This window comes from Lysobacter sp. KACC 24251 (genome assembly GCF_057747755.1).
The window spans coordinates 2148338-2262590 of record NZ_CM173222.1 but is presented as its reverse complement, the minus strand read 5'-3'; the positions used below and the strand labels follow the sequence as shown (position 1 = coordinate 2262590).

General features: G+C 67.7%; 94 protein-coding genes, 1 tRNA gene and 3 pseudogenes (1 of these 98 only partly in view). 37 read left to right on the top strand and 61 right to left on the bottom strand.

From position 1 onward, the window contains the following. Nucleotides 1-154: 154 nt before the first annotated feature. Both AC3ARF_RS10620 and AC3ARF_RS10615 read left to right on the top strand, forming a co-directional pair. Nucleotides 155-2938 (top strand): TonB-dependent receptor, encoded by a 2784-nt coding sequence (locus AC3ARF_RS10620; RefSeq protein WP_498927754.1) that lies wholly within the window; start codon nt 155-157, stop codon nt 2936-2938. Between the two features lie 181 nt (nt 2939-3119). After that, nucleotides 3120-5606 carry a glycoside hydrolase family 3 protein gene (locus tag AC3ARF_RS10615; RefSeq protein WP_498927752.1) on the top strand — a complete coding sequence of 829 codons (2487 nt, stop codon included), beginning with the start codon at nt 3120-3122 and terminating at the stop codon, nt 5604-5606. Nucleotides 5607-5728: 122 nt separating this feature from the next. On the opposite strand, the gene glk is transcribed toward AC3ARF_RS10615, so the two are convergent. The 7 genes from glk to trxA all read right to left on the bottom strand — a co-directional run bounded on the left by glk (nt 5729) and on the right by trxA (nt 13914). Then, nucleotides 5729-6724, bottom strand: a complete 996-nt coding sequence (glk, locus tag AC3ARF_RS10610) for a glucokinase (RefSeq protein WP_498927750.1) — start codon at nt 6722-6724, stop codon at nt 5729-5731. A 298-nt stretch (nt 6725-7022) separates the two neighbouring features. Further along, complete coding sequence (locus tag AC3ARF_RS10605) at nt 7023-8849, bottom strand: DUF885 domain-containing protein (protein ID WP_498927748.1); 1827 nt, start codon at nt 8847-8849, stop codon at nt 7023-7025. A gap of 84 nt (nt 8850-8933) precedes the next feature. Next, nucleotides 8934-9704, bottom strand: coding sequence for a queuosine precursor transporter (locus AC3ARF_RS10600; protein WP_498927747.1), 771 nt, complete (start codon nt 9702-9704; stop codon nt 8934-8936). Further along, nucleotides 9704-10369 carry a DUF502 domain-containing protein gene (locus tag AC3ARF_RS10595; RefSeq protein ID WP_498927745.1) on the bottom strand — a complete coding sequence of 222 codons (666 nt, stop codon included), beginning with the start codon at nt 10367-10369 and terminating at the stop codon, nt 9704-9706. Before AC3ARF_RS10595 ends, AC3ARF_RS10600 begins: the two co-directional genes overlap by 1 nt. A 29-nt stretch (nt 10370-10398) precedes the next feature. Continuing rightward, a complete protein-coding gene (locus AC3ARF_RS10590; protein ID WP_498927743.1) occupies nt 10399-12408 on the bottom strand; it encodes a bifunctional serine/threonine-protein kinase/formylglycine-generating enzyme family protein in 2010 nt (669 codons plus the stop codon). Between the two features lie 63 nt (nt 12409-12471). Further along, nucleotides 12472-12951 (bottom strand): DUF4442 domain-containing protein, encoded by a 480-nt coding sequence (locus AC3ARF_RS10585; RefSeq protein WP_498927741.1) that lies wholly within the window; start codon nt 12949-12951, stop codon nt 12472-12474. Nucleotides 12952-13041: 90 nt separating this feature from the next. Next, complete coding sequence (gene trxA / locus AC3ARF_RS10580) at nt 13042-13914, bottom strand: thioredoxin (protein WP_498927739.1); 873 nt, start codon at nt 13912-13914, stop codon at nt 13042-13044. A 100-nt stretch (nt 13915-14014) separates the two neighbouring features. Here trxA and AC3ARF_RS10575 point away from each other — a divergent pair, with 100 nt between their 5' ends. Continuing rightward, entirely contained in the window at nt 14015-14647 is a 633-nt protein-coding gene (locus AC3ARF_RS10575) for a DUF998 domain-containing protein (protein ID WP_498927737.1), read from the top strand. Between the two features lie 28 nt (nt 14648-14675). Here the strand turns inward: AC3ARF_RS10575 and AC3ARF_RS10570 are convergent, their stop codons facing one another. Next, on the bottom strand, nt 14676-15956 hold the full coding sequence (locus AC3ARF_RS10570) for a metal-dependent hydrolase family protein (protein WP_498927735.1): 1281 nt from the start codon (nt 15954-15956) through the stop codon (nt 14676-14678). 181 nt (nt 15957-16137) lie between these two features. Between AC3ARF_RS10570 and leuS the strand changes: the two are divergent. The 6 genes and pseudogenes from leuS to rsfS form a co-directional block, all read left to right on the top strand. After that, nucleotides 16138-18343 (top strand): annotated as a pseudogene (gene leuS / locus AC3ARF_RS10565) (leucine--tRNA ligase); the annotation flags it as partial. Between the two features lie 65 nt (nt 18344-18408). Continuing rightward, nucleotides 18409-18918: pseudogene (locus AC3ARF_RS10560) on the top strand (class I tRNA ligase family protein); the annotation flags it as partial. A gap of 65 nt (nt 18919-18983) precedes the next feature. Next, nucleotides 18984-19616 carry an LPS-assembly lipoprotein LptE gene (locus tag AC3ARF_RS10555; protein WP_498927733.1) on the top strand — a complete coding sequence of 211 codons (633 nt, stop codon included), beginning with the start codon at nt 18984-18986 and terminating at the stop codon, nt 19614-19616. Between the two features lies 1 nt (nt 19617). After that, nucleotides 19618-20658 (top strand): DNA polymerase III subunit delta, encoded by a 1041-nt coding sequence (holA, locus tag AC3ARF_RS10550; RefSeq protein WP_498927731.1) that lies wholly within the window; start codon nt 19618-19620, stop codon nt 20656-20658. Nucleotides 20659-20664: 6 nt separating this feature from the next. Next, nucleotides 20665-21312 carry a nicotinate-nucleotide adenylyltransferase gene (gene nadD / locus AC3ARF_RS10545; protein ID WP_498927729.1) on the top strand — a complete coding sequence of 216 codons (648 nt, stop codon included), beginning with the start codon at nt 20665-20667 and terminating at the stop codon, nt 21310-21312. Nucleotides 21313-21407: 95 nt separating this feature from the next. Further along, complete coding sequence (gene rsfS, locus AC3ARF_RS10540) at nt 21408-21836, top strand: ribosome silencing factor (RefSeq protein ID WP_498927727.1); 429 nt, start codon at nt 21408-21410, stop codon at nt 21834-21836. A gap of 135 nt (nt 21837-21971) precedes the next feature. Here rsfS and AC3ARF_RS10535 read toward each other — a convergent pair whose 3' ends face one another. Continuing rightward, nucleotides 21972-23513, bottom strand: coding sequence for an alkaline phosphatase PhoX (locus tag AC3ARF_RS10535; RefSeq protein WP_498927725.1), 1542 nt, complete (start codon nt 23511-23513; stop codon nt 21972-21974). Between the two features lie 114 nt (nt 23514-23627). On the opposite strand from AC3ARF_RS10535, the gene rlmH reads away from it, so the two are divergent. Continuing rightward, complete coding sequence (rlmH, locus tag AC3ARF_RS10530) at nt 23628-24098, top strand: 23S rRNA (pseudouridine(1915)-N(3))-methyltransferase RlmH (protein ID WP_498927723.1); 471 nt, start codon at nt 23628-23630, stop codon at nt 24096-24098. Nucleotides 24099-24200: 102 nt separating this feature from the next. Then, nucleotides 24201-26363: a TonB-dependent copper receptor gene (locus AC3ARF_RS10525; RefSeq protein ID WP_498927721.1), complete on the top strand. Its 2163-nt coding sequence runs from the start codon at nt 24201-24203 to the stop codon at nt 26361-26363. 15 nt (nt 26364-26378) lie between these two features. Here the strand turns inward: AC3ARF_RS10525 and AC3ARF_RS10520 are convergent, their stop codons facing one another. From AC3ARF_RS10520 to AC3ARF_RS10505, 4 genes are all read right to left on the bottom strand, one after another. Beyond that, nucleotides 26379-26930 (bottom strand): response regulator transcription factor, encoded by a 552-nt coding sequence (locus AC3ARF_RS10520; RefSeq protein ID WP_498927719.1) that lies wholly within the window; start codon nt 26928-26930, stop codon nt 26379-26381. Continuing rightward, nucleotides 26927-28159 (bottom strand): ATP-binding protein, encoded by a 1233-nt coding sequence (locus tag AC3ARF_RS10515; protein ID WP_498927716.1) that lies wholly within the window; start codon nt 28157-28159, stop codon nt 26927-26929. Before AC3ARF_RS10515 ends, AC3ARF_RS10520 begins: the two co-directional genes overlap by 4 nt. Nucleotides 28160-28286: 127 nt before the next feature. Continuing rightward, entirely contained in the window at nt 28287-28997 is a 711-nt protein-coding gene (locus AC3ARF_RS10510) for an energy transducer TonB (RefSeq protein WP_498927714.1), read from the bottom strand. A gap of 222 nt (nt 28998-29219) precedes the next feature. Beyond that, the gene (locus AC3ARF_RS10505) at nt 29220-29969 is read right to left on the bottom strand and encodes an SIMPL domain-containing protein (RefSeq protein ID WP_498927712.1); all 750 of its coding nucleotides are present in this window, start codon (nt 29967-29969) and stop codon (nt 29220-29222) included. A 204-nt stretch (nt 29970-30173) separates the two neighbouring features. Between AC3ARF_RS10505 and AC3ARF_RS10500 the strand changes: the two genes are divergently transcribed. From AC3ARF_RS10500 to tldD, 4 genes are all read left to right on the top strand, one after another. Next, nucleotides 30174-30782 (top strand): Maf family protein, encoded by a 609-nt coding sequence (locus tag AC3ARF_RS10500; protein WP_498927710.1) that lies wholly within the window; start codon nt 30174-30176, stop codon nt 30780-30782. A 9-nt stretch (nt 30783-30791) separates the two neighbouring features. After that, on the top strand, nt 30792-32279 hold the full coding sequence (gene rng, locus AC3ARF_RS10495; protein WP_498927708.1) for a ribonuclease G: 1488 nt from the start codon (nt 30792-30794) through the stop codon (nt 32277-32279). Between the two features lie 21 nt (nt 32280-32300). Further along, the gene (locus AC3ARF_RS10490; RefSeq protein WP_498927705.1) at nt 32301-36194 is read left to right on the top strand and encodes a YhdP family protein; all 3894 of its coding nucleotides are present in this window, start codon (nt 32301-32303) and stop codon (nt 36192-36194) included. Nucleotides 36195-36455: 261 nt separating this feature from the next. Further along, nucleotides 36456-37898: a metalloprotease TldD gene (gene tldD, locus AC3ARF_RS10485; protein ID WP_498927703.1), complete on the top strand. Its 1443-nt coding sequence runs from the start codon at nt 36456-36458 to the stop codon at nt 37896-37898. Between the two features lie 11 nt (nt 37899-37909). Here the strand turns inward: tldD and yjgA are convergent, their stop codons facing one another. Next, a complete protein-coding gene (gene yjgA / locus AC3ARF_RS10480) occupies nt 37910-38497 on the bottom strand; it encodes a ribosome biogenesis factor YjgA (RefSeq protein ID WP_498927701.1) in 588 nt (195 codons plus the stop codon). A gap of 107 nt (nt 38498-38604) precedes the next feature. On the opposite strand from yjgA, the gene pmbA reads away from it, so the two are divergent. Both pmbA and AC3ARF_RS10470 read left to right on the top strand, forming a co-directional pair. Then, nucleotides 38605-39969: a metalloprotease PmbA gene (gene pmbA, locus AC3ARF_RS10475; RefSeq protein ID WP_498927699.1), complete on the top strand. Its 1365-nt coding sequence runs from the start codon at nt 38605-38607 to the stop codon at nt 39967-39969. Between the two features lie 98 nt (nt 39970-40067). Then, entirely contained in the window at nt 40068-40517 is a 450-nt protein-coding gene (locus tag AC3ARF_RS10470) for a DUF4870 domain-containing protein (RefSeq protein ID WP_498927697.1), read from the top strand. A gap of 124 nt (nt 40518-40641) precedes the next feature. Here the strand turns inward: AC3ARF_RS10470 and AC3ARF_RS10465 are convergent, their stop codons facing one another. From AC3ARF_RS10465 to tilS, 3 genes are read right to left on the bottom strand one after another with little or no spacing between them, the layout of a single operon-like run. After that, nucleotides 40642-41523, bottom strand: a complete 882-nt coding sequence (locus tag AC3ARF_RS10465; RefSeq protein ID WP_498927695.1) for a farnesyl diphosphate synthase — start codon at nt 41521-41523, stop codon at nt 40642-40644. Further along, nucleotides 41516-41773 (bottom strand): exodeoxyribonuclease VII small subunit, encoded by a 258-nt coding sequence (locus tag AC3ARF_RS10460; protein ID WP_498927693.1) that lies wholly within the window; start codon nt 41771-41773, stop codon nt 41516-41518. The genes AC3ARF_RS10465 and AC3ARF_RS10460 overlap by 8 nt, the downstream gene beginning before the upstream one ends. Nucleotides 41774-41804: 31 nt before the next feature. Continuing rightward, on the bottom strand, nt 41805-43139 hold the full coding sequence (gene tilS, locus AC3ARF_RS10455; RefSeq protein ID WP_498927691.1) for a tRNA lysidine(34) synthetase TilS: 1335 nt from the start codon (nt 43137-43139) through the stop codon (nt 41805-41807). A 129-nt stretch (nt 43140-43268) separates the two neighbouring features. Between tilS and AC3ARF_RS10450 the strand changes: the two genes are divergently transcribed. After that, on the top strand, nt 43269-44330 hold the full coding sequence (locus AC3ARF_RS10450; protein ID WP_498927689.1) for an NADH:flavin oxidoreductase/NADH oxidase: 1062 nt from the start codon (nt 43269-43271) through the stop codon (nt 44328-44330). A 60-nt stretch (nt 44331-44390) separates the two neighbouring features. Here the strand turns inward: AC3ARF_RS10450 and AC3ARF_RS10445 are convergent, their stop codons facing one another. From AC3ARF_RS10445 to AC3ARF_RS10430, 4 genes are all read right to left on the bottom strand, one after another. Next, on the bottom strand, nt 44391-45353 hold the full coding sequence (locus tag AC3ARF_RS10445; RefSeq protein WP_498927687.1) for an acetyl-CoA carboxylase carboxyltransferase subunit alpha: 963 nt from the start codon (nt 45351-45353) through the stop codon (nt 44391-44393). 107 nt (nt 45354-45460) lie between these two features. Then, nucleotides 45461-48985 carry a DNA polymerase III subunit alpha gene (gene dnaE, locus AC3ARF_RS10440; protein ID WP_498927685.1) on the bottom strand — a complete coding sequence of 1175 codons (3525 nt, stop codon included), beginning with the start codon at nt 48983-48985 and terminating at the stop codon, nt 45461-45463. Nucleotides 48986-49147: 162 nt separating this feature from the next. Continuing rightward, the gene (locus AC3ARF_RS10435) at nt 49148-49774 is read right to left on the bottom strand and encodes a hypothetical protein (protein ID WP_498927683.1); all 627 of its coding nucleotides are present in this window, start codon (nt 49772-49774) and stop codon (nt 49148-49150) included. A 198-nt stretch (nt 49775-49972) separates the two neighbouring features. Then, nucleotides 49973-50170 carry a hypothetical protein gene (locus AC3ARF_RS10430; protein WP_498927681.1) on the bottom strand — a complete coding sequence of 66 codons (198 nt, stop codon included), beginning with the start codon at nt 50168-50170 and terminating at the stop codon, nt 49973-49975. 143 nt (nt 50171-50313) lie between these two features. Between AC3ARF_RS10430 and AC3ARF_RS10425 the strand changes: the two genes are divergently transcribed. Continuing rightward, a complete protein-coding gene (locus AC3ARF_RS10425; RefSeq protein WP_498927679.1) occupies nt 50314-52638 on the top strand; it encodes a winged helix-turn-helix domain-containing protein in 2325 nt (774 codons plus the stop codon). 16 nt (nt 52639-52654) lie between these two features. After that, the gene (locus AC3ARF_RS10420) at nt 52655-53023 is read left to right on the top strand and encodes a cupredoxin domain-containing protein (protein WP_498927677.1); all 369 of its coding nucleotides are present in this window, start codon (nt 52655-52657) and stop codon (nt 53021-53023) included. Here the strand turns inward: AC3ARF_RS10420 and rnhB are convergent. The 15 genes from rnhB to rpsB all read right to left on the bottom strand — a co-directional run bounded on the left by rnhB (nt 53010) and on the right by rpsB (nt 68432). Continuing rightward, nucleotides 53010-53636, bottom strand: a complete 627-nt coding sequence (gene rnhB / locus AC3ARF_RS10415) for a ribonuclease HII (RefSeq protein WP_498927675.1) — start codon at nt 53634-53636, stop codon at nt 53010-53012. The two genes, AC3ARF_RS10420 and rnhB, sit on opposite strands and share 14 nt — an antisense overlap. After that, nucleotides 53633-54847, bottom strand: coding sequence for a lipid-A-disaccharide synthase (lpxB, locus tag AC3ARF_RS10410; protein ID WP_498931837.1), 1215 nt, complete (start codon nt 54845-54847; stop codon nt 53633-53635). The genes rnhB and lpxB overlap by 4 nt, the downstream gene beginning before the upstream one ends. Beyond that, nucleotides 54844-55638, bottom strand: a complete 795-nt coding sequence (gene lpxA / locus AC3ARF_RS10405; RefSeq protein WP_498927673.1) for an acyl-ACP--UDP-N-acetylglucosamine O-acyltransferase — start codon at nt 55636-55638, stop codon at nt 54844-54846. The genes lpxB and lpxA overlap by 4 nt, the downstream gene beginning before the upstream one ends. A 2-nt stretch (nt 55639-55640) precedes the next feature. Next, nucleotides 55641-56120 carry a 3-hydroxyacyl-ACP dehydratase FabZ gene (fabZ, locus tag AC3ARF_RS10400; RefSeq protein WP_498927672.1) on the bottom strand — a complete coding sequence of 160 codons (480 nt, stop codon included), beginning with the start codon at nt 56118-56120 and terminating at the stop codon, nt 55641-55643. A 72-nt stretch (nt 56121-56192) separates the two neighbouring features. After that, nucleotides 56193-57203, bottom strand: a complete 1011-nt coding sequence (gene lpxD, locus AC3ARF_RS10395; protein WP_498927670.1) for a UDP-3-O-(3-hydroxymyristoyl)glucosamine N-acyltransferase — start codon at nt 57201-57203, stop codon at nt 56193-56195. 34 nt (nt 57204-57237) lie between these two features. Further along, entirely contained in the window at nt 57238-59757 is a 2520-nt protein-coding gene (gene bamA, locus AC3ARF_RS10390; protein ID WP_498927668.1) for an outer membrane protein assembly factor BamA, read from the bottom strand. A gap of 58 nt (nt 59758-59815) precedes the next feature. Continuing rightward, nucleotides 59816-61177 carry an RIP metalloprotease RseP gene (gene rseP / locus AC3ARF_RS10385; protein WP_498927666.1) on the bottom strand — a complete coding sequence of 454 codons (1362 nt, stop codon included), beginning with the start codon at nt 61175-61177 and terminating at the stop codon, nt 59816-59818. A 51-nt stretch (nt 61178-61228) separates the two neighbouring features. Beyond that, the gene (locus tag AC3ARF_RS10380) at nt 61229-62407 is read right to left on the bottom strand and encodes a 1-deoxy-D-xylulose-5-phosphate reductoisomerase (protein ID WP_498927664.1); all 1179 of its coding nucleotides are present in this window, start codon (nt 62405-62407) and stop codon (nt 61229-61231) included. Between the two features lie 2 nt (nt 62408-62409). Then, nucleotides 62410-63246, bottom strand: coding sequence for a phosphatidate cytidylyltransferase (locus tag AC3ARF_RS10375; protein WP_498927662.1), 837 nt, complete (start codon nt 63244-63246; stop codon nt 62410-62412). Beyond that, entirely contained in the window at nt 63246-64016 is a 771-nt protein-coding gene (uppS, locus tag AC3ARF_RS10370) for a polyprenyl diphosphate synthase (protein ID WP_498927660.1), read from the bottom strand. Before uppS ends, AC3ARF_RS10375 begins: the two co-directional genes overlap by 1 nt. Before the next feature lie 19 nt (nt 64017-64035). Then, entirely contained in the window at nt 64036-64593 is a 558-nt protein-coding gene (gene frr, locus AC3ARF_RS10365; protein ID WP_498927658.1) for a ribosome recycling factor, read from the bottom strand. Nucleotides 64594-64701: 108 nt separating this feature from the next. Beyond that, nucleotides 64702-65649: a cation diffusion facilitator family transporter gene (locus tag AC3ARF_RS10360; RefSeq protein ID WP_498927656.1), complete on the bottom strand. Its 948-nt coding sequence runs from the start codon at nt 65647-65649 to the stop codon at nt 64702-64704. Between the two features lie 24 nt (nt 65650-65673). Continuing rightward, nucleotides 65674-66408 (bottom strand): UMP kinase, encoded by a 735-nt coding sequence (gene pyrH, locus AC3ARF_RS10355; protein ID WP_498927654.1) that lies wholly within the window; start codon nt 66406-66408, stop codon nt 65674-65676. Between the two features lie 166 nt (nt 66409-66574). Then, nucleotides 66575-67453, bottom strand: a complete 879-nt coding sequence (gene tsf / locus AC3ARF_RS10350) for a translation elongation factor Ts (protein ID WP_498927652.1) — start codon at nt 67451-67453, stop codon at nt 66575-66577. Between the two features lie 175 nt (nt 67454-67628). Continuing rightward, nucleotides 67629-68432 (bottom strand): 30S ribosomal protein S2, encoded by an 804-nt coding sequence (gene rpsB / locus AC3ARF_RS10345; protein ID WP_498927650.1) that lies wholly within the window; start codon nt 68430-68432, stop codon nt 67629-67631. A gap of 399 nt (nt 68433-68831) precedes the next feature. Between rpsB and map the strand changes: the two genes are divergently transcribed. From map to dapE, 5 genes are read left to right on the top strand one after another with little or no spacing between them, the layout of a single operon-like run. After that, the gene (map, locus tag AC3ARF_RS10340) at nt 68832-69608 is read left to right on the top strand and encodes a type I methionyl aminopeptidase (RefSeq protein ID WP_498927648.1); all 777 of its coding nucleotides are present in this window, start codon (nt 68832-68834) and stop codon (nt 69606-69608) included. Continuing rightward, nucleotides 69605-72259, top strand: coding sequence for a [protein-PII] uridylyltransferase (gene glnD / locus AC3ARF_RS10335; RefSeq protein WP_498927646.1), 2655 nt, complete (start codon nt 69605-69607; stop codon nt 72257-72259). The genes map and glnD overlap by 4 nt, the downstream gene beginning before the upstream one ends. Then, entirely contained in the window at nt 72256-73152 is an 897-nt protein-coding gene (gene dapD / locus AC3ARF_RS10330) for a 2,3,4,5-tetrahydropyridine-2,6-dicarboxylate N-succinyltransferase (RefSeq protein ID WP_498927644.1), read from the top strand. The genes glnD and dapD overlap by 4 nt, the downstream gene beginning before the upstream one ends. A 5-nt stretch (nt 73153-73157) precedes the next feature. Then, nucleotides 73158-73517: a Spx/MgsR family RNA polymerase-binding regulatory protein gene (locus AC3ARF_RS10325; protein WP_498927642.1), complete on the top strand. Its 360-nt coding sequence runs from the start codon at nt 73158-73160 to the stop codon at nt 73515-73517. A gap of 53 nt (nt 73518-73570) precedes the next feature. Continuing rightward, entirely contained in the window at nt 73571-74704 is a 1134-nt protein-coding gene (dapE, locus tag AC3ARF_RS10320) for a succinyl-diaminopimelate desuccinylase (RefSeq protein ID WP_498931835.1), read from the top strand. A 2-nt stretch (nt 74705-74706) separates the two neighbouring features. Here dapE and AC3ARF_RS10315 read toward each other — a convergent pair whose 3' ends face one another. Beyond that, on the bottom strand, nt 74707-77079 hold the full coding sequence (locus AC3ARF_RS10315) for a penicillin acylase family protein (RefSeq protein ID WP_498927640.1): 2373 nt from the start codon (nt 77077-77079) through the stop codon (nt 74707-74709). Nucleotides 77080-77397: 318 nt separating this feature from the next. On the opposite strand from AC3ARF_RS10315, the gene asnB reads away from it, so the two are divergent. Together asnB and AC3ARF_RS10305 are read left to right on the top strand one after the other, a co-directional pair. Further along, nucleotides 77398-79101: an asparagine synthase B gene (asnB, locus tag AC3ARF_RS10310; protein ID WP_498927637.1), complete on the top strand. Its 1704-nt coding sequence runs from the start codon at nt 77398-77400 to the stop codon at nt 79099-79101. A gap of 104 nt (nt 79102-79205) precedes the next feature. Beyond that, nucleotides 79206-82190 (top strand): EAL domain-containing protein, encoded by a 2985-nt coding sequence (locus tag AC3ARF_RS10305; RefSeq protein WP_498927635.1) that lies wholly within the window; start codon nt 79206-79208, stop codon nt 82188-82190. Between the two features lie 10 nt (nt 82191-82200). Here AC3ARF_RS10305 and AC3ARF_RS10300 read toward each other — a convergent pair whose 3' ends face one another. The 3 genes from AC3ARF_RS10300 to rnk form a co-directional block, all read right to left on the bottom strand. Continuing rightward, complete coding sequence (locus tag AC3ARF_RS10300) at nt 82201-82860, bottom strand: thiopurine S-methyltransferase (protein WP_498927633.1); 660 nt, start codon at nt 82858-82860, stop codon at nt 82201-82203. Nucleotides 82861-83185: 325 nt separating this feature from the next. Beyond that, the gene (gene parC / locus AC3ARF_RS10295) at nt 83186-85429 is read right to left on the bottom strand and encodes a DNA topoisomerase IV subunit A (RefSeq protein WP_498927631.1); all 2244 of its coding nucleotides are present in this window, start codon (nt 85427-85429) and stop codon (nt 83186-83188) included. A 142-nt stretch (nt 85430-85571) separates the two neighbouring features. Beyond that, complete coding sequence (gene rnk, locus AC3ARF_RS10290; protein WP_498927629.1) at nt 85572-85988, bottom strand: nucleoside diphosphate kinase regulator; 417 nt, start codon at nt 85986-85988, stop codon at nt 85572-85574. Nucleotides 85989-86171: 183 nt separating this feature from the next. Here rnk and AC3ARF_RS10285 point away from each other — a divergent pair. Continuing rightward, nucleotides 86172-86256: transfer RNA gene (locus tag AC3ARF_RS10285), tRNA-Leu, on the top strand. Between the two features lie 105 nt (nt 86257-86361). Here the strand turns inward: AC3ARF_RS10285 and deoD are convergent. Continuing rightward, the gene (deoD, locus tag AC3ARF_RS10280) at nt 86362-87078 is read right to left on the bottom strand and encodes a purine-nucleoside phosphorylase (RefSeq protein ID WP_498927627.1); all 717 of its coding nucleotides are present in this window, start codon (nt 87076-87078) and stop codon (nt 86362-86364) included. Nucleotides 87079-87091: 13 nt separating this feature from the next. Continuing rightward, nucleotides 87092-87832 (bottom strand): deoxyribose-phosphate aldolase, encoded by a 741-nt coding sequence (gene deoC / locus AC3ARF_RS10275; protein ID WP_498927625.1) that lies wholly within the window; start codon nt 87830-87832, stop codon nt 87092-87094. Nucleotides 87833-87995: 163 nt separating this feature from the next. Between deoC and rnr the strand changes: the two genes are divergently transcribed. The 4 genes from rnr (at nt 87996) to AC3ARF_RS10255 (ending at nt 92468) form a co-directional block, all read left to right on the top strand. Next, the gene (gene rnr / locus AC3ARF_RS10270) at nt 87996-90479 is read left to right on the top strand and encodes a ribonuclease R (RefSeq protein ID WP_498927623.1); all 2484 of its coding nucleotides are present in this window, start codon (nt 87996-87998) and stop codon (nt 90477-90479) included. Nucleotides 90480-90605: 126 nt separating this feature from the next. Continuing rightward, entirely contained in the window at nt 90606-91358 is a 753-nt protein-coding gene (gene rlmB / locus AC3ARF_RS10265) for a 23S rRNA (guanosine(2251)-2'-O)-methyltransferase RlmB (RefSeq protein ID WP_498927621.1), read from the top strand. A 127-nt stretch (nt 91359-91485) separates the two neighbouring features. Further along, a complete protein-coding gene (gene sugE, locus AC3ARF_RS10260) occupies nt 91486-91800 on the top strand; it encodes a quaternary ammonium compound efflux SMR transporter SugE (RefSeq protein WP_498927619.1) in 315 nt (104 codons plus the stop codon). Next, complete coding sequence (locus tag AC3ARF_RS10255) at nt 91797-92468, top strand: TVP38/TMEM64 family protein (protein WP_498927617.1); 672 nt, start codon at nt 91797-91799, stop codon at nt 92466-92468. The genes sugE and AC3ARF_RS10255 overlap by 4 nt, the downstream gene beginning before the upstream one ends. On the opposite strand, the gene rnt is transcribed toward AC3ARF_RS10255, so the two are convergent. From rnt to AC3ARF_RS10185, 14 genes are all read right to left on the bottom strand, one after another. After that, nucleotides 92457-93104 (bottom strand): ribonuclease T, encoded by a 648-nt coding sequence (gene rnt / locus AC3ARF_RS10250; protein ID WP_498927615.1) that lies wholly within the window; start codon nt 93102-93104, stop codon nt 92457-92459. The two genes, AC3ARF_RS10255 and rnt, sit on opposite strands and share 12 nt — an antisense overlap. 50 nt (nt 93105-93154) lie before the next feature. Beyond that, nucleotides 93155-93925, bottom strand: coding sequence for an HvfC family RiPP maturation protein (locus tag AC3ARF_RS10245; RefSeq protein WP_498927613.1), 771 nt, complete (start codon nt 93923-93925; stop codon nt 93155-93157). Next, nucleotides 93915-94784 (bottom strand): HvfB family MNIO-type RiPP peptide maturase, encoded by an 870-nt coding sequence (locus AC3ARF_RS10240; protein ID WP_498927611.1) that lies wholly within the window; start codon nt 94782-94784, stop codon nt 93915-93917. Before AC3ARF_RS10240 ends, AC3ARF_RS10245 begins: the two co-directional genes overlap by 11 nt. Nucleotides 94785-94806: 22 nt before the next feature. Further along, nucleotides 94807-95298, bottom strand: coding sequence for an HvfA family oxazolone/thioamide-modified RiPP metallophore (locus tag AC3ARF_RS10235; protein ID WP_498927609.1), 492 nt, complete (start codon nt 95296-95298; stop codon nt 94807-94809). A gap of 138 nt (nt 95299-95436) precedes the next feature. After that, entirely contained in the window at nt 95437-96144 is a 708-nt protein-coding gene (gene phoU, locus AC3ARF_RS10230) for a phosphate signaling complex protein PhoU (RefSeq protein WP_498927607.1), read from the bottom strand. A gap of 13 nt (nt 96145-96157) precedes the next feature. Next, nucleotides 96158-96970, bottom strand: a complete 813-nt coding sequence (gene pstB, locus AC3ARF_RS10225; RefSeq protein ID WP_498927605.1) for a phosphate ABC transporter ATP-binding protein PstB — start codon at nt 96968-96970, stop codon at nt 96158-96160. Nucleotides 96971-97001: 31 nt separating this feature from the next. After that, entirely contained in the window at nt 97002-97868 is an 867-nt protein-coding gene (gene pstA, locus AC3ARF_RS10220; protein WP_498927603.1) for a phosphate ABC transporter permease PstA, read from the bottom strand. After that, on the bottom strand, nt 97868-98839 hold the full coding sequence (gene pstC / locus AC3ARF_RS10215) for a phosphate ABC transporter permease subunit PstC (RefSeq protein WP_498927601.1): 972 nt from the start codon (nt 98837-98839) through the stop codon (nt 97868-97870). The genes pstA and pstC overlap by 1 nt, the downstream gene beginning before the upstream one ends. 86 nt (nt 98840-98925) lie before the next feature. Continuing rightward, nucleotides 98926-100023 carry a phosphate ABC transporter substrate-binding protein PstS gene (gene pstS / locus AC3ARF_RS10210; RefSeq protein ID WP_498927599.1) on the bottom strand — a complete coding sequence of 366 codons (1098 nt, stop codon included), beginning with the start codon at nt 100021-100023 and terminating at the stop codon, nt 98926-98928. Between the two features lie 175 nt (nt 100024-100198). After that, complete coding sequence (gene pstS / locus AC3ARF_RS10205) at nt 100199-101218, bottom strand: phosphate ABC transporter substrate-binding protein PstS (protein ID WP_498927597.1); 1020 nt, start codon at nt 101216-101218, stop codon at nt 100199-100201. 247 nt (nt 101219-101465) lie between these two features. Next, the gene (locus AC3ARF_RS10200; protein ID WP_498927595.1) at nt 101466-102617 is read right to left on the bottom strand and encodes an OprO/OprP family phosphate-selective porin; all 1152 of its coding nucleotides are present in this window, start codon (nt 102615-102617) and stop codon (nt 101466-101468) included. A gap of 112 nt (nt 102618-102729) precedes the next feature. Further along, on the bottom strand, nt 102730-103386 hold the full coding sequence (nth, locus tag AC3ARF_RS10195) for an endonuclease III (protein WP_498931833.1): 657 nt from the start codon (nt 103384-103386) through the stop codon (nt 102730-102732). Between the two features lie 137 nt (nt 103387-103523). Then, nucleotides 103524-103886 (bottom strand): hypothetical protein, encoded by a 363-nt coding sequence (locus AC3ARF_RS10190; protein ID WP_498927593.1) that lies wholly within the window; start codon nt 103884-103886, stop codon nt 103524-103526. Nucleotides 103887-103954: 68 nt separating this feature from the next. Continuing rightward, a complete protein-coding gene (locus tag AC3ARF_RS10185) occupies nt 103955-104737 on the bottom strand; it encodes an enoyl-CoA hydratase/isomerase family protein (RefSeq protein WP_498927591.1) in 783 nt (260 codons plus the stop codon). Between the two features lie 205 nt (nt 104738-104942). On the opposite strand from AC3ARF_RS10185, the gene AC3ARF_RS10180 reads away from it, so the two are divergent. From AC3ARF_RS10180 to AC3ARF_RS10165, 4 genes and pseudogenes are all read left to right on the top strand, one after another. Then, entirely contained in the window at nt 104943-105629 is a 687-nt protein-coding gene (locus tag AC3ARF_RS10180) for an FKBP-type peptidyl-prolyl cis-trans isomerase (RefSeq protein WP_498927589.1), read from the top strand. A 109-nt stretch (nt 105630-105738) separates the two neighbouring features. Next, nucleotides 105739-106550, top strand: a pseudogene (locus AC3ARF_RS10175) (NUDIX hydrolase). Between the two features lie 43 nt (nt 106551-106593). After that, the gene (locus AC3ARF_RS10170) at nt 106594-107445 is read left to right on the top strand and encodes a sulfurtransferase (RefSeq protein ID WP_498927587.1); all 852 of its coding nucleotides are present in this window, start codon (nt 106594-106596) and stop codon (nt 107443-107445) included. Between the two features lie 70 nt (nt 107446-107515). Continuing rightward, nucleotides 107516-108844: a substrate-binding domain-containing protein gene (locus AC3ARF_RS10165; RefSeq protein WP_498927585.1), complete on the top strand. Its 1329-nt coding sequence runs from the start codon at nt 107516-107518 to the stop codon at nt 108842-108844. A 20-nt stretch (nt 108845-108864) separates the two neighbouring features. Here the strand turns inward: AC3ARF_RS10165 and AC3ARF_RS10160 are convergent, their stop codons facing one another. Beyond that, nucleotides 108865-109623, bottom strand: coding sequence for an enoyl-CoA hydratase/isomerase family protein (locus AC3ARF_RS10160; RefSeq protein WP_498927583.1), 759 nt, complete (start codon nt 109621-109623; stop codon nt 108865-108867). 55 nt (nt 109624-109678) lie between these two features. On the opposite strand from AC3ARF_RS10160, the gene AC3ARF_RS10155 reads away from it, so the two are divergent. After that, entirely contained in the window at nt 109679-110125 is a 447-nt protein-coding gene (locus AC3ARF_RS10155) for a copper chaperone PCu(A)C (protein ID WP_498927581.1), read from the top strand. Between the two features lie 3 nt (nt 110126-110128). Here AC3ARF_RS10155 and AC3ARF_RS10150 read toward each other — a convergent pair whose 3' ends face one another. From AC3ARF_RS10150 to AC3ARF_RS10135, 4 genes are all read right to left on the bottom strand, one after another. Next, the gene (locus tag AC3ARF_RS10150) at nt 110129-110515 is read right to left on the bottom strand and encodes an acyl-CoA thioesterase (protein WP_498931832.1); all 387 of its coding nucleotides are present in this window, start codon (nt 110513-110515) and stop codon (nt 110129-110131) included. A gap of 245 nt (nt 110516-110760) precedes the next feature. Beyond that, entirely contained in the window at nt 110761-113694 is a 2934-nt protein-coding gene (uvrA, locus tag AC3ARF_RS10145) for an excinuclease ABC subunit UvrA (RefSeq protein ID WP_498927579.1), read from the bottom strand. A 177-nt stretch (nt 113695-113871) separates the two neighbouring features. Continuing rightward, nucleotides 113872-114060, bottom strand: a complete 189-nt coding sequence (locus AC3ARF_RS10140) for a hypothetical protein (protein ID WP_498927577.1) — start codon at nt 114058-114060, stop codon at nt 113872-113874. Between the two features lie 108 nt (nt 114061-114168). Continuing rightward, on the bottom strand, nt 114169-114253 hold the 3' end of the coding sequence (locus AC3ARF_RS10135; RefSeq protein ID WP_498927575.1) for a YidB family protein. 359 nt of this gene lie beyond the right edge of the window; 85 of the gene's 444 nt are visible here — the last part of the coding sequence; the start codon falls outside the window, past its right edge — the gene reads right to left on this strand; its stop codon occupies nt 114169-114171.

The window sequence follows — 114253 nt, the reverse complement described above, 5'->3', positions numbered from 1 at the left end:
AACTTGATGTTGCACTGCCGCGAAATCCGGTGTCGGCGGTTGTTCGCCAGCCAGCGGAAGCCGAGTTGGCCGCGGGCACGACCAAAAGTTCATTGACAGCCCTATGAGAGCGCTGTATGACAGCGCTGTCAAATTTCCTTGGGAGGGGACCCCGATGACCCGCAAGACGACCTCGCGTGGCCCGTCCGCGCGCAACCAACGCCAAAGTCCGCAACGCCATGTGTTGGCAGCCGCCTGCTACCTGGCCCTGATCGCAACTGCGCAGGTGAATGCGCAGGAAGCCCAGGCGACCGACGAAACCGCTGCCCAGGCCACTCCGGCCGACGCGACCGTCGAGACCGTGAAGGTCACCGGCATCCGCTCCGCGATCATTTCGGCCGTCGAGACCAAGGCCGAGTCGACTTCGATCGTCGAGGCGATCTCCGCCGAGGATCTGGGCAAGCTTCCCGACATCAGCATCGCGGACTCGATCTCGCGCCTGCCCGGCCTGACCATGCAGCGCAAGGAAGGTCGGGGCGAGGTCATCCACATTCGTGGCATGTCCGAGCAGTTCGCGGGCACGCTGCTCAACGGCCGTGAGCAGGCCAGCACCGGCGACAGCCGCGGCGTCGAGTTCGACCAGTACCCCGCGGAGCTGATCAACGGCGTCACCGTCTACAAGACTCCGGATGCGTCGCTGGTCGGACAGGGTCTGTCCGGCACGGTGAACATGCAGACCGTCCGGCCGCTGGATTTTGGCGAGCAGCGCATCGTCATCGGTGGCCAGGGCGAGTACAACTCGCTCGGTGAGTTGACCGAGGGTGGAAACGACACGGGATATCGCGTTTCAGCCTCGTACGTGGACCAATTCGCCAACGACACGTTTGGCGTGGCGATTGGCGTCGCCCGCCTCAATTCACCGTTCCAGGAGAAGCATTACAAGTCGTGGTGGTGGGCCAATACCTCGCTGTGGGGAGCCCCGCAAGGTGCCAAGCCTGACGACGCCATTGCACTGCAGGGCACGGAGGGCTGGGTCAAGTCCCGCGATACCACGCGCGATGGCGTGATGGCCGTGCTGGAGTTCAAGCCCAACGACACCTGGCACAGCGTGCTTGACCTGTACCACTCGAAGTTCGACCAGGAAGAGTGGATGCGTGGCGCCATGTGGACCAACGACCCGTGGTGGAACGGCGGCCAGGTGACCTACACCCAGGCCAACACGACGCTGCACGGCGGCGTCCCGGTGGTCACCAGCGGCACCCTGAGCGGGATCGAGCCGGTCATCCGGAACGACAACAACCTGCGCGAGGACAAGCTCTCTGCATTCGGCTGGAACAACCAGTTCAAGTGGAATGTCTACACGTTGACCGCGGACGCAGCGTATTCCCGCGCCGAACGTGAACAGTCGACGCTGGAAACGTATGCGGGAATGCTGGGTGGCCTGGACGTCGACTTCACCGTTCCGCTCACTGCGGGCTACGCAAGCTACGGGCTTCCTGACCTGTCCGATCCCAATGTGGTCTACCTCCGTGACCCCCAGGGTTGGGGGCACGATGGCCGAATGGAGAATTCCCAGCAGAAGGACGTGCTCAAGTCGTTCCGGCTCGACCTGAATCGCGTGGTGGAGTCCTCGGATTTCCTGCGAAGCTACGACGTCGGCTTCAACTACACCAAGCGTACGAAGGACAAGAGCGCGCAGGTGTACTTTGCCGACCTGCCCGGTCGCATTCCCACGCTGGTTGATCCCTCCCTGCTGCAGGCGCCCACCAGCCTGGGATTCGCTGGCATGGGCGATGTGCTCACGTATGATCCCCGCGCGCTGCTGTCGCGCTATTACGACGTCTACCTGAGCGAGAGCAACGACGACCTGCAGAAGGACCAAGCCATTGAGGAGGAACTCCGCACCTTCTACGCCAAGGCCAACCTCGACATCGACGTGAGCGACAGCGTGCGGCTGCGCGGCAACGTCGGCGTTCAGTACATCCACACCGACCAGCGTGCGGATGGCGTCGCCATTACCGGGGCCGGTCCTGCTGCGGTCCGCGGGGTCGGCGCATCGTACGGCGATATCCTGCCCAGCTTGAACCTTGTCGCCGAATTTGGCGATGGTTGGAACGTCCGCTTCGGTGCCGCCAAGGAATTGATGCGGCCGCGCATCAACGAGATGGGCGCCTACGCGAGCGTCTGGGTGAACGTGGTGGACGGCTCCGGCGAGTGGGCAGGGTCGGGTGGCAATCCGAAGCTCGAACCGTTCCGCGCCAATGCGGTTGACCTGTCGGTCGAGAAGTACTTCGGTGAGGCCAGCTACGTTGCACTGGCAGCGTTCTACAAGGACCTGGAATCGTACGTCTACACCCAGAGCATTCCGTGGAACTTTGCCGGGTACGAGTTCGAAACGACCACGCCGCCGGCAACCGACTGGGGTACGTTCTCGGCGCCTGCCAACGGCAGCGGCGGTTATATGCGCGGTGTGGAGTTCAGCCTCGCGCTGGCAGGGAACCTGTTCCACGAGGCGCTCGACGGCTTCGGTACCCAGTTGAATGCTTCGTACACCGAGTCCTCCATCGACCCGGACGGCCCGGGCGGTTCCAGCACCGACACGTTCCCGGGGCTGTCGAAGATCGTGGCCAACGCAACCGTGTACTACGAGAAGAATGGATTCTCCGCGCGTCTCAGCCAGCGCTTCCGTGACCCGTACCGCGGCGAGTACAGCTACATCTTTGGCCAGCGCAGTTACCGCTATACGCTCAATGAGCGGACCATCGACCTGCAGCTGGGCTATGACTTCCCCGAAACCAGCAGCCTCTCGGGCCTGTCGGTGTTGTTCCAGGTGAACAACCTCAACAACGAGCCGTTCCGCACGGAGGTCAGCGATTCCAACGGCTTGGGACTGTTCTTCCCCGAGGAATACACCGAGTACGGTCGCCAATACATGCTGGGCTTCCGCTACAGCCTGTAATCCGCCGGCTTGGTCAGGCATAGCCGGGAAACGCGGAGGCCCACTTCGCGTTCCCCGGCGTTTACAGCACAGGCGACGGGCCCCGGGAGGGCGTCGTCGCGCAAATCTGGAGTTGCCGGTGAATCCGATACGAGTGTCGCTGTTGTGCGCAAGCTTGTTGGCATGTGTGTCCTGCGTATCCATGCAAGGGCAGGGAGCCCAGGCATCTTCCGCTCTAAACAGGAACACGGCGGAGCTGACCGATTGGCCCGCCCTGCGCAGCAGCATCGCCCGGGACCCCGTCATCGAAGCGCGCGTGGCGGAGATCCTGGCCAGCATGACGCTGGCGCAGAAGATCGGCCAGATGACCCAAGCGGAGATCAAGTCGATCACGCCCGAACAGGTGCGCGAGCACTACATCGGCTCGGTGCTCAATGGCGGCGGCTCCTGGCCTGGCAAGAACAAGCATGCCCCGGTGGCGGATTGGCTCGCGCTTTCGCAACGCTACCACGATGCCTCGATGGCTACCGACGCCCAGGTGCCGGTGCCGATCATCTGGGGCACCGATGCCGTGCACGGCCACAGCAACATCTACGGCGCGACCATGTTTCCGCACAACGTGGGCCTCGGTGCGGCGCATGACGTGGGCCTGATCGAGCAGATCGGTGCCGCCACTGCGCGATCCACGCGTGCCACCGGCATCCACTGGGTGTTCGCGCCGACGGTGGCCGTATCCCGGAACGCGCGCTGGGGCCGTGCTTACGAGAGTTTTTCCTCCGATGGCGCGCTGGTGCGTGATTATGGCGCCGCCTACGTGCGAGGCATGCAGGGTGCGTTCCGCGAGGACGGCAACGTGGTCGCCACGGCCAAGCATTTCATCGGCGATGGGGCCACCGAGAATGGCAAGGACCAGGGGTTGGCGCGGGTGAGCAAGGCCGAGATGGTCAACGTCCACGCCCAAGGTTATTACGGCGCCATCGAAGCCGGCGTGCAGACGGTCATGGCGTCCTACAACAGCTGGACCGACGCCGACACTGGCGAGGAGTACGGCAAGATGCACGGTGCCGGCGGCCTGCTGACCAGCGCGCTCAAGCAGAAGATGGGGTTCGACGGCTTCATCGTCTCTGACTGGAATGCCATCGGCCAGTTGCCAGGCTGCACCAATTCGAGTTGCCCGCAGGCGATCAACGCTGGCATCGACATGATCATGGTGCCGGATGACTGGAAGGCGTTCATCGCCAACACCATTGGCCAGGTGGAGTCGGGCGCGATTCCGTTGGCGCGGATCGATGATGCGGTTACCCGCATCCTGCGCGTGAAGTTGCGCGCCGGCCTGTTCGAAACCAGCCCGGCAGTCAATCGCCATGCGGGTGACCCGGATGCTCTGCAGCATCGCGACTTGGCGCGGCGCGCGGTGCGCGAATCGCTGGTGCTGCTCAAGAACGATGCGGGGGTGTTGCCGCTGCGTCGTGACCAGCGGGTGCTGGTGGTCGGCAAGGGCGCGGACAGCGTGCCGATGCAGGCCGGCGGCTGGTCGCTGACGTGGCAGGGCACCGATACCACCAATGCCGACTACCCAAACGCCGATACCATTCTCGCCGGCGTGCGCGAGGCGGTTGGCAAGGACAATGTCGTGTACGGCGCCGATGGCGCCGCAGCCGCCCACGCCGACTTCGATGTGGTGTTGGCCGTGGTCGGTGAGACGCCGTACGCGGAAACCAACGGTGACATCGTCCCGTCCGACACGGTTGCGCACAGTCGCCGCCATCCGGAAGACCTGGCGGTGCTGCAGCGCGTGGCAGCGGCGGGCAAGCCGGTCGTGACGGTGTTCCTGTCCGGTCGCCCGCTCTACACCAACGACCTGATGAACCTGTCACAGGCGTTCGTTGCGGCGTGGCTGCCGGGCACCGAAGGCAAGGGCGTCACCGACGTCCTGTTTGCCAAGCGCGGCGGTGATGTCGCGCATGAGTTCCGTGGCGCGCTGACCTTCCCCTGGCCGGCCGTGGCGTGTCCCGACGCGAAGAAGGCCCCGCTGTTCGCCACCGGCTACGGCCTGCGCCATGGCAGTCGCGATCTGGTCGGCACACTGCCGGTCGACCTGCCGCAGGCGTGCGCGGAGGCGAGCATGCTGGCCATCTTCAAGATGGCCGACATCGCCCCGTTCGCATTGCACCTCGCCGCGGGCGACGCCAGTCGCGCGGTGGGCGCGGACCTGAATCGCGTCATCGATTTCCCTGCAGGCAAACCGGCGTTGCGGGTGCAGACCGTGCAGGTGAACACCCAGCAGGATGCCAAGCAGGTGACCTGGCTGGCGCCAGCGCGCTTTTATGCGATCAACCCCTCGCGCAACAACCTGGCGGCGTTTGCCCGGGCCGATGGCGCGGTGCAGTTCGACGTGGTCGCCAACGCACGGCCCACGACTCCAGTGACGTTGTCGATGGCTTGCGGCACGGGTTGCGGTGCCAGCATCGATCTCACTACAACCCTGTCGGGCTACGCGCTTGGGAGCAAGCATACGGTGAAGGTCCCGCTGGCTTGCTTTGCCGAGCGCGGCCTCGACCTGGGCGGCGTGGAGGTGCCGTTCGCGGTGTCGGCGTCGGCGCCGTTCTCCGCGGCGTTCACTGACATCAAGGTGGTCGCGGGTGCGGCCAAGCACGCGGATGCGGTGGCCTGCCCGGCAAAGCCCTGAAAGGGCGCCGTCCGCGGCCCGCCCTTCGAGGTGGGTCGCGTGAAGGGCTGCAACGGGCGTTTCTCGCAAACAACGAAGGCCCCGCAATCGGGGCCTTTCCATTGGGAACGCCAAGAGGGCGATCAGCTCGGAATCATGGCTGAGTCGCGACGCGAGAAGGCGGCAGCGCCCAACAGCCCGGCCTGTGGGTGCAGAACGGCCACGGTCGGCACGCGCGACATCGCGGCCGAGAAGCGTCCCTTGTGCTCGAAGCGCTGGCGGAAGCCTGAGTGTTGCAGCGCCGGCAGTATGCGTGGCACCAGGCCACCGGTGAGGAACACGCCGTCCCATGCGCCCAGCGTCAGGACCAAGTCGCCCGCGATCGCGCCAAAGACCGCGCAATACACGTCCAGCGTGCGCATGCAGCGCGCATCGCCCTCGGCCGCGCGTCGGGTCACGTCGGCAGGGCTCATCGGCCCCGGGTCTTCGCCCGCGATCTCGCTCAGCGCGCGATGGATGTTGACCAGCCCCGGGCCGCAGATGAGCCGTTCATTGGAGACTCGGCCGAACTGTGCGGACAGGCGTTCCAGGATCAGGATCTCCTCTGGCGTGCCCGGCGGAAAGCTCGTGTGGCCGCCTTCCGATTCCAACGGATGGGGGCGCCCTTCACGAATCATCAGTCCGCCTGCGCCAAGTCCGGTGCCTGGGCCGATTACTGCGTAGGTGCGGTGGTCGGCACTGCGTTCCGGCGCCCAGGAGGCGCCGCCGATCATGGTGACGTCATCTGCATGGAGCAGTGTGATCGCCATCGCCTGGGCTGCGAAGTCGTTGATCAGCGCCAAAGAGTCGAACCCCAGCATGGCGGAGGTTCGCGTCCGCGAGATCACCCACGGATGGTTGGTGATGCGAGCCTCGTCGCCATCGACACGTCCGGCCACTGCGAACACGCCACGGTTGGCCTGGCGTTCGATCAGTTGCAGGTAATGGCGTGCGGCATCGGCGAGGGACGGGAAGTCGGCGACAGCGAACTCACGCACCGTGTCCAGCGCCAGGGGGGCGTCGTCGATACCGTCGCCGGCCATGGCGAAGCGCGCATTGGTGCCGCCGATATCGGCCAGCAGGACTCCCGTCCGGCTCATTGGCGCGCTCCGTGGACGGCTTTGGGCGCCGGTCGTCGCGAAGCGGTGTTGGTAATGAAGCTGAGCGCGTGCGGATCTGTGGCCATGGGCGTTCGCGGATGGCACGGGCGGTCGCCCGGCGCGGTGGACGTCAACAGAGTTTGCCCCGTTCCCAGTCAAAATGACAGCGCTGGACAATATGTCGCAGACCGCCCCCTCCGCGGCCCAGGTTGTCCCCGAACGGGAGGGGACGGAGGTCCTCAACGCAAGAGGGCCGGCATGGCCGGCCCTCCCTTCTTCAGTCCATCTGGCGTCAGCCTCAGCCGCGCTGCGACGCGATCCAGCGATCCACCTTCCGCTCCAGGATCGACAGCGGCACCGCGCCGTCCTTCAACACTTCGGCGTGGAACGCGCGAACGTCGAAACGCGGACCCAGCTCCCGTTCGGCCCGTGCGCGCAGTTCCTTGATCTTCAGCTCACCGATCTTGTATGCCAGTGCCTGGCCCGGGATGGCCATGTAGCGCTCGGCTTCCGCTGTGGCCTGCGTCTCGCTCTCCGCGGAATTGTCGAGCATGTACTTGATCACCTGCTCGCGGGTCCAGCCCTTGCTGTGGAGGCCGGTGTCCACCACGAGGCGGATCGCCCGCCAAAGCTCGTTCTGCTGGTAGCCGAAGTAATCGTACGGATCGGTGTAGACACCCAGATCCTTGCCTAGCGATTCGGCGTACAAGCCCCACCCTTCGGCAAAGGCGGTCTCGCCACCGAAGCGGCGGAACTTGGGCAGGTTGGTCAGCTCCTGCTGCAGCGCGATCTGGAAATGGTGTCCCGGGATCGCCTCGTGAAGGTACAGGTCCTCGGCGTCCCACGTCTTGCGGGTCGGCAGGTCGTAGGTATTGACGTAGAAGATGCCAGGACGCGTGCCGTCCTCGCTCGGGCTCATGTACGAGCCCCCCGCGGCGGACTGCGCGCGGAACGGCTCCACCGGGCGGATTTCGAACGGCGCCTTGGGCACCAGCGAGAACTGCTCGGGGATCTTCGCGTTGATCTTGGCTTCCAGGCCGCGGTAATGCGCCAGCAGCGCGTCCTCGCTCTTGAAGTTGAAGCGCTTGTCGGTCTGCATGAACTTGAAGAAGTCCTGCAGGCTGCCCTTGAAGCCCACCTCCGCCATTACCTTGCGCATCTCGCCGTGGATGCGAGCGACTTCGTTCAGGCCAATCTGGTGGATCTGGGCCGGCGTCAGGTCGGTCGTGGTGGAGCTGCGGGCGTTGAAGGCGTACCACGCCTCGCCGTCGGGCAGGGCGGCCATGCCCGCGCTGGTGCGCGTCTTGGGCATGTACTCATCCTTGATGAAGCTGCGCAGCCGCTTGTAGGCCGGCAACAGCTCGCCTTCGATCATCTGCCGGTACTCGGCGGTGATGCGTGCTTTGTCGGCTTCGGAGAAAGAAGCGGGCAGGTTCTTGATCGGCGCCCAGAACAGGGTGTCCTCGGCCTTCGTCTTGATCAGTGCGTCCAGCTGGGGCAACACCTTGACCATCAGCGCGCGGGGCTGCACCACACCCGACTGCATACCCACGCGGCTGTTGGCAATTGACTGGTCGAACAATTCGGGCATCCGCGCGCCGCGCTTGCGCCAGTTGTCGTAGTCCTGCACCGTCTTGAACGGCTGCGCGCCCGTGCCCGAGCCCAGTTGCACCGCCATCGCGGCGAAGTTGTAGAACTGGTTGATCGGCTGCTGCCAGCCGGGGAAACGCTCGCCCTCAAGCGACAACTTCGCGTCGCGCACGAAGATCTCGTAGCTCAGCAGATCCTGGCCATCGAGGCCTTCCGACCCCACGGACTCGATCGTCCGCAGCCAGCGCTCGGTGAACGCTCGGGCCTGGGCACGGTATTCGGCCGAGAAGAAATTGGGCAACTGGTCGTTGTAGCGCGGGTCACCCTGGAACGTGGCGGCCAGCGGATTGAGCTTGAGCTGCTCTTCCCAGTACTGCTCGTACAGCGCATTGAGACGCGCGGCCTTGTCCTGGGCCGGTGCGACTTGCGTGGTGGCTGCCGCCGAAGGGGAGGTCGGCGCGGTGGTGGCGCAGCCGGCCAACGTGGCGGCCAGCGCCACGGTCAGCAGCGAAAGGTGAGGCAGGCGGTGCAGCATGGAGTGGCTCCGGCTCGGGGTGAATACCCGGAGACTCGCCCGCCTTCGGCCCCACGGCATGGGCCAAAGGTCACCCACGCCCCGTCAGACCGCGGCGTCCGCGCGCAGCTGGTCGGCTCGGGCATGCCCCAGATACCGTACGATCGCGCCCCGCATCAGGTAGATCAGCGGGATCAGGGCGATGGCGGCAACCATCTTGTACAGGTAGTTGACCGTGCTCACCGCCATGAACAGCGACATCGACCACTTCTGCGGGCCCAACACAAACGCGATGTACAACACCACGAAGCTGTCGACGAGCTGCGACACCGCGGTCGATCCGGTTGCGCGCAGCCACACGTGGCGCTCGCCCGTGGTGCGCCGTATGCGATGGAACACGCTGACGTCGATCAACTGGCCAATGATGAAGGCCACCAACGAGCCGGCAATGGTCCACAACCCCTGGCCGAACACCGCGGCGAACGCCGCCTGGTAATCCGGCACGCCCTGTGCCTGTGCCGCTCCGACCCACCAGCCGGCGGGAGCCAGCCAGATCGCCGCAAACGCGAAGGCGAAGCCATAGACAATCAGCCCAGCGGCCAACCACGAGATCATGCGCACGCCGCGGCGACCGTAGAACTCGTTGACCACGTCCGTCATCAGGAACACCACGGGCCACAGCAGCGTACCGGCGGTGAAGCTCAATGAGCCGGTCTGTCCGAACAGGTTCCATTCAAACGGCGGGAGGCCCAGGGTGTCTTCCAGCGCGAAGATCTTGACCCCGATGAACTCGGCCAGCGCGGCGTTGACGCAGAAGAACGCCGCCAAGCCGACAAACAACCGGGTCGCACGGTCCCCCAACACGTGCGCGGACATCAGCTGGGGTCGACCGCGGCCTGCGGCACCGAGAACGGAATGGTCTCCGGCGACACCGCGCCACCGGAGATGATGAAGCTCATCGCCTGGTCAACGGTCCAGTCGGTGGGCGTGATCTTCTCCACCGGCACGATTTCCAGGTAGCCGGATGTGGGATTGGGCGTTGTGGGCACGTACACAGCCGCCAGTTCGCGCCCGGTGCCTTGCTCGCGCAGCACGCGGGTGACGAAGCCGATCGACTTCATCTCGGTGTGGGGGAAGTCGATCAGCACCACGCGCTGCGTACCGTCGGGCTTGGTCTGCAGGATGTCGAGCAACTGACGCGCGCTGCCATAGATGATGTTGGCGAAAGGCACGCGCTGGATCAGGGACTCGAACCATCGCAACAGGCGCTGGCCGAATACGCGGCGCGCCATCAACCCCGACAGCAGGATCACGGCGAGTGTCGCCAGCAATGCGATCCCGTACTGCACCCAAGGCTCCACCAGCCAACTCAATCCGATCGGCTGGCTGCGGGCCAGGTCCTCCAGCACAGGGGTGGTGAAGGGGTGGCTGATGTCGGACAGCAGTACGAATACGAACTTGACCACGACCCAGGTGAGCCAGATCGGAAGCAGGGTCAGGAGTCCGGTGATGAACAGACGTTGCAGGGTGGGTTTGCGCATGGACGCCATTGTATAGGCGCCCGGGAGCGCTACAGCTCGCGCAGCAGCCGGAATCCGATGTCGTCGTAGCCGCGGTCGGCAGGCAACACACGGCGACCCTGCCCGCTGCGCCATGAAGCGCCCAGCGCGGCACGGCGCGAGCAGCTCGGGCCGCAATCCCTGGACCACAACGACACCGGCCGGTCACCGGTGTCGGCGTCGAGCGCGAGCGCTTCGGCGGAGGTAGGCAGCCGATAGCGGTGGCCCGTCTGCTGGCTGCGCCAGCGGGCAAAGGCCTCGGCATCGGCCTGCGATATGCAGACCACCGGGTCGGTGTCGGATTGGCTGAAACCAGGTTCGCGCCAGGAGCGCGGCTTGATCACGCGCAGCACGGAGATCTTCTCGCGGCAGAGTGCGGCCGCGCGCCTGGTGGCACGCGCGAATTGCTCGTAATCACCCACGGTCACAGGGTGGCGGGCAAGGGCGATTCCGGTGCTGCCAACCACGCTGCCAGCAGGGTCGCCGGGTACCGGCTGCCCGGTTGCCGGCAGGGCGGCGGCGCGGGTCACCAGGCGGCTGATGGTGGTTGCCGGCAGCCCCACGTCGCGGGCGAGGTCCGCGGTGGCGCTTGCGCCCGCTCGGTCGAAGCGCGTTTCCTTGGCGCGCATGCGGGTGTCAATGGCCTTGGCGGCCTGCGCCATCACCTCGCGCTGGGCGTCCGACGTGGCGGTGCCGGTCTGCTCGCCGAGTTGCCTTGCGCCGGCCATGTATTCGCGCACCTTGGCGTCCTCGCCTCGCTGCACCGCCGTAGCGGCCGCATCACCCAATGCGGTGGTGACTGCATCCAGGACTTCGCGCACCTGCTGGCTGGACGGATCGACGCGCCAAGCGGCCAGGACACTGGCTCGGGCGTTGTCGCCTACCGGCTTGAGCAGCTTGCGTTCGGCCAGTTGCCGGCGCGCATCTTCGAGCGCGGTCTGCAGGGGCGCCTCGGGCAGTGGGCGCAACATGGGGGCCACGGCATCGGCCTGGGACGTCGTGTGGACTTCCTGCACCGTCCCCGCCGTGAGGAAGTCCGGTCGCCCGACATGCCCCCCCACGAGCGCGTACGCTGCGCCGATGACGGCCACGGTGGCCACCCCGGCCCACAGCCCGCGCCTTCCGCTCATAGAGCGGCCCAATCGAGTGGCGCGATCACCCAGTGAAATGAGCAGCGGCCAGCCTCGATGCCGCTCGATGCGGTCCAGGGCTTTGGACATTTCCGCTACGTTGGCGAAGCGGTCCGCCGGCAGCTTCGCCAGCGCGCGGTTCATGAAGCGCTGCCAGTGCCGTAGTGGCGTCGGCAGTTTCGGGATCGGATCCTGCGCATGCATCACCGCCATGGACAGGGCGTCGGCAGCGCGGTAGGGCAACAGGCCGGTGAGCATTTCCCAGATCAACACGCCCAGGCTGTAGAGATCGGCACGGCCGTCCACTTCCTCGCCGCGCGCCTGCTCGGGGGCCATGTACGCGGTGCTGCCAACGGCAAGACCCGCCGAGGTGACGCGCGCGCCAAAGCCGCGCCGCAGCGCGATGCCAAAGTCCGCGAGCAGCGGCCGGTCGGCCTCATCGAACAGCACGTTTTCCGCCTTGACGTCGCGATGCACCACACCGTGCGAGTGGGCGTAGTCCAACGCCGACAGCAGTATGCGCAGGATCGCGATCACCCGAGCCTCATCGCCCTTGAAGTTGCGGCGGCCCAAGTGGCCGCGCGCCAGATGCGGCATGGTGTAGTACGGCAGCCCGGTCGACGTGCGTCCGACGTCGTAGATGCGCACCACATGCGGATGCTCCAGCCGCGCGATCGTCCGCACTTCGTTTTCGAAGCGTCGCCGGCTGGTTTCATCGGCCAGTGCGTGCGGTGCCATCACCTTGATGGCCACTTCGCGGCCCAGCGCGATCTGTTCGCCCAGGTACACCGACGACATGCCGCCACGGTTGATCAGGCGGATCAGCTTGAAGCCGCGAATTTCCGGCAGCGGCGCTTGCGCGTCGTGAGTTTCAAGCGTTGTGGATGTCATCGCGGCCCCCTGTGGCCGCCCGAGCATACCGCAGACGTGCCAAGGCGTGCCTTGACGAGGGGGTCATGCGGCCGCGGGCGGCGATTCGTCGGGGCGATGTTCAGGTTTGCGGCGCACGTAGAGCTGCTTGCGGATCCGCGCCACCACTTCGCCCTGCGCGTCAAGCACGTCGGTGGAGAACCAGTGCAGGTACTTCTCACCATTGGCCGTGACCAGCCGGATATGATCCAGCACCGCAGGCGTCAGGTCGAAATCGGCACGTACCACTCCGCGACCGGGCTTGATGAATTCGATGGCGCCTTCCTTGTCCCATACGTAGTACTCGCTGCCCAGCGCATTGAGTGCGAGCAGCATCCAGAAGGGATCCGTCATCGCGAACAGGCTGCCACCGAAGTGGGAGCCGACGTAATTGCGGTTCCAGGGCCGCATGCGCAGTTCCACCCGTGCATGGCGGAAGTCCGCCGACAGCTCGGTGACGTGGATGCCGGCAAACAGGAAGGGCGGCCACCAGTTCAGGCCATGGCGGAGCAGTCGGGCGTTCATGTGCGGACAAGGTGGGGCAGGCGGGACAGCCTGCCATACGCATCCGTACAGTCAAGTCCGGGCGTGGTAGCGACCCGCCTCCGCCGACGTTCAGAACAGCAACGAGGCCATCTTGCGCCGATATCGGCTCACAAGTTCCTCATCCTCGACCACGCGGAACGCGTCGATGAGCGCCTTGCGCGGCAGGCCGTCCTCAAAGCTGCGGTCACGGCGCAGGAGCTCCAGGAAAGCCTCAAGGGCCTGCTCCGATTCCCCGGCCACCAGGTGCTGCGCGCCAAGCAGGTGCCACGCACGCAGGTCGTTGGGGTTGCTGGCCAACGCAGTACTCAGCACCGGGATCGGCGGGGCGTCCTTGAGCACGGCGGCGAAGCCGAGCCTTGCGCGGGCGCGTACCGCGCGGTCGTCGGTCGCGAGGTTGGCGGGCAACGCGTCCAGCAGTTGCTCCGCCTCGTGTGCAGCGCCGGTCTTGAGCAGGGCCAGCGCGAGGTCCAGCTTGAGCTCGTCGCGCTCAGGCGCTTCGGACAGCTCGTGGCGCAGGCGCACCACCTCGGCGTGCGGGTCCACCGGCGCGGGCGTCGGTTCCTCGGCGCTTTCGACGCTGGCCTCCGTCGGCTCGACGCCGTGGTGCTTGAGGAACTCACGCAGCTGGCCCTCCGGCAGTGCGCCGGGGAAACCGTCCACCACCTGCCCGTCCTTCACCAGGAACACGGTCGGGATGGAGCGGACCTGGAACGCGGCCGCCAGTTGCTGCTCCTTGTCCACGTCCACCTTGGCCAGCACGAAGGCGCCGTTGTAGTCGGCGGCGAGCTTCTCCAGGATCGGACCCAACTGCTTGCAGGGCCCGCACCATTCGGCCCAGAAATCGATCAGCACCGGCGTCTGCAGCGACTTCTGCAGGACCTCGGTCTCGAAGGTCTCGGCAGTGGCGTCGAACACGTGGGGGGCGGGGAGGTTGGCAGTCATTGCGTGGCTCTCGGCGGGTTCTGCGGCACAGATGGGGGCGGGAGGGGCGCCGCGCAACCGGCAGTCGGCTCCCGACAAGCCGGCACGCTAGCATGCGCGGATGAAACCATTGTTGTCCCATCACGTTGCCGCCCTGTGCGCGTTCGCAGCGGGCCTGCTCTGCCTGGCAAGCCTGGTGGCCTTTGCGCTGCCGTTGCCCGGCTATGTGCACGCCCTGATGCCGGTGGGGCTGCTGGGCGCCCATGGGGTGCCGCGCGCCCAGGCATTCAACCTGCTGGCGTTCATCGCGCCCGGCGCGCTGATGGCGTGGAGTGCGCTGGGGCTGCGCTCTGGGCTCGCGGGCGGCGTGGCCGGGAACGCTCAGGTGGGGCAGTCGCCAGCGGCAAGCTGGGCGGCGCGCATAGGCGCGAGTCTGTGGCTGATCTCGGCCCTCGCATTTGCGGGACAGGGCCTTTGGCCGCTGGATCCACTTGACCTTGATGGCGCCACCAGCCAACGTCACGCCAGCATGTGGACGCTCTGGTGGATCGCCTTTGTCCCTGGGGCGCTGCTTCTTGCCTCAGGCCTGTGGCGTCCGCGACGTGCCACGGCCGCCTTGGCGTTGGGCGGCGGAATGCTGCTGCTGTCCTTCGCGGCGCTGCCGCCGTGGTTGCTGGCGGGACCGATTGCGCAGCGTGTTGCCCTGTCCGCGTGGTTCCTCGCTTACGCGCTGGTGGCGCGGTCGCTGCGCTGAGCAGGCCGCGCCACAGGGATGGTCAACCTCAGGGTTGCCGGTAAACCTTGCCGTCCTTCATCACGAAGTCGACCTTGAGCACCGCGCCGATGTCCTGCAGCGGGTTGCCAGGCACGGCGACAATGTCGGCCCGCTTGCCTTCCTCGATCACCCCCTGGTCGTCCACGCCCAGCACTTCGGCTGCGCGGATGGTGGCCGCCTGCAGCGCCACGGCTGCGGGGATGCCCGCTTCGACCATGTAGAGGAATTCGCGGGCGTTGTCGCCGTGCGGACCCACGCCCATGTCGGTGCCAAAGGCGATTTTCACCCCCGACTTGTACGCCTTCCCGGCGGTCTGCTGGATCAGTGCGCCGATGCGGGCCGCCTTGGGTCGCACCACTTCGGGGAAGTAGCCGTCCATCTTGGCCTTTTCCGCCACGAATCGCCCGGCGTAGATGGTCGGGATGTACCACGTGCCCTTCTGCTTCATCAGCGACATGACCTCGTCGGTCATGTAGGTGCCGTGCTCGATGCTCGTCACCCCGCCGAGCACGGCGCGCTTCATCCCTTCGGTGCCGTGTGCATGCGCGGCCACGCGATAGCCATAATCCTTCGCCGTGTCGACGATGGCCTTCACTTCGTCCACGGTGAACTGCGGGGCATCGCCCGACTTGGCGTACGACAGCACGCCGCCCGTGGCCGTGATCTTGATGACGTCGCTGCCGTCCTTGTACCGCTGGCGCACGGCCTGACGCGCGTCGTCGTTGGAGTTGATGACGCCTTCGGTCGGGCCGGGCGGGCCAATCAGGTGTGCGAGCACGCTGTTGACGCCGTTGGTCGGGTCGGCATGGCCGCCGGTGGTGGCGATGGATTTGCCAGCCGCCCAGATGCGCGGGCCCTCGACCAGGCCCTGGTTGATGGCGTCGCGCAGGTGCGGCGTCACTTCGCCGCCCAGGTCGCGCACGCTGGTGAAGCCGGCCATCAGCGTCTTCTTCGCGTAGTCCACCGAGCGGAAGGCGAAGTCGACATCGTCCAGGCGGAAACCCTCCGAGTAGCTCTGCGGGCTGGACTGGCTGGCCATATGCACGTGCAGGTCGGTCCAACCGGGCGTGCAGGTGTGGCCGGTGAGGTTGATGGCCTGCGCATCCGGCACCGCGGTGCCGCCGGGCAACACCTCAGCCACCTTGCCGTCGCGCACGACGACGGTGCGTGCGCCCACCAGCTTGCCATTGCGCGCGTCGAACAGGTCGCCGCACTGAATGGCGGTGGTGGCGGCCGGGGCGGGCAGCGCGGTCATCATCAATACGAGAGCGGGCAGGCAGTAGCGCATGGCAAAGGTTCCCCCGGGAGTTATTCGCCGACTGTAGCCTGGGTCTGGCACCACGCCTCTAGGCCATTGGTTGGGGATGGCCGTGCCGCGATCCCGGCGGCCCCCATCCCGGCCGGCGCGATGGTCTCTCATGGTGCGCTGCGGTACCCTGTCCGGTCCCCATACCGTCCAGCACGCCGCCGTGTCCACCGAAGCCGCCCAGACCGATTCCACTGCCACCGACCCGCGGGCCTACGAGCCGCAGACCGTCGAGGGCGCCGCGCAGCGCTACTGGAACGGGGTGAAGGCCTTCGAGGTGGACGAGGCCTCGGACAAGCCCAAGTACTACTGCCTGTCGATGCTGCCGTACCCGTCGGGTGCGCTGCACATGGGCCACGTGCGCAACTACACCATCGGCGACGTCATCAGCCGCTACAAGCGCATGACCGGCCACAACGTGCTGCAGCCCATGGGCTGGGACGCATTCGGCCTGCCGGCGGAAAACGCCGCGATCAAGAACAACACGGCGCCGGCCAAATGGACCTACGCCAACATCGCGCACATGAAGGCGCAGCTGCAGCAGATGGGTTACGCCATCGACTGGTCGCGTGAGTTCGCGACCTGCATGCCCGACTACTACGTGCACGAACAGCGCATGTTCGTGCGCCTGATGAAGCAGGGCCTGGCCTACCGCAAGAACTCGGTGGTGAACTGGGACCCTGTGGACCAGACGGTGCTGGCCAACGAGCAGGTGATCGACGGCCGCGGCTGGCGCACCGGCGCGCTGGTCGAGAAGCGCGAGATTCCGCAGTGGTTCCTCAAGATCACGGATTACGCGCAGGAACTGCTCGACGGCCTGGACAACCTCCCGGGCTGGCCGGACGCGGTCAAGACCATGCAGCGCAACTGGATCGGGCGCAGCGAAGGGCTTGAGATCCGCTTCGACGTGGTCGACGGCGCCGGCAATGCGGTTGAGCCTCTCACCGTATTCACCACGCGCCCCGACACGCTGATGGGCGTGACCTTCGTCTCCATCGCCGCGGAGCACCCGCTGGCGTTGCACGCGGCGCAGACCGATGCCGATCTGGCCGCGTTCATCGCCGAGCTGCGCCAGGGCGGCGTGTCGGAGGCCGAGCTGGAAACCCAGGTCAAGCGTGGCCGCGACACCGGCCTGCGCGCCATCCACCCGATCACCGGCGAGCAGGTACCGGTGTTCGTCGCCAACTTCGTGCTGATGAACTACGGCACCGGCGCGGTCATGGCGGTGCCGGGCCATGACGAGCGCGACTGGGAGTTCGCCCAGGGCTACCACCTGCCGATCAGGATGGTGATCGTCTCCACCGCGGTGCGCGATGCGCTGGCCGAGCTTGGGCAGCATGCGGGACGCCACGTGGACGCGATGTCGAATGCGCTGGCCGGCGCATCCAGCGACGTGTACGACAACAATGCCGCCGTGCAGGTCATCGAGGAATTCCAGCGCGCCATCGCTGAGCAGGGGGCGTACACCGAACGCGGCTGGCTGGTGAACTCCGGCGAGCTGGACGGCATGGATTTCCAGCAGGCGCTGGATGCACTGGCCGCCCGTTTCGAGGCCGAAGGCCGCGGCCAGCGCCGCGTGAACTACCGCCTGCGTGACTGGGGCGTCAGCCGCCAGCGCTACTGGGGTTGCCCGATCCCGGTGATCCTGTGCCACACCTGCGGTGACGTGCCCGTGCCAGAAGACCAGCTGCCGGTGGTGCTGCCGGAAGACGTGGCCTTCAGCGGCGTCACCTCGCCGATCAAGGCCGACCCGGAATGGCGCAAGACCACCTGCCCGCAGTGCGGCGGCGCGGCCGAGCGCGAGACCGACACCTTCGACACGTTCATGGAGTCGAGCTGGTACTACGCCCGCTACACCTCGCCAGGCGCCGCGCAGCAGGTGGACGAGCGTGCCAAGTACTGGACCCCGGTGGACCAGTACATCGGCGGCATCGAGCACGCGATCCTGCACCTGCTGTACTTCCGCTTCTACCACAAGCTCATGCGCGACCAGGGCCTGGTCAGCAGTGACGAACCGGCGGTGAACCTGCTCACCCAGGGCATGGTGATTGCCGAGACGTTCTACCGCGAGCAGCCCAATGGTGCGAAGGACTGGTTCAACCCGGCCGACGTGGACGTGGTGCGTGACGAGCGCGGCCGCATCACCGGCGCCACGCTGCGCGCCGACGGCCAACCGGTGGTCATCGGTGGCACGGAGAAAATGTCGAAGTCGAAGAACAACGGCGTCGACCCGCAGCTGATGGTGGGCAAGTTTGGTGCCGACACAGTGCGCCTGTTCTCGATGTTCGCCGCGCCGCCGGAACAGTCGCTGGAGTGGAACGAGGCCGGCGTGGAAGGCATGGCGCGCTTCCTGCGCCGCTTCTGGCGCGAGGTGCTGACCCACGTATCCCAGCCTGACCATCCGGACGTGACCACGCTGGTGCAGGCAGGTGACGCGCTGACCCCGGCGCAGAAGACCCTGCGCCGCCAGCTGCACGAGACCATCCAGAAGGTGGGCGACGACTACGGCCGTCGCCACAGCTTCAATACGGCCATCGCCGCGCTGATGGAGCTCCTCAACCACGTCGGCAAGTTCGACGACATGAGCGACGCCGGTCGTGCCGTGCGCCACGAGGCGCTGGAGGCGATGGTGCTGCTCCTCAACCCGGTCACCCCACACGTGTGCCACGCACTGTGGCAGGCGCTGGGCCATCCCGAGACGGTGCTGGAAGATGTCCCGTTCCCGGCCGCCGACCCGGCGGCGATGGTGCGCGATGCGGTCACGCTGGCGGTGCAGGTCAATGGCAAGTTGCGGGGCACGATCGAGGTGCCCGTCAACGTGGACAAGGCCGAGGCCGAGCGCCTGGCGTTGGCCGAACCGAACGTGGCCCAATACCTCCATGGCCTGACCGTGCGCAAGGTGATCGTGGTGCCGGGCAAGATCGTCAACATCGTGGCCGGTTGAGCCCGGTTCAGCCGCGGGCGGTCGTCAGCCTTGATGCGAAGGGCCGCCTCGTCCAGACTTCCCCAATGATCCGACGCCCGTTGCGTGCACTCGCGCCCGTTGTCCTCGTGCTGGCCCTTTCGGCCTGCGGTTTCCAGTTGCGCAACGCCCTGACCCTGCCACCGGACCTCGGTCCGGTGAAGGTGGTGTCAGTGGACCGCTACAGCCCGCTGGCCGAATCGCTGGCCGCGTCGCTGACGCGCGCTGGGGCAGTGCCGGCGACCGACGAGGCCGCGCCCTCGGCGGTGCTCGACCTCCTGTCCGAGCGCTGGGGTGACCTGCCTATCGCGATCGATGCCTTCGGCCGCTCGCAGGAATACAGCCTGCGCTATGCAGTGATCTTCGAACTGCGTCGCGCCGACGGCACCGTGCTGGTGCCGCAACAGGTGATCGAGCTGTCGCGCGATTACATCTCCGCGCCGACCAACGCCATCGGCACCGAAGGCGAGCGTGAGGTGCTGGTGCGCGAGCTGCGTCGGGAGATGGCGGCGGCGGTGCTGCGCCGGATCGATGCGGTGGCGCGGCGTCAGGAGGGTGCGGACGCGGCCACCTCCACGCCGGTGGAATCCGAAGCCGCAAAGGCCGCGATGGACGCTGTCGGCGACGTGCCCCCGATCGAAGATCTCCCGCCGCCGGCCCCCGCGGAAGACAAGCCCTGAGATGGAGCTGAAGCCCGAGCAGCTGGCGTCCCAGCTCGAGTCCGGGCCGCTCAAACCTGCCTACCTGATCGCCGGTCCCGAAACGCTGCGCGTATTGGAGGCCGCCGATGCCGTGCGCGTGGCCGCTCGCGCCCAAGGCTTCACCGAACGCGAGGTCTTCGAGCAGGAAGGCAACCGCGAGCCCGACTGGGATGGCATGGCCTCGAGCTTCAATGCCCCCAGCCTGTTCGCCTCGCGCCGGTTGATCGAGCTGCGCCTGCCGACGACCAAGCCCGGCAAGGAAGGCGGCAAGCTGATCGAGGAATTCTGCGCTGCGCCTCCCCCGGACGTGACCTTGCTGGTTACTGGCGGCGAGTGGAGCAAGCAGCACGGCGGGAAGTGGAGCGAAGCGATCGGACGTATTGGCCAGATTGCCATCGCGTGGCAGGTGAAGCCGCATGAGTTGCCGGACTGGATCGAGCGCCGCCTGCGCGCCCGCGGGGTCCGTGCCGAGCGCGATGCCGTGCAGGCGCTGGTGGAGCGCATCGACGGCAACCTGCTCGCGGCCGCGCAAGAGGTCGACAAACTGGCGCTGCTTGCCGATGGCTCGCCCCTGGATGCCGCGCGGATGCAGGATCTGGTGGCGGACGCGGCGCGCTTCGACGTGTTCCGGGTGCTGGATGCGGCGCTCAACGGGCAGCCCGCGCAGGTTTCGCGCATGCTGGCGGGTCTGCGCGCCGAGGGCGAGGCCGTGCCCGCCGTGCTGGGCATGGTGGTCAGGGAATTGCAGATGCTGGCCAAGCTGGCTCGCGCGCAGTCGCGCGGCGGCAACGCCCTGATGGGTGAGTTCAAGGCATTGCGGGTCTGGGATTCCAAACAGCCGGTCTACAAACGCGCGTTGCAGCGGCATGCCGAAGGCCATTGGGATCGCTTCCTGGTGGCGGTGGGCCGTGTCGACCGCATGGCCAAGGGGCGCGAGGCTGGCGATGCGTGGGTGGCGCTGGAACGCGTGCTGCTGGCCGTGGCCGAACCGCGCGCGGCGCGCCTGCTGCTGGCCGGGTAACGGCCAATGGACGACCTGCTGGTCCTTTACGGCGGCACCTTCGACCCTATCCACAATGGCCACCTGGCGATCGCCAGACTCGTGCGCGATACCGTGCAGGCCGACGTGCACCTGATGCCATCTGCGGACCCGCCGCACCGCACGCGACCCGGGGCGACCGCGGCGCAGCGAGCGAGGATGCTGGAGCTTGCGGTCGCAGGAGAGCGCGGCCTGCACGTGGATCGCCGCGAACTGAGGCGCGACAGCCGTTCCTACACGTTTGAAACGCTGACAGCCCTGCGCGACGGTGAGGGAGTTCGCGGTCCAATCGCCCTGGTGATCGGCGCCGACAGTTTCCTCGGGCTGCCGACCTGGCATGAATGGCAGGCCCTGTTCAGCCTTTGCCACTTCATCGTCGCCGAACGTCCGGGGCACGATCTGGACCTGCCGTGGCCCGCGCCGCTGGTGCCCGTCGTCGCCGGCCGCCTGACCACCGACCCCCAGACGCTACGCCAAACGCCTGCTGGCGGGGTGCTGCGCCTGCGCCATCCGCTGCGGCCGGAGTCGGCCACCGCAATCCGCGAGGCCATCGCCCGCGGCGATGACACCTGGCAGGGCTGGGTGGTGCCGGCGGTGGCCAGCTACATCCGACGTCATGCCCTGTACCGGGGGTGACGACGGCGTGGACCGGGTTGGCGCCCCGGCTCCGTTATAATTTGTCAAACGCGGGCAACCGCGTGCCCCCTCCAAAAACCGAGAGTCCCCCGCCCTTGTCCAGCCAAGCCCAAGTCATCAAGACCCGCCTGCCGAGCCCGCCACCCGCCGTGGACGTCCTGCTCCAGACGGTTCGCGATGCCGTCGAGAACCTCAAAGCCAAGGACGTGGTCGAGATCGACGTGCGCGGCAAGAGCACCGTCACCGACCATCTGGTGATCGCCTCCGGCACCTCCACCCGCCACGTGAAGTCCATCGCCGACGAAGTAGTGAAGTTCGCCAAGAAGCTCGATGTCATGCCGCTCGGCGTTGAAGGCGAGCGCGAGGCCGAATGGGTGCTCGTGGATCTGGGCGACGTTGTCGTCCACGTGATGCTGCCGCGAGTTCGTGAGTTCTACGCCCTGGAACGGCTGTGGACGGTTGGCGACGAGCCGCCGGAGGCCGATGAGGCCACGGGCGATGCCGGCCCGGGCAATCGTCGCTGACGACCGGCCTCCTGCCACTGCTTGGGACCCGCATCGGCGGCGCCTTGGGCGCCGCCGATCGTCTTTTGGGGTAAGGGCGGCGGTCAGTCCAGCTTTCGCCGGGTTCGCGCTCACCATCGATGGGGCATTGGCGGCTTACAGCGGCCCGCGCAACCATGGGCCGGTGATCGCCACCGTGATCCCCGGGCTTTGCAGGTTCACGAACAGCGTGCGGCCATCCGGGGTCCAGCAGGCGCCGCAGAATTCGCTGTCGCGATAATCGCCTTCTCCCACCGACTTGCCCGCGTTGGCGATCTGGGTGGAGGTCAGCGCTACGTTGTTCTTGGCCAGGTAGAACGATGCGCCATCGCGGGTCAGGCCCAGCAAGCGCGCGCCAGGGCCGTAGCTGTCCGGGCTGTTGCCGCCGTCCTCGCACAGGACGATGCCACCGCGCGGACTCACGGTGATGTTGTCCGGGTTGTTGGCCGCCAGCTGATGGCCGCTGACGAACAAGGCCCGCAGGCGCTGGGTCGCCAGATCAAGCACCCACACCGCGCCTTCACCGCGACCCTTGCGGCCCCGGCTGTCCACGCCGGTCGCGGTGTCGACGATGAAAAGCTTGCCGTTGGCATGCCAGATGCCTTCGCCGCGCGCCATGCGCAGCGCGCCTTCGCTCCACGCCTGCGCAAAGGGGCCGCTGAGCGTTTCACCCGGGGAAACGTCGGGAAACCCGGCCGGCGCCACGATGCTGTCCAGATCGGGGTCGGGGATGTCCACCCATTGGAGTTCGTACTCGGCGCCGATGATCGCGGTGGTCAGGTCGGCATTCGGGCGTCCACGCACGCGGGCGGCCTGCAGGCGGCCACCGTTCTCCAGCGAACCGTTGCGGCCCGCGCGGTCGTGGGGGATGTAACGGTATAGCGCCGATTTGTTCCGATCGTCCTCGGTCAGGTAGACGACGCCAGTGCGCGGGTCGATGGCCACGGCTTCGTGGCTGAAGCGGCCCATGCCGATAAGGGGCCGGCCACTGGTGCGCTCGCCCACGGCGTCGACCTCGAACACGTAGCCGTGGCGGCGGCCGGTGCTGGACGTGGCGTTGGTCTTGATTTCCTCGCAGCTCAGCCAGGTGCCCCACGGGGTAGGCCCGCCTGCGCAGTTGACCAACGTGCCGCCAAGGCTGGCCTCCAGGCGCAGCCAGTCGCCATCGCGCCAGACCAGGTTGGTGGTGCCGCCGCCGGCGCGCTGCCCGTTGCCGATGTCCCCGGTGTCATACATGCCCGGCGCACGGATCGGCGTGCTGACACCGCCGCGTTCGTGGTTGCGCACCAGCACCAGTTCCGGCCCGCGGCCATTGCCGCGACCACGCCCCACGCCCAGGGCGAGGCCGGGGCCACGCATCACCGCCATGCCGTCGTGGCGGTCGGGGCAGCGCTCGCCGTCGTCCATCAGATCACCGCTCCAGCCAAACGAGCGGTAGCAGAAACCCGGCGGCAACTGCAGCAATTCCAAGCCGGTGCTGAGGTCGGCCACCGGGGCCAGCGCGCCGTAAGGCGATGCGACCGGCAGGTTGGACATCGGCGAAGTGGCCGCGAGCGCTTGGCGCGAGTACAGGCCGGACAGGCTGCCAATGGCACCCACCGCCATTGCGGCAGCGCTGCCCTTGAGAACCTGGCGGCGGGAAGGATTGATCGATTCCATGGACTGCTCCAGTGTCGGGGGACGTGGAGCCGACGCTAGGGCGCTCGGTTAACCGTTGTATGACCGTGGCGCGACACAGCGACGAACCGTGACCGCGATCGGTAACATTCACGCATGAAAGCGAAGCTGATCGCCGTGGGTGAACGCGCGCCGCGCTGGGTGGCCGAGGGCTTCGGCGAGTACCAGAAGCGCTTGTCCCACTGGTTGCCGCTGGAGCTGGTGGAAGTGGAGCCCGGCCTGCGCGGCAAGGGGCGCGATCCCGTGCGCGCGATGCAGGATGAAGGCACGCGTGTGGTCGCGGCGCTGCCCAAGGGCGCCTTCGTGGTCGCCTTGGATGGGCGCGGCCGCACGTGGTCGTCGGAGGATCTGGCGCAGCGGCTGGAATTCTGGCGCGCGCAGGGCCGTGACCTGGCCTTCCTGATCGGTGGGCCTGAAGGCCATGCGCCGGATGTGCTGGCCCGCGCCGATGAGAAGTGGTCGTTGGGGCCGTTGACCCTCCCGCACATGCTGGTGCGGCTGGTTGCCGCCGAGCAGCTGTACCGCGCCGCCGCACTGCTGGCCAACCATCCCTACCACCGCGCCTGACGCGTTTCCGGGGGCGGTCACTGCCGCCTGCGACACTGTGTCGCATCCCCATTCAGCAAGTGGCGTGATGAAGTTTGCCCAGGATTTCCAAGGGCAACCCGCATGCGCTTCCACCCCCTTTCCCTGGCCCTGGTTGGCCTGTTGTGCACTGGCCCCGCATGGGCCGAATCGACGCCTTGGGCGCAAGGCGCCACTGGCGACGAGGCCGAGCCCCCTCCGACGTCGCTCCCGCTGGCGGATGAGAACGAGGCTGGGTCAGTGGTTGCGCCCCAGAGCACCCCAGCAGCGCCGGTTGCCCCGGCCGCCGTAACCCTGCCCACCGTTGTCGTCACTTCGCTTGCCCCGACCTCGCCGCTGACCGTGGCCACCGACCCGCGCCTGCCGCGGCAGCCGGTGCCGGCGAGTGACGGTGCGGACTACCTGAAGACCATTCCGGGCTTCGCCTCGCTGCGCAACGGCGGCACCAACGGTGATCCGGTGCTGCGCGGCATGTTCGGCTCGCGCCTCAACCTGGTGGCCAACGAGGGCGCGATGCACGGCGCCTGTCCTTCGCGCATGGACAACCCGATGTCCTACGTTGCGCCGGAAACCTATGACCGGCTGACGGTGGTGAAGGGGCCGCAGACGGTGCTGTGGGGGCCGGGCGCCTCCGCGGGCACGGTGAGGTTCGAGCGCGATCCCGAATACTTCGAGGCCCCTGGCGTTCGCCTCCACGCCAGTGCTCTGGCGGGCAGCCACGCGCGCAACGACCAGGTGCTCGACGTTGCCGCCGGTACACCGATGGGCTACGGCCGGCTGTCTGCCAACCGCTCGGAATCGGGCGATTACGTCGATGGCGACGGCCGCCGCGTGCACTCCGGCTGGAACAAATGGAACGCCGACGCCGCCGTGGGCTGGACACCCGATGCGGATACCGCGCTGGAACTGAATGCCGGCATTGGTGATGGCGAAGCAGCCTATGCGGGGCGCAGCATGGACGGCAGCCGCTTCCGCCGCGACAGCTTCGGTCTGCGCTTCGTGCGAGCCGGCTTCGATGGAGCGCTGGAGCGCGTGCAGGCCAACGTCTACGACAACCGCGTGGACCACGTGATGGACAACTACACCCTGCGCGATCCCGATCCGATGGGATCGATGCCGATGCCCATGGCCTCCAACGTGGGGCGCGAGGCGCAGGGCGCGCGGGTTGCGCTGGCTTGGGCTTGGTCCAGCGTTGAGCTGGAGGCCGGCGTCGACCACCAGCGCAACCAGCATCGTCGTCGCAATGCGCCGGGCGTGGAGATGTACCTCACCCGCCCATGGCTGGAGGATACGCGCTTCCGGAGCACTGGCGTGTTCGCCGAGGCCACGGTGTCGTTGGATGACCGACGCAGCGTGGTGACCGGCGCGCGCATCGACCGCGCCGACGCGAAGGACCAGCGCCTCACCACCGGCGGCATGCGCCCGCAGCCCAATCCGAGCGCAGGCGTGACCCGCGAGGAGACCCTGCAGGCGGGTTTCGCCCGCTACGAGCACGAGTGGGAGCGGGTGCCGATGGCGTGGTACGTCGGCCTCGGCCGGACCGAGCGCATGCCCGACTACTGGGAGCTGTTCTCGCCGACGCAGGGTCCGCTGAGCACGCCGAACGCCTTCGCAGGCGTCGACGTGGAAACTACCACCCAGTTGGACCTGGGCCTGCACTACAAGCGCCAGCGCTTCGAGGCGTGGGCGTCGGCGTACGTGGGCCGCATCAACGATTACATCCTGTTCCGCTACGGCACCGGGACGATGGCGGGCATGAGCCGCGCGCTCAACGTGGATGCCGACATCCGCGGCGGCGAGGCCGGCATCGGTCTGCGGCCCGCCAAGGGCTGGAAGCTGGACGGTTCGTTGGCCTATGCCTGGGGCGAGCAGCGCGACAGCGGTCGTGCGTTGCCGCAGACGCCGCCGCTGGAGGCGCGCCTGTCGCTGGCCTACGAAGGCACCGCCTGGTCGGCAGGGGCCTTGCTGCGTGGTGTGACTGCGCAGACCCGCACCAGCCGGGGCGAGGGCAACGTGGTGGGCCGGGACCTTGGGGCCAGCAGTGGCTTCGGGGTGTTCTCGGTGAACGGTGCCTACCGAATCGGCCGCAACCTGCGCCTGGGTGCTGGCGTGGACAACCTGTTCGATCGTGCCTACGCCGAGCACCTCAACCTGGCCGGCAACAGCGCTTTCGGCTACCCGGCGGAGCCGATGCGGATCAGCGAGCCCGGGCGCACGGTGTGGATGAAGCTCAGCGTGGAGTACTGATGCGCGCGCGCACGCCTAGTCCTCGCGAGGCGTGCGCTCCGGACCGGGGCGCTTGGCCAGCTTGCGCTGCAGCGAACGACGGTGCATCCCGAGCAGGCGCGCGGTGGCCGACACGTTGCCGCCGGTGTCATTGAGCGCCTGCTGGATGTGCTCCCACTCAAGCCGGTGCAACGGGGTCATCGTTTCCGGCGTCGGATTGTCCTCGGATGGCGATTGCGCTGGCGCCAGCTCGAGCGCACGCAGGATCGACTCCAGCGTGGCGGGCTTGGGCAGGTAATCGTCGGCCCCTCGCTTGATGGCTTCCACGGCGGTGGCCACGCTGGCGTAGCCGGTCAAAAGCAGGATGCGCATGTCCGGGCGCAGCGCGCGCAAGGGCGCGATCAGGGTCATCCCGGATTCGTGTGCAAGTTTCAGGTCCAACACCGCGAAGTCTGGTGGGGTGGCGCGCGCCAGTGCGAGTGCCGACTCGGCGTCCAGCGCGGTATCCGCCTCGATCCCCCGGCGCGCGAGAGAGCGTTGCAGCGTGCGCAGGTAGAGCGCGTCGTCGTCGACCAGCAAGCCCTTCATGCAGCGCCTCCATTGTCGGCGTTAACCGGCACGCGGAAGCGCACGCAACTGCCCTGGGCGCCGGTGGATTCCACCCACAAATCACCGCCGAGCCGTTCGATGGTGGCATGCGACAAGGCCAGCCCCACCCCCATGCCGTGGGTCTTGCCGCTGCGGAACAACTCGGGCAGGAACGGGCGCGTGGGGTCGAAGCCCGCGCCATGGTCGCGGACGCTTCCCTGCACCTGGTCGCCTTCGACCCCTAGCGAGAGGTCGACGCGTGCGTTGCCCACGGCAAGGCCCGCATCGGCGGCATTGTTGAGCAGCGCCAGCAGCAAGTGCCCAACGCCCGGGTCGACGAGCAGCCCGACGGGCACGGCGTCAGCACGGTGCAGCGTGACCTCGGGACGCACCAGTTGCCAGCGGGCGATGGCCTGTTCCAGATCGAGGAGATCATCGTGCGCATGGTCGGCGGGACGGGCCAGCTCACGCACGCGCTCGCGGCAGACGTCCACCAGTTGGCGGATCGTGGCCACGTCCTCGCGGGTATCGGCGGGCAAGGGGCTGTCGAGCAGGTCGTCAGCGAGCAGCGTCAATGTGCCCAGCGGCGTGTTGAGCTCATGCGCCACCGACGCTGCATGCGTGGCCAGGGCGACGATGCCTTCATTGCGCACGAAGCGTTCGCGCAGGTCGGCGAGTTCGCGCTCGCGCTGGCGCAGCAGGCTTACCAGGCGCGTGGAGAAATACAGCACCACGCCGACCATCACCAGGAAGTTCACCGCCATGCCCCACAGGTGCAGGTTGAAGCCTGCGGTGGCGCCTCCGTGCATGTGCGGCAGGTCACGGCCGAACGTGGCGACCGCGGCGTAGGCCAGCACCCCTGCAAGCGCGGTGGCGACCACCCAGCGCCGGGACAGCGCGAGCGTCGACAATGCCAGCGGCAATACCAGCAGGGAGGCGAAGGGATTGGCCAAGCCGCCGCTCCACGCCACCAGCCATGCCAACGCTGCGATGTCGACGAGCAAGTGCGCGAACGCCTCCAGACTGGAGGCCGAACGGGCCTGGCGCGTGCGCAGGGTCGCGAGCAGGTTGAAACCGGCGAGGGCGGCAATGCCGCCGTACAGGGGCATGGTGGCCAGCGGCACCCCCAGCGGTCCGGTCACCGCGGCTACGGTGAGGGCCTGGCCAGCAACCGCGATCCATCGCAGCAGGCACAACGTGCGCAGGAAGGGCAGCGTGGATTCACTCATGGGCGCCATGCTACCGGTGCGTTGCCCGGGTCGGCATGCGTTGCGTCAATTGGTGGCGACGACACGCGGTGAGGTGGCGCGGAGCGCGGAACGCGGCGGGCGGCCGGAGCCGCCCGCCCAGCACGACTCAACGATCCAGTCGGAACTCCACCGGCACGCGGCCAATCGCCTGCACCGGCACTCCCGCCTGCACCGCGGGTTTGAACATCCAGCGGGCCAACACCTGCCGACGCGCCGCATGGTCCAGCACCCGATGGCCGCTGCTGCTCACCACCTCGGCCTGAAGCGGGCGGCCGTCCACGCCGACCAGCACTTCCAGCACCACGGTCCCGGTCAGGCCATCGCGCAGGGCTTCGCGTGGATAGCCCGGCGCGGGCGCATTGGCGTACTGCAGCACCGCGCCGGTCAGCACCTCGCCGTGGCCGACGTCTCCGGTGCCGTCGCCCTCACCGAGTGTGTTGGACGTGGCGTCCTCCACCGCGGGTGGGGCCTGGGTATCGCCTTCCAGGGGAGTGGCCTGAGCGGGGGGCGTAGCGACGGGATTTGGGCGCGCGGGGGTCGTGTCACGCACTGCGGCTTGCACCGGTCGGACCGGCAGGGTGACTGGCACAGGCGGAACCGGCTCCGGCTGCTCCCGGGGGACCCAAACGATGTCAGGCAACCGGATCATTTGCGGGCGCAGTTCGGGCATCGCCACGGGCGCAAGCATCAACAGCAGGATGACGGCATTGGCGGCAATCGCCCCGGCGCCGGCGGTGATGCGCGTGCCATCGAGCCGATGGTGCGGCGCCGCTGGGGCGTGGGCGGCAACAGCGTGGGAAGCATTCGCGTACACCATGGTCCACCTCCTGGTTGGTCTGCACAGAACACAACGCCTGGACGCCGCGGGCGGGGTTACGCCATGCAAGGCGCCCTGCAATCGACGCTGCTCGCGCAGACCTGAACGGGTCATGGCTGGCGGAAGAGCGGCAGCCCGGGGGTGACGGACGGCATTCGCGGGGCGCCAGAACGCAACAGGCCCGCACGAAGCGGGCCTGTCGTTGCGCGGGACGTGGTGAGCTCAGCGACCGAGTTCGAACACCACGTCCAGGTTGACCGAGAGGGTCGTCTCGCCCGGTTCGACCTGCGTGTCGGCTGCCTTCTCGGCGCGCGCCATTGCCATCATCGGGATCGGGCCAGGCCGGCCCATGCCGCCGCCCTCGCTTATGCTGACGATGCGGCGCACGCGCATCCCCAGCGTCTTGGCATACATCTCCGCGCGCTGCTGCGCCGTCTTGATCGCGTTGCGGCGCGCTTCGTCATAGGCCGACTCCTTGTCGTCCACGTCGAAGTTGGGGCCGTAGACCTGGTTGGCGCCGGTGGCGACCAGTGCATCCAGCAACTTGCCGAGCTTGCCGATGTCGCGGGCGGTGATGGTCACGGTGTTGGTGGCCTGGTAGCCGGTGATGACCGGCGGCTTGTCGGGCGCGTAGTGGTACTGCGGGCCGAGGTTGATGCCGCTGGTCTGGATGTCACGCTCGGCCACGCCGGCGGCCTTGATCGCGGCGATGACCTTGGCCATCTGCTCGGCGTTGGCGCGCATGGCGCTGTTGGCGTCGGCGGCCTGGGTCACCACGCCGGTCGACACCGTGGCGATGTCCGGCACGCGCTTGGCCTCGGCCTGCGCGGATACCGAGAGCAGGGTGCCGTCGGTGGTCATCATGGGCGGCGCGTTCTGCGCGGAGGCGGTCATGGTTGCGGTGGCTCCCAAGGCAAGGGCCGCGGCCAGCGCCAAGGGGCGCAGGGTCGACCGGAAGGGGGTTCGGATCATGTTCAACTCCATTTGTGGATGTGGGGAGGGTCTTGCGCAAGCGGTGAACGGCCCGTGAGCCGGTCCGGGGTTGTCGACCGGGAGTGACGTTAAGCCAAGGTTGCCATTGCAGAGTGCGACCCGGCACCGGTATTGGAACGCGCGTCGCCCATCGGTTCAGTTGGCGCAGGGCTGCGGATGCAGTCGGCAGGCTATCCTTGCGGCATGCTTTATCTTGCCTCCCAATCCCCCCGTCGCCGCGAATTGCTGGGCCGTCTCGGCCTGGACTTCGGCGTACTCGACCTGGACATCCCCGAGCATCGCCAGCCGGGCGAGCCGGCCGAAGACTACGTCCGCCGCGTGGCCCGCGAGAAAGCGGGGGCCGGCCTGCTCAAGGTCGTGGCCACCCCGGGCGCCGTCGTGCTGGGGGCCGACACCGAGGTCGTGCTGGATGACGAGGTCTTCGGCAAGCCGCGCGACGCGGACGATGCCGCGGCCATGCTGCGCCGCCTGTCCGGCCGCACCCACCAGGTCATCTCGGTGGTGTCACTCGTCAGCGCGGGGCGCGAGGCGCAGTCCGTGTCGGTGTCGGAGGTGACCTTCGCGCCCCTGACCGAGGCGCAGATCGCCGCCTATGTCGCCACTGGCGAGCCGTTCGGCAAAGCCGGCGCCTATGCCATCCAGGGCGGCGGCGAGGCCTTCATCAGCCATCTGTCCGGCAGCTATTCCGGGGTGATGGGGCTGCCCCTGCACGAGACCGCGCGGCTGTTGCGCGAATTTGGCATCGACTGCCCGCGGGTGCCGGTGGCACCCCCGGCCGTGGCCCTCGGCTGAGGCGCGGGCATGTCCGAAGAGATCCTGGTCAACGTCACCCCCCGCGAGACCCGCGTCGCCGTCGTCGAGAACGGCATGTTGCAGGAACTGCACATCGAGCGCGGCTGGTCCCGCGGAGTGGTGGGCAACATCTACAAGGGCAAGGTGCAGCGGGTGATGCCCGGCATGCAGGCCGCCTTCGTCGACATCGGGCTGGAGCGCGCCGCGTTCCTGCACGCGGGGGACATCGTCAAGCCGGCGCAGATTGCCGCCGAGACCGGCGATGAGGCCCCGCTGCCGCCCACCCCGAACCGCCCGATCACCGAGCTGCTGCGCGAAGGGCAGGAGATCGTGGTGCAGGTGGTCAAGGACCCCATCGGCACCAAGGGCGCGCGGCTGACCACCCAGCTCAGCATTCCCTCGCGCTACCTGGTGCTGCTGCCGCGCACGCGCGTGGTGGGCGTGTCCGCGCGCATCGAGGACGAGGCGGAGCGCATGCGGCTGAAGTCGCATGTCACCGCCATGGCGCCGGCGGATGCGATGCACGGTTACATCGTGCGCACCAATGCCGAAGGCCAGCCCGAGGAGGCCATCGCCGAGGACATCGCGTACCTCAATCGCGCGTGGGCGCTGATCGAAGAGAAGTCGACGTCATCGCGCGTGGGCGAGCGCGTGTACGAGGACCTCAGCCTGCCGCTGCGCGCAGTGCGCGACCTGATGCGCCGCGATGTCGAGAAGGTGAAGGTGGACTCGCGCGAGACCTGCGAGCGCCTGCGCAGCTTCGCCGCCGCGTACATGCCCGGGCTGGCGGAAAAGATCGAGCATTACACCGGCGAGCGGCCGATCTTCGACCTTTACGGCGTCGAGGACGAGATCCAGCGCGCGCTGGACAAGCAGGTTCCGCTCAAGTCCGGCGGTTACCTGGTGATCGACCAGACCGAGGCGATGACCACGGTGGACATCAACACCGGCTCGTTCCTCGGTCAGCGCAACCTCGAGGAGACGGTGTACCGCACCAACCTCGAGGCGGCGCAGTCGGTGGCGCGCCAGCTGCGACTGCGCAACCTCGGCGGCATCATCATCATCGACTTCATCGACATGACCGATGCCGAGCACAAGCGCCAGGTGCTGCGGCAACTGGAAAAGGCGCTGGCCCGCGACCACGCCAAGACCACGGTCTACGACTTCTCGCCGCTGGGGCTGGTGGAGATGACGCGCAAGCGCACCACCGAAAGCCTGGAGCGCCAGCTCAGCGAGCCGTGCCACGAGTGCGGCGGCCGCGGCACGCTGAAGACGCCGGAGACGGTGACTTACGAGATCTTCCGCGACATCGTGCGCCAGGTGCGGCAGTTCGATGCCCAGCGGTTGCTGGTCATTGCCTCGCCGAAGGTCGTGGCGCGCATCACCGACGAGGAATCGGCGGCGGTGGCCGAGCTGGAGGAGTTTCTCGGCAAGTCGATCCGCTTCCAGGCCGACGAGCAGTACGCGCAGGAGCAGTTCGATGTCGTGCTGCTCTGAAGCCTCGCGCAGGGCTGGCTGATGCCCACGCCGCTGCGCCGCCGCCTGCGTCTGGCCCGCCGGGGGCTTGGCTACACCGTCGCTATTGCGTTGGTGCTGGTGGCCTTGCTGTTGGCGGTGGTCAGCCAGGTGCTGCCGATGGCCGAGCGCAACCCCGACCGCGTGGCCGCGTGGCTGAGCGAGCGCGCGGGGCGGCCCATCCGCTTCGACCGGGTGGAGACGGAGTGGACGCGTCGTGGCCCGCTGCTCAAGCTCGACAACCTGCGGGTGGGCGAGGGCGCGCGATCCTTCGTGGTGGGCGATACCGAAATGCTGGTGTCGCTGTATGCCGGGATGCTGCCGGGGCGGGCGTTCTCCGAGTTGCGGCTGCGCGGGCTCGATCTCACCCTGGAGCGCTCCGCGGACGGTCGCTGGCAGGTGCGTGGCCTGCCGGGCCAGCAGCAGGCGGGTGGCGATCCATTCGCGGCGCTGGAAGGCCTGGGCGAGTTGCAGGTGATCGGCGGCAAGCTGGCCGTGATGGCGCCTGCCTATGGCATCGACGCGCACATCCCGCGAATCAACCTGCGCCTGCAGGTCAACGGCGATCGCGTCCGCGTGGGCGCGCGCATCTGGCCCCAGGCCGACGCCACGCCGCTCAACGGCATGCTGGATTTCAACCGGCGGAGCGGCAATGGCCGCGTGTACGCCGGTGCGCGTCAGGCCGACCTCGCGGCGTGGTCGTCGCTGCTGCGGCTGGCCGGCGTGATGGCCGAAGCGGGTACCGGCCGCGCCGAAGCGTGGGGTGAACTTCGCGGTAACCGCATCGTGCTGGTGACCGCCGATGCGCAACTGCAAGGCGTGCGCCTGCGCGGCGCGGAGCTGGTGGCGCCGGACGGGACGCGGTCCACGCCACGTGTTGCCTTCGATTCGATGGAGGCCAACGCGCGCTGGCGCGTGGTCCGTGGCGGCTGGCGGGTGGATGCGCCCACGTTGCGGATTGGATCGGGCGAATCGCGGCAGACCCTGGACGGGCTGCTGGTCGCGGGAGGGCAACAGTTCGCCGTCGTTGCCGATCGTCTGGACGGGGCGCCCCTGCTGCAGGTGCTGGCCCTGAGCGAGCGCGTGGCCCCGGGACTGAGACGCTGGCTGCTGGACGCCAAGCCGCGCGCCGCGTTGCAGCGCATCGAGATCGCCGGTCGCCGCGGCGGCCGCGTGCATGCGCGCGCGCGCATCGAGTCGGTGGGTTTCGATCCAGTCGGGAACGCGCCGGGACTGGAGGGGCTCGCGGGCGCCTTCAACGGCGACGCGGATGGCTTCGACGTGCAACTGGACCCGGGCGCCGCGCTGCGCTTCGATTGGCCCAGTGGTTTTGGCGTGGTCCACGCGATCAAGCTCGATGGCCGCATCGGCGGTTGGCGCGAGGGCAAGGGCTGGCGCATCGCCACGCCCGCGTTGCGCGTGGATGGCAACGGCTACGCCGCCACCGCGCGCGGCGGCTTGTGGTGGCAGGGCGACGGCACGCGCCCGTGGATCGACATAGCCGCCAACATCGAGGAGGCCACGCTGCCGGCGGCCAAGGGCTTCTGGGTGCATTACCTGATGCCCAAGCCGGTGGTGGAGTGGCTGGACATGGCGCTGGTCTCGGGCCAGCTGAGCAACGGCCGTGCCGTCGTCTCCGGCGACCTGGACGAGTGGCCGTTCGATCGCCAGAACGGCCGCTTCGAGGCCAGTGCCCACATCACCGACGGCGTGCTCAAGTTCCAGCCTGATTGGCCCGCGGCTGAAGGGGTGGAAGCGGATGCGCGCTTCATCGGCAACGGCTTTACCGTTGACGGCACCGGTCGCGTGGGCGACGTGGCCATCCAGCGCCTGCATGCGGGCATCGACAGCTACCGCGATGGCCAGTTGGAAGTGCGTGCCAATGGCGCTGGCGATGCGGGGCGGATGCTGGAGGTGCTGCGCCAGAGCCCGCTGCAGAAACTGGACCCCGACACGTTTGCCAAGATCTCCGCCAGCGGTCCGGCCGAAGTGGACTTCAACCTGGTGATGCCGCTCGGCCACGCGCGCGAGACGCGGCTGGAGGGCGCGGTCCGGCTTCAGGGCGCGCGGCTGGCCGATTCCCGCTGGAAACTGGCATTCGACCAGGTCAGCGGGCTGGCCACGTATTCGCTCAAGGGTTTCGGGGCCGAGCGCCTGGCCGTGCGCCACGAAGGGCTGCCGGGGCATCTGTCGCTGCGCGTGGGCGAAGGCTACGTGCGCGACCGTGACAACGTGTTCGAAGCCGCACTGGACGCGACGCTGGCCGCCAGTGCGCTGCTGGACCAGGCGCCCGACCTGGGCTGGCTGAAGCCGTACATGCACGGGCGGTCGCCATGGACCATTGGTGTGGGCGTGCAGCCTGCACGAAACGGCCGGCCTGCGACCACGCGCCTGCAACTGGCGTCGAACCTGCAGGGCACGGCCATCACCTTGCCCGAGCCGCTGCGCAAACCCGCCGGCGAGGCGTTGGCCACCACGATCGATACCCCGCTGCCGATGGGCTCGGGGGAAGTGCGGGTGGTGCTGGGAACCCAGGCGGCGTTGCGCGCCCGTGCGCAAAACGGCCACACCGGTGTGCGCGTGCAACTGGGCGGCGGGTTGCCCGACGCACCGCCGCCGGCCAATGGACTGGTCGTGGGCGGCCGGACCGATCGCCTCGACGCCATCGACTGGGTGGCCATCGCGCGCGGCGGTACCGGCAGCGGGGGCGGCTTCCCGCTGCAGCGAATCGACGTGACCGCGCGACGCCTGCAATTGCTGGGCGGTGTCTTTCCCGATACGCACGTGGTGGTGGCCCCTGCCGCGGAAGGAGCGATCGCGGTTCGCGCCGAGGGCCGGGCCCTGCGGGGCGCCCTGCTGGTGCCGGCAAGCAGCAGCGCGCCGATTGCCGGGGCGTTCGAACACGCACACTGGCGGCCGATCGAGGCCGCAGCGCCAGAGTCACCGGCGTCGACCGCGTCTTCGGTGGCAGCGGCCCCGTCCGCTGGCGTCCCCGGGGCAGGCACGCCTTCGTCCCCGACCGCCAGCAGCGAGCCGATCAACCCGGCCAACATTCCGCCGCTGGTGTTCGACATCGACGACCTGCGCGTGTCCGCCGCGAAGCTGGGCCGGGCAACGGTCCGCACCCGGCCTACCCCGCGCGGCATGCGCTTCGAGCAGGTGCAGACGCGCGCGCCCGGCCAGCAGGTCGACGTCAAGGGTGAGTGGTCGGGCCAGGGCGCGGGTGAGCGCACCCAGATGGACATTCGCGTGGCCAGCGACAACGTTGGCGCGCTGCTGGATGGTTTTGGCATGCGCGGCCAGCTGGCCGGGGGCAAGGGCACGGCGCACTTCGACGCGTTGTGGGCGGGTAGCCCCGCCGGTTTCTCGCTTTCGAGTCTGGAGGGGCAACTGAGCCTCGACGTGCGCGATGGCCAGTTGCTGGAAGTCGAGCCCGGCGCCGGCCGCGTGCTGGGCCTGCTCAGCCTGGCGCAGTTGCCGCGGCGCCTGACCCTGGATTTCCGCGACTTCTTCTCCAAGGGCTTCGCGTTCGATCGCGCGGGCGGCACCGTCCAGTTCGCCCACGGCACCGCACGCAGCGACGACCTGGGCATTGATGGGCCCGCGGCGGCCATCGACATCCGGGGCACGACCAACCTGCGCGCGCAGACCTTCAACCAGACGATCGAAGTGCACCCCAAGGCTGGCAATCTGCTCACGGCGGTGGGCGCCATCGCGGGCGGGCCTGTGGGCGCGGCGATTGGCGCGGCCGCCAACGCCGTGCTGCAGAAGCCGCTGGGCGAGATCACCGCGAAGACCTACCGGGTGACAGGCCCCTGGAAGGATCCGAAGGTGGACGTGATCCGGGAGCAGTTTCGCCCCCCGCCTGAGTCGCGGACGACCGCGGACGGCGGTTGAGGCCAGCCCCGACGCCCGAGCCCCGTAGCGACAACTTGGCGCAGGGTTGAGGGGGCCCGACGCACAGCCGCGCCAGGCGGAACCTGCCGGTAGCCGTTGAAGCCGCGGCCCGCGACCCGCATATAGTGGTTTCCCTCGCCGTCGGCCGCTCAATCCGGCCGACGGCCATTCCGGGCGCCGGCCCGGGAGCCCGCTGACCGAACCCAGCGCAGTGCTCCCGTCCCGCAGACGCCATCCCGCGCCCCACAACCGGATCCCCCGATGAACCTGCCGCTCCAGCTCGCCGAATCCCGCCTCCTGCTGCCCGCCGGCCTCGACGCCGGTGGCCTAGAACGCGCCTTCGGCACCCTGCTCGGTCCCGGCGTGGACTTCGGTGACCTGTATTTCCAGCACGCGCGCCGCGAGAGCTGGACGGTGGAAGACGGCATCGTCAAGGACGGCGCGCATTCGATCGAGCAGGGCGTTGGCGTGCGCGCCATCAGCGGCGAGAAGACGGGGTTCGCGTATTCGGACGAGATCAACGGGGAAGCGCTGATCGCCGCGGCGAAGTCGGCGCGTGCAATCGCGCGTGACGGCAGCAGCCAGGCACCGCATGCGCTGGTGCGCGGGGGTGGCCTGTCGCTGTACCCCAGCGTCGACCCCGTGGACTCGCTGGGCAACGAGGAGAAGGTCGAGGCTCTGCGCCGCATCGACCGCATGTTGCGCGCCGCCGATCCGCGCGTGCAGCAGGTGGTGGTGAGCCTGTCGGGTGGCGTGGACACCGTGCTGGTGGCGCGCAGTGATGGCGTGCTGGCCGCCGACGTGCGCCCGCTGGTGCGCCTGAACGTGCAGGTGATCGTGGAGCAGGACGGGCGCCGCGAGAGCGGCTACACCGGCGGTGGCGGCCGCTACAGCTACGCTGAGTTGCTGGATGGTGGCAAGCCCGAGGCTTGGGCGCGCGAGGCGCTGCGCCAGGCTCTGGTCAACCTCGAGGCAGTGGACGCACCGGCCGGCGTGATGCCCGTCGTGCTGGGCAGCGGCTGGCCCGGCGTGCTGCTGCACGAAGCGGTGGGCCACGGCCTGGAGGGCGACTTCAACCGCAAGGGCACCAGCACCTATGCCGGCCGCATCGGCCAGCGCGTGGCCTCACCGGGCGTCACCATCGTCGATGACGGCACGCTGCCCGGTCGCCGCGGCTCGCTGAACATCGATGATGAAGGCACCCCCACCCAGTGCACCACGCTGATCGAGGACGGCATCCTGGTCGGCTACATGCAGGACACGCTCAACGCGCGCCTGATGGGCATGGCGCCGACCGGCAACGGCCGCCGCGAGTCGTTCGCGCACCTGACCATGCCGCGCATGACCAACACCTACATGCTCGCCGGCAGCCACGACCCGGAGGAGATGATCCGCTCGGTGAAGAAGGGCCTGTACGCGGTCAATTTCGGTGGCGGCCAAGTGGACATCACCAGCGGCAAGTACGTGTTCTCGGCCACCGAGGCCTACCTGATCGAAGACGGGAAGATCACCGCGCCGGTCAAGGGCGCCACGCTGATCGGCAATGGCCCCGAGACGATGCAGAAGGTGCGCATGATCGGCCACGACCTCGCCCTGGACGAAGGCGTGGGCGTGTGTGGCAAGGACGGGCAGAGCGTTCCGGTGGGCGTGGGCCAGCCGACGTTGCTGATCGAGGGCCTCACCGTGGGTGGAACGCAGGCGTGATCCGCCGGCGCTCAGTCGTCGTTGTCGTCGCGCGGGATGTCGTACAGCGGCGTCTCGCCGGCATCCTCGTCGCCTTGCTTGCCTTCCACGATCAGCTCGCGCAGCGCGCGGAACAGCTCGCGGAACGCGCGCGGGGGCTTGTTGCGCTTGCGCTCTTCCAGGGTATTGCGGGTCAGCTGCCGCAGCGTCTGGCGGTCGGCGCCCGGGTACTCGTCCAGCAGTTGCGCCAGCGCGGCGTCGCCTTCCTCGAGCAGGCGGTCACGCCACTTCTCCACGCGGTGCATGGCAGCCACCTCGCGGCGCGCGGCCTCGCCGTCTTCGTCCAGCGCATCGCGGAGCGCTTCCAGCACCTCGTCGTCCTCGCGCCGCATCTGCTTGGCCAGGAACGCCAGCTGGCGCTTGTGCGCGATGTGCGAGGTGATGCGCTTGCACTCGCGGATGTGCGGCAGCAGCGAATCGGGCACGGGCAGGCGGGCCAGCTGGGCTTCGCTCAGCGACACCAGTTTCTCGCCCAGCGCCAACACCTCCAGCGCCTCGCGCCGGTTGTCGCTGCGGCTGGGACTCAGGTATTCGCCGGTTTCGGGGTCAATGCCGCGCATCGTGTTCGTTCCTCATTCTCCGGCCCGCGTGCCATGGCGCGCGGCCGTTTCCGTCATTCCAGTCCCGCCGGCGATGCCCGCGGAATCAACGTCGCAAGGATAAGCCATTGAACGCCCTCATCCCCGAACCGGCCATTCATGTCGACAGCCAGGCGCGCCTGGACGCGCTCGCCGACCTGTCCCAACGCCTGCTCGCCAGCGCCCGCCGTCGCGGCGCCAGCCAGGCCGAGGTGTCCTGCTCCGAGGACGCCGGACTCAACGTGAACGTGCGCATGGGCGAAGTGGAGACGGTGGAATCCACCCGCGACCGCGGGATCGGCGTCACCGTGTACTTCGGCAAGCGCAAGGGCAGTGCGAGCACCGCCGACCTGCGTGAGGACAGCCTGGAGGCCACCGTCGAGCAGGCCTGCGCCATCGCCCGCCACACCGAGGATGACGCGGCGTCCGGCCTGGCCGATCCCGAGCTGATGGCCACCGACCTGCGCGAGTTCGACAGCTGGCACCCGTGGGCCATCGACGCCGATCGCGCGGTCGACCTTGCCTTGGCCTGTGAGCAGGCAGGCCGCGAGGCCGATCAGCGCATCGGCAACTCCGATGGTGCCTCACTGGGTACCGGCACCAGCCTGAGCGTGTACGCCAACTCGCATGGATTCGTCGGCCGCGAGCGCAGCACCCAGCACAGCATCGGTTGCGCCCTGATCGCGGGCGAAGGCGAGGCCATGCAGCGCGACGGCTGGTACAGCATCGCGCTGGCGGCGTCGGACCTGGAAGACGGCGCGGCCATTGGGCGCAAGGCCGCCGAACGTGCCGCCGCGCGCCTGGCGCCGCGCCAGGTCGCCACCGGCGAATACCCCGTTCTCTACAGTGCCGAGGTGGCGCGTTCGCTCATTGGTCACCTGCTGGGCGCGGTGTCCGGTGGCGCGCTGTATCGCAAGGCCAGCTTCCTGCTCGACAGCGTGGGCACGCAGGTGCTCCCGGACTGGTTTTCGATCGAGGAGCGGCCGTTCCTGGCCCGCGGTTTCCGCTCCGCTTCGTTCGACGCCGATGGCGTGGCCACGCGCGATTCGTCGCTGGTCACCGGCGGCGTGCTGCAACGTTACGTCCTCGGTACCTACTCGGCGCGCAAACTGGGCCTGCCCACCACGGGCAACGCGGGTGGCGTGCACAACCTGCAGGTGGCGAGCAACGCGGGTGATCTTGAATCGCTGCTGCGCGGCATGGGCCGCGGGTTGCTGGTGACCGAGCTGATGGGACAGGGCGTCAACAGCATCACCGGCGACTATTCGCGCGGCGCCTCCGGGTTCTGGGTGGAGGATGGCCGACTGCAATACCCGGTGGACGGCATCACCGTGGCGGGCAACCTCAAGCGCATGTTCCGCGCCATTGAGAAGGTGGGCACGGACGTCGACCCGCGCTCGCACATCCGCACCGGTTCGATCCTGATTGGCGCGATGACCGTCGCGGGCGAGTGACGGGAGATGCTGAAGGGGTGCCGTAAGTTGGCTTGCGCGCGCCGGTGCATGCCTCAATATCGTGGGCAACACCGGAGCGTTTCCGGAAGGAGCCCGCCATGACCGAGGCCTACACCAACCCGCCCCCCGTCAACCTGACCGAAAACGAGCGCCTGTGGGCGGCCGGCGCGCACTTGGCCGCACTGGCGCTGGCACTGCTCACCAGCTGGGTGGCCGGCATCGCCGGAGCGCTGGGTGCGCTCGGCATCTGGATCCTCAAGCGCGATGAATCGGCGTTCGTCGCCGAGCACGCCAAGGAGGCCGTCAACTTCAACCTGAGCATGTTCATCTACGCCTGCGCAGCGGTGCTGCTCGGCTTCCTGCTGGTGGGCGCGACGATCCTGACGCTGGGCCTGGGCATCATCCTCACCGCGCCGGCGGGCATCGTGCTGCTGCTCGCCATCGGCGCGATCGCGGTGATGTGGCTGGTGTGCAGCGTCATCGCCACCTTCAAAGCGTACAACGGCGAAAGCTATCGCTACCCGCTGACGATCCGCCTGTTGAAGTGACATGAGGCGCACCTTCGGGGCGCACTCGAACCGGAAACGGCCGCATCGTGCGGCCGTTTCACTTGGTGCATGGCGCGGACAGGTGCGGTCCACGGCCGGCGGGTGAAAGGTGGGCGTGGAACGCTCAGTGCTGGCGTTCGATCGCCATCCGGCCCAACGCGGCGAGTGCATCGGCCTTGCTGCCAAAAATCGACAAAGCAGCCTCCATCTCAGTGGCCAGCTCGTGCAGCCGCACCTTGGACGCCTCCAGCCCGATCAGCGCGGGGAAGGTGGCCTTGTCCTGCGCGGCGTCCTTGCCCGCGGTCTTGCCGAGGGTCGCGCTGTCGCCTTCGACATCGAGGATGTCATCCCGCACCTGGAAGGCCAGGCCCAGCGCGGTAGCGAAGCGGTCCAGCGCGTCCAGTTCGATAGCGCTGGCGCCGCCGCATAGCGCGCCCATGCGCACCGCCGCACGGATCAGCGCGCCGGTCTTGAGCGCATGCAGTTGTTCCAGTGCGGCGACATCCAGCGCGGTGCCATGCCCGGTGGCATCCAGGTCCAGCGCCTGGCCGCCGCACATGCCGGCGGCGCCTGCGGCTTCGGCGAGGCTGCGCAACAGCGCCACGCGCACCGCATCCGTCGTGGGTGCGTCCGCCAATACCGCGAAGGCCAGCGACTGCAGGGCGTCGCCGGCCAGGATGGCCGTGGCCTCGTCGAAGGCGACATGCACGGTGGGTTGGCCGCGGCGTAGCGCATCGTCGTCCATTGCCGGCAGGTCGTCATGCACCAGCGAATAGGCGTGGATCAGCTCCACCGCAGCGGCCGGGGCATCCAGCAGGGCCTCGTCGGCGCCGAACAGTGCGCCGCTGGCATGCACCAGCAGCGGGCGCATGCGCTTGCCACCCAACAGCACGGCATGGCGCATGGCGGCGTGCAGGCGGTGCGGGGACTGATCGGGGTCGGGCAGCACGCGCGCGAGGGCGACGTCGGCGCGATGGCGCCAGCCGATCAGGCGGTCCTCAAGCATCGGGCGCGGCGGCGAAGGGTTCGGCGCTGGCCGGGTCCTGGGGGTCGCTGAGCAGCTTCACGCGCAACTCGGCCTGCTCCAGCGCCGTCTGGCAGCGGCGGTAAAGGCCCACGCCGCGTTCATAGGCAGCGAGCGAGTCTTCGAGGCTCAGGTCGCCGTGTTCCATCTTCTCGACGAGCTGCTCGAGCTCGTCCAGCGAGGTCTCGAAGTCGGCGACCGGCGAGGGTTCGGAGGAGGATTTGCGCACCATGGGTGAAGTGTGCGGCCGGGCCTGCGGGCGGTCAATCGCACGGTCGATCGCACGGCATGCGCGACGGCGGTTGCCAGTGCAGGCGCGCACCGTGCCGGCGCAGCCAGGCATCGAAGCTGGCGGAATAGGCCAGGTCGCCGGCGGCAAGCACCTCGCCACCTTCAGCGCGGAGCACCGGCAGGTGATCGCGTTCCCACGGCGGCACGCCGAGGTCCTGCAACACATGCTTGAGCGCATGCGAGTGGCTGCGGCCCGGAAGGACGATGCGTTCGCCGCCCGCGCGCGGAGTGACGATCACGGCCGCTGCGAACTTGGCCGTGCCCTCCAGTACCAGAGTTCCGCCGCCGGGGATGGCAAGTGGCGCGTCGCCCCACCAGGTGGCGCACCAGTCGCCCGGCGGTGAGGGGTGCGCCAGGCTGGCGTGCAGCAGGTCGCGCCAGCTGCGCACCGCTGCGCTCTCCCAGACGAACATGGCGCGGGCGTCGGCGCGCGCGGGGAGCACGTCGTGTTCGATGCGCGCGACGCCCTCGGCGGGCAGTGGCGGAAGGCCCAGACGCGCCACCCAGGTCCGCAGCACGCGGGCGCGGCGCGCCACGGGCAGACGCAACAGCGCGGTGCGCGACAGGACCGTGGGATCTGCGGTGGCCACGTCGGCAAGGCAGCGCTCGTCGTCCGCATGCAACAAGGCGGAGGCCTCTTCACAGTGCCGGGCGGACTGCGCGAACACAGCGTCCGTCGCAGGCCAGCGCTCGCGCAGCAGGGGCAGCACCCGATTACGCAGGAAGTTGCGGTCGAAGGCGGGGTCGGCGTTGCTCGGGTCCTCAAGCCACTGCAGCGAGTGGGCGAGGGCGTGCGCACGCAGGGCGCTGCGGGGCGTATCCAGCAACGGTCGCCAGAGACGGTTCGCACCCAGCCGGGCCCAACGTCGCATCGCCGCCAGCCCGTCGGGGCCGGAGCCCCGCAGCGCGCGGAGCAGGAAGGTTTCCGCCTGGTCGTCGCGGTGGTGCGCCAGCACCAGCACTTCGCCTTCGCCCAGCTGAAGTGCAAAGGCGGCGCGGCGGGCGTGCCGGGCCGCGGCTTCCCAACCCTGTCCCGAGTGGGGAGCGACGCTCACGCGTTCCACCGCCAGCGCCACGCCCAGCGCGGCGCAGGTGGCCACGCAATGCGCGGTCCACCGGTCTGCATCGGCGTGCAGGCCGTGGTGAACATGCGCGGCACGCAGACCGCGTGCGCGCACCTCGGGCATGGCCGCCAGCCCGTGTAGCAGCACGGTTGAATCCAGCCCGCCGCTGTAACCCACGCACAGCGGCGCGGCGGGCAGGTCGTGGAACGTCTGGGCGGAAAAAGATGCAGCGGGAGCGGGCATTCGTGAATGGTGCCAGACAACGGCATTCGGGGCCGTGGCTGCATTATTGGAAAACAGTGGGCCGCCATCGTCGCTTCCGGATCCGCCCGGGCCCCCCACGTTCTTCGTCCGTACTTCCGGAGTCACCCCTTGGCCAACCTGTTTGAACCGCTGGCGCAACGCTCACTGCAGCTGCGCAACCGCATCGTGGTTTCCCCCATGTGCCAGTACTCGGCGGAAGCCGGCGTGCCCAATGACTGGCATCTGGTGCACTTGGGCAGCCGTGCTGTCGGCGGGGCCGCGGTGATCGTGGCGGAGGCCACGGCGGTGTCGCCCGAGGGGCGGATCTCTCCGCACGACACCGGTCTGTGGAACGACGCGCAGGGGGCGGCATGGTCGCGGATCAACACGTTCGTCGCGGACCAGGGCGCCATCCCCGCGGTGCAACTCGCGCATGCCGGGCGCAAGGCGAGCACCGACGCACCGTGGCGCGGGCACGGCCCGGTGCCCGCTGGACAGGGCGGCTGGACCCCCGTGGCCCCCTCGGCGCTCCCCTTCGACGCGCACTCCCCCGTGCCCCTTGCGTTGGACGAGGCTGGCATCCGCAAGGTCGTGGATGATTTCGTCGCGGCCGCGCGCCGTGCACATGACGCGGGTTTCCGTCTTCTGGAGGTGCATGCGGCCCACGGGTACCTGTTGCATGAATTCCTGTCCCCGCTATCCAACCGGCGTGAGGACCGCTACGGCGGCAGCTTCGACAACCGGGTTCGCCTGCTGCTGGAGGTGGTCGATGCGGTGCGCGCGGCCTGGCCAGAAGATCTGCCGCTGTGGGTGCGGATTTCCGCCACCGACTGGGCAGAAGGCGGCTGGGACCTGGGGCAGAGCATCGAACTGGCCAGGCTTCTGCGCGAGCGCTCGGTCGATCTGGTGGACGTCTCCAGCGGCGGGTTGGTGCCGAACGCACGCATTCCATTGGAGCCGGGCTACCAGGCGCCGTTTGCGCAGCGGATCAGGCACGAAGCCGGCATCGCCACCGGCGCCGTGGGCCTGATCACCGAACCCGCCCACGCCGAAGCGTTGCTCGCCGATGGCGTGGCCGACGTGGTGCTGATGGGGCGGGAGCTGTTGCGCGATCCCTACTTCCCCCGGCGCGCGGCGCGCGCACTGGGGGCCGAGCTGCCGAGCCCGCCGCAATACCTGCGGGCCTGGTAATGAAAAACCGCGCCTTCGGGCGCGGTTTTCCGGGACGGCTGGGGCAGGCGGCAGTCGTGCTCAGGCCACCTCGTAGGCGCCGTAACCGCGCAGGCGCTCGTAACGGCGCTGCAGCAACTGTGGCACCGGCACGTCCTCCAGCGCGTCGAGCTCGTTGAGCAGCACGGCCTTCAGGCGCTTGGCCATCTGCTTCGGGTTGCGGTGTGCGCCACCGGTGGGCTCGCGCACCACCTTGTCCACCAGGCCCAGCCCGTGCAGGCGGTGGGCGGTCATGCCCAACTGCTCGGCAGCGTCCTTGGCCTTCTCCGCGGTCTTCCACAGGATCGAAGCGCAGCCTTCGGGCGTGATCACCGAATAGGTGCTGTATTCCAGCATCACCGTGCGGTCGCCGACACCAATCGCCAGCGCGCCACCCGAACCGCCTTCACCGATCACCGTGCACACCACCGGGATCTTCAGCTCGGCCATTTCCAGCAGGTTGCGGGCGATGGCCTCGGACTGGCCGCGCTCCTCGGCGTCGATGCCCGGCCATGCGCCGGCGGTGTCGATGAAGGTCAACAGCGGCAGCCTGAAGCGCTCGGCCAGCTTCATCAGGCGCAGCGCCTTGCGGTAGCCCTCGGGCTTGGGCATGCCGAAGTTGCGCTTGATCTTGGTCTTAGTGTCGCGGCCCTTCTCGTGGCCGACGACCACCACGCTGCGCCCGCCGATGCGGGCCAGGCCGCCGACGATGGCGTTGTCGTTGGCGAAGGCGCGATCGCCGGCGAGTTCCTGGAACTCGTCGCAGATCAGGCGCAGGTAATCCATCGTGTAGGGGCGCGCCGGGTGGCGCGACAGCTGCGACACCTGCCATGGGGACAGGTCGCGGAAGATCTGCGCGGTGCGCTTGCGCAGCTTCTCCTGGAGTGCGTGGACTTCGGCGTCGACGTTGACCGAAGCGCCGTTGTGCGCCGAATCGCGGAGTTCCCTGATCTTGGATTCAAGGTCGGCGATGGGCTGCTCGAAATCGAGGTAGTTCGGATTCATGCGGTGGGCCGTGCTCGTGGCAGGCCGGCTGCCGGGAAGGGCGACAGTCTAGCCGAAGGGGGGGCAACGTACCGAGGCGTCTGGTCCCCGACCGTGACGTACGTGGCTCAATGAGCCCAGGGCTTGCCCAACTGCACCTTGACCGTGCGCACGCCCGGCGTGGCGCGCAGCGCGCCCGCCAGGTCCGCATCGACCCGGACCGAATGGCTGCCGTTGATGTCCACCATGCCGGCGGCACCCGGAACCAGCAGGTCCAGCCTGAGCGGCGTCTGCCCGGGGCGCTGCTTGTCCAGCAGGGCGTTGACCCGCTGCCACGTGCCCGGCACGCGCAGGTCCAAGCGCAGGGCCACGCGCTGCGCATGGCGCGCGCACACCTGGGCGTAATCCCAGCAGCGATTCGCCTTGAGCGCAAAGCCGCCGCTGAAGCTGTCCTCGCGCAGCCCGCCCTGGATCACCAGCAACCGGTCACGCACCAGAAGTTGCGCGTATTCCGAATAGGTCTCGCCGAAGAAGGCGCACTCGATGCGGCCCCGGCCGTCCTCGATCTGCACGAACATCTGGCTGTCGCCCTTCTTTCGCAGGCCAACGACCTGTCCCGCGACCACGGTCTCGACTTCCTGCCGCCAACTGCCGCGCGCAGGCTCCGGGCGATTGGCCCAGAGCTTCTCGAGGCCACCCAGATCGTGGCCCACCAGGCCCCGCACTTCGTCGCGATAGGGATCGAAGGGATGGCCGCTGAGGTAGTGCCCCAGCGTGGCGTGCTCGCCGGCCAGCAATTGGCCCAGCGGCATCTCGTCGGTCTCGGGGAGGTCGAGGTGAAGAGCGGGGGCAGTGGTTTCCATCCCGCCGAACAGCGACACCTGGCCGGCGGCCTTCTCCTTCGCCAGCTGGTCGGTGGCCTTCAGCACCTCCGGCAGCTGCAGCAACAGGCTGGCGCGGTTCCTGGCCAGGCCATCCAGCGCGCCGGCGTTGACCAGGGCCTCCAGCGCGCGGCGGTTTAGCTTGGTGCTGTCCACGCGCTTGCAGAAATCGAGCAGATCGTTGAACGGCCCGCCGGCGCGGCGCGCATCGACAATGGCCTCGCACACGCCGCGGCCCACGCCCTTCACACCGCCGATGCCGTAGCGGATCACCCGCGGCTCGATGGCTTCAAACATGTACTCGGACGCGTTCACGTGCGGCGGCAACACTTCCAGCCCCATCACCCGTGCTTCGTCGAGGAAATTCACCACCTTGTCGGTGTTGTCCATGTCCGACGAACAGGTCGCGGCCATGAACTCGGCGGGGTAGTACTGCTTCAGCCACGCCGTCTGGTACGCAACGAGCGCGTACGCGGCCGAGTGCGACTTGTTGAAGCCGTACTCGGCGAACTTCTCCATCAAATCGAAAATCGGGGTGGCCTGGCTCGCGGGGATGCCGCGCTCGGCGCAGCCCGACTCGAACTTGGCGCGCTCCTTCGCCATTTCCTCGGGCTTCTTTTTGCCCATCGCGCGACGCAGCATGTCGGCGCCGCCCAGCGAGTAGCCGGCCAGCACCTGCGCGATCTGCATCACCTGTTCCTGGTACACGATGACGCCATAGGTCGGCCCCAGCACCGGCTCCAGCAACGGATGCGGATAGCTCACCTCGGTGTGGCCGTGCTTGCGGTCGCACCATTCCTTGTCCATCCCCGAGCCCAGGGGGCCGGGGCGGAACAGCGCGGCCAGCGCGATGATGTCCTCGAACACGTCGGGCATCGCGCGCTTGAGCAGCTCGCGCATGCCGCGCGATTCGAACTGGAACACCGCCACCGTGTCGCCGCGCGCGAACAGCTTGTACGTGTCCGCGTCGTCCAGCGGCAGCGCGGTGATGTCCAGCGGCTCCTCGCCGGCGGCCTTGCGGCGCTTGTTGATCGCCTTCACCGCCCAGTCGATGATCGTCAGCGTGCGCAGGCCGAGGAAGTCGAACTTGACCAAGCCGACCGACTCGACGTCGTCCTTGTCGAACTGGGTGACCGGGCTCTTGCCGCGGCCCTCGCCATCGTGTTCGGCGAACAGCGGGCAGAAGTCGCTCAGCGGCGATGGCGCGATCACCACGCCACCGGCGTGCTTGCCCGCGTTGCGGGTCAGGTCCTCCAGGCTGCGCGCAAGGTCGAGCAGGTCGCGGACCTCATCCTCGGTGCGGTAGCGCGCGATCAGGTCGGACGAGGCAAGCTCGGGGTTCTTCCTCGCCGCTTCGCTCTCGCCCAGCGCATCGTCCAGGCTGATGCCGAGCGTGTTGGGGATCAGCTTGGCGATACCGTCGACCATGCCGTACGGGTGGCCCAGCACGCGGCCGCTGTCGCGCACCACTGCCTTCGCGGCCATGGTGCCGTAGGTGATGATCTGGCTGACGCGGTCGCGGCCGTACTTGCGCGCAACGTAGTCGATGACCTCGTCGCGGCGGTCCATGCAGAAGTCGATGTCGAAGTCGGGCATCGACACGCGTTCGGGGTTGAGGAAGCGCTCGAACAGCAGGTCGTACGGCAACGGGTCCAGGTCGGTGATGCCCAGCGCCCATGCCACCAGCGAGCCGGCGCCCGAACCGCGGCCCGGGCCGACGGGAATGTCGTGCTCCTTGCCCCAGTTGATGAAGTCCGCAACGATCAGGAAGTAGCCGGGGAACCCCATCTTGATGATGACGTCCAGCTCGATTTCCAGGCGCGCGTCATATTCCTCGCGGGTCTTGCCCGGGGCCAGCGGATGCTTGGCCAGCCGCTTCTCGAGGCCTTCGCGCGCGGAGCTGCGCAGCCACGAATCGATCGTGTGGTCGTCGGGTACCGGGAACGCGGGCAGGTAGTACGTGCCCAGGTGCATCTCGACGTTGCAGCGGGTGGCCAGCGCGATGGCATTGTCGATAGCGTCCGGCACGTCGGCGAACAGCTCGGCCATCTCCTCGGATGACCTGAGGTACTGCTCGGGGCTGTAGTCCTTGGGGCGCTTGGGATCGTCGAGCACGCGGCCGGAGGCGATGCACACGCGCGCTTCGTGCGCCTCGAAGCCGTCGCGGTCGAGGAAGCGCGCATCGTTGCTGGCCACCACCGGGATGCCGCGCGAGGTGGAGGCGTGCAGGGCAAACGTGTTGAAGGCATCCTCGCCTTCGCGGCCCGTGCGCGTCAGTTCCAGGTGCAGGCGGTCACCGAGCTCGCCCTTCCAGTCGGCCAACCAGGCCTCTGCGAGTTCGTGCCGGTTGCTGGTGGCCAGGCGGCCCGCCAAGCTGCCGCGGCCGACCAGGGCGAACAGGCCGGCGTTGTCCTCGCGCAGCCATTCCGGACGCATGGCCACGCCGTCGGTGCGATGGCCTTCCATCCACATCCGGGTGAGCAGACGCGAGAGGGTGAGGTAGCCGGCGCGGTCGCGGCACAGCAGGGTCATCCGCGACGGCGTTTCGTTGCCGTCGGCCAGGCCGATGTCGGCCCCGAGGATCGGTTTGATGCCGGCGCCTTCGCACGCCTTGTAGAACTTCACGGCGGCGAAGAGGTTGTTGATGTCGGTCAGCGCGACGGCCGGCTGGCGCAGCATCGCGCAGCGTTTCACCAGCTCGCCGATCCGGATCGTCGAGTCGGCGAGCGAATACTCGCTGTGCAGGTGCAGGTGGGCGAAGCGTGCGGACATGCGGCAACCGGAGGTGCAACCCGCAGGGTATCAGGCCCAGCCGCGTGGACAAGGTCTTGACAGGGCGGGAGTTGGCTCCAGGCCCCTATCAGTGGGGCTGCGGTCGGCGCCCCGGGGGTCAACCGCGGGCCCCGGCCATTTCGCGCTCGGATGGCGCGACGCTCAGACCACCTTGAACGGATCCTCGGGGTGCCCGCGATGCACGTAATGGCTGTCATTGACGCGCAGCTTGTGCCGCCACAGGGCGATCTCGGCCAGGCGGTCGCGGATCCACGCCGCGCGCTGCTCGTCGCCGCTGCCCGTCGGGTGTTCCTCGGTGCGGTAGGCGCTGAAGTCGCGGTATTCCTCGGCTTCGCCCGCGAAGGCCGGCCAGGCCAGTTCGATCAGCAGCACGTCGTCGAGCAGGCCGAGAAGCGGTTCGTGGTCGGCGATGAGGTCGTCGTCGCGGTCGATGTAGTCGAGGAGTTTGCGCAGGCGCGCGGCCATCGCGGGGTCGGAGTCCCAATCGGGGTCGAGCAGCATCATCCGCAACTCGTCGATGCGCCGGAGTCGACGCTCGAGTACGTCGCGTGCGGTCTCGTCGGGCAGCGTAAGCAGCCAGTTGACCAGGCGATGCAGGCGGTCGGGTTCCACCCGCGCGGCGTCAGGGTGAAGCTCGTGCAGCAGGGCATCGAAGCCGGCGATGGCGGTAGGGCTCAACGGCAACCGGGCGCGCGGATCGGCGCTTGCCCCAGTCCAGGTGTCGTAGGGCAACGGATCCGCAGTCGGGGTGGGGGTGGGCAGGCGCATGGCACACCTCGTCGGTCCGGCCGGGGGCGGGAAGGTCGCGGGGCGGCCGGCTTGTCGCGCGACCGCGGCCGGTCCAAGGGACCGGTCGCTGTGGGGACACTATGCGCCGATTGCGGGCCGGTTGTCCTGTCCCGCAGGTCGGGCGAAGCCCGGCATCCACGGGCATGGGCCGACCGGTGCCAATGCGGCCGTGCGTGTTCAGAAGACCCTGAACCGGGCGACCGGCGTGGCCAGGTAGCTGTGTTCACGCACGTCGCGCAACTGGGCCTGCAGGGCAGCGGCGGCGCGCTGCTCGTCGCGGCTCAGGCGGCGTTCGTCCCGCGGCACCTGGACCTGGATGCGGCGGTCACGGCGGTAGGCGCGGATGGGGGCGGCGATGGCAGTCATGGCGTTCATCTTCGGGCTCGCTTTGGGGGGACGGCGCCGGTTTTCCGGCGTGGGGATAGCGTCCCGCGAAGTGCCCATGAGGGTCATGATGGCTGGAAGTGCCTTCTCTCAGCGTTCCAAGCGGTTGATGAGGGCTTCATGAGGTTTCCGTGATGGAGACGCCCGGCCCGTTGGCTGGCAAGGGTTTCCCCGGCGAGCACTACCGCTTCGGCGATGTGGCGGTGGATGCTGCTGCCCACATCCTGACCCGGGCCGGTCGGCCGGTGTCGGTGGAGCCCAAGGCCTTTGCGGTGCTGTTGGCCCTGCTGCGCCAGCCGGGGACGCTGGTCCCTCGCGAAGTACTGCTGGATGTCGTCTGGGGCCATCGGCATGTCACCCCGGGCGTCCTGACCCGCGCCATCGCGCAATTGCGGGCGGCCTTGGGTGACGATGCCCAGCAGCCGCGCTTCATCCAGACCCAGCACGCACTGGGGTACCGGTTCATTGGGCCATTGGAGCCTGAACCCGAGTCCGGGCCGCAACACGTGGCGGAATCCACTCTTCGGCCCGATTCAGGTCCTGGCCCCCCGGGGGCCGACGCCGACGTGGCGGGCCCCATCGAAGGCTCCGGCGTGCTGGCACGCTCCGCGGCACCGACCGGCCCGGACACTGAAACCCTGCCGCGTTGGAACCCAGACCGCGCGCCCGATGCGGCCCTCGCAGGTGACGACGCCGGGGCAGCCTTCGGCCCGGCTGACCCCGCTGATCGCACCAGCGCAGGGCTCGGCCATCGCGGTCGGCTCTGGTTGCTTGTGGCCGCTGCCGCTGCGGTCCTCGGGGCGATGGGCTGGCTGTGGCTGGGGCGTTCCAATCATCCAGCTCCGCCGGCGGAGGCCTCCGTTGCGGTACTGCCGTTTGCCAGCCTCAGCAACGACCGTAGCGACCGCTACTTCGCCGAGGGACTGGCGGTGGAAATGCACGACGCGCTCGCCGGTATCCCCGGCTTGAAGGTGGCCGCGCACGTGGCGCCCTCCACGGCGGGACAGGCCGAGGTGGACCCGGTGGCGCTGGGTCGCATGCTGGGGGTGGCTACCGTGCTCGACGCCACCGTGCGCCGCGAAGGCCCACGTGTGCGCATCAACGCGCGCCTCACCGATGTGAGTACGGGCTACACCCTCTGGGCGGACAGTTACGAGCGCAAGGCCGCTGGCGTCTTCGACATGCAGAGCGAGATTGCCAGCAAGGTGGTCGAGTCGCTTGTGGGCGTGTTGCCCACAGCCCAGCCCCAGCTGACGCGCCGGCTGAAGCCCACCGTCAGCACCGCCGCCTACGACGCCTACCTGAAGGGAGTCCAGCAGTTGCTTGTGCCGCGCAGCGAGCAGGCGCTGGGGCGGGCCGTCGGGTTCTTCCGCGAGGCGCTGAAAGAGGATGCCGGCTTCGCGCGCGCGCAGGCGGGCATCTGCCGTGCGGAAATCCACCGGTTCGAGACCGCACGCGACGCGCCTGCCTTCAATCGCGCCAGCAATGCCTGCGATCGGGCCGCCCGCATGGATCCGGAACTGATGGAGGTCAGCCTGGCCATGGGCGATCTCGACCGGGTGCGCGGCGAGTATCCGCAGGCCATCGAGCACTACACGCGAGCCTTGCAGGACGTGGCCCTGCGGCCGGATGCCTACATCGGCCTGGCGGCGACACAGGCGGCCCTGGGCAACAACCCGCTGGCACTGGACTATTACGAACGCGCGCACCAGCTGCGACCCGGCGATGCCACGATCCACAGCGAACTGGGCTATCACCATTACCTCAACGGCAACCTCGACAAGGCCGTCGCCTCCTACCGCGTCGCCACCACGCTGCAGCCGGATCGCGCGACGCTGTGGAGCAGCCTGGGTGGCGTGTATTACGTGGCCGGTCGTCGGCGCGAGGCCGCGGAAGCCTACAGCCGTTCGCTGGCCATCGAACCGACCTACGGCGCCCTCAGCAACTTCGCCAGCCTGCGCTTCGAGGACGGCGCCTATGCCGAAGCGGCGGACCTGTACCGCCGCGCGGCCCAGCTGGAACCCGACGATTACCGGATATGGGGCAACATCGGCGACGCACTTTCAGCCGATCCGGCGACCGCGGAGCAGGCCCGCTCGCCATACGCGCGGGCGGCATCCCTGGCCGAGGCCTACATCAAGCTCAAGGGTGACGACGCCTTGGCGCCGGCACACCTGGCCTGGTATCGCGCCAACCTTGGCCAAACCGCCGGCGTGCGCGAGCTGCTGGCGCGTGCCGACGCGCTGGGCACCGAGAAGGCCGAGGTCGAGTTCTTCGCCGCGCAGACCCTTGCACGGCTGGGTGACCCTGCGGGCACCCGCGATCGCGTCCAGCGTGCGCTGAAGGCGGGTGTCCCCTCCGACCGCATTCGTACGTCACCCCTGCTGCGGGGCATGGATGCCGAAGGGGCATCCGATCGCGCGTCCCCCGGTACCTCCTCCGCACCCCCGAAGGCCTGACTGCGAGGAGCACCCGATGAGCAGTGACCGTGAGGAACGCGAGGCGTTCGTGATCATCCTGTACGACGGCGAGGGCAATCCCGTCGCCGAACCGGCCGAGTTGCGGGTCAAAGCCGGCACGCGCGTCACCTGGCGCAACGATCCCAACAATGACCGGCCCTTCACCCTTGACTTCGACCTGCGCGTTCCCGAGCCAGGTGAGCCGCGCAGGCGCCTGGAATCGCGACGGGAAGCAGGTGTCTATGAGGCATCGATCATTGCCACGCCGGGACCGGCCGCACCCGCTTCACCGCGGGCCCAGGAGGGGCCGCCCGAGGAACGGTATGCCTATGAAGTGCGGGTCGGGGACCGTGTGGCCGATCCGGCCATCATCATCCAGCGGTGAGCTCGAACGCCGGCACCATGTTCGAGTCCATGGGCAGGCAGGCGCGCACCGGCGCAAAACTGCGCCGATGCTGCACGCAGGGGCCATGCTGCCGCAGGGCGGCCAGGTGCGCGGGCGTGGCGTAACCCTTGTGCGCGTCGAAGCCGTACTCGGGCCATTGCGCATGCAAGGCCTGCATGACCCGATCCCGCGCGACCTTGGCGAGGATCGATGCCGCCATGATGGCGGGATCCAGGCGATCGCCCCCCACCAGCGCCTGCGCAGCGCATGGCAGGCGACGGGGCAGGTGGTTGCCATCGATGCGCGCCAGCGAGGGAATCACTGCCAGCGCCGCCAGGGCGCGCTCCATGCCGATCATTGTGGCCTGGAAGATGTTGATGCGGTCGATCTCGTCGGGCTCGACCAGCTCGATGTGCCAGGCGACCGCGCGCATCTGGATCAGCGGAAACAACTGCTCGCGGCGTAACTCGGTGAGCCGCTTGGAGTCGTCCAGTCCTTCGATGGGGCGAGCCGGGTCGAGGATGACCGCAGCGACGGATACCGGTCCGGCCAGTGGGCCTCGGCCCGCTTCGTCGACACCGGCGATCCATTCGAGTGCGGCCGTTGCGGTCATGGTGCCGCTTCCGGGCTGATGAGCTCCGCGACGGCGTCCGCCGCGCGCGCCGAAGCATCCTGGCGCAACTGGGCGTGCAGTCCGCGGAAGCGGTCGGCCAACGCCGCCTCGGCTGCCGGATCGCGCAGCAGTGCCAAGGTTGTGGCGGCCAGTTTGTCCGCCGTGCAATCGTGCTGCATCAGTTCGGGCACGACCCGCTCGCCGGCCAGCACGTTGGGCAGTGAGTAGTGGTCCACCTTGAGCATGCCCAAGCCCTTGACCAGCGCATAGGTCAGGGCAGCGACCTTGTAGGCCACGACCATCGGGCGTTTGGCCAGCATCGCTTCCAGCGTAGCCGTGCCGGAGGCCAGCAGGATCACGTCGCTGGCGCGCATGAGCGTGCGCGCCTGGCCGTCGATCACTCTCAGCGCCGTCGCCAGCGACGCGGCATCGGGGTGGCGCGCCAGGATTGCCTCGAACGCGCGGCGTGCATGCGCGTTCGCCATCGGCGCGACGATCTGCAGGCCCGGTTCGGCTGCGAGCACGCGCGCCGCTGCGGACAGGAAGTCATCCGCCAGCCGCTGGATCTCGCCCACGCGTGAGCCCGGCAGCAGTGCGAGCACCCCGCGCTCCGCCGCCAGGGACAGGGCGGCGCGGGCGTGTGCGCGGTCCGGATCCAGCGGCATCTCGTCGGCCAGCGGATGTCCGACGAAGCGCGCGTCCACCCCATGCCGGGCATAGATCGGCGGCTCCATCGGGAACAGGCACAGCACGCGATCCGCCGACATCCCGATCTTCTCGGCACGCTTCTCCCGCCATGCCCACACGGAGGGGCTGACGTAGTGAACCGTGCGGATGCCGCGCTGTTTCAACCAGCGCTCCACGCCCAGGTTGAAGTCCGGGGCATCGATGCCGATGAACACCGTCGGCTGCCAGGCCAGCAGACGCTCCCGCAGCTGATGGCGCAGCCGCAACAGCCGCGGCAGGTGCCGCAGCACCTCGGCGAAACCCATGACCGCCAGTTCGTTGGCGTCAAACCACGTATCCATTCCCGCGGCACGCATGCCATCGCCACCGATGCCCGCGAACTCGGCGTCGGGAAAGCGCCTGCGCAACTCGGTGATCAGTCCGGCCCCGAGGATGTCGCCGGACGCCTCGCCAGCGACAAGGGCGATCCGTACGGGGCGGGGCGTCACAGTCGGGTCCGCGTTTGCCACGGCCGTGGGCCTCAGCGCAGCAGCGGACGCTCGGCGCTGTCGATGAACTCGATCAACGCCTGTACGTCCTGGCTGCCGGTGGCGTCGGCCAGTTCGGCCAGCGTGATGCGGGCCTCGGCCAGTGGCGCACCCGACACGTAGAGAGCCCGGTAGGCGCGCTTGATCACGGCGATGCGTTCGGGGTCGAATCCCCGGCGCTTGAGGCCTTCGCTGTTGATGCCGCGCGGTCGGCCGTAGCTTTCCTGCGCCACCATGGTGAACGGAGGCACGTCGCCATTGACGAAGGCCCCCATGCCGATGAACGCATGCGCCCCGATGCGGCAGAACTGGTGCACGCCGGCGAAACCGCTCAGGATCACGTGGTCGCCCACGGTCACGTGGCCCGCCAGCGTGGCGTTGTTGGAGAACACGCAGTGGTGGCCGATGATGCAATCGTGCGCCACGTGGGTGTAGGCCAACAGCCAGTTGTCGTTACCGACGCGGGTGACATTGTTGCCAGTGCCGGTGCCGCGGTTCACGGTACAGAACTCGCGGAACGTGTTGCGGTCGCCGATCAGCAGTTCGACGCGCTCGCCCTTGAACTTCTTGTCCTGCGGCTCGCCGCCAATCGCACAATGGCCGATGAAGCGGTTGTCGCGGCCGATGGTCGTCGGCCCGAGCACGCTGCAGTGCGGGCCGAAGGTGGTGCCGTCACCAACCACCACGTCGTCGCCGATGTAGCAGAACGCGCCGACCCGAACGCCAGCGCCCAAGCGTGCGCCCGGCTCGACCACGGCAGAGGGGTGGATGATCGGCGCAGTGTCCATGCTCAGGCCTTCGCCTCGGCGCACAGGATATCGGCGCAGGCGGCCTGTTCACCGTCCACCCGGGCCACGCCCGAGTACAGCGCCATGTTGCGGATGGTGCGCGTGAGGGTGACCTCCAGTTCAAGGCGGTCGCCCGGCACCACCATGCGCGAGAACTTCGCGCCGTCCACCTTGACCAGGTAGAACAGCTTGTCGGTGCTGGGCTTGCCGTTGAGTGCCATTGCGGAAAGCTGGGTCAGCAGGCCGCCGGCCTGGGCCATGGCCTCGACCACCAGCACGCCCGGCATGACCGGGTGGCCGGGGAAATGCCCCTGGAAGAACGGCTCATTGCAGCTTACGTTCTTGTACGCCAGCACGCGCTTGTGGGGCTCCAGCTCGACCACGCGGTCGACCAGCAGGAACGGATAACGGTGCGGCAGCAGCTGCTGGATCATCGGCACGTCGATCGGCAGCTTAAGCGCGGTGGCTTCGGTGTGGTTCATCATCAATCCTCTGGGCGGTCCATCGCGTGCGTCCCCGCTTCCATGCGCGGACGTCCCATGTGTGTGCCCGACTCAGTCGTGGCCTTGGCCCGTGTTCCCCACTCGCCGGGCAATCCGGTCGAGCTGCTTGAAGCGGGCCGCATTCTTGCGCCAGCTGCGATTGTCCATCAACGGCGTGCCAGAAGAGTACTCGCCCGGCTCCCGGATTGAACTGGTGACCAGGCTCATCGCCGTAACCACCACCTTGTCACAGATTTCGAGGTGGCCCACCACCCCGGCCCCGCCGCCGATCAGGCAGTAGCGGCCGATCTTCGCGCTGCCCGCCACCGCCGAGCAGCCGGCCATGGCGGTATGCGCGCCGATCTGGACGTTGTGGCCAACCTGGATCTGGTTGTCCAGACGCACGTCCTCTTGGAGCACGGTGTCCTCGATGGCCCCGCGGTCGATCGTGGTATTGGCGCCGATCTCGCAGTCGTCGCCGATGCGGACCCCACCCAACTGCGGCACGTTGAGCCAGCGCCCGGCCTCCATCGCCAGGCCAAAGCCTGCGGCGCCCAGAACCGCGCCGGGGTGCACGCGTACGCGCTGGCCGAGCACCACGCGCGTGACCAGCGTTACCCGTGCGACCAACTCGCTGCCGGCGCCCACCACGCAGTCATCGCCGATCACGCAACCGGGACCAACCACCGCCCCGGATTCGATACGGCTGCGGGCGCCCACGCTCACGAATGGTCCGACATGGGCGTCTGCTGCGACGTGTGCGGATGCGTCCACGACGGAAGAGGGATGAATCCCCGGCGCCCGTGCGGGAACCGGCTCGAACAACGCCGCCATCCGCGCGAACGCCGCGTAAGGGTCCCGCGCGATGAGCGCCGTGCGATCAAAGCCAGCCGCGTCCGCTTCGCGCATGACCACGACGCCGGCGCCCGTTGTCGCCAATTGGTTGCGGTACCTGGGGTTGGCAAGGAACGCCAGGTGGCGGGGCCCAGCGCCCGCCAGGGTGCCTACGCCTTCCACGCGAGTGTCTCCGTCGCCACGCACCCCCAGATTGAACCGCGCCGCCAGGTCGGCGGCGCGGAACATGGGGCGATCGTTGTGTCCAGCCGCGGTCACGGCGTCAGAAGTTGCCGCCGAACGTGAACTGCAGGCGTTCCAGTTCGTCGTCGTCTTCCTTGCGGACCGGCATGGCATAGCTGATGGAGATCGGGCCCATCGGCGAACGCCACATCATCGCCACGCCCGCCGACGCGCGCAGTTCGCCGGCGTCGAAGGCATCGACGTCGCGGAACACGTTGCCGAAGTCGACGAAGGCGGAGACGCGGGCCGCTGGAGTGTCCAGCAGGGTGGGGAAGAACATTTCCACCGAGCCCACGGTCTTCAGCGAGCCACCAATGGGCTGCGTGTAGTTGCTGCCGGCAAGAGGGGCTTCGCGGGGGCCCAGCGTGTTGTCACGGAAGCCGCGCACCGAGCGGGTGCCGCCTGCGTAGAAGTTCTCGAAGAATGGCAGTCCGTCGCCAGTGACGGTCTGCAGGTAGTCGGGCGAGCTTCCCGGAATGCACGGATCGCTGGGCGGCGGCGGTGGCGGCGGGAGGATCACCGGCGTGGTCGGATCGTTGTCGTGGTCATACGGCGGCGCCTGCGGGGTGAAGCAGATATCCCGCACGAAAGCATCGCCGTAACTGTCGCCGTAGCCCAGTTCGGCGCGCGTGTTCAGCACCAGATGGCGCGACAGCGGCCAGAACTTGGAGACGTTGTAGTTGAGCTTGAAGTATTCGACCGTCGAGCCCGGCAGGGTCGCTTCCAGCCACAAACGCTGCGACATGCCGGCCGTGGGCGTCAGGCCATGGTTGAGCGAGTTGCGGCCCCAGCCGATCTCGCCGCGCCAGGCATGGAAGGTGCGCTGCCCGATGGCGTCGATGTAGTTGATGATGCTGGGCGGGGTCGCGCCGGGGAACGTCAGCACTTCGTTGCTGTCAATGCCGAACAGCGCCGTGATGGTATCGGTCTCGGAGATCGGAATCCCCAGCACCGTCTGCGCCGCACCGCTGGTGGTCGAGAACTGGGCCGTGTTGAAGTCGGAGCTGTTGTACTCCTTCCACCACAGGTTGTAGCCCAGCGACACGCCGTTGTCGGTGAAGTACGGATTGACATAGGAGAAGTCGTAGCGCTGCAGGTAGTCATTGCGCTGCGCGTTCACCGACATGCGGTTGCCGCTGCCCAGGAAGTTGTTCTGCGCCAACTGGACCGAGGTCGTCATGCCCGTGAGCTGCGAGTAGCCCAGGCCGAACATGAAGCTGCCCGACTGCGTCTCCTTGACGTTGTAGACCACGTCGACCTGGTCATTGGTGCCGGCCACCGGCTGCGACTCGACATCCACTGTCTCGAAGTAGCCAAGGCCCTGCAGGCGCAGCTTGGAACGGTCGATCGCCGCCTGCGAGTACCAGCTGCCCTCGAACTGGCGCATCTCACGGCGCAGCACCTCGTCGCTGGTGCGCGAGTTGCCCTTGAACACCACGCGACGCACGTTGACGCGCGGCCCCGGCACGACCTGCATGTTGATGCCGACGGTGTTGTCCTCGCGGTTCACGTCCGGAATCGGATTGACCTGCGCGAAGGCGTAACCGATGTTGCCCAGCGATGCCACGATGGAGTCCGAGCTCAACTCCAGCAAGCGCCGGGAGAAGATCTGGTCCTTCTGCACCAGCACCATCTTCTCTACCTGCTCCTTCGGCAGCACCGTATCGCCGGTGACCTGCACGCTGGAGACCTTGTACTGTTCGCCCTCGGTGATGCCGGCGCTGATGAACATGTCCTGGCGGTTGGGGCTGATCGAGACCTGCGTGGAATCGACCGACACATCCACGTAGCCGCGATCAAGGTAATAGTTGTTGAGCTTCTCCAGGTCGCCCGACAGCTTCTCGCGCGAGTACTGGTCGTCCCGGCGGTACCAGCTCAGCCAGTTGTGCTCGCGCGACTCCCAGGTGTCCAGGATCTCCTCTTCGGCGAACTTCTCGTTGCCGACAAGGTTGATGTGGCGGATCTTCGCGGCCTTGCCTTCCTTGACATTGATCGTCAGGTCGACGCGGTTGCGGTCCAGCTTGGCCACCGTCGGGGTGATCTCGACGTTGTACTTGCCGCGGTTGTTGTACTGGCGGGTCAGTTCCTGGGTGACGCGGTCCAGCGCCAGGCGGTCGAACGTGCCGCCCTCGGTCAGTCCGATGTCATTGAGGCCCTTCGTCAGGTCCTCGGTCTTGATGTCCTTGTTGCCGGTCAGCGTCAGCTTGTTGATCGCGGGGCGCTCGGTGACCGTGACCACCAGGATGTCGCCCTGGCGGCCGATGGTGACGTCCTCGAAGAACCCGGTCTTGTACAGCGCGCGGATGGCGTCGCCGACCCGCGCGGAATCGACCGTGTCGCCCCGCTCGATGGGCAGGTAGGTGAAGACGGTACCGGCCGCGATGCGCTGCAGGCCGTCGACGCGGATGTCACTGACCGTGAAACTGCCGGCCGGAGGTGCGTCAGGCTGCGTGCCACCCAGCGAGAACGGGGTCCCGGACTGGGCCAGGGCCGGCATGGCCGGTGCCATGGCAGCAGCAAGGGCAAGGGCAAGCAGGCGGCGATTGGGGGTTCGCGTCATCATTACGTCCGGTTGGGGGCGTTGCCGTTCGGGAGCGGGGCAGGCGGGCTGGCCAGCGTCAGCGGATCAGGTTGTTCAGGATGTCGTTGTAGAACGCCAGCCCCATCAGGCCGGCGATCAGCGCCAACCCGACGTATTGGCCGACCGCCATGGTGCGGTCGCTCACCGGGCTGCCCTTGACCAGCTCGATAAGGTAATACAGCAGGTGACCGCCGTCCAAGACGGGGATCGGCAGCAGGTTCAGGATGCCCAGGCTGAGGGACAGCATCGCGAGCATGGACAGGTACCACGCCACGCCGTGATTGGCGTACGCATTGGCGGCGCGGGCGATGGTGATCGGGCCGGCCACGGTGTTCTCCACCGACACCCGGCCGCTGAAGGCTCGGCCGATCATCGCGACCAGCTCGCGCGCCTGGTGCGCGGTCTCGCGCAGGGCCGCAGGTACCGCCGCTACCGGGCCATGCTGGAGCAGGGCGTCCTTCGCCGGCTCGGCCGGTCGCGCAGCGGCCACGCCGAGCGCCCAGTAAGGCTCGCCGGATGCAGGCGAGACGCGGCTGGGGCTCAGTTCGAGCGCGAGGCGCTCATCGCCGCGTTGCACTTCGACCATCGCGGAGCCGCCGCGCTCACCCAACTGCTGCACAAGCGGCCCGATCTCGGTCCAATCGGCGACAGGGGTGCCGTCGATGGCGGTGATGCGATCGTTCTCCGCGAGCACCCCCCAAGCCGGCAGGCCTTCCGAGACACTGCCCACCACGGGCGGAACCAGCAGGTGACGGGGCAGCAGACCGATGGCGTCCACCGCCCGGCGCTCGTCAAAGGCGTCGGGCAGGCGGGACAGCGCCAGCGTGCGGGTGCGCTCCGCGCCGTCCGCCGTGCGGACGCGAACCGCGACGTCGGCGTGATCGAGGGCGGCCGGGATGAGCGCAAGCTGGGCTTCACTCCAGGTGGGCGTCTCGCGGTCGCCGACGGTCAGCAGGGTGTCGCCGCGCTGGAGGCCAGCCTCCGCGGCGATGCCTTCCACCTGTCCGACCACCGGCGCATAGTCCGGCCGGCCGATCACGAACATCAGCCAGAACAACGCTACGCACAGCAGCAGGTTGGCCGCGGGGCCGGCCGCCACGATGGCGATGCGCTTCCACACCGACTGACGGTTGAAGGCCTGCTCGAGCTCGGTCGACGCGACGTCACCCTCGCGCTCATCGAGCATCTTGACGTAGCCGCCCAGCGGAATGGCGGCCACGGCGTACTCGGTGCCATCCGCACCGCGGCGCTGCCACAGTGGCTTGCCGAAGCCGACGGAGAAACGTAGCACCTTCACTCCGGCGCGGCGCGCGACCCAGTAATGGCCGAACTCGTGGAAAGTGACCAGCACGCCCAGGCTGACGATCAACCACCAGATCGAACCGATGAACTCAGACATCACGGGCCTCGGGTGGCAGTTGGGCGGATGCGGAGGTGGCGTGGATCGGCGTCATGCGAAGGCGGCCATGCGGGGGATCGACTGCTCGGCGATTTGGCGCGCCTTCTGGTCGGCGTCGCGCAGCACGTCCAGCGATGTCGCTGGGGCGGACGGAAGCGACCCCAAGGTCTCTTCAACCAAGGCAGGTATGGCAAGGAAACCGATCCGCCGCTGAAGAAACGCTGAAACGGCGATTTCATTGGCAGCGTTGAGTACCGCGGGTGCCGTGCCTCCGGTGGCCAATGCCTCGAAGGCCAGGCGCAGGCAGGGGAAGGCGTGCAGGTCGGGCGCCTCGAAATCGAGTCGGCCGCCTTGGGTCAGCAGGTCGAGGCCCGACACGCCGGAGCTGATCCGCTCCGGCCAGCCGAAGCCGACCGCCAGCGCCGTGCGCATGTCGGGCAGGCCCAGTTGGGCAAGCGTGGAGCCATCGACGAACTCCACCAGCGAATGCACGAGGCTTTGTGGGTGCACCCATACGCCGATGCGGTCGCCATCCACACCGAACAGGTGGTGGGCCTCGATCACCTCCAGGCCCTTGTTCATCAGCGTGGCTGAGTCGACCGAGATCTTCGGCCCCATCGACCACTTGGGGTGGGCCACCGCCTGCTCTGGCGTGACACCCGCCAGCTCGGCCCGCTGCCAGCCACGGAACGGCCCGCCGGACGCCGTCAGCACGATCCGGCGCAGGCCCGCATGCGCATGCGCGTCGGGCAGGCACTGGAAGATGGCGTTGTGTTCGCTGTCGACGGGCACGACGGTGGCGCCCGCATCGTGTGCCGCCTGCATCAGCAGCTCACCGGCAAGCACCAGCGATTCCTTGTTGGCCAGCAGGATGCGCTTGCCGGCCCGGGCCGCGGCCAGCGTTGACGGCAGACCCGCGGCGCCGACGATGGCGGCGACCACGGTGTCGCAGGCGTCGGACGCGACCAGCGCGTCCAGTACTTCGTCACCGGCATGGGCCTGCGTGGGAAGTCCGGCAGCACGCAGTCCGGCCTGCAGGGCGGGCAACCCCGCGAAGTCGGCAATGACCGCATGAAGCGGACGGTGCGCCACGCACAACGCCACCAGCGCCTCGACGTTGCGTCCCGCTGCCAGCACGGTGGCACGCAGCCGGTCCGGATGCCGCGCGATCACGTCCAGCGCCGACGCGCCGATCGATCCGGTAGCCCCAAGGACGGCAACGTTGCGCATGCTCAGAAGCCCAGCAGCGCCTTGCCCAGCGCAAATACCGGCAGCGCGGCGATGACGCCATCGACGCGGTCGAGGATCCCGCCGTGGCCGGGGATCAGGTTGCTGGAGTCCTTGGCGCCCACGTGCCGCTTGAGCAGGCTCTCGAACAGGTCACCGATCACCGAGAACAGCACGGCCACCACGGCCACCAGCGCGACCGCGGGCAACTGCGCCACGGTTGCACCCGCGAACAGGGCGAATCCGACACCGGCCAGCAGGCCGCAGACCACGCCGCCGATCAGGCCTTCGATGGTCTTGTTGGGACTGATGCGCGGTGCGAGCTTGTGCTTGCCCAGCTTGCGCCCCACGAAATACGCCCCCGAGTCGGCCGCCCAGACGATGGCCAGTGCAGTCAGCAGCCAGCGATGGCCGTTCGGCGCGCCGGCGTGGATCCAGACCAGGGCGCACCAGGCGGGAATCATCGCCAGCGCGGCGGCGGCGAGTTTGAATACGCGGGCATAGCTGTCGTGGTTGCTGGCGAATTCATAACGCCCCAGCCACGCCAGTGCCAGCAGCCACCAGATGATGCCGATGACCGAGGCCAGCTGGTACAACGCGAGGGTGGTGCCTGCGTTGGTGCGCGACGCCCACACGATTGCCGCGATCATCGCCACGTGAACCGCCAGCAGCACCGTGCGCGCCAACGTGTCCTCTATTTCCGCCAGGTCAAACCACTCCCACAGCCCGGCCAGGAAGATAAGGGCGGCCAATGCGGCTACCCAGGAGGTAGGCAGCAGCAGGATCGCGCCGATGGCCACTGGGGCCATGACCAGGGCAGCGAGCAGACGGGTTTGGGTCATCAGGAGGTCTCGTGTTGCCGCCCGGCGACCTGTGCGCCGGTCAGCCCGAAACGGCGCTCGCGGTTCGCATAGTCGTCCAGTGCCTGCTGCAGGACGGTGGGGTTCATGTCAGGCCACAGCGTATCGGTGAACCACAATTCGGTATAGGCCATCTGCCAAAGCAGGAAATTGCTGATCCGCAGGTCGCCGCCCGTGCGGATGAACAGGTCAGGGGGCGGCAGGTCGGCCAGCGCGATGCGCGAACCCACGGCGGCCTCGTCGATGTCCTCGGGGCGGAGGCGACCCTCGGCGACGTCCCGGGCCAGCGCCCGCGCCGCCTGGGCGATGTCCCAGCGTCCGCCGTAGCTGGCGGCGATGCTCAGGTACAGGCGGCGGTTGGCTTCAGTCAGGGACTCGGCGGCATGCATGCGCGCCCGGATCGCGTCGTTGAAGCGTTCGCGTTCGCCAATGAAGCGCACGCGCACGCCTCTCCGGTGCAGTTCCTGCACCTCGCTTTCCAGCGCGTTGAGGAACAGCTTCATCAGTGCGCCGACTTCGTCTTCCGGTCGGCCCCAGTTCTCGCTGGAAAAGGCGAAAAGGGTCAGTGCCTCGACGCCTCGGTCCAGGCAGAAGTCGATGCAGGCGTTGACCGCCCGCGCGCCGGCGCGGTGGCCGATCATGCGTGGGCGACGACGGCGTTCGGCCCAGCGGCCGTTGCCGTCCATGATGATGGCAAGGTGGCGCGGGACCCGGCCGGTGGGCGCTGCGGGTAGGGTGGTATCAGAGCTCATGCGAGACGGTACAGACCCGTCAAACCGCCATGAGTTCCTGTTCCTTGGCCTTGATCACCTCGTCCACGTCCTTGATGGCGCCGTCCGTGAGCTTCTGGATGTCATCTTCGGCCTTGCGGACGTCGTCCTCGGTCACCAGCTTCTCCTTGAGCAGCTCCTTGACCTGGTGGTTGGCGTCGCGGCGGATGTTGCGGATCGCGATTTTGGCGTCCTCGCCACTGGAGTGCACGACCTTGGACAGGTCCTTGCGGCGCTCTTCCGTCAGCGGAGGCAGGTTGATGCGGATGACCGTGCCCGCGGTGGTCGGGGTCAGGCCGAGGTCGGAGTTGATGATGGCCTTTTCCACGGCGGACACCATCTGCTTCTCCCATGGGGTGATGACCAGCGAGCGCGAATCGCTCACGGCCACCGACGCGACCTGGGTCAGCGGCATGTCCGAGCCGTAATAGTTGACCTTCAGGTGGTCGACGATGGCAGTGGACGCGCGCCCCGTGCGCAGCTTGGTCAGGTCGTGGCGGAAGGCCTCGACGCTCTTGGCCATGCGGGTCTGGGCGTCTTTCTTGATGTCGTTGAGCATCGCCGGCTCCAATCCTGTAGCGGTAATCGCGGGATTATAGAGGGAGCGGGGGTGTAGCGTGTCATGACGCGGTTTCTTTGCCCGGCACGGCGCCGTCAGGGGCGCAGCTCAGTGATCGTGCGAGTGGTACCCGTGCCCGGCGTCCAGCTGCCCGTGCGGCGCCCGCTCGTGCTGGTCATGCTCGCACGCCCGCCCGTGCTCCACCTGCAGGGTGGGGTGGTTGATCCCGAAGCGGTCGTCGAGCGCATGGTTGAGCTCGTCGATGAAGCGGTCGTGATGTTCGTCGTAGGGTCGCACCAGGTGGGCGGTCATGGCGACTTCACCCGCACCCAGTGACCAGATATGCACGTGGTGCACTGCAATGACCCCAGGCTGTGACCGCAGGTATGCCGTCACCTGCTCCTGGTCAATGGCCTTGGGTACCGCGTCCATCGCCGCGCTGAAGCTCTCGCGCAGCAGGCTGGTGGCGCCCACGGCAACGACGAGGGCCACCAGCAGCGCGGTGGCCGGATCGAGCCACGCCCAGCCGAACCACCACATCCCGGCACCGGCCAGCACGGCAGCCACCGATACCGCGGCATCGGCGATGAGGTGCAGGAACGCGCCTCGACGATTGAGGTCGCGGTCGTGGCCTTCCCGCACGAACCAGGCCGCGCCCAGGTTGACTGCGATGCCAATGGCCGCCACGACCATCACGGGGATGCCGGGAACCTCAGGGGGAGCCATGAAGCGGCGGATCGCCTCCCAGCCCAGTGCGCCCGAAAAGGCCACCAGCAGGGTGGCGTTGGCCAGCGGCGACAGGAGCGTGGCCCGCCGCCAGCCGTAGCTGTGGCGGCCGCTGGGTGGGCGGCGGGCGATGACCGCCGCGCCCCAGGCCAGGGCCAGGCCCAGGACATCTCCAAAGTTGTGCAGCGCATCCGACAGCAGCGCCAGCGAATTGGTGGCGAAGCCGTAGCCGGCCTCCAGCACCGTATACGCCAGGTTGATCAGCGTGACCGCGGCGAAAGCGCGGGTGCCGTCATGCCCGTGTGCGTGATCGTGGTGCTGGAGGGACATGGCCGGCCCAGTTGCGACGGCGGGTCAGGCCGCCGTGCCGTTGCGGCCGTGGACCAGGGTGCCGATGGGCTCGCCGCGCAGGATCCGCAGCAACACGCCGGGCTGGCTCATGTCGAAGATCCGCAGCGGCAGGTCGCTGTCGCGGCAAAGAGCGAAAGCCGCGGTGTCCATGACCTGCAGGTCGCGGGCAATCACTTCGTCGTATGACAGCTTGTCGTAGCGGACCGCGTCGGAGTGCTTCTTCGGGTCCTTGTCGTACACGCCGTCGACCTTGGTGGCCTTGAGCAGCAGGTCCGCACCGATCTCGACCGCGCGCAGCGCAGCGCCGGAATCAGTGGTAAAGAAGGGGGCGCCCACTCCGGCGGCAAAGATCACCAGGCGGCCCTTTTCGAGGTGGCGGATGGCGCGGCGACGGATGTAGTCCTCGCACACGTCGTTGATCTTGATCGCGCTCATGACCCGGGCCTTGCCGCCCAGCTTCTCCAGCGCGTCCTGCATCGCCAGGGCGTTGATGACCGTGGCCAGCATGCCCATCTGGTCGCCGGTCACCCGGTCCATGCCGCCAGCTGCGAGGCCTGCGCCGCGGAAAATATTGCCGCCTCCGATGACCAGCGCGACTTCCGCCCCGGCTTCACGGGCTTCCATGACCTCCCGGGCGAGACGGCCGATCACCTTGGGGTCGATGCCGTAGTCCTCGTCGCCCATCAGCGCCTCGCCGGAAAGTTTCAGGAGGACGCGGCGGTAGGCGAGTTGGGACATGGTGACCTCTAAGGGGGGCAGGCGAGCCGCAGAATTGTAGCTCCTCCCGGCGCCCCTCAGCCATTGGAGCGCGAGCGGGGTGGTGCGTGCCGCAGTTCCCGGCGCGCCCGGGCACAACAAAAAAGCCGCGGTTTCCCGCGGCTTTTCGTGACTCCCAAGCGGCTTGTCAGACCTGCATCGCCTTCGCGACTTCGGCGGCGTAGTCCTCCACCACCTTCTCGATGCCTTCGCCGACCACAAGGCGCTGGAAGCCGACAACCTCGGCGCCCGCGGCCTTGACGGCCTGCTCGACGGTCTGGTCGCTGTTCAGCACGTACGGCTGGCCGTACAGGGTGACCTCGCTGACGATCTTGTTGATCTTGCCGCTGATGATCTTCTCGAGGATGTCGGCCGGCTTGGCCTTGTCCTTGTCGCTCATCTTGGCCAGCTCGATTTCCTTTTCCTTCTCAACGAAGGAGGCCGGAACGTCGGCCGCCTTGACGTACGGAGGGTTCATCGCGGCAATGTGCATCGCGATGCCGCGGGCCAGGTCGGCGTCGCCGCCCTTGACCTCGACCAGCACGCCGATCTTGCCGCCGTGCACGTAGGCAGCGACGTTGTTGTCGGTGTTGATCACGGCCAGGCGACGAACCTGGATGTTCTCGCCGAGCTTGGAGATGGCGGCGGCGCGGGACTCTTCGACGGTCTCGCCGGAGGCGACCTTGGCGGCCTTCAGCGTTTCGGCGTCCGCGGCGCCGGCGGCCAGGGCGGCCTCGGCAACGGCGTTGGTGAAGGCGATGAAGTTCTCGTCCTTCGCCACGAAGTCGGTCTCGGAGTTGATCTCGACCAGCACGGCCTTGCCGCCGTTCTGGGCGACGGCGACGCGGCCTTCGGCGGCCACGCGGCCCGCCTTCTTGTCGGCCTTGGCCAGACCCGACTTGCGCAGCCATTCGGCAGCGGCGTCGATGTCGCCGTTGTTCTCGGTCAGGGCCTTCTTGCACTCCATCATGCCGGCGCCAGTGCGCTCACGGAGTTCCTTGACCAGGGAGGCGGAGATTTCTGCCATGGGGATTTACCTCGATTGTGTGGCCGGGCCGGGCGCAGCGGGCAGGCTGCGCGGTGGGCCGGTAGGGCGGGGCACAGGCTGCCCGCTGCGTCCGGACCGGCGGATATGGGCAGTGGCTTGCGGCCACCGCGGTGAACGCCGCCGGCCAATCTGGCGCGGCGGCGTTGCGACACGCTTACTCGGCCGAGTCGGCCTTGGCCTTCTTGGCCGGAGCGCGACGGGCCTTCGGGGCCTCGGCGCCTTCCTCACCCTCGGCGGCAGCGGCGAACTCTTCCTCACGCACGCCGGCCTGCGGGGCAGCGGCCTTGCCTTCCAGCACGGCGTCGGCAGCGGCGCGGGCGTACAGCTGCACGGCGCGGATGGCGTCGTCGTTGCCCGGGATCGCGTAGTCAACCAGCTCCGGGTTGTAGTTGGTGTCGACAACGGCGATGACCGGGATGCCGAGCTTCTTGGCTTCCTTGATCGCGATGTCCTCGTGGCCGATGTCGATCACGAAGATCGCGTCGGGCAGGCGGTTCATTTCCTTGATGCCGCCCAGCGAGGCTTCCAGCTTGTCACGCTCGCGACGCAGGCCCAGCACTTCGTGCTTGACCAGCTTCTGGAAGGTGCCGTCGGTTTCAGCAGCTTCCAGCTCCTTCAGGCGGGCGACCGACTGCTTCACGGTGCGGAAGTTGGTGAGGGTGCCGCCCAGCCAGCGCTGGTTCATGAACGGCATGCCGCAACGCTCGGCCTCTTCCTTGATGGCATCACGCGCCGAGCGCTTGGTGCCGAGGAACAGGATCATGCCGCGCTTCTGGGCGACGCCCGAGATGAAGTTCATCGCGTCGTTGAACAGCGGAACAGTCTTCTCGAGGTTGATGATGTGGATCTTGCCGCGGGCACCGAAGATGTACGGACCCATCTTCGGGTTCCAGTAGCGGGTCTGGTGGCCGAAGTGGACGCCGGCTTCCAGCATCTGGCGCATGGTGATCTGGGGCATTGCTTGTAACTCCAGGCAGTGGAACCCGGCCGCGGGAAATGGGTCGGCCTGCCCGCGCTGTGGGCGGGGCGAGGGTTCCGGGGTTGGGCCTCCCTGTCGCTTTCGTCTCCGAACCCATTGATCCGTAAGGATTTCAGGGCACCCCGGGACGGGTGGTGGCGGCAGGTGTGTATTCGCCTGAGAGGGGTTTGGGGCCCTTCACTGACACCCGGCGTGGGCGGCATATGGCCGGCGAGGCCGGACGCATAGCCGCGGAAGTGTAGCCCGGACGGCGATCCGGGGCAACTCGGGGGGCGGTGGGGCGGGAGAGGGGGCAATGCCATGGGATTGCTCCCGCCACAGGGCGCTTGCGCTTGGAATCATCAGACAGCGGCAGTGCGGATCAGGGATAATGTGCGAATGGCAATCACCCTCAAGACCCCCGAAGAAATCGAGAAGATGCGCGTCGCCGGCCGCCTGGCCGCCGAGGTGTTGCAGGTCGTCGCCCCGCACGTCAAGCCGGGCGTGACCACCGAGGAACTGGACCGCATCTGCCACGACCACATCGTGAAAGTGCAGCAGGCCATTCCGGCCAACGTCGGTTACAAGGGCTTCCCCAAGACCGTCTGCACGTCGGTCAACAACGTCATCTGCCACGGCATTCCCAGCCCCGGCAAGGTGCTGAAGGAAGGCGACATCGTCAACATCGATGTCACCGTGATCAAGGATGGCTGGCACGGCGACACCAGTCGCATGTACTACGTTGGCACGCCGTCGGTCATGGCCAAGCGCCTGGTCGAGGTCACCCGCGAGGCGATGTTCCGGGGCATCCGCATGGTGAAGCCGGGCGTGACGCTGGGTGATATCGGCGCGGCCATCCAGGCGTACGCCGAATCCGAGCGCTTCAGCGTGGTGCGCGAGTACTGCGGCCACGGCATTGGTCGGGTTTACCACGAAGACCCGCAGGTGCTGCACTACGGCCGTGCCGGCGAGGGCGTCGTGCTGAAGCCGGGCATGACCTTCACCATCGAGCCGATGATCAACGAAGGTGCGCGCCACACGCGTCTCTTGCCTGATGGCTGGACCGTGGTCACCAAGGACCGCAAGCTCTCGGCGCAGTGGGAACACACCGTGGCGGTAACGGACGATGGCGTCGAGATCCTGACCCGCCTGCCGGGCGACGACAACGATCTATGACCGGGCAGGGCGTCGGCGAGGCCCCTGCACCGGAGCCGACGGCGGGCCTCGCTGACCACGCCGCGCCCCCGGTGGACGACGGTGCATGGGCGGCAGCGGCACGTGCCGAGTTGGCGCAGCTTGATGCCACCTTGGCGTCCTCGTTCAGGGCCGACTGCGACATCGATCGCCTGTTGAAGGCGCGCACCGCGGGCGTGGACACGCATGTGGTCGCGGCGTGGCGACGTTGCGTGGGGCCGGGCGATGGACTGGCGCTTTTCGCGGTGGGTGGCTACGGCCGCGGCGAGCTCTTTCCGCAATCGGACATCGACCTCCTCGTGCTGGCCGAGCCGCGGGCTCAGGCGCTGCACGCCGACGCGCTCGCGCGCTTCGTCGCGCTACTGTGGGATGCCGGGTTGCATGCCGGGCACGCGGTGCGATCGGCAGGCCAGTGCACCGAGGCCGCAACTGACCTCACGGTCATGACCTCGTTGCTCGAATCGCGGCCGCTGGTGGCCGACGAGGCGGCCACTGCTGCCCTGCTGGACGCCGTCAAACCCTCGCTGGTGTGGCCCGCACAGGAATTCTTCGCGGCCAAGCGCGAGGAGCTGCGCCTGCGTCACGCCCGCCACGGCGACACGGCTGACAACCTCGAGCCCAACCTGAAGGAAGGTCCGGGCGGCCTACGCGACGTGCAGACGCTGCGGTGGATGGCATTGCGCATCTTGGGCACCGGCGACATGGAATCGTTGGTTGCGATCGGACTGATGGGCGCGGATGAAGTGGCGACCATACGCCGCGAGCGGCAGGCGCTGTCGCGACTGCGCTGGGGCCTGCACCTGGTGGCAGGCAAGCGCGAGGAGCGCCTGCGTTTCGATTACCAGAAGCTGCTGGCCACCCGCCTTGGACACGAGGACAGCGCTGGGAATCTCGGCGTCGAACAGATGATGCAGGGTTTCTATCGCAGTGCCGCGCTCGTGTTGCGGATAGGCGACCGTCTGCTGCAGCGCTTCGAGGAGCAGTTGGAAGGCGAGGCGACGCCTGAGCCCATCGACGATCTTTTCGAACTGCGTCGCGGCTACCTGACGGCACGAGATCCCGTTTGGCCGCGTACGCCGGATGCGATGTTCGCGCTGTTCGCGGTCTGGGCCCAGCGCACTGACGTTCGCGGCCTGCATTCACGAACCGCACGCGCCCTGGCGGAAACCCTGCCGATGATGCCTTCCTACGAGGAGGCATCGCCTGCGTTGCGTAACCGGTTCATGCAGCTGCTGCGCGGTCCCCAGCCGGTCAGCAGCTTGTCGCGGATGGCGCGGCTGGGCCTGCTGGGGCGCTGGATTCCGGCATTTTCCAATGTGTCAGGCCGCATGCAGTTTGACCTGTTCCATGTCTACACGGTGGACCAGCATACGCTCGCGGTCTTGAAGAACCTGGCGTCGTTCGCGTCAGGTCAGCCGGACGAACGTTTCGTGCTGGCGCACGAGGTGTGGCCACGCCTGCACAAGCCCGAATTGCTGCTTCTTGCGGGTCTGTTCCATGACATCGCCAAGGGACGTGGCGGGGACCACTCCGAATTGGGCGCCGTGGACGCGAGAGTCTTCTGCGAGGCCATGGGGCTCTCCGAAGGCGCAACCGCGCTGGTCGAATGGCTGGTGCGACAACACTTGCTGATGTCTGTGACGGCGCAGAAGCAGGACATTGCCGACCCCGAGGTGATCCATCGCTTCGCCACGCTGGTGGCGGATCGGGAACGGCTGGACCACCTGTACCTGCTGACCTGCGCCGACATCGCCGGCACCTCGCCGAAGCTGTGGAATGCGTGGAAGGACCGATTGCTCGCCGACTTGTACACGGCGACCCGCCTGGCCTTGCGGCGCGGTTTGGAGAACCCTGTCGCCGCGGCCGAGCGCAGCATGGAAACGCGCGCAGGCGCGAAGGCGATGCTCGGAGCGTTCGGAGTGAGCGACGACGAAGTCGACGCATTGTTCGCACGAATACCCGACGTGGGTTTCCAGCGCGGGCGTGCCGACCAGCTCGCTTGGCAGGCCGCGTCGTTGCGCGGGGTTGCCATTGGCGAGACGCGCGTGCGTGCGCGGCCGGTTTCAGCGCATGCCGGTGCGCTGGAGGTTTTCGTGCATTCGCCGGATCGTGACGGGCTCTTCGCCGCGATCGTCGCCACGCTCGACCGTTGTGGACTGGCGATCCAGCAGGCGCGCGTTCTGGATGGCCCGCACGACACCATCTTCGATAGTTTCGAGGTCGTGCCGACCGATCCACGCAACACGCCCGCGGCCGAGGAGATCGAGCGCCGACTGGCCGTTGCGCTGGATGGGCCGCTGGAGGCCATCCGTCCGGCGCGTCGCGCGCAACCCCGGCACCTGCGCCACTTCCGCATCGTGCCGCAGGTAGGCTTCAACACCCTTGATGCCGGCGGAAAGCCTCGCACCATGCTCAGCCTGGTGTGCAACGACCGTCCCGGCCTGCTCGCCGACGTGGCGTGTGCGCTACGCGACCAAGGGCTGCGCGTGCACGATGCGCGAATCGCCACCTTCGGCGAGCGCGCCGAGGACGTTTTCCAGATCACAGACGGGCGTGACCTGCCCCTCGACGAAACCCAACAGCAGGCGCTTCGCGAAGCGCTGCTGGCCTGCCTAGATGGAGAAAGCCGATGAGCCCCGCCAAGAAGACCGCCCGCAAGACCGTTCGCAAGAAAGCCGCACCCAAGGGGCCGGGCGTGGATGAGCTGAAGTTCATGATCGACAGCGCCTGGGAGCGGCGCACCATGCTCACCCTCGACGAGATCGACGGTTCGCTTCGTGAGTCCGTGGAGACCGTGATTTCCGGCCTGGAGGACGGCAAGTTCCGTGTCGCCGAGCCGGATGGCAAGGGCGGCTGGAAGGTCAACGAGTGGCTCAAGAAGGCGGTCCTGCTGTATTTCCGTGTCAACGAGATGCAGGTGGTCGAAGCCCAGCCGGCGCCGTTCTGGGACAAGGTGCCGGCGCGCTTTGAAGGCTACGGCGAGAACGATTTCCGTAAGCTGGGGGCCCGCGTGGTACCCGGTGCGATTGCCCGCCGGGGTGCGCATATCGGCAAGGACGTGGTGCTGATGCCGAGCTTCGTCAACATCGGCGCGCACGTGGGCGAGGGCACGATGGTCGACACCTGGGCCACGGTTGGTTCCTGTGCGCAGGTTGGAAAGCATTGCCATCTGTCCGGCGGTGCGGGCATCGGTGGCGTGCTGGAGCCGCTGCAGGCCAGCCCGACCATCATCGAGGACCATTGCTTCATCGGTGCGCGTTCGGAGGTCGTGGAGGGCGTGGTCGTCGGCCACCACAGCGTGATCGGCATGGGCGTGTTCCTTGGCCAGAGCACCCGCATCTATAACCGCATGACGGGCGAGGTCAGCTACGGCTATGTGCCGCCCTATAGCGTGGTCGTGTCGGGACAGCTGCCGGCAAAGGACGGCTCGCATTCGCTGTACTGCGCCGTGATCGTCAAGCAGGTGGATGCCAAGACCATCGGCAAGACCAGCATCAACGACCTGTTGCGTGGCCTCGCGGACTGAGCGGCATGACCACCCTGTACGGACTCAAGAACTGCGATACCTGCCGCAAGGCGACGAAGTGGCTGGATCGGTTTGGCGTCGAGCACGCATTCGTCGATTACCGCGAGGCGCGGCAGGATCCTGAAACACTGATGGTGTGGAGGGATCAGTTGGGCGGCTGGGAGGCGATGATCAACAAGTCATCCACCACCTGGCGAACGCTGCCGGACGCGCGCAAATCACCGGGGTCCGATGCCGAGTGGAAGCTGTTGCTGAAGGAATACCCGCAGTTGATCCGGCGTCCGGTGGTGGTGACCGACGATGGAGTGGTGACGCAAGGCTTCAGTGACAACGGATTCAAGAAGCGTTTCGGCATCGGCGCATGAGTAGCGCCGTGGGCGAGGGGAGTGCGATGCAGGCGGAAGCGCGGGCGAACGAAATGGGGAGGCAGACGCTGGCGCTGACGCGCGAGCTGATCACGCGAAAGTCGGTGACGCCGGACGATGCAGGCTGTCAGGACTTGCTGGCGCAGCGGCTTGCCCAGGCGGGGTTCAAGTGCGAGCACCTGCGCTTTGGCGAGGTCGACAACCTCTGGGCCGTGCATGGCCAGGACGGGCCGACCCTCGTGCTGCTCGGCCACACCGACGTGGTACCACCCGGCCCCCGCGAAGCGTGGGCGAGTGATCCGTTCGCGCCCGAGGTGCGCGAGGGCGTGCTGTACGGCCGCGGCGCCGCGGACATGAAGGGCAGCGTTGCCGCGTTCGTGGTGGCCGTCGAGGAATTCGCGCGAGAGTTCCCCGATCACCCCGGACGCATCGCGATCCTGCTGACCTCGGATGAGGAAGGGGACGCCATCGACGGCGTGCGCAAGGTCGCCGATGTGTTCCGCGCGCGCGGTGAGCGGATGGACTGGTGCGTGACCGGCGAACCCTCGTCGAAGGCGGTCCTGGGCGACCTGCTGCGCGTCGGACGTCGTGGCAGCCTGTCGGCGACGCTGACGGTGCGCGGCATCCAGGGGCATGTGGCCTACCCGGAGAAAGCGCGCAACCCGATCCATCTTGCGCTGCCCGCGCTTGCGGCGTTGACTGCGCGGCGCTGGGACGAAGGCTACGAAACCTTCCCGCCGACCAGCCTGCAGGTCAGCAACATCCACGCGGGGACGGGCGCCAACAACGTGATTCCGGGCGAGCTGCAGGTGCTGTTGAACCTGCGCTACAACCCGAGTTGGACTGCCGAGCAATTGGAACGCGAATGCGAGTCCATCCTGCAGTCGTACGCGCTGGACTATTCGGTTCACTGGCATCGCAGCGGCGAGCCGTTCTACACGCCCGAAGGCGCGTTGCGCGCCGCTGCGCGCGAGGTGCTGGAAGCCTTTTCCGGCGCCCCGCCCGAGGAAAGCACCGGTGGCGGCACGTCAGATGCACGCTTCATCGCGCCGCTGGGCACGCAATGCATCGAAATCGGACCGGTCAACGCCAGCATCCACAAGGTGGATGAGCACGTGCGGGTGGCCGACCTCGAGGCATTGCCGTCGCTTTATCACGCGCTGATCAGGCGCATGCTGCTGGGCTGAGCTCAGCGGCGGCCGTTCTCCTGCGTCGGCGCCATCCGCAAGGTGTGCTTCGTCGCCCCAGGGAGGAAGGGCGTGGCCCGACCGTGCACCCAGTCGTCGTGACCCGCGCCCCAGAACGGTGACAGGGGATGGCCACTTTGCCCACCCGGCATGTGCGCGATGCCTTCCGCCTCACGCCCGGGGGCAACCACCATGCGCTGTGACGCGCCCTTGTCGGGCGTCTGCACCCGCGGGACCGCGGTATCGCCCGGCAACGGCTCAAACGGCATGCACAGCCACGGCTTGGCGAAGGCGGGCAGTGCACCGGCCAGCGGGTGGCAGATGTTGGCGGTGTTGTGCTCGCCCCACGTGCGCTGATCGAGCGGGCCCTTCCGGGTGAGGGTCTCGCGCGTCTCGACGGCGGCGTCTTCAAGCAGTGCATCCCACGAGGCGTAGCCGGCCGGGAGCAGGTGGGGCGGCCGCTCGGTGACCATGGGCCAGGCCACGCCCTCCAGTTGCGGCAGCGAGGGCAGGGACTCGCCTTCGCGCGACACCGCGCGGGCCGGGGCCAGCAGTCCGTCCTCGATGCGGCGATTCACGGCAAGCCGCCATGTGCGGACCAGCCGGTAACTGACGGCCTCAGGTGCGGCGCGCCCTTCCCAATGGGTGGCTGCGTCCGCGAGCGAGCTGAGCGCGGGCAGGCGGGTGCGTCCGGCACTCTCGCGCAGCAGATGCCACCAGGGGGTCAACAGTCCGGCGCGGTCGTCGAGCTGAATGGCCAGCAGGTCGCGCTCGTCGAAGCGTTCCCGTGCGAAGAGTGCGTCGCGGATCTGTCGCGCGCGGGTGCCAAGCACATAGCCGCCGTCGCCGATGCGGTCGAGGGCGTGGCCGTCAACGACGCGGCTGTTGGCCGTCCACAGCCGGCCGGCTGCCGGGTCGATCACGGCAGGTGCGTGGGCCGTCGAGACAGGCCATGGGCGGCACGCGCCCGCTTCCTCGACCAGATGATGGGTTGAGCAACCCTCGCCGCGCATGGGCATTGGGCCGAGCATTCGCCACATGATCCGCCCGCTCCGGTCGCCGATCACCAGGTTCTGGCCCGGTACGGCCGTCGCGTTTGCGAAGGCGAGTGCCTCGTCCAGCGATCCCGCACGCGCGAAGTGGCTCAGGCCGAAGTTGAGCGCGCCGGGCAGGTGCGCGGTCCAGCGCAGTGCCAGAGCCGTCCCGTCCGGTTCGCGGTGCAGGATCGGTCCCCATGCCGATTCCTCCACGGTGAAAGGCACGGGTTGGCTGCCCGCGACGGCGATGGGCTCCTGGTGGCGGAGCGTGGGCTCGCAGCGTCCCGAGGATGTGGGGGGCTGGCAAGGACGCTCACGCCGCCAGTCCAGCCAATCGCCATAGCCGTTGGTGAAGCCCCACGCGACGTGCCCGTTGCTGCCCACCACCATCGTGGGCAAGCCCGGCAGGGTGAAGCCGCTGATGTCGACCCGACCGTCGGCGGCCTTCGCATCGGCATAGCGCAGGCGCGCGCGGAACCAGATGTTCGGCGCACGCAGTCCCAGGTGCATGTCGTCGGCGACGATGGCGCGTCCATCCCGTGTCAGTGCGCCTGCCACCGCGAAGTTGTTGCTGCCGGTGGCGGCGACTTCGGCAAGCGGATCGATGCGGGCCGAGCGGGTGGCGGGCAGCGTACGCAGGTCCAGGTCGCTGGCCGCAGGCAACGCCGCATCGCCACGCGACCGGCCCGCGATGGGCGCGTCCCAGCGGCTGCCGTCATGGGCCAACAAGTTGAACAGGGGCGCGGGCAGGCGCGGTTGCAGGCGCCACAGTGCAAGCTCCCTCGCGTTCTCGGGGTCGTGCAGGTCAAAGTACATCGCGTAGCCGGTGAGCGCGCTGTCCTCCGCCCGCCAGGGTTGCGGTTGGGTGCGCAGCAGCAGGTAGGGCCAAGGGCGCGAGCGCAGGTCTGCCAGACCGGCATTGACGCCTTCGACATAGGCATCGAGCGTGTTGCGCTTGTCGCCTGCGATGAGCGCCAGGTCGCGCTGCACCCGGACCCGCATCCGATGAACGCGTCGGGACTTGTCCAGATCCACCGCGCGCGGGCCGAACAGTTCCGCCAGTTCGCCTGCGGCCGTGCGGCGCATCAGGTCCATCTCGAAATAGCGCTCCTGCGCGTGCACGTAGCCGAGCGCGCGCATGGCGTCGACTTCGTTGTCCGCCTCGATGGTGACCGTGCCGAGTGCATCGCGCTGCACCGTGACCGAGGCGGTGAGTCCTGGCAACGCAAGTTCGCCGTCGAGCCGGGGCAGGCTGCCACGCAGCATTGCCCACGCCAGCAGTGCCAACACCGCGGCCATGCCGGCAACCAGGTAAAAGCCCCGCAGCATCCACTTCATGATCGTCGCCTCCGCACCCAGCTTATCGAATCAACGCGGGCCCAGCGGGCGTGCGTTTCGTTTCCGCTGAAAGCGTCGCTTGCGCGGCCACCGGCGATGTAGCAGGATCGGGCCATGACCTCTGTTGCTCCCGCCGCCAGCGCCTGTGCCGCCCCCACCGGGTCCGGTTGCGCGACGGTCCATGGCAACAACCTGAATAACAACGCCAGCCTCCCGCAGGCCGGCGACTAGCACGCGTAACCGCTACTCGATCTCTCCAGGGCCTGCACTGCGAAGTGCGGGCCTTTTTGTTTTCACCCTCTCCCCAGGAGTTCCATCATGTGCTCGATCCTCGGTGTCTTCGACCTCCGTCCCGGCGTGGACCTCGCGCCGCTTCGCCCTTTGGCGCTGTCGTTGTCCGCGCGGCAACGCCATCGCGGGCCTGACTGGAGCGGCGTTCACGTCGACGCCGCGGCCATCCTGGTGCACGAACGCCTCGCCATCGTGGACCCGGCCGGTGGCGCCCAGCCCATCCGTTCGGCGGATGGCGAACTAGTGCTGGCGGTCAACGGCGAGATCTACAACCACCGCGAGCTCGAGCGGCGGCTGGCGCGGCCGTACGCCTTCCAGACCGGCTCGGACTGCGAAGTGGTCAACGCGCTGTACCGCGATGGCAGCCAAATCGGCGCCTGGCTGGCCCAGCTCAACGGCATCTTTGCCTTCGCCCTGTGGGACCGCGCCCAAGGGCGGGTGGTGATTGCCCGTGACCACATGGGGATCTGCCCCCTGTACTGGGGGCATGACGCCGACGGTCGGCTGTGGGTGGCCTCGGAGATGAAGGCGCTGGTTCGCGTGTGCGACGACGTGGCCCCATTCCCGCCGGGCCACTATTACGACAGCGCCGATCCGCGCTGTGCGGACGGTGGGCCGATCCGCTACTACGAGCGCGCATGGCGTGACTATGCGGCCGTGGCTGGCGTGGCCGCGGACAAAGCCGAGTTGCGGGAAGCCTTCGAACGCGCCGTCCACCGGCAGCTGATGAGCGACGTGCCGTACGGCGTGCTGCTGTCGGGCGGGTTGGACTCATCGCTGGTGGCCGCCTGCGCCGCGCGCTTCGCCCGTCGCCGCGTGGAGGAGGACGACCAGTCGGAGGCCTGGTGGCCGCGCCTGCATTCCTTCGCCATCGGCCTGGAGGGATCGCCCGACCTCAAGGCCGCACAGGTGGCCGCCGACGCCCTGGGTACCGTGCACCACGGCTTCACCTATACCTTCGAGGAGGGGCTGGATGCGCTGCCGGAGGTGATCCGCCACATCGAGACCTATGACGTCACCACCATCCGCGCGTCCACGCCCATGTACCTGCTGGCGCGCCGCATCAAGGCGATGGGGGTGAAGATGGTGCTGTCGGGCGAGGGCAGCGACGAGATCTTTGGCGGCTACCTGTACTTCCACAAGGCCCCAAGCGCGGTCGAATTCCACGAAGAGCTGGTGCGCAAGCTCGACGCCCTGCACAGCTATGACTGCCTGCGCGCCAACAAGTCGATGATGGCGTGGGGCGTGGAGCCACGGGTGCCGTTCCTGGACGTCGAGTTCCTGGACGTGGCGATGCGCATGGACGCCGCGCACAAGATGGCGGGCGCCCGCCCGGACGGCAGCGTGCGCATCGAAAAGGCGATCCTGCGGGAAGCTTTCGAGGGCTACCTGCCGCCGGAGATCCTGTGGCGACAGAAGGAGCAGTTCAGCGACGGCGTCGGCTACGGCTGGATCGACGGTCTGAAGGCGCATGCCGAGGCGCAGGTGAGCGATGCCGAGCTGGCCGCCGCGGAGCAGCGCTTCCCGATCAATACGCCACACACCAAGGAGGCGTACTTCTACCGGCGCCTGTTCGAACAGGTGTTTCCGGGCGACGCCTGCGCCCGCACGGTGCCAGGCGGCAAGTCGATTGCATGCTCGACGCCGGCGGCGATTGCCTGGGATGCCGCGTTCGCCAGCATGGCCGATCCGTCGGGCCGGGCGGTGGCAGGGGTGCATCGGGCGGCGTAGGGCTGAACCCGGCAAGCTGGGGCAAGGTTTGCCTCAAGGCCGCAGGTCGCCCTCGCGGTCGTCAGCGGCCGCTTCCCGCAGCTTGGCACGTTGCCAAGTCAGCAATGTCCAAGTCCATCCACGAGGCGGGCCAGCACGGCGGTGCCGGAGCCGGAACCGAAGCGGTGTTGGCTGCCTCGGCGGCTTGCCTTCCGCGCGTCCCGACGAACCCAAGCGAATTGGACGCGATGGTGCTGGACTTGGCGGAGACGGTCTTCGGGTGCCGCAACGCCCGTCTGGTCTGGGTGGCCGGCCTCACGTCCGACGGGCGACCACTTAGTCACCAGTGGCCGACCACGCCGCTGTCTCTGGGGGAGTCGACGCTGATTGAGGAAGCCCGGCGGCGACGGGGTTGCGTGGTGAGCCGTTCCCATGAGTCCGGCTGGATACAGGCGGGATACTCGCTGGCTTTCGCGCAGGCCGTCATCCTGGCTGAATGGCCGGACACGATGGGCCTGCCCGATGCTGCCCCCCCGGGTCTGCGGGCATTCCTTACCTTGCTGTCCGTACGGATGCGTGCCGAGTCGGAACTTGCCGCCGCACGCCGCGCGGCGGGGCGCCTGGAGAGGGCGGCCAAGCTGCAGAGCGCGTCGTATCTGATCGCGGACCTCGCGAGCAGCAAGCTGGACATGGCGGAAACGCTTCGCTGCACCCATGCGGTGGTCGCGGGGCTGATGTACGCGGAGAATTTCTTCATCTCACTGTACGACGCGGAGCGGGACACCGTCCGGTTCGTGTACTTCGCCGACGGGGTGGCCCCCGAGGCCATCCGTGCGGGCCAGGAGATTCCGGCGGCCCGGCTGAAGAACAGCCTTACGATGGCGGTGATCCGTAGCGGCCAGCCCATGATCGGGCCCTCACGCCAGTTGCGGGAAACGCTTGGCTTGCCGGCGGCAGGCGAGTTCGGCCCCGACAGTGTGGACTGGTTGGGTGTGCCGATGGTCGCCGAGGGGCGGGTACGCGGTGCGGTGGTGGTGCAGTCATACGATGAGCACAACCGCTACACCGAGGAAGACAGTGCATTGCTGGCCTTCGTCGCGCAACACATCCTCACCGCGTTGCAGCGCAAGCAGGCGCACGAGGAGTTGGAGAAACGCGTGGAAGAGCGGACCCAGTCGCTGACGGAGGAGGTCCGGGAGCGCAAGAGGGGCGAACAACTGCAGGCCGCCTTGTACCGCATCGCCGACCTGGCCAGTGCGGAGCTGGACATGAGCGAGATGCTCGCGTGCATACACGAAGTCGTGGGTGGGCTGATGTATGCGCGCAACTTCATCATCGCGCTGCACGATGGCGAGCGGGACACCCTCAGATTCATCTACCACGCCGACGAGAAGGACCCGGGCCTTGTCGAGATTGGCGCGGACGTCCCAGCCGACGAGATGCGCGACACGATCACGATGGGGCTGATCCGCAGTGGCAAGGCAGTGGTGGGGCCGCCAGAGCAGGTGATATCCCGGCTCGGCATTCCCCCCGGGGTTTTCGTTGGGTCGGTCGCGGAAGATCTGTTAGGGGTGCCGATGGTCTCCGGGGGCACCGTTCGTGGGGCCATCCTCGTGCAGAGTTACGACCCTGACGTCCATTACGGCCCCGAGGACCAGGCGCTGCTTTCCTACGTCGCGCAACACATCCTGACGGCGTTGGACCGCAAGCAGGCGCAGGGCGACCTCGAGCGGCGAGTGGAGAGCCGAACGCGCGAACTGGCGTCCGTGGTGGGCGAACTGCGGCAGCAGATCAGGGAGCGCGAGCGCGTCGAACAGCAACTGATGCACGAGACGCTGCACGATTCACTGACCGGGCTGCCAAACCGGAGCTTCCTCTACGGTGCGCTGGACCGGGCCCTGGCGAGGCGCAGGCGCAGCCCCGACCACAGTTTCGCGGTCCTGTTCCTCGACCTCGATCGCTTCAAGGTTGTCAACGACAGTGTGGGACACCACGCGGGCGACGAAATGCTGAAGCAGGCGGCGGCGAGGCTGGCGGCATGCGTGCGGCCGTTCGACGTGGTCGCCCGCCTGGGCGGCGACGAGTTCGCGATGCTGCTCGAGGACGTGAACCTTCCCGAGGAGGCCTGCAACCTCGCGCAACGCGTGATCGATTCGCTCGGCAAGCCGATGCTGATCGATGGAAAGGAATTGTTCACGTCTGCCAGCATCGGAATTGCCCTTGGCCACGAGCGCTATGGGCGTGCGGAAGAAATGCTGCGCGATGCCGATGTCGCCATGTATCGGGCGAAGGCGCGTGGCAGGCAGCGTTATGAGATATTCGACAAGCGGCTGCATGGCGAGGCGCTTGAACTTCTCGAACTTGAAAGCGACCTGCGACGTGCCGTACAGCGTTCCGAGTTCATCCCGTACTTCCAGCCCATCCTGCGACTGCGCGACCGGCATGTTGTTGGCTACGAAGCGCTGCTGCGTTGGCGCCACCCCAGTCGTGGCATCCTGACACCAAGCGATTTCCTGGAGGCAGCCGAGGAGAACGGCAGCGTCGAGCAGATCGACTGGCAGATGTTCGAAAAGACCTGTCGCCTGGTGCAGGCGCAACGTGAAGACATGGGCTATGTCACGATCAACGTGTCGCCCCGCCATTTCCGCTCCCCGGCGTTGGCCGAGCAGTTGCTGAACCTGCTCGATGAGCACCATCTCTCGCACGATCGCATCCGGGTGGAGGTCACCGAGGGCGCGCTGCTCGACAACCCCGACCAGGTGCGGACTACGCTCGAAGTCCTCCGTGAGGCAGGCGTGGTGGCCGCCCTGGATGATTTCGGCACCGGCTACTCATCGTTGAGCTACCTGCACCGGTTTCCGCTGCATGCGCTCAAGATCGACCGATCGTTCGTCAATGCGCTGCGTCGGGGAGAGGAAGCGGGCAGTGAGGCTGTTGTGCGGGCGGTGATTGCCATGGCCAGTACGTTGGGAATGGACGTTATCGCCGAGGGCATCGAGACTCGCGAACAGTGCGATTACTTGATGGAGATCGGTTGCGAGCTGGGCCAGGGCTTCCTCTTTTCGCCCGCACGCCCCGCCTCGGAGTGGGGCGCGTGGCGCCGCCACTAGCGGCCTGGCGTCAGGCTCGCCGCCCCAGCCGGTAGACCGCGGTGTGGAGCGAGGTAATGCCTTCCTCGGCCAAGATGGGTTGCTGGCTCAGGATGTCGCGCCGCTCGAGCAGGTCAATGCTCCAATCCTTGTCGAACAGCGTACGCACCTCTTCCTCATCCACCGAGAAGGGGGGCGGCTCCTTCTCGTGCTGGGGGTACTCGAGGGTGATGAGCAGGCCCTGGCACCGGCCGGGCAGGCGGGCGTACACCTCGCGGGCGTAGCGCAGGCGCATGGCCGGTGGGAGCGCGATCAGCGCGGCACGGTCGTACACCGCATCGCTTTCGTCGAGCAGTGCATCATCGATCGCAAAAACATCACCGCAGACCACTTCAATCTCTCCGGATCGATAATGCCGACCGTAGGGAGACTCGGTGATCGTGTAGGGCATGTCGTTCTCGGTGAAGAACTGCTCCACGGCCAAACGCGACAACTCCACGCCCAGCACGCGATAGCCCTGTGATGCGAACCACAGCATGTCGAGCGATTTGCCGGCCAGCGGCACGAACACGCGCGAGCCTGGGGTGACACCGAGCGAAGGCCAATGCTTGAGCAGCAGCGGCGTCGCTTTGTCCTGGTGGAAGCCGATGCGACCTTCGCGCCAACGCTCTTGCCAGAATCCGGGTTCCACGTGGGGCTCCGTAGGGGCTGTGAAAAGAAGCGGGCGGTCGTCCGCCTCCGCCACAAATGCTACCGCAGCGGGACCACTCCGCATTCGAGCGCTACGGCCATCAAGCGGGTGTCATGGTTGAAGCTGCCGCGACGATTGATCTCGAAATTCCATCAAGGGCCGGTCGGAGACCAGCCATCGACGGGCCTGATGACCACCGATTGTCGAGCCGGGCACCCTGCCGCAGCCGGATTGCCGGACTGCATGAGCATTTACGGTAAAGCCCGCCCGGATCGGTCACCCTCAACCATCAGACTGGTCGCCGCCTGGTGATGCAATCGGTTCGTCACGCGACCTCAAGTCCTTCCACTTTCTGCCAGCCGCGGGGCAGCAAGCCACCGCGTGTTGCACGCGCGCCGACGTACTCGTCCAGGTCCTTCCACGATAGCGACATGGTCCGCGCTCCCGATTTCACCGTCAGCGTGCCGCCGGCAGGCACCACCGCCACGGCCACGACACGCTCGGTGCCCAGCTTGGCCTTGGGAATGTCGATCAGCTTGTTGCCCTTGCCCTTGTCCAGCTCTGGCAGGTCGGCCACCGGGAACGCCAGCAGGTGACCGACGTTGGTCACGGCCACCACTCGGGCCTGGTCCATCGCACCCACCGCTGCCGGTTGCAGCACCTTGGCGCCCGGCGTCAGCGACAGCATCGCCTTGCCGGCCTTGTTGCGTCCGGTCAGGTTCTCGAAGCGGGTGACGAAGCCGTACCCGTGCGAGGACGCCAATACGAAGCGGTCGTCATCTGCGCCACTGGCCAGTGTCTGGAACGAGGCACCCGCGGCCGGCGAGAACCGTCCGGTCAGCGGCTCGCCGTTGCCACGCGCGGAGGGCAGCGAATGCACCACGGTCGAATACGCACGGCCGGTGGAATCCAGGAACGCCACCTGCTGCGTGCTGCGCGCCTTGGCCGCGCCCAGCAGGCCGTCGCCCTCGCGGTAGCTCAAGCCGGCCGCGTCGATGTCGTGCCCCTTCGCCGCGCGCACCCAACCCTTCTCGCTGAGCACCACCGTCATCGGCTCGCTGGGCACCAGCTCGGATTCCGAAATGGCCTGCGCGGCGCCGCGGGCGACCAGCGGCGAGCGGCGCGCGTCGCCGAACTTCTTGGCGTCGGCCAGCAACTCGTCCTTCACCAGTTTCTTCAACTTGGCCTTGCTATCCAGCGTGGCGAGGATGCGGTCGCGCTCGGCGATCAACTCGGCCTCTTCGCCCCGGATCTTCATCTCCTCCAGGCGCGCCAGCTGGCGCAGCTTGGTCTCGAGGATGTAATCGGTCTGCTCCTCGGTCAGGGCGAAGCGGGCCATCAGCACCGCCTTGGGCTCGTCCTCGGTACGGATGATGCGGATCACCTCGTCCAGGTTGAGGAAGGCGACCAGCAAGCCGGCCAACATGTGCAGGCGGCGCTCGACCTTGTCGAGGCGGTGCTTGAGTCGACGCACCACGGTGTCGGTCCGGAAGCCCAGCCACTCCGCCAGGAATTGCTTCAGGCCCTTGACCTGCGGGCGGCCATCCAGGCCGATCACGTTGAAGTTGACCCGGTAGCTCTTCTCCAGGTCGGTGGTGGCGAACAGGTGGCCCATCAGCTGGTCGGTGTCCACGCGGTTGCTGCGGGTGACCAGCACGATGCGCGTGGGGTTGGCGTGGTCGGACTCGTCGCGCAGGTCCTCCAGCCACGGCAGCTTCTTCGCGCGCATCTGCGTGGCGATCTGTTCGATCACCTTGCCCGGCGAGGCCTGGTACGGCAGCGCGGTGACGACGATGTTGTTGCCGTCCTTCTCGTACACCGCGCGGGCGCGCACGCTGCCCAGCCCGGTCTCGTACATCTGCAGCAGGTCGGCACGCGGGGTGATGATCTCGGCCGTGGTCGGGTAGTCGGGGCCGAGCACGTGCTCGCACAGGTCGCGGGTGGTCGCGTCCGGGTCATCGAGCAGGCGCACGCAGGCGCTGACCACTTCATTGAGGTTGTGCGGCGGCACGTCGGTGGCCATGCCTACGGCGATGCCGGTGGTGCCGTTGAGCAGCAGGTGCGGCAGGCGCGCCGGCATCCACGACGGCTCTTCCAGCGTGCCGTCGAAGTTGGGCGTCCAGTCCACCGTGCCCTGGCCCAGCTCGCCCAGCAGCACTTCCGCAATGGGGGTGAGCTTGGACTCGGTGTAGCGCATCGCCGCGAACGACTTGGGGTCGTCGGTGGAGCCGAAGTTGCCCTGGCCCTCCACCAGCGGGTAGCGGTACGAGAACGGCTGCGCCATCAGCACCATCGCCTCGTAGCAGGCGCTGTCGCCGTGCGGGTGGTACTTGCCGATCACGTCGCCGACGGTGCGCGCGGACTTCTTCGGCTTGGAGGCGGCGTTCAACCCCAGCTCGCTCATCGAATAGATGATGCGGCGCTGCACCGGCTTGAGCCCGTCGCCGAGGAAGGGCAGGGCGCGGTCGAGCACCACGTACATCGAGTAGTCGAGGTAGGCGCGTTCGGCGTATTCGCGCAGCGGGATCTGCTCGAAGCCGTGGAAGGCCGGACGTACGGAATCATTCATTGGGCAAAACCGGTCATGCGGAGGCGGTGTGCTCGCTCGGGTGTCCGGGCGATTCTAACCGCCGGCCCGGCCGTCGGGCCGGGGCGGGGAGGATATGCGGCAGGGGTCGCAAATGCTGCGACCGAGGACCTGCGCGCGTGGCTCAGCGGGTGAAGTCCCCGGCGGCCTCGGGTTGGTACTGGATCGACAGCACGCGCAGGCTGATGGTGCGGCCGCCTGGAATCGGCCACTGGATGCTGTCACCGATGCGCAGCCCCAGCAGGGCGCTGCCGACCGGCGCGAGGATGGACACCTTGTCGGCGCTGCCATCGGCGTCGCGCGGGAACACCAGGGTCATCTCGCGTTCTTCGCCGCTGTTCTCATCCAGGAAGCGGGCGGTGGAATTCATGGTGATCACGTCGGCGGGCATTGCCGCCGGCTCGATGATGTCGGCGCGTTCCAGCTCGGCCTGCAGGGCCTGGGTGTCGAGTCCGCGTGCGATGGGGGTTTCCAGCAGCGCCTCCAGGCGCTCGCAGTCGAAACGGGAGATCACCAGGGGCGGCGGCGTGGGCTTGGTCATGCTCTTCTCCAAAAGTAGAAGCGGGCGACGCGCTCCGTGCGCACCGCCCGCAGGTTCACTGGTTGTATCCAGACGGTAGCCCCGTAGCAGGTCGACTTCAACCCGACAAAAAACCTGTTGACAGGGGGCGGGTGTGGTCCCAGAATACGCGGCTCGCAAGGCAGCAACATCGCCGAACGAAATGCCCAGGTGGCGGAATTGGTAGACGCACTAGTTTCAGGTACTAGCGGGTAAAACCGTGGAGGTTCGAGTCCTCTCCTGGGCACCATATACAAAGGGTACAACCCTTCGCAAACCCCGCCATCGTGCGGGGTTTCGTGTTTTCAGGCCACGGTATTCGCGCCGTCGCGACGGGGACGGCAAGGTGCCCCGACTACGCGACTTCGTTGGCGCAGAGCGCGTCCAGTACCAGCGACACCATCTTCGACAGACCCTGCTCGCGTTGCTCCGCGGCCATGTGCTCACCGCGTTGCAGGTGGTCACTGACCACAAGCACGGACAGCGCCCGGAATCCCTCGCGCAGCGCCAGCCCGTACAGGCCCGCCGACTCCATCTCGACGCCGACAATGCGATGGCGGACCAGCCGCTCGACCAGGTGGGGGTCGCCATCGTAGAAGCAGTCGGTGCTGAACGCCCCCGCGACCCGGGCCGGGATGCCCAGCCGGGTGGCAGCGGAAACGGCGGCGCGCAGCAGTTCGAAGTCCGCGCACGCCGCCAGGTCGTGCCCCCCGAACTGCAGGCGGTTGAATCGCGAATCGGTGCTGGCCGATTGCGCCAGCAGGATGTCCCCGAGGTCGACATCGCCGACTCCGCCGCAGGTGCCGACCCGCACGATCCGCTTGACTCCATGGAAACGCGCCAGCTCCGTGGCGTAGATCGCGCACGACGGAATGCCCATGCCGCTGCCCATCACCGACACCCGCTGGCCGCGGAACGTGCCGGTGTAGCCCAGCATGTTGCGGCGGGTGTTCACCTCGGTGGCGCCCTCGAGGAACTCGCGGGCAATGTGGCGGGCGCGCAACGGGTCACCCGGCAGCAGCACGGTATCGGCGATCTGGCCCGGTTCGGCGTCCAGGTGGGGTGTGCTCATGCGCAGGGACGTGTCATTGGATGGCGGACAGCAGCGTGGGGAACAGCGCGCTGGCGCCGATGCGGAAGTGGCGCGGCGTCGCCCAGTCGCGGCCCATGCGCGAATCGACCAGCGCCAGGAACGGGGCCGCATCGTCCAGCGTGCGGATGCCGCCGGAGACCTTCAGGCCGCACTGGCTCCCGGAGGCCTGGATGGCGTCCAGCATCGCGCCCGCGGCGGGCACCGTGGCGTTCACGCCCACTTTGCCGGTCGATGTCTTGAGAAAGTCGGCGCCGGCGTCGATGCCGATCCGGCTGGCGCGGTGGATCAGCGCCGTTTCACTGAGCACGCCGGTTTCCAGGATCACCTTCAGTGGCACGTCCTTGCCGCATGCCTCGCGGCAGGCAAGGACACCCTCGCGGGCGAGGGTGGCATCGCCACGCAGGAAGGCGCGGTAATCGAATACGAGGTCGATCTCGTCGGCGCCCGCTGCAAGCGCCCGGCGGGTCTCTCGATGGATGCGCGCGGGGCGTCCCTCGCCTTCCGGGAAATTCACCACGGTGGCGACTCTGATCGGAGTTTCGCCCAGGGCACGGCGCGCGGTGGTCACGTGCTCCGGGTACACGCAGACGGCTGCGGGGCCGGGTTGGGCGGACACGGCCGCGGCGCAAAGGGCAGCGATCTGCCCCGGCGTGTCGTCCTCGCCCAGTGTGGTGAGGTCAAGCAGCGGCAGCAGGCGCAAGGCGAGGTCGCGAGGGGAGGGCGGCGTGGACATGGCGGAGCCGGAGCGGTGACCTCCGCAGGCTAGGCCGCTGCACGGGTGCCTTCCTTGATTTGAGGCAACTCGGTGGTCGACAGGCCGCAGCCTGATCGTGGCCATGTCCGGGAACGCCTGCGCCCACGCCGCCTTAATGGGGCGATGTGAGACCATCGCCGCCATGACAAGAAAAACCGCAGGACGTGGCAAGGGTGGCGCTGGCAAGGCCGGCGCGGGTTTCACGGGCACTGGCAGGCCGACGGGTGGCGGCGGCAAGCGCCAGGGCGCAGGTGCGGCGACGGGAGGCAAGCCCGCTACGGGCAAGCCTTCGGCCAAGCGCCCGGGCTGGATGCCGGAACCGCCCCCGGCCGGATTCCAACCCCGTACCTCGCCCAAGGCGGCGATGCCGTCCGCCCGGCCTGCAGGCAAGCACCGGGACCCCCATGCCGATCGCGAAGCCGCGCGCTACGAGCATCCCATCGCAAGCCGCGAGCTGATCCTGCAACTCATCACGGCGGCGGATGGCCCGATGGACGCTGCCTCGCTGGCCGAGCGCCTGGGTCTGACCGACGCCGACCGATTCGAAGCCCTGAGTAATCGCCTGCGCGCCATGCTGCGCGACGGGCAGTTGCTGCAGAACCGCCGCGGCGGCTTCGTCCCCGCGCAGCGGATGGACCTGATCCCGGGAATAGTCATTGCCAACCCGGATGGCTTCGGCTTCCTGCGCCCGGATGCGGGCGGCGGCGATGACCTGTTCCTGCCGCCGTTCGAGATGCGCAAGGCCATGCACGGGGATCGCGTGCTGGCCAGCGTGACGGGCGTGGACCGCCGCGGTCGCCGCGAAGGCTCGATCGTGGAGGTGCTGGAGCGCCGGCTCAACCGGCTGATCGGCCGCTTCACCGCCGAGGCCGGCATCAGTTTCGTGGTGCCGGACGATCGCCGCATCCAGCGCAATGTGATGATCCCCGCGGATGCGCGGATGGATGCTCAGAATGGCCAGTTGGTGGTGTGCGAGCTGGTGCACGCACCGGACACCAACCGCCCGCCGATCGGCCGCGTGCTGACCGTGCTTGGAGATCGCCTGACCGCCTCGCTGGCGGTGCAGGCCGCCATCCACGGCCACGAGCTGCCACACGAATTCCCAGCCGCAGTGCTGGCCGAAGCGGCCGCAGTGCCGGTGGACGTACAGCCGGCGGAAGTCGCCGGTCGGGTGGACATCCGTAACCTGCCGCTGGTGACCATCGACGGCGAGGACGCCAAGGACTTCGACGACGCGGTCTACTGCGAGCCCAGCCGCAACGGCTACCGACTGGTGGTGGCGATCGCCGACGTGTCCCACTACGTCCGTCCCGGCGCGCCGCTGGACGACGAGGCGCAGAAGCGCGCGACCTCGGTGTATTTCCCCGGATTCGTGGTGCCGATGCTGCCGGAAACCCTGTCCAATGGCATCTGCTCGCTGAAGCCCAAGGTGGACCGCCTGTGCTTTGTCTGCGACATGCAGATCAACCGCAAGGGTGAGGTGACGTCGTCGGAGTTCTACGAGGCGGTGATGCATTCGCACGCGCGCCTTACGTACACCCAGGTGTGGAATGCCGTAGGCGAGGGCATCCCGGATGACGCGCGCGAGGACGCGCTGGGCGTGATCGGTTCGCTGCTGCCGCAGGTGCAGCGCCTGCATCAGCTGTACCAGGTCCTGTCGAAGGCTCGCGAGCGCCGCGGTGCGATCGAGTTCGAGTCCAGCGAAGTGCGCTTCGTGCTCGGCCCCAAGGGCGAGGTCGTCCAGGCGGGCATGCTGCAGCGGAACGACGCGCACAAACTGATCGAGGAGTGCATGATCGCGGCCAACGTGGAGGCGGCGAAGTTCGTCATTGACGCCGACGTGCCGTCGCCGTTCCGCATCCATGAGCGCCCGCCGGAGCAGAAGTACGCCGACCTGCAGGAATTCCTCAAGGAGTTCGGCCTGCGCATGCCCGCATGGGCGCAGGTGGAACCGCGTGACTTCACCCAGTTGCTGAAGAAGATCCGCGAGCGTGCCGATGCCGCGCTGCTGGAGTCGGTGCTGCTGCGCAGCCAGAGCCTGGCGGTATACGCCACCGGTAACGTCGGCCACTTCGGCCTGGCGCTGGAGGCGTACGCGCACTTCACATCGCCGATCCGCCGCTACCCGGACCTGCTGCTGCACCGTGCGATCAAGCACGCGCTGAGCGGCGCGCGGCCGGAGAAGTTCAAGTACTCGCCGAGCGAGATGGCGCAAATGGCATTGCAGTCATCCGAGCGCGAGCGTCGCGCCGACGAGGCCGAGCGCGAGGTGGACGAGCGCTACCGTGCCGCGTGGATGGAACGCCATGTCGGTGGGGAGTTCTCCGGCGTGATCAGCGGGGTCACCAGCTTCGGGCTGTTCATCGAATTGGACGACTCCAAGGTCAATGGACTCGTCCACGTGACCCAGCTGCCGCACGACTATTACCACTTTGATCCGATCCGCAAGACGCTGACCGGCGAACGCCACCAACGCGAGTTCCGCTTGGGCGACCGGGTGGACATCGTGGTGCTGAAGGCCAGCGTGGAGGATCGCCGCATCGACTTCCGGCTGGTGGAAGAGCGGGGCGTGAAGCCGCCGCCGCCGCGCGGCCAGCCGGCCAAGCGGGTGAAGCAGAAGTACTGAACCCGGGGCGCTCTCCGAGGACGGGGGCCGCGCCCCTGAGAATGTGGGAAAATGACGGGCCATGCCGCCCGTTGGCGGCCCCATGCATCGCCGCAGCCACCCGCTGCGGCCCGCCCCGGAACCCGAATGAGCCAAAAACAGTGGATTGCCGGCATCAATGCCGTGTCGGCTGCGCTTGAGCACGACGCCGAGCACGTGCGCGAGGTGCTGATTGAAGCCGGCGCCAAGAACCCGCGCCTGGCCGAGATCGAGAACCGCGCCCAGCGCCTGGACATTGCCGTACGCAAGGTCGCCACTCAGGCGCTGGATGGCGTGGTCGGCAACCTGCGCCACCAAGGCGTGGTCGCTCGGTATGCCGCGGCCAAGACCTATGGCGAGAATGACCTCGAAGCCCTGATCGATGGCGCCGAGGGCCGCGCGTTGGTGCTGGTGCTGGATGGCGTCCAGGATCCGCACAACCTGGGCGCCTGCCTGCGCAGCGCGGCAGCCGCCGGCGCGACCGCGGTGGTCATCCCGAAGGACAAGTCGGTGCAGGTCAACGCCACCGTGCGCAAGACCTCCGCCGGTGCGGCCGACAGCGTCCCGGTGGTGCCGGTGACCAACCTGGCACGCACCATGCGTGACCTGCAGAAGCAGGGCGTTTGGCTTTACGGCCTGGCAGGCGAGGCGGACGCGTCGCTTTATTCGCTGGACCTGCGGGGCAACGTGGCGCTGGTGCTGGGCGGCGAGTCCGACGGCCTGCGCCGCCTGACCCGCGAGAACTGCGACCAGCTGGTCCGCATCCCCATGCCCGGCGGCACCGAGGTCGAAAGCCTCAATGTGTCGGTTGCCGCCGGCGTGACCCTGTTCGAGGCGGTGCGCCAGCGCGTCGCCGGCTGATGTCGGTTTTGTGCGTGGCGGTTCATCCGCCCCGTTCGATGATGTCGCCACCAAAGTCGGGAAGCGGGGACGACCCCGCCGCTCCATACTCATCCGGGGACGGCCCCACGCGGTATGGAGATTGGTCATGGCTTGGTTCCTGCTGATCGTCGCCGGTCTGTTTGAAGTGGGCTGGGCCATCGGCCTCAAGTACACCGAAGGCTTCACCCGCCTTTGGCCCTCGCTGGGCACCGCGGCGGCGATGCTGGTCAGCCTCGGCCTGCTCGGGCTGGCGATGAAATCGCTGCCGGTGGGTACCGCCTACGCCGTTTGGGTAGGCGTGGGCGCGGTCGGCACGGTCATCCTGGGCGTGCTGCTTTTCAACGAGCCGATGGGCGTATTGCGACTGGTCAGCGTGTTGCTGATCGTCGCCGGCCTGGTCGGCCTCAAGTTGGCATCATGACCTCGTTCCCCCAACGTCTGGCAGCGCATTGGCGGCAGGCCGTCTTCGTCCTGCTGGGCTTGGCGTTGCTGACCCTGCTGCTGTCGATGGACAGTACCAATGCAGCGCTGCACCGCTTGCTGGCCGCGGCCGAGCCGGTGATTGCCGCGCACCCCGTGACCGGGGGACTGCTGTTCGTGGCGCTTTCGGCGGCTTCGGCAATGCTGGCGTTCTTCTCCAGCGCGTTGCTGGTGCCGGTGGCGGTCTACACGTGGGGCGTGCCCATCACCATCGGCCTGCTGTGGGTGGGCTGGCTGCTGGGCGGCATGAGCGCGTACTGGATGGGGCGCCTGTTCCGTCGCCCATTGGTGCATTCGAAGCGCGCCGTCCGCCTGGTGGACTTCTACCGGGAAAAGGTCCCGGCCGAGGCGCATTTCCCGGTGGTGCTGCTGCTGCAGTTCGCGCTGCCTTCGGAGGTGCCGGGTTACCTGTGCGGGCTGCTGGGCGTGCGCTTCCCGGTGTACCTCTCGGCACTGGCCATCGCCGAGCTGCCGTATGCCGTGGGCACGGTGTTGGCGGGCGAAGGCGTGGTCCGTCGCGAAGGCTGGTGGCTGGTCGCGCTGGGTGTACTGGCGGTGGCCTTCAGCCTGTATGCCGCATGGCTGTTGCGGCGCAAGTTACGGCGCTGACTCGGCCCGGTTTGCGTTCCACGCGTTGACGATGCGGCAGAACAGCTGTGCGGTGCGCTCGGTGTCATAGACCGCGGAGTGTGCGTAGGAACCATCCCAGTCCAGGCCGGCGGCCTGCGCGGCGCGCGCCAGCACGGTCTGCCCGTAGGCCACGCCGGCCAGGGTGACGGTGTCGAACACGCTGAACGGGTGGAACGGGTTGCGCTTGTGTCCGCAACGCGCCACTGCCGCGTTGAGGAAGTTGAGGTCGAAATGCGCGTTGTGGCCCACCAGGATGGCGCGCTGGCAACCGTGCCTCTTCACCGCCTCGCGCACGGGCGCGAAGACGGCATCGAGCGCCGCACGTTCGTGCAGGGCGCCGCGCAGCGGGTTGTCGATGTCGATGCCGGTGACTTCCAGCGACTTGGGGTCGATCTCGGTGCCGGTAGCCGGGATCACGTGGCTGCTGGTGACCTCACCGACGACCAGTTGGCCGTTGGCGTCCAGGTCGAGCGGCGCCACGGCGATTTCCAGCAGGGCATGGCGGTTCCAGTCGAAGCCACCGGTTTCCACGTCCACCACCACCGGCAGGAAGCCGCGGAAACGCGAGGCCATGCTGTGGAAAGGGGTGGTTGGGGCGCTACTGGCGTCATTCATCGGGAATAGCGTACCAGAGGCGCCCTGCCGGCCGCCTCGCGGTGGCCTTCTCAGTCCCGCTGCGTTCCGATCAACACGCCATCATCGCGCAGCTGCGACAGCATGGTCGTGCCTTCGCGCACGAATGCAGCCATGTCAGCCGCGGAGGCCTCATCGGCGAGGGCTTCCAGTTGCGCGCGGCCAGTGAGCGTGGGGAACGCTTCGAGCCGCTCCAACAGCCGATAGGTCAACGGGCTCAAGGCTTGGAAGTCGACCAGACCGTCGGTGCGGCGCAGCACCAGCAACAAGGTTGGCTGCGCGGGTGGCAGGTCTGGCAGGTAATCCGGGCCAAGCTGATGGACCGGCCACTGATAGGCCAACGGCCACGCCAGGGGTGAGAGCATCGGCCTGCCGCGGAGCAGGTCGCCCGCGGGATCATGGGCCACGTCCGCGGGCGTGGTGTCATGCAGCTGCAGTGCCAGTTCCACCCATTCGTAGTGGGCCAGCTCGCGTAGCCACGCTGCATCGTGTCGTCCCTGTTCCGCACGGGTGTCCAGGTAATACAGGAACTCACGAGGCAGTTCGGGGAACAGTGGGGTGCGCGCCGGATGTTCGCGGTAGAAGTCCCGCAGCAGCGCCGTCCAGGTGGCATCGTCGAGGATGCGGCGGATGACCGGGAAATTGCCGGCCAGCAGGCTCTGTACGTTGTTGAAGAACAGGTCGCGGTAGATCTGCAGGCGCCGCGGCTCGATGCCCTCGGGCGCAGGCGCGTGGGCTGGATCGCGGATGTGTTCGGCCAGCGCGCGCTGGGCCGCCAGCGGATCCTTCGGCTCAGGCGGCATCGCGACGGCTCGCGCGACCGGTGGCGGCCAGGTGCGTGCGCACGGCGGACAATTCGCCCAGCAGTTCGTCGAGCGGGGGCAGGTTGAAGTCGCGCTCCAGCAGCGTCGGGCGCGGACCGAAGTGGCGGTAGGTTTCTGCCAGCAGCTCCCAAACGGGGTGGCTGACCGGCGCGCCATGGGTGTCGATCTTCAGGTCTTCGGCCTCGTCGTAATGGCCGGCCACATGCAGGTAGGCAATGCGGTCGCCGGGCATTGCCCGGAGGAAATCCTGTGGGTCGTAGCGGTGGTTGGTCGCGTTGACGATGATGTTGTTGACGTCCAGCAGCAGGTCGCAGTCGGAGCGGTGCAGCACTTCGTTGATGAAATCACTCTCGCGCAGTGCGCCGGGGTCATCGGCGGGCAGCAGCGTGGCGTAGTAGGAGACGTTCTCCACCGCTATGCGCCGCCCCAGGACGTCCTGGACGTGCCGGATGCGTGAAGCGACATGCTCCACTGCGCCCGCGTTGAACGGCAGCGGCATCAGGTCGTAGAGCTGTCCGTGGTCGTCGCTGCAGGCGCTGAGGTGCTCGCTGTAGAGCACGCAGCCCGTGCGATCGAGGAACTGTCGCAGGCGGGACAGGAACAGGTCGTCCAGCGGCGCAGGGCCGCCAAGCGACAGCGAGAGCCCGTGGCAGACGATGGGGTGGCGCGCGGCAAGGTCTTCGAATGCATCGCCCAAGGCACCGCCGACGCCCATCCAGTTCTCGGGGGCCGCCTCGAGGAAGTCGAAACTGCCCTGGGGGGCGGCGCGCAGCGGGCCCAACAGGGCCCGCCGGAGTCCGAGACCGACGGCATCAGGTGCCAGGGGGGTCGCGGTCATCGTCACGCGAACAACGTGCGGCTTACATCGAGCCGCACTTGCCCTCGCCGCACTTGCCTTCGGCAGGCTTCTTGTCGTCGCTGGCGCCACACATGCCTTCGCCGCACTTGCCCTCGCCACACTTGCCTTCGCCGGCCTTGGACGCGCCCATGCGAGCCTGGTGATGGGCCTTCATCTCCGTGGCGTCGATGGCACCGTCCTTGTTGGTGTCGATCTTGGTGAACATGCCGGCGTGGGTCGCATCGAACTCGGCGCGGGTGACCTTGCCGTCCTTGTTGGTGTCCATCATGGCCATGCCGCAGCCACCTTCGCGGCCACGCATCATGCCGCCGCAGTGGCCTGCAGAGTGCTTGGCGCCGGCGGTGGCGTCACCGGCCTTTTCGGCGGCAGCGGTGCTCTGGGTGCCGAGCATGTAGCCCTGCGCCAGCGGGGTGGCGGCAAACGCGGAACCAGCGAGGATCAGGCCACCGGCCAGGGCGGTGGCGGACAGCATTGGCTTCTTGCTGCGGGACATGGGTCGATCTCCATTGGTGCGGCATCGCCGCGGTGGGATCCCAATCCTACTCCGCTTCCCCCGCGGCGGGCAGCCGGCAGGGCTGCCCGGTTCCGCCGGCGGTCAGCCGGCGGTGGTCGCTGCAATTGCACCGCGGATTCAGGTGGCGGTGTTGCTCAGGTCGCGCTTCTCACGTGGGGGCAGCGCTTCTTCACCCCGGACCAGGAACCAGACGTTCTCGGCGATGTTGGTGGCATGGTCGCCGATGCGCTCCAGGTTCTTGGCGATGAACAGCAGGTGCGTGCACGGCGTGATGTTGCGCGGGTCCTCCATCATGTAGGTGAGGAGCTCACGGAACAGCGCAGTGTAGGCCGCGTCGATGGTCGCATCGCCGGCACGGACAGACTGCGCCAGCTCGACGTCGTTGTTCCGGTACGCCTCCAGCACCGCGCGCAGTTGCTTGACCGCCAGCACGCCCAGCGCCTGCAGACCAACGATCTGAGGCAGAGGCGGCAGCAGGTTCAACGCGGTGGAGCGCTTGGCCGCGTTGGCGGCGTAGTCGCCAATGCGCTCGATGTCAGAGGCGATGCGGATCGCCGCCAGGATCTCGCGCAGGTCGCGGGCCATGGGGCCACGCAGCGCCAGTTTCATGACGTCGTGGCTGATCTCGTTTTCGAGGGCGTCAATCGCCTCGTCGTTTGCAATGATGCGCTCGGCGGCCTTGTCGTCGCGGCGGACCAATACGTCCAGCGCGGCCTCCAGTTGCGCAGCGGCCATTTCGCCCATGCGCAGGGTCTCTTCAAGCAGGCGGCGCTGCTCGTCGTCGAAGCTCTTCACGATGTGCTCGTTCATTGGGGTCGGGCTCATGGGATGTCCTCGATCAGCCGAACCGACCGGTGATGTAATCCTCGGTCTGCTGCTTGGTCGGGTTGGAGAAGATGGTTTCGGTGGCGCCGTGCTCGACCAGGTCGCCCAGGTACATGAAGGCGGTGTAGTCCGATACGCGGGCCGCCTGCTGCATGTTGTGGGTGACGATGGCGATGGTGTAGTTGCGCTTGAGTTCCTCGATCAGCTGCTCGATGCGGCTGGTCGAGATCGGGTCTAGCGCCGAGGTCGGCTCGTCGAGCAGCAGCACGTCCGGGCGCAGGGCCACCGCGCGCGCGATGCACAGGCGTTGCTGCTGGCCGCCGGACAGGCCCAGTGCGCTCTGGCCCAGCTTGTCCTTCACTTCGTCCCATAGCGCGGCCTGGACCAGTGCCTGCTCCACCCGCACGGCCATTTCCGCCTTCGACAAACGCTCGTGGTGGCGGATGGCGTAGGCCACGTTCTCGAAAATGGTCATCGGGAACGGCACCGGCTTCTGGAATACCATGCCGACCTTGCTGCGCAGGCGGTTCATGGGGTACTTCGGGTCCAGTACGTTCTGGCCGTCCAGCAGCACCTCACCCTTCGCCTCCATCTTGGGATACAGCGCATAGATGCGGTTGAAGATGCGCAGCAGGGTGGACTTGCCGCACCCCGACGGGCCGATCAGCGCGGTCACGCGCTTCTCGGGGATGTCGAGGTTGATGCTCTTCAGCGCACGGAACTGGTCGTAGTAGAAGTCCAGGTTGCGGGCCGACAGCTTGACCGGCGCGGTATCGGCCAGCGGCGCGTGGTGGGCTGTCGCGAGGTGGATGCGGGCGTCGTTCATGTCCGGGGTCCGGGAAATGGAATAGGGGAGGTCAGTCATGGGCCACCTTGTTGCGCGCGACGATGGCGCGCGCAATCAGGCTCACGACCAGCACGAACAGGGTCAGGACAAAGGCGCCGGCCCAGGCCAGCGAATGCCAGCTCTCGTACGGGCTCATGGCGTACTGGAAAATCACTACCGGCACGTTGGCCATGGGCGCGAGGATGTCGGTCGTCCAGTACTGGTTGTTGAGCGCAGTGAACAGCAAGGGCGCGGTTTCGCCACTGATGCGCGCCAGCGCCAGCAGGATGCCGGTGACAATGCCCGGCAGGGCCGAGCGGTACAGCACCTGCAGCGTCACCTTCCACTGCGGGATGCCGAGCGAAAGCGCGGCCTCGCGCATCTGGGCGGGGATCAGCTGCAGCATCTCGTCGGTGGTGCGAACCACCACCGGCATCACGATGAAGGCCAGTGCAATGGCACCGGCGAGGCCGGAGAAGTGCCCCATCTGGGCCACCACCAGCGCATACACGAACAGGCCCAAGACGATCGACGGCGCGGACAGCAGGATGTCGTTGACGAAGCGAACGGTGTTGCCGATCCAGCTCTTCTGCGAATACTCGGCGAGGAAGGTGCCCGCCAGCACCCCGATGGGCGCCCCCAGCGCGATGCCCAGGAGGCTCATCACCGCACTGCCGAAGAATGCGTTGAGCATGCCGCCGGTTTCGCCGGGCGGTGGCGTCATCTGGGTGAACAGGTCCATGTTGATCGACGCCAGACCCTTGGTCAGCGTGGTCCACACGATCCACACCAGCCAGAACAGGCCAAACACGGTGGCCGCAACCGCCAGCGCCTGCGCGACGATATTTTTCACGCGGCGATACGCGTACAGGGGGCTGTTATTCGAGAGCGTGACCATCAGTTGCCTTCCTTCTTGGCCAGCTGGCGGAGCATGAGGCGGGCGGCCGCCAGGACGACGAAGGTCACCAGGAACAGCACGAAGCCGAGCAGGATCAGGGCCGAGCGGTACATGTCCGAATCGGCTTCGGCGAATTCGTTGGCGATCGTGGCGGCGATGGAATTGCCCGGCATCAGCAGCGACGCCGTCAGCTCATGCGCGTTACCCAGCACGAAGGTCACGGCCATCGTTTCGCCCAGCGCGCGGCCCAGGCCCAGGAAGATGCCGCCGATCACCGCTGAGCGGGTGTAGGGCAGCACCACGTCCCACACCACTTCCCAGCGGGTGGAGCCCAGCGCGTACGACGACTCCTTCAGCCGCCCCGGCACGGTGAGGAAAACCTCGCGCATCACCGACGAGATGAACGGAATCACCATGATGGCCAGCACGATGCCGGCAGTGAGCATGCCCAGGCCAATCGGCGGGCCGGAGAACAACGCGCCGACCAGTGGCCACTGACCCATGTTCTCGTCAATCCAGGGGTACACGTGCTCGCTCAGCACCGGGACCAGCACGAACAGGCCCCACATGCCGTAGATGATCGACGGAATGCCGGCCAGCAGTTCGATCGCCGCACCCACCGGGCCGCGGAGCCACTTGGGTGCGATCTCGGTCAGGAACATCGCGATGCCAAAGCTCACCGGCACGGCAATGATCATGGCGATCAGCGCGGTGACGATGGTGCCGTAGATCGGTACGAGCGCACCGAACGTCAGTTCGACTGGATTCCAGTCCTTCGAGAACAGGAAGCCCACGCCAAACTTCTGCAGGGCCTCGCGCCCGCCCCACACCATCGAGAACGCGACGGCGGCCAGCGAGACGAGGACAAACAGACTCGCGGCCGTGACCAGCCAACGGAAGCCCCGGTCCGCGCGGGCATCCTTGAGGTCACGGTCGCTGATCGGAGCAGCGGGGAGGGTGGTGGCATTCATCGGCGGGCGGGGATCCGTGCGAAGGCAATAAGTGCATCGCCGGCCGCGCCCGGGAGAGATCGGGCGCGGCCGGCGAGCGGAGGGGATCAGAGCTTGATTTCAGCTGCCCAGTACGCTTCGACCTGCTTGGCCAAGTCCGTCGGCAGCGGCACGTAGTGCAGTTCCTGAGCCTGCGGCTGGCCGTTCTCCAGCGCCCATTTGAAGAAGTCCAGTGCGGCCTTGCTGCGCTTGGCATCCTTGGGCTGCTTGTACATCAGGATGAAGTTGGTCGCGGTCAGCGGCCAGGCATCGGCGCCCGGGGCATTGGTGATGACCAGGCTGAAGTCCTTGGCGCTGGCCCAGTCGGCAGTCGCTGCCGCGGCCTGGAACGACTCCACGCTAGGCTGCACCCAATTGCCTGCCGCGTTCTGCATCGCCGTGTAGGCCATGTTGTTTTCGGTGGCATACGCCAACTCGACGTAGCCGATCGAACCCTTGATCTGCTTCACGTACGCGGCCACGCCTTCATTGCCCTTGCCGCCGATGCCGGTCGGCCAGTTGACCGAGGTACCTTCGCCCACCTTGGCCTTCCACTCCGGCGACACCTTGGAGAGGTAGTTGACGAAGTTGTAGGTGGTGCCTGAACCGTCGGAGCGCTTCACCACGTTGATCTTGGTGGCCGGCAGGGCTACGCCTGGGTTGACCGCGGCGATGGCCGGGTCGTTCCAGGTCGTGATCTTGCCCAGGTAGATGTCGGCGATCAGCACGCCGGTCAGGCGCAATTGGCCGGCCTGGATGCCCTGCACGTTGACCACCGGGACCACGCCGCCGATGGCCGAAGGGAACTGGCCGAGGCCGGCGTCCGCCAGCTCGTCACTGGTCAGCGGCTTGTCGGACGAGCCGAAGTCGACCGTGCCGGCCTTGATCTGGGCGATGCCGCCGCCCGAACCGATGGACTGGTAGTTGATCTTGGCGCCGGTGGACTTGTTATAGACGTCGGACCACTTCGACAGCAGCGGGTAGATGAAGGTCGCGCCGGCGCCGGTGATTTCCACCGAGACCCGGTCGCCCGCCGTCGTGGCTTCGCTGGCGGCCGGCGAGGTGCCGTCGGCGGCAGGGGCCTGGGCGTCGCCGGCGGGCTTGCAGGCGGCCACGGTCAGGGCAATGGCGAGGGACAGGGCGGCGAGGCGGGCCGGGCTGTTCATGGCGTCTCCAGGGCGGTGCCGGCAGGGTTGCCAGCGGATGACGCTATGAAATGATGTTTTTGTTACAGCCGAATGACATATGACGGTCATCTTTCTGTAGCGTTCGAGTTACTGAATGCGGAAGCGGGCCCGGAGGCCCGCTTCGTTGACTGCAGGGATCCCGTCCGTGGACGGATCAGTAAGGCATTTCCTTGGCCCAGTAGGCCTCGATCTGCTGCACCAGCGCGTCCGGGAGGGGCACGTAGTCCAGCTTCTTCGCCTGGGCGTCGCCGTTGGCGTAGGCCCAGCGGAAGAACTCCTTGGCATTCTTGGCGCCGGCGGCGTTCTTCGGCTGCTTGTACATCAGGATGAAGTTGGTGGCAGTGATCGGCCAGGACTTCTCGCCCGGGGCGTTGGTCATCACCAGGTAGAAGTCCTTGGAGGAACCCCACTCGGCGCTCGCGGCGGCGGCCTGGAAGGTCTCATCGCTGGGGATGATGTAGTTGCCGGCACGGTTCTTCAGGCGCGAGTAGGTCATCTTGTTCTGCAGCGCGTAGGACATCTCGACGTAGCCGATGCCGCCCTTGATCTGCTTCACGTAGGCGGCCACGCCTTCGTTGCCCTTGCCGCCGATGCCGGCCGGCCACTTGACCGAGGTGCCTTCTCCGACTTGGGCCTTCCACGCCGGGCTCACCTTGGACAGGTAGTTCACGAAGTTGAAGGTCGTGCCCGAACCGTCGGAGCGGTGCACGATGGTGATCTTCAGGTTCGGCAGCTGCAGTCCGCCATTGATGGCGACGATGCGCGGATCGTTCCACTTGGTGATCTTGCCGAGGAAGATGTCGGCGAGGACTTCACCGTCAAGCTTCATCGCCCCCGCCGCCACGCCGGGGACATTCAGCACGGGGACCACACCGCCGATGACCGACGGAAACTGGGCCAGGCCGTACTTGTCCAGTTCTTCCGGCTTCAGGGGGGCGTCCGACGAGCCGAAGTCAACCGTCGCCGCCTTGATCTGGGCGATGCCGCCACCCGAGCCGATGGACTGGTAGTTGACCTTCTTCTTGCTGGCAGCCGCGTAGTCGGCCGACCACTTGGACATGACGGGGTAGACGAACGAAGCGCCCGCACCGGTGACGTCGGCGGCCGACGCGTTGGCGGCAAGAGCGGTTGCCAGCGCAATGGCGGCGATGCGGAACTGGATGGACTTGAACACGTGAGGCTCCTCGATGGGACGATGCGGGCGTAGCCCGCCCTGCGCCCATTTCATAACCGTCGCGTTACAGTCACGCGTCTGCAACATGGCAGTTTGGTGACGTGCGCAGGGGCCACGCATCCTGCACACCTGCGCGCACGCGCATGCCGCGACTGCAATCGCGCACAAGCGGCGGTGAAACAAACAAAAGGGGCGCGGCCAAAGCCGCGCCCCTCGGTCCCGGAGGGTTGGACCGGGCTTGCAGCGCTTACCAGAAGAACTGGACGCGAGCCTCGGTGATGCTCGGGTTGTCTTCGACGTTGCGACGCTCGCTGTCGACCTTCACGTAGTTCAGCATGAACTTGAAGTTGGAACGCCAGTAGTAGTTCACGCCGGCCGTCCACGAATCCATCTGCCCGCCGAGCACGTTCCCGTCGTCCAGGTCGATGGTGTCGTAGCGCAGGCCCAGCTGCCACATGCCCTTGGCCGTGTCGTCCGGACCCGAGGTGGTCGGCACGCCGCCCTTGTAACCCCAGGTCTCTCCGGTGACGTTCCACACGCCGGTGACGTAGCCGCCGGTGCCGGAGAAATCGTCCGAGCCGGCGCGGTAGCGCTGCACGTCGGACTTCATGTACTCACCCTGCAGCTTGAACGGGCCGCGGATCCACATGGCCTCGAAGCCCGTGGTTGCCACGCGATCGGTGTCGGTCATGTTGCCGGTGTCGACCAGGCGCACCGAGGCCAGGTCGGCCATCGGACGGGCACGCAGGCGCAGGGTGTCAGCGTCGGTGTCGTAATCGGCGTACGACAGGCCAAGGTGAAGCACATTGCCCTTGTCGTTGATCGGCGCCCAGGTGCCGCGCAGTCCGTAACCCGAGCCGTGGGCCAGGTTGCGGGTCAGCTCACGGCCAAAATAGCTGGCGGTGACGCCCCAGTTGCTGTCGCCCAGGCCATAGGCCACGCCGGTGCGGCGGGCGACGGCGAACGTGTTGGTGATCGAAGCCTTGGCGATGAAGTCGTTGTTCTTGGTCGAGGACAGCTCTTCCATGCTGTTCGGCTGCTTGTACTGGCCGACCTGCAGGTAATGGTTGCCGTTGCCACCGATCTTGTACTTGATGTTGGCATCGAGGTACTTGTCGGCCTTGGCGTCGTAGCCCAGCACCCACTCGAAGTTGCCCGGGCCCTTGCCCTTGAGGATCAACTCGGCGCGGCGCAGCTCGTTGTCGGCGTCGCTACCGTCATGGCCGTCACCGTTGAGGTTGGCCACGTCGCTGCTGAAGTCGTTGTAGTCGGCCTGGACCAGGCCCTCGAAGCTGACCTCGGAACCGCCAATCACGTCGAGGGCGATCTCGGCATGGGCGGCCGGCGCGGCCAGCGCGGCCAACAGAGCGATGGCGAGGGTGTTGCGGTTGGATTTCATGGAGAGGCCCTGAGGCGTGGAGAGATGGACGCAGCCTAGATTGTGAAGGTTGCGTAAATATGACACCACTGACTTATTTCGCCGGAATGACGGGCGTGTGACCCGGATCAGGTCAGGTGACAGCTGGCACCGGTTCGCCCGGCGTCTTGTCCTTGAATCGGCACAGGTCGCGGAGGGCGCAATGCGGGCAGTCTGGTTTGCGGGCCTTGCACACGTAGCGGCCGTGCAGGATCAGCCAGTGGTGGGCATCGTGCAGGTATTCGGCTGGAATGACCCGCACCAGTGCGTCTTCGACCGCGCGGACGGTCTTGCCCGGCGCCAGCCCGGTGCGGTTGGCGACCCGGAAGATGTGGGTGTCGACCGCCATGGTCGGCTCCCCGAAGGCGGTGTTGAGAACCACGTTGGCGGTTTTCCGGCCCACCCCCGGCAGGGCTTCCAGCGCGGTGCGGTCCTGCGGGACTTCGCCGCCGTGGCGCGCCAGCAGCAGTTCCGCCATCGCCACCACGTTCACCGCCTTGGTGTTGAACAGGCCAATGGTGGCGATGTACGGCTTGAGTCTCTCCACGCCCAACGCGGCGATCGCGGCCGGCGTGTTCGCGACCGGGAACAGCTTGCGGGTGGCCTTGTTGACGCCCACGTCGGTGGCCTGCGCGGACAGCGTCACCGCCACCAGAAGTTCGTAGGGCGTCGTGTATTCCAACTCCGTCCTGGGCTCAGGATTCAGCGCCTTGAGGCGCGCGAACATCTCGCCCACATCCACCGGCGGCATGCGTGCGGCGGCCTTGCGGCTGGCGGCCGGTTTGTGGGGTGCGGTCTTCGCCCCGGAGCTCGACGTCGCCGTCGCCTTGCGCGCCGGGCGTTGGGTTGCCGCGGACTTCGCCGCTTGCGACGGCGCCTTGGGTGGGGTCATGGCTTATGCCGCTCCGCGGCACGTGCCTTGGCGCGTGCGAGCGCGGCGGCAGCCGCACTGGGCAGTGCGGTCGCCTGTGGGGTGACAGCCACGGTTTCGGCATGGACGGCAGGCATGCGCTTGGCGGCGCGCTCGGTCGCACGTCGCTCCAGGCGCAGCGCGCGCGCGCGGAACCGCTCGCGCGCGGCGAGTGCGCGACGCCGTTCATCGCGCGCCAACACCAGCGTTTCCGCAACGGCCACACCCGCGCCGCAAGCGCGGCTGCAGTCGCCGCAGCCCGTGCAGTCCAGCAGACCGAGGCTCAAGGCCAGATCGATGTCATCGGAATGCAGGGCCGCCAGCAGGGCGCCCGTCGGCAAGCCAACTGGACACGCGCTGGCGCAGGTGCACGTCGGGCAGGGCAGGAGCCCGGTCATGCGCGGCCGGATCACGCGCCCTGGAACGCGGGCTTGCGCCGCTCCAGGAACGCGGCGGTGCCTTCACGCATGTCCTGCGTGGAGAACATCAGCCCGAACTGCGCGGCCTCATACTCCAGGCCTTCCTCTATGCCGCACTCGCCGCCGATGTTGATGCAGTCAAGCGCGCCGCGCAGGGCGAGCGGGGCGGCGTTGGCCAACTGCCCGGCCAACTTCATGGTCTCCGCTTCGAGGTCGGCAGCCGGCACCACGCGATTGACGATGCCCAGGGCATATGCGCGTTGCGCGTCGACGGGCGCACCGACGAGGCACAGCTCCAGCGTGGCGGCACGGCCCGCCAGCCGCAGCAGGCGCTGCGTGCCGCCAAAGCCGGGGATCAGGCCGAGGTTGATTTCTGGCTGCCCGACCTTGGCGGTGTCGGCGGCTACGCGAAGGTGACAGCACATCGCCAGCTCCAGGCCGCCACCGAGGGCGAAACCGTTGACCATGGCGATCACCGGCTTGGGCATCTTCTCCACGAACCGCATCATGCGCTGGCCGCGCAACGCGAAGTCGCGGCCCTGCACCGGCGTGAGGGTGTTCATCTCGGCGATGTCAGCGCCGGCCACGAACGCCTTGGGGCCGGCCCCGGTGAGCACCACCACGTGCACTGAGTCATCGGCCGCCGCGTCCCGGAAGGCATCGTGCAGCGCATCCAGCGTCGCGGCGTTCAGGGCGTTCAGCTTGTCGGGGCGGTTGACGGTGATGCGGCGCACGGCGCCGTCGTTGGCGATCAGCAGTGGGGAGTCGTTCATTGGGCAGTCGAAAAGGCTGGATAACGGAATCTGAAGGCTTGCCGGAACTTCACGCCGCCACTGTGGTCACAGGGGTTGGCGTCAGTGGCGGTTAAGCCGGGGCGTCGCTATCCTAGCGCGTCCGTATGGGTCCCTGTGGCCGGCGGACGCCACCAATCGGGGCGGCCTGTGCCGTCCCGAGCCATATATCCGGAGATTGCACCGAATGAAGTTGCGTTTGATTGCTGCCGCTGTTGCAGCCTTGGCTCTGACCGCCGGCAACGCCGTCGCGCAGGATACTTCGACCGAGAAGGGCAAGCTCAGCTATGCGCTCGGTTATGACCTCGGCCGCAATGCCATCGAGAGCGGTGAGGCGGTTGACGTCAACGCCATCATCAAGGGCTTGCAGGACGGCGTCGCCAAGAAGCAGCCGGCCGTGCCGGTCGACCAGCTCCGCACTGCCGTACAGAACATGCAGAAGCGCCAGGCCGAGAAGGCCAAGGCCGAGTGGGAGAAGGCGGCGGCCACCAACAAGACCAAGAGCGACACCTACATCGCGGCCAACAAGGCCAAGGCCGGCGTGAAGTCGCTGCCGAGCGGCGTGCAGTACCGCGTGATCGAGGCCGGCAACGGCGCCAAGCCGACCCAGGCCAGCACCGTCGAGCTGCAGGTCGCCGGCCCGTTCCCGTGGGGCGAGCGTCCGGCGCAGGCGCGTCCGGCGCAGACCATCCCCGGCATCAAGGTCAGCGAAGTTGAAATGGCCGCGATGCGCGAAGTGCTGCTGCAGATGCCGAGCGGCTCGAAGTGGGAAGTGACCCTCCCCGCGGACAAGGCCTACGGTGCCGACCCGCGCACCGGCTTCCCGCCGAATGTCGCCGTCCAGTTCGAACTCAAGCTGGTAAGCGTCAAGTAAGCTGTACCTGCCGTACTGGCTGGGTACCGATTGCGCCGGCTAGTCCGGCGCAATCTGTTTCCGGGCCGCGAATCTCTCGCCGCCCTGTCGCCTTTGGAGTTGTGTCGTCATGAGTTCTTTCCACGCCGTCCTCAGCCCCTGTATCGGCGTGTGCACGCTGGATGCGCAGGGGTTGTGCGAAGGCTGCCACCGCACCGGAGCCGAGATCGCGCGCTGGGTGCACATGGGCGACGACGAACGCCTGCACATGATGGACGTGGTGCTGCCCGAACGAGAGGCCACGCGCGGGTGATCCTCCGCGTGCCGGCGCTGGCGCGGCTCGATCGGGCGCTGCACGCCTTGGTCGCTCCGCCGCAGTTGCACGCCTGGAACCTGGACGAGATGCACGGCCTCCTGGCTCCCGGCGCCGCGCTGAAGGAGGCAGCAGTGCTGGTTGGCCTCGTTGATCGCCCCGAAGGCGCCCAAGTGCTGTTGACAAGGCGCACCGACATCCTGCGCCACCACGCCGGGCAGGTCAGCTTCCCCGGTGGGCGACTCGAGCCCGGAGACGAGGGTCCCGTTGGCGCCGCCCTGAGGGAGACGCAGGAAGAGATCGGCGTCGGTGCCGATCTGGTCACGCCGCTGGGCTTCCTCGACCCGCTGGCCACCATCACCGGTTTCCGCGTGGTGCCCGTGGTCGCGCGCGTGGCCCCTTCTTACCAGGCGATGCCTGACCCCGGCGAGGTTGCCGAAGTGTTCGAGGTGCCCCTCGAGTTCCTCCTGGCGCCCGACAACCTCGTCGCTCGTGAAGTCGAGTTCCAGGGAAGCCCGAGGCGCATACTCGAGTTCATCGAGCGCCGCGACAGCCGTCGCCGGATCTGGGGCGTAACCGCCTCCATCCTGTACAACCTTCGCGAGCGCTTGGTTACAGTGCGGGATTGATCGCGCCGGGCTGTCGGCGCCGGACCGAAAGGGAGGAAGCCCCATGCCAGGCTGGACCACGATCGTGCAACCCGAAACGCTCGCCATCGCGCTCGGACGCGATGACCTGGTCATCGTCGATTGCCGGCACACCCTCGCAAACCCCGGTGCCGGTGAGGTCATGTACCAGCAGTCACACATTCCGGGCGCGGTGTTCGCGCACATGGACCGTGACCTGTCAGACATGAGCAAGGCGGGAATGGGACGCCATCCTTGGCCGGATGCTGCGACGTTCACGGCCAAGCTGGGTGAGTGGGGCATCAGCCCGCAGCATCAGGTCGTGGCCTACGACGATGGTGAAGGCGCGCAGGCCGCGCGCCTGTGGTTCCTGCTACGTGCATTGGGGCACGAGAAGGTCGCGGTCCTTGACGGCGGCTGGAGACGGTGGACCTCCAATGCTCTGCACCCGGTCGATTCGCATCCGCCCAAGGCGGCACCCACGCGCTACGTCGGAGAATTCCAGGCTGATCGACTACTCGATGCGGCGCAGGTGCAGGCGCGCCTCGAAGCAGGCGATCTGCTGATCGATGCGCGCGCGGCCGACCGTTTCCGTGGCGAGAACGAAACCATCGACCGCGTGGGCGGGCATGTCCCGGGCGCGCGCAACCGGCCGTGGACTGACAACACCGTCGATGGCCACCTCAAGTCGCCGGTGCAGTTGGCCGAGGAATTCCGCGCACTGTTGGGATCCCATTCGCCGGATCAGGTGGTGGTGATGTGCGGATCGGGCGTCACCGCGTGCCACCACCTGCTGGCCATGGAACGTGCCGGCCTGAAAGGTGCCCGACTGTTCACCGGCTCGTGGAGTGGCTGGATCGCCGATCCGTCACGCCCGGTAGCAACCGGCGAGGCGTGACCGCGGTCCCGTTGTAATCACCCTGTAATCGCCCGCCCAGAGAATCCCCGCGAATTTCGGGGGATTTTCAATGTTGATGCAATTCCTGCGCACCACGCTCGTGGTGTGCATGCTGTTGGTGTTTCCGATGTCGGCCACGGCGCAATACGACAATGCGGAGCGGCTGCGCATCCATGGCTCAAACACCTTGGGTGCGCGATTGGTGCCCGCCCTGGTGCGCACGTGGATGGTGTCCCTCGGGTATGAGGACATCGAGCGGATCGAGCGAAGCGTTTCCATCACCGAGATCCGCGGCATGCGCGACGGTGAGCCCCTGGTGGTCGAGATCACCAAGGACGGCTCGGGCGCCGGCATGATGGCGCTGGTCGCCGGCAACGCCGAAGTCGCGATGATGGCGCGACCACCGAATGCTGCCGAGATCGATGCGGCTTGGCAGCTCGGTGAGCTGGGCTCGCCCGACCAGGAGTTCGTGGTCGCACTCGACGGTCTGGCGGTGGTGGTGCACCGTGACAATCCAGTGCGTGCACTGAGCCTGGCGCAGTTGCGTGACGTGCTCTCGGGCCGTGTCACCAACTGGAACGAGTTGGGTGGCATTCCCGGACCCATCCGTGTGTTCGCGCCGACGCACGGCGGTGAACTTGAGTTCCTCCGCGCGCGCGTCATGGGAGACGCTTCGTTGACCGGGGCAAGGCAGTCGCTGGCAGTGGGCCGCGTCTCTGCGGCCGTAGCAGGTGAGCGTGGCGCCATCGGGATCATGGGTTTGCGCAGTCCGGTGGCGGCACTGTCGCGTCCCCTGGCCATTGGCCGCGGGGGTGAGGCCCTGCTGCCTACGCGCATCAACGTGCAGAGTGAGGATTATCCGCTCGTCCAGCGCTACAGCTTGTACGGCGGGCAGATGATGTCGGCGCTGGGTCGCAGCTTTGCACTGTTCGCGGTGGGGCGGCGCGCGCAGGAGACGGTGGCCGCTTCGGGGCACATTGCCGTCATGCTGCGTCCCGCGCGCCAGCAGCCGTTGCCCGCGGGCCTGGATGAATACCGAAACGTAGTGGCCGGCGCCCAGCGCCTGCCCATCAGCCTTCGCTTCAACGTTGGCAGCCTGCAATCGATGTTCGACAGCCGGGCCCTGCGCGACCTTGAGCGCATCGTCGCCTTCATGCGCCTTCGGTCGAACGCCAACCGCCAGGCAACGGTGCTGGCCTTCGGTACCGCCGATCCCGCCGGCAGCCTCGTGTCGACCCTCGTAAGCACCGACCGGGCCAACATGGTGGCGGATTACCTGCAACGACAAGGCGTGGTCGTCCGCCGCTCGGCCGGCTTGGGCGTGTTGCGCCCGCTGGTGGCGCCGATGCACCCGCAGGCGGCGTACATCAACGATCGGGTGGAGGTCTGGGTCAACTGACCCGGCCGCCGGGCGCGCGCTTACTTGCCCAGTTTGGCGAGGAGCGCGCGCAACGCGGCCTGCGTGCCATCGGAATACCAGCCCTCAACGAAGCGGTCGAGCTGGATGTGCTGCGGCTGCAGTGCCGCGACCACGTCCGCGCGTGCGATGGCGCGTGTGGCCAGCATGGCGCCACGCGGCAGGGCCAGCAGCTGTTCCAGCCAGACGCGTGCCCGCACCGCGACGCTGTCCACGTCCACGAGTTCATCCACCAGCCCGTAGGCGAGGGCCTGCTCGGCCTCGACCATTTCACCGGCGACCAGCAGTCGTTCGGCGCGATGCGGGCCCACGATGCGTCGCATCAGCCGCTGGATGCCTTCCGGCGCCACGAGGCCGACCTGGGTCTCGTTGAGGCCGATGCGGAATGGTCCGGAGGCCATCACCCGGTAGTCGCAACACAATGCCCACACGCAGCCGCCCGCTGGAGCGTGGCCGCTGAGCGCCGCGACCACCGGTATCGGCGCATTCGCCAGCGCCAGAGCGGTATCGAAGAACGCCTGCCACGCACCGCGCAGTGCCTCACGATCCTGTCCCAGCGACACCAGATGCGGTACGTCGAGCCCGGCGGAGAACACCTTGGCACTGCTGCCGAGGATGATGCCTTGGGCGCCCGCGCCAACGGCGTCGTCCACGGCCTGCCTCACCGCGTGGCACAACTCCGGGTTCATGGCATTGACGGGCGGCCGCGCGAGGCGGATCTCCGCGATTCCGTCCTGGATTGTGCTTTCGACGAGGCTCATGACAGGGTTCCCAGGGTATGGCCGGCGATCAGGCGAGCCCGGGTATCATAGGCGTATGAGTCCCGTCCGTCCCTTGCTCGCCACTTGCCTGCTCGCAGTCGTTGCCTGCTTGTCGCCCGCCCACGCGGGTGAGTGCAGTGCCAAGGTAAAAGAAGGCTGGGTGCGGCTGCCCCCGGTGTCGATGCCGATGATGGCCGGCTTCGGCCGCATCGAGAACCGGTGCGCGGCACCGGTCACGATTGTCGGGGCCAGCAGCCCCGCATTCGGTGACGTCTCGCTGCACGAAACGCGGGTGGTGGAGGGCGTTAGCCGCATGCGCCACCTGCCCGAACTACGCATCGCTCCCGATGGCACTGCCATGCTGAAGCCCGGCGGGCTGCACCTGATGCTGATGCAACCCCGCGCTCCCCTGAAGGAAGGCAGCAAGGTCGTGATTGAATTCGCGTTGAAGGACGGTGGCGTCCTTCGCGGCGAATTCATGGTGCGCAAGCCGGGCACCTGAGTTTCAGCCGCAGGCGGCACGCACTTCGGCGGGCAAGGGCGCGGCAGCGCCGTTTCCGCGGTCGATCCACACCATCACCACGTTGCCATCGCAGTACAGAACGCTGGCGTCTTCGCGGGCGATGATGCGGTGCCCAATGGTCACGCTGGTGTTGCCCAGTCGCTCCACGGACAGCTCGATCATTACCTCATTGGGCCATTCGATTGGCCGACGGTAGTTGAGGGTGGCCGCTGCCACCACCGGGGCGACATGGTCGTCCAGGCCCTGGCCGGGCATCGTCAGCATCCACTGCAGGCGGGCCTCTTCCAGGTAGCTGAGGTACTTGGAGTTGTTGACGTGGTTGAACGCGTCCAGGTCCCGCCAGCGCACGGCTAGCGGTACACGGATCAGGACCCGAGGAACGGGGGGCGTGGCGGGTTGGGGCGCAGGGGCGGGCGGGGTCGTCGCCTTGCCCGGCGCAGCGGGCCGCGTGCGTCTGACCTGGGTTGCCTTGACCTCCACAGCAGCCTCCGAATCCACCGGGCTGGCAGGGGCCTCGGCCTTGGCTGCCGCTTTTGGCGCGGGCTTGCGGCGGCGGGGCGCGGCCTTGCGCGGCTTGCGAGCAGGCGGGGCGTTGTCGCCCGGGGTGTTGTCGCTCATTCGGCTGACTTCTTCTTCGGCTTGCGTGCGGCGCCCGTGGCGCGGGGTTTGGGTTTGTCGGCCTTGGGCTTCGCCGATGCCGCAGGCATGCCCAGCATGGGTGCGAGGAACCGACCGGTATGCGAGTGGGGCAGCGCCGCGATGTCCTCCGGCGTGCCCGTAGCGAGGATTGTCCCCCCGCGGTGACCGCCTTCCGGACCGAGGTCGACCACCCAGTCGGCGGTCTTGATCACGTCCAGGTTGTGCTCGATCACCACCACCGTGTTGCCGTCGTCGCGCAGGCGGTGCAGCACGGCCAGCAGGTGCTCGATGTCGTGGAAATGCAGGCCCGTGGTCGGCTCGTCGAGGATGTACAACGTGCGACCGGTATCGCGACGCGACAGCTCCTTCGACAGCTTCACGCGCTGCGCTTCGCCACCCGACAACGTGGTCGCGCTCTGGCCGAGCTTGATGTAGCTCAGCCCGACATCCATCAGCGTTTCGAGCTTGCGGGCGATGGAGGGCACGGCTTCGAACAATGAAAGCGCGTCCTCGACGGTCATCTCCAGCACGTCGTTGATGTTGTAGCCCTTGTAAAGGATCTCCAGCGTCTCTCGGTTGTAGCGCTTGCCGCCGCACACATCGCAGGGCACGTACACGTCTGGCAGGAAGTGCATCTCCACCTTGATCAGGCCGTCGCCCTGGCACGCCTCGCAGCGGCCGCCGCGTACGTTGAAGCTGAAGCGTCCAGGCGAGTAGCCGCGCGCGCGCGACTCCGGAACCTGCGAGAACAGCTCGCGCAGCGGGGTGAACAGCCCGGTGTAGGTGGCAGGGTTGGATCGCGGCGTGCGGCCGATGGGCGACTGGTCGATGTCCACGACCTTGTCGAACAGGTCCATGTTCTCCACCGACCGGTGCGGCGCCACGGTATGCGCGGCGCCATTGAGCTCGTTGGCCGCCAGGGTAAACAGCGTGTCGTTGATCAGCGTGGACTTGCCGGACCCGGAGACGCCGGTGACACAGGTCAGCAATCCAGAGGGAATGTCGAGATCGACATCCTTGAGGTTGTTGCCGGTGGCGCCACGCAGGTGCAGCATCGCCTTCGGGTTGGGTTTGTGGCGCTTGGCCGGGATCTCGATGCGCTTGGTGCCGCTCAGGTACTGGCCGGTGAGCGAGCGGGGTGCCTTCAGCACGTCCTCGAACGAACCCTGCGCCACGACTTCGCCGCCGTGCACGCCCGCGCCCGGGCCGATGTCGACGATGTAGTCGGCCAGTCGGATCGCATCCTCGTCGTGCTCGACCACGATCACCGTGTTGCCCAAGTCGCGCAGTCGGGTGAGGGTGCCGAGCAGGCGCTCGTTGTCGCGCTGGTGCAGGCCGATGGAGGGCTCGTCCAGCACGTACATCACGCCGACCAGGCCTGCGCCAATCTGGCTGGCAAGGCGGATGCGCTGCGCCTCGCCTCCGGACAGCGAGTCGGCCTTGCGCTCCAGTGTCAGATAGTCGAGGCCTACGTCGACGAGGAACCGCAGGCGGTCGCCGATCTCCTTGACGATCTTGATGGCGATCTCGCCGCGCCAGCCGGGCAGATTGAGGGTGCGGAAGAATGCCAGTGCCTCGTCCACCGGCATCACCACGATGTCCGGCAGGGGGCGTTCGGCGACAAACACGTTGCGCGCCGCGCGGTTCAGGCGCGCGCCGCCACAGTCGGTGCAGGCTCGCTCGCTGATGTACTTGGCCAGTTCTTCGCGCACCGCCGGTGATTCTGTTTCCCGGTAGCGCCGCTCCAGGTTGGGAACGATGCCCTCGAAGCGGTGCCGGCGTTGGTGCTTGCTGCCGCCCTCGGTGAGGTAGGTGAACTGGATCTGCTCCTCGCCGCTGCCAAACAGCACCGCCTGGCGCACGTCCTCCGACAAGTCCTGCCAGTGGGTCTCGACCTTGAAGCCGTAGTGCTTGGCCAGCGACTGGATGAGCTGGAAGTAATACGCATTGCGCCGGTCCCAGCCGCGCACGGCGCCGGCCGCCAGCGACAGTTCCGGATGCACCACCACGCGCGCCGGGTCGAAGAACTGCGCCACGCCAATGCCATCGCAGGTCGGGCACGCGCCCACCGGCGAGTTGAACGAGAACAGCCGCGGCTCCAGTTCCGGCAGCGAGTATTCGCAAACCGGGCAGCTGTACTTGGACGAGAACAACAGCGGGGCGGCATCGGGCGAATCCATCGACAGCACCGAGGCCATGCCATCGCCCAGCTTCAACGCCGTTTCGAACGACTCGGCCAGGCGCTGCTTCATGTCCTCGCGGGGACGGAATCGGTCCACCACCGCCTCAATGGTGTGCTTGACCCGCAGCGCCAGCGGCGGCACCGCGTCGATCTCATGCAACACGCCGTCCACGCGCACGCGCACGAAGCCCTGGGCGCGCAACTGGTCGAATACCTGCGCATGCTCGCCCTTCCGCTCCCGAACGACGGGTGCCAGCAGCATGTAGCGCTGCTCGGCGGTCTCGGGCTTGTCGGCCAGCGCGACCACCTGGTCCACCATCTGGCTGACGGTCTGCGCCTCCAGCGGGTAGCCATGGTCCGGACAGCGCGGCAGGCCCACGCGCGCGTACAGCAGGCGCAGGTAGTCGTAGATCTCGGTGATGGTGCCCACAGTCGAGCGCGGGTTGTGCGAGGTCGACTTCTGCTCGATCGAGATTGCCGGGCTCAGGCCCTCGATGTGGTCGACGTCGGGCTTCTCCATGACCGACAGGAACTGCCGCGCGTACGCCGACAGCGACTCCACGTAGCGGCGCTGGCCTTCGGCGTAGATGGTGTCGAACGCCAGCGAGGACTTGCCGGATCCGGACAGGCCCGTGATCACGATCAACTTGTCGCGGGGCAGGTCGAGGTCGATGTTCTTGAGGTTGTGCGTCCGTGCGCCACGGATGCGGATGTAGTCCAGCGCCATCGGTTCTCTGCCTGGGGGAGGGCGGCCGTCAATGCGACGGCGAACCGATGAGCGTATCGACTGGAGCTGGCACTAGCAAATGCGTGTCCGGTACCGCCGGACAAGGCCCGCGCGACATCGCGCGCGCCGCTGCCGGTCGCGTGGCTGCTGGCGGCCCGGGATCCCCAGGTGCCGCGGTCAGTCCTTTCGAGTTGGCGTGTCCTTGCGGGAGCGGTCGATGTTCGCGAGGTCTTCGCTCAGCTCGCTGAGCCAGTCGTGGATCCGTTCGCGGCGGCTTCTGTGCTGCTGGGCCTCGGCCTGCGGGGGTGGCATCGGGCGCTCGTGGCGCAGTCGCCGTTGGATCTGTTCGATGATGTGCGGTTTCATGGCGCGTCTCCTCCAGCGGGGAGGTGGGCGGTGGGCGCCCAGGCCAGTGAACCACAACCCGCGTTAAACGATGGGTAGCGGCCATGCCTGCGGAAGCAGCGCGACGGGTTACATCCCGCCCCGGCGCCAGCGTTCGATGTGCCCCCAGCCTTCGCCCATGTCGCCAAACCACTCGCGCAGCTTGTCGAGCAGA

Bases quoted from the DNA above. Each gene is read 5' to 3' on its own strand.
- lpxD (WP_498927670.1), bottom strand. From the start codon at position 57,203: ATGTTCCGCGCCGCCGACCTGGCGGCGCGGTTCAATCTGGGGGTGCGT.
- AC3ARF_RS10315 (WP_498927640.1), bottom strand. From the start codon at position 77,079: ATGAAGTGGATGCTGCGGGGCTTTTACCTGGTTGCCGGCATGGCCGCG.
- pstS (WP_498927599.1), bottom strand. From the start codon at position 100,023: ATGAACAGCCCGGCCCGCCTCGCCGCCCTGTCCCTCGCCATTGCCCTG.
- glk (WP_498927750.1), bottom strand. From the start codon at position 6,724: ATGAGCCGGACGGGAGTCCTGCTGGCCGATATCGGCGGCACCAATGCG.
- uppS (WP_498927660.1), bottom strand. From the start codon at position 64,016: ATGAGCTCTGATACCACCCTACCCGCAGCGCCCACCGGCCGGGTCCCG.
- rng (WP_498927708.1), top strand. From the start codon at position 30,792: ATGTCCGAAGAGATCCTGGTCAACGTCACCCCCCGCGAGACCCGCGTC.
- AC3ARF_RS10200 (WP_498927595.1), bottom strand. From the start codon at position 102,617: ATGAAATCCAACCGCAACACCCTCGCCATCGCTCTGTTGGCCGCGCTG.
- AC3ARF_RS10240 (WP_498927611.1), bottom strand. From the start codon at position 94,784: ATGACCGCGACCCCCCTGGCACCTGATGCCGTCGGTCTCGGACTCCGG.
- rnk (WP_498927629.1), bottom strand. From the start codon at position 85,988: ATGACCAAGCCCACGCCGCCGCCCCTGGTGATCTCCCGTTTCGACTGC.
- bamA (WP_498927668.1), bottom strand. From the start codon at position 59,757: ATGACGCGAACCCCCAATCGCCGCCTGCTTGCCCTTGCCCTTGCTGCT.
- tilS (WP_498927691.1), bottom strand. From the start codon at position 43,139: ATGCCCGCTCCCGCTGCATCTTTTTCCGCCCAGACGTTCCACGACCTG.
- yjgA (WP_498927701.1), bottom strand. From the start codon at position 38,497: ATGCGCGGCATTGACCCCGAAACCGGCGAATACCTGAGTCCCAGCCGC.
- frr (WP_498927658.1), bottom strand. From the start codon at position 64,593: ATGCTCAACGACATCAAGAAAGACGCCCAGACCCGCATGGCCAAGAGC.
- uvrA (WP_498927579.1), bottom strand. From the start codon at position 113,694: ATGGCGCTGGACTACATCCGCATCCGTGGCGCACGGACGCACAACCTC.
- dapE (WP_498931835.1), top strand. From the start codon at position 73,571: ATGGGGAGGCAGACGCTGGCGCTGACGCGCGAGCTGATCACGCGAAAG.
- nadD (WP_498927729.1), top strand. From the start codon at position 20,665: ATGGACGACCTGCTGGTCCTTTACGGCGGCACCTTCGACCCTATCCAC.
- glnD (WP_498927646.1), top strand. From the start codon at position 69,605: ATGACCGGGCAGGGCGTCGGCGAGGCCCCTGCACCGGAGCCGACGGCG.
- AC3ARF_RS10555 (WP_498927733.1), top strand. From the start codon at position 18,984: ATGATCCGACGCCCGTTGCGTGCACTCGCGCCCGTTGTCCTCGTGCTG.
- lpxA (WP_498927673.1), bottom strand. From the start codon at position 55,638: ATGGACACTGCGCCGATCATCCACCCCTCTGCCGTGGTCGAGCCGGGC.
- tsf (WP_498927652.1), bottom strand. From the start codon at position 67,453: ATGGCAGAAATCTCCGCCTCCCTGGTCAAGGAACTCCGTGAGCGCACT.
- AC3ARF_RS10515 (WP_498927716.1), bottom strand. From the start codon at position 28,159: ATGAGTGAATCCACGCTGCCCTTCCTGCGCACGTTGTGCCTGCTGCGA.
- sugE (WP_498927619.1), top strand. From the start codon at position 91,486: ATGGCTTGGTTCCTGCTGATCGTCGCCGGTCTGTTTGAAGTGGGCTGG.
- AC3ARF_RS10535 (WP_498927725.1), bottom strand. From the start codon at position 23,513: ATGGAATCGATCAATCCTTCCCGCCGCCAGGTTCTCAAGGGCAGCGCT.
- AC3ARF_RS10470 (WP_498927697.1), top strand. From the start codon at position 40,068: ATGACCGAGGCCTACACCAACCCGCCCCCCGTCAACCTGACCGAAAAC.
- dapD (WP_498927644.1), top strand. From the start codon at position 72,256: ATGAGCCCCGCCAAGAAGACCGCCCGCAAGACCGTTCGCAAGAAAGCC.
- rlmH (WP_498927723.1), top strand. From the start codon at position 23,628: ATGAAAGCGAAGCTGATCGCCGTGGGTGAACGCGCGCCGCGCTGGGTG.
- AC3ARF_RS10600 (WP_498927747.1), bottom strand. From the start codon at position 9,704: ATGTCCGCGCACGTGTTGGGGGACCGTGCGACCCGGTTGTTTGTCGGC.
- AC3ARF_RS10510 (WP_498927714.1), bottom strand. From the start codon at position 28,997: ATGGTGTACGCGAATGCTTCCCACGCTGTTGCCGCCCACGCCCCAGCG.
- fabZ (WP_498927672.1), bottom strand. From the start codon at position 56,120: ATGAACCACACCGAAGCCACCGCGCTTAAGCTGCCGATCGACGTGCCG.
- rnr (WP_498927623.1), top strand. From the start codon at position 87,996: ATGACAAGAAAAACCGCAGGACGTGGCAAGGGTGGCGCTGGCAAGGCC.
- nth (WP_498931833.1), bottom strand. From the start codon at position 103,386: ATGCCGCCGGTGGATGTGGGCGAGATGTTCGCGCGCCTCAAGGCGCTG.
- AC3ARF_RS10595 (WP_498927745.1), bottom strand. From the start codon at position 10,369: ATGCGCAAACCCACCCTGCAACGTCTGTTCATCACCGGACTCCTGACC.
- AC3ARF_RS10180 (WP_498927589.1), top strand. From the start codon at position 104,943: ATGAAGTTGCGTTTGATTGCTGCCGCTGTTGCAGCCTTGGCTCTGACC.
- map (WP_498927648.1), top strand. From the start codon at position 68,832: ATGGCAATCACCCTCAAGACCCCCGAAGAAATCGAGAAGATGCGCGTC.
- AC3ARF_RS10305 (WP_498927635.1), top strand. From the start codon at position 79,206: ATGTCCAAGTCCATCCACGAGGCGGGCCAGCACGGCGGTGCCGGAGCC.
- AC3ARF_RS10245 (WP_498927613.1), bottom strand. From the start codon at position 93,925: ATGCCGCCTGAGCCGAAGGATCCGCTGGCGGCCCAGCGCGCGCTGGCC.
- pyrH (WP_498927654.1), bottom strand. From the start codon at position 66,408: ATGTCCCAACTCGCCTACCGCCGCGTCCTCCTGAAACTTTCCGGCGAG.
- rpsB (WP_498927650.1), bottom strand. From the start codon at position 68,432: ATGCCCCAGATCACCATGCGCCAGATGCTGGAAGCCGGCGTCCACTTC.
- AC3ARF_RS10360 (WP_498927656.1), bottom strand. From the start codon at position 65,649: ATGTCCCTCCAGCACCACGATCACGCACACGGGCATGACGGCACCCGC.
- AC3ARF_RS10500 (WP_498927710.1), top strand. From the start codon at position 30,174: ATGCTTTATCTTGCCTCCCAATCCCCCCGTCGCCGCGAATTGCTGGGC.
- AC3ARF_RS10420 (WP_498927677.1), top strand. From the start codon at position 52,655: ATGAGCAGTGACCGTGAGGAACGCGAGGCGTTCGTGATCATCCTGTAC.
- AC3ARF_RS10590 (WP_498927743.1), bottom strand. From the start codon at position 12,408: ATGACATCCACAACGCTTGAAACTCACGACGCGCAAGCGCCGCTGCCG.
- AC3ARF_RS10235 (WP_498927609.1), bottom strand. From the start codon at position 95,298: ATGTCCCGCAGCAAGAAGCCAATGCTGTCCGCCACCGCCCTGGCCGGT.
- pstA (WP_498927603.1), bottom strand. From the start codon at position 97,868: ATGGTCACGCTCTCGAATAACAGCCCCCTGTACGCGTATCGCCGCGTG.
- AC3ARF_RS10465 (WP_498927695.1), bottom strand. From the start codon at position 41,523: ATGCTTGAGGACCGCCTGATCGGCTGGCGCCATCGCGCCGACGTCGCC.
- AC3ARF_RS10255 (WP_498927617.1), top strand. From the start codon at position 91,797: ATGACCTCGTTCCCCCAACGTCTGGCAGCGCATTGGCGGCAGGCCGTC.
- AC3ARF_RS10140 (WP_498927577.1), bottom strand. From the start codon at position 114,060: ATGAAACCGCACATCATCGAACAGATCCAACGGCGACTGCGCCACGAG.
- AC3ARF_RS10585 (WP_498927741.1), bottom strand. From the start codon at position 12,951: ATGAACGCCCGACTGCTCCGCCATGGCCTGAACTGGTGGCCGCCCTTC.
- AC3ARF_RS10575 (WP_498927737.1), top strand. From the start codon at position 14,015: ATGAAACCATTGTTGTCCCATCACGTTGCCGCCCTGTGCGCGTTCGCA.
- pstB (WP_498927605.1), bottom strand. From the start codon at position 96,970: ATGAACGACGCCCGCATCCACCTCGCGACAGCCCACCACGCGCCGCTG.
- AC3ARF_RS10615 (WP_498927752.1), top strand. From the start codon at position 3,120: ATGCAAGGGCAGGGAGCCCAGGCATCTTCCGCTCTAAACAGGAACACG.
- AC3ARF_RS10435 (WP_498927683.1), bottom strand. From the start codon at position 49,774: ATGCGCCTGCCCACCCCCACCCCGACTGCGGATCCGTTGCCCTACGAC.
- rseP (WP_498927666.1), bottom strand. From the start codon at position 61,177: ATGTCTGAGTTCATCGGTTCGATCTGGTGGTTGATCGTCAGCCTGGGC.
- deoC (WP_498927625.1), bottom strand. From the start codon at position 87,832: ATGTCCACGCCGCCCTCCCCTCGCGACCTCGCCTTGCGCCTGCTGCCG.
- AC3ARF_RS10605 (WP_498927748.1), bottom strand. From the start codon at position 8,849: ATGCTGCACCGCCTGCCTCACCTTTCGCTGCTGACCGTGGCGCTGGCC.
- deoD (WP_498927627.1), bottom strand. From the start codon at position 87,078: ATGAGCACACCCCACCTGGACGCCGAACCGGGCCAGATCGCCGATACC.
- AC3ARF_RS10505 (WP_498927712.1), bottom strand. From the start codon at position 29,969: ATGATCCGAACCCCCTTCCGGTCGACCCTGCGCCCCTTGGCGCTGGCC.
- AC3ARF_RS10570 (WP_498927735.1), bottom strand. From the start codon at position 15,956: ATGCGCTACTGCCTGCCCGCTCTCGTATTGATGATGACCGCGCTGCCC.
- parC (WP_498927631.1), bottom strand. From the start codon at position 85,429: ATGAATGATTCCGTACGTCCGGCCTTCCACGGCTTCGAGCAGATCCCG.
- AC3ARF_RS10490 (WP_498927705.1), top strand. From the start codon at position 32,301: ATGCCCACGCCGCTGCGCCGCCGCCTGCGTCTGGCCCGCCGGGGGCTT.
- dnaE (WP_498927685.1), bottom strand. From the start codon at position 48,985: ATGTCCGCACGCTTCGCCCACCTGCACCTGCACAGCGAGTATTCGCTC.
- holA (WP_498927731.1), top strand. From the start codon at position 19,618: ATGGAGCTGAAGCCCGAGCAGCTGGCGTCCCAGCTCGAGTCCGGGCCG.
- rnt (WP_498927615.1), bottom strand. From the start codon at position 93,104: ATGAATGACGCCAGTAGCGCCCCAACCACCCCTTTCCACAGCATGGCC.
- AC3ARF_RS10155 (WP_498927581.1), top strand. From the start codon at position 109,679: ATGAGTCCCGTCCGTCCCTTGCTCGCCACTTGCCTGCTCGCAGTCGTT.
- asnB (WP_498927637.1), top strand. From the start codon at position 77,398: ATGTGCTCGATCCTCGGTGTCTTCGACCTCCGTCCCGGCGTGGACCTC.
- AC3ARF_RS10325 (WP_498927642.1), top strand. From the start codon at position 73,158: ATGACCACCCTGTACGGACTCAAGAACTGCGATACCTGCCGCAAGGCG.
- AC3ARF_RS10445 (WP_498927687.1), bottom strand. From the start codon at position 45,353: ATGAATCCGAACTACCTCGATTTCGAGCAGCCCATCGCCGACCTTGAA.
- AC3ARF_RS10425 (WP_498927679.1), top strand. From the start codon at position 50,314: ATGGAGACGCCCGGCCCGTTGGCTGGCAAGGGTTTCCCCGGCGAGCAC.
- phoU (WP_498927607.1), bottom strand. From the start codon at position 96,144: ATGAGCCCGACCCCAATGAACGAGCACATCGTGAAGAGCTTCGACGAC.
- AC3ARF_RS10460 (WP_498927693.1), bottom strand. From the start codon at position 41,773: ATGGTGCGCAAATCCTCCTCCGAACCCTCGCCGGTCGCCGACTTCGAG.
- AC3ARF_RS10165 (WP_498927585.1), top strand. From the start codon at position 107,516: ATGTTGATGCAATTCCTGCGCACCACGCTCGTGGTGTGCATGCTGTTG.
- trxA (WP_498927739.1), bottom strand. From the start codon at position 13,914: ATGACTGCCAACCTCCCCGCCCCCCACGTGTTCGACGCCACTGCCGAG.
- AC3ARF_RS10375 (WP_498927662.1), bottom strand. From the start codon at position 63,246: ATGACCCAAACCCGTCTGCTCGCTGCCCTGGTCATGGCCCCAGTGGCC.
- AC3ARF_RS10520 (WP_498927719.1), bottom strand. From the start codon at position 26,930: ATGAAGGGCTTGCTGGTCGACGACGACGCGCTCTACCTGCGCACGCTG.
- AC3ARF_RS10380 (WP_498927664.1), bottom strand. From the start codon at position 62,407: ATGCGCAACGTTGCCGTCCTTGGGGCTACCGGATCGATCGGCGCGTCG.
- AC3ARF_RS10430 (WP_498927681.1), bottom strand. From the start codon at position 50,170: ATGAACGCCATGACTGCCATCGCCGCCCCCATCCGCGCCTACCGCCGT.
- AC3ARF_RS10160 (WP_498927583.1), bottom strand. From the start codon at position 109,623: ATGAGCCTCGTCGAAAGCACAATCCAGGACGGAATCGCGGAGATCCGC.
- AC3ARF_RS10620 (WP_498927754.1), top strand. From the start codon at position 155: ATGACCCGCAAGACGACCTCGCGTGGCCCGTCCGCGCGCAACCAACGC.
- AC3ARF_RS10185 (WP_498927591.1), bottom strand. From the start codon at position 104,737: ATGAACGACTCCCCACTGCTGATCGCCAACGACGGCGCCGTGCGCCGC.
- pstC (WP_498927601.1), bottom strand. From the start codon at position 98,839: ATGAATGCCACCACCCTCCCCGCTGCTCCGATCAGCGACCGTGACCTC.
- tldD (WP_498927703.1), top strand. From the start codon at position 36,456: ATGAACCTGCCGCTCCAGCTCGCCGAATCCCGCCTCCTGCTGCCCGCC.
- rnhB (WP_498927675.1), bottom strand. From the start codon at position 53,636: ATGACCGCAACGGCCGCACTCGAATGGATCGCCGGTGTCGACGAAGCG.
- rlmB (WP_498927621.1), top strand. From the start codon at position 90,606: ATGAGCCAAAAACAGTGGATTGCCGGCATCAATGCCGTGTCGGCTGCG.
- AC3ARF_RS10170 (WP_498927587.1), top strand. From the start codon at position 106,594: ATGCCAGGCTGGACCACGATCGTGCAACCCGAAACGCTCGCCATCGCG.
- AC3ARF_RS10525 (WP_498927721.1), top strand. From the start codon at position 24,201: ATGCGCTTCCACCCCCTTTCCCTGGCCCTGGTTGGCCTGTTGTGCACT.